The sequence below is a fragment of the Enterobacter sp. DVT3837 genome (genome assembly GCF_056238685.1).
Genome location: NZ_JBWDLA010000001.1, coordinates 1,208,948 through 1,324,290, shown reverse-complemented (window position 1 = coordinate 1,324,290; position 115,343 = coordinate 1,208,948). Strand labels below are relative to the sequence as shown.

Sequence of the window (115,343 nt, the reverse complement as noted above, 5' to 3'; positions counted from 1 at the left end):
ACAAACCGATCCTCAGCGTTCAGCGTCGCGCCAAGTATCTGCTGCTGGAGCTGCCCGACGGCTGGATTATTATCCATTTGGGGATGTCCGGGAGCCTGCGTATCCTCACTGAAGAACTGCCAGCGGAAAAGCACGACCACGTCGATCTGGTCATGAGTAACGGCAAAGTGCTGCGTTACACCGACCCAAGACGCTTTGGTGCATGGTTATGGACTAAAGAGCTTGAAGGTCACAGCGTGCTGGCGCATTTGGGGCCAGAGCCGCTCTCAGACGCGTTTAATGCGGAATACCTGAAAGAGAAGTGTGCGAAGAAGAAAAGCCCGATTAAGCCCTGGCTGATGGATAACAAGCTGGTGGTCGGCGTGGGGAATATCTATGCCAGTGAATCATTGTTTGCTGCCGGGATCCATCCCGATCGGCTGGCCTCTTCGCTGTCTGCGCAAGAGTGCGAGCTGCTGGTGAGGGTGATTAAAGCGGTGCTGCTGCGTTCCATTGAGCAGGGCGGAACAACGCTGAAGGACTTCCTGCAGAGTGACGGTAAGCCCGGTTATTTTGCTCAGGAGCTACAGGTATATGGCCGTAAAGGTGAGCCATGCCGCGTGTGCGGAACGCCGATTATCGCAACGAAGCATGCCCAGCGCGCCACGTTTTATTGCCGTCAGTGCCAGAAATAGGGCTACTTTAACTTTTCCATCAACGCCTGATGGACGTTAACCGGCAGGAAATGGGTCACATCGCCGTGATGCCGTGCAACTTCTTTCACCAGCGTGGAAGAGATAAATGACCACTCTTTGGAAGGCATCAGAAACACGCTCTCCAGCTCCGGCATCAGGTGGCGGTTCATGTGCGCCAATTGCATCTCGTACTCAAAATCTGCCACTGCGCGTAAGCCGCGGATCAGGATATTAGCCTGCTGGGCGCGGGCGAAATTAGCCATCAGGTCACTGAAGCCCACCACCTCAACGTTCGACAGATGTGAGATCGCATCGCTGGCGAGCTGTACGCGCTCGGGCAGATCGAACATCGGTTTCTTACTGGGGCTGGCGGCTATCGCCAGAATCACCTTGTCAAACATACTCGCCGCACGAGTGATAATATCAAGATGACCGTTAGTGATGGGATCGAAGGTACCCGGATAAATCGCTTTTGTGCTCATGGCTCACGTTTTCTCTGAGTAGCCGCGGCTAAGCGCCCACAGCTCGGTGTATTTGTTGAAAGTATACTGGGCATTCACCACCGCCAGTAACCAGCCCTGTTTACCATCCAGAACGCCGCCACGTAGCAGCAGCGTTTTCAGAAACGCGCCCAGCGTGTGGGTGAAGATACCGGTCAACGTGGCCTTCTTGCCGCGCTGATGACGTTCCTGCGCCCATGCGGTGGCATAGTTGAGCTGTTTACGCTGGAAGCTGGCGAAATCGCGGCAGGTCAGGTGCAGTAAATCACCGTTTAAGGCGACTACCGGGGCGGTATCGCAGGCCAGGGATTCATGCACCAGGTTACCGTTGTACTGATAACGCTCGCGCTCGTACAGGCGCATCACGCGATCAGGGTACCAGCCGCTGTGGCGCATAAACCGGCCGAGAAAGTAGTTACGACGCGCGATGCTGTACACCGCACCTGGCTGCGGCGCAGAGAGCACACTTTGAATCGCCTGCTGGAGTTCTGGCGTGATGCGCTCGTCGGTATCGAGCATCAGGACATAATCACCAGTGGCGTGTCCCTGCGCGCGCTGGCGCTGGATGCCATAGCCTTGCCAGTCTGTGTCGATAAAGACCTTTGCGCCCGCTGCACGGGCAACATCCACCGTGTTGTCCGTGCTGCCGGAATCAAGCACGATAATTTCGTCGGCCCAGGCGACAGAGGCCAGGCAATCGGGAAGCAGGTCGGCGGCGTTTTTGGCGATCATCACGACCGACAGACGCTGAGACATTAGTGGCTCCGCTGAGGCAGATAAGGTTGCAGAAGCTGCAGCAGACGGGTCAGTGCGCCCTGGTTCTGATGCAGGACTTCGACAGCATGGCGACCGTACCACAGACGGTAATCTTCGTCGGTCAGTAAGGTCGAAACCTCTTTGACCACTGAGTCCGCATCGGTCACGGTAATTAAACCATCGGCTTGCTGCAATTTAGCGCAGATATCTTTGAAATTAAATGTATGCGGCCCCATCAGCACCGGAATCGCATGCGCCGCTGGCTCCAGCGGGTTATGACCACCGCGCTCGACCAGGCTGCCGCCGACAAAGGCGAGGTCGGCAATGCCGTACAGCAGCATCAGTTCGCCCATCGTATCGCCAATCACCACCTGGGTGCTGCTGGACGGGATCTCGCCGCTGCTACGCAGGGTGAAACTGAAACCGCCTTTTTGCACCATCTCGCGGGCGTCTTTGAAACGTTCCGGGTGACGAGGCACCAGAATGAGCAATAAATCCGGGAATTTTTCCAGCAGCTTACGGTGTGCTTGCAGGATGATCGCTTCTTCGCCGTCGTGGGTACTGGTCGCAATCCAGACCTGACGACGCGGCGCCCACTGGCGGCGCAGTGTCACCGCTCGGGCAGCGAGTTCAGGTGTGACCGAAATATCGAATTTCAGACTGCCGGTTACCGCGAGCTGATTGCGCTTAAGACCAAGAGAGACAAAGCGTGCGGCATCTTCTTCGTTTTGCGCGGCAATTAGCGTGATCTGGCTCAGCAGGCGGCGCATAAATTTGCCCAGCTTGCCGTACCCTTTCGCCGAGCGTTCTGACAGGCGCGCGTTGGCAATCACCAGCGGAATTTTACGGGCGTGCAGGGCGGAAATCATGTTTGGCCACAGCTCGGTTTCCATCACGATCACAAGCTTTGGGCGAACAGTTTCGAGGAAACGGTTCATGGCGCAGGGCAGGTCGTAGGGCAGATAGACGTGATGCACGTCTTTACCAAATGCGGACATCACGCGCTCAGAGCCGGTTGGGGTCATGGTGGTGACGGTGATCGGCAAAGAGGGATAACGATGGCGCAGGGCGCGTACCAGCGGAATAGCCGCCAGCGTTTCGCCAACGGAAACGGAATGCAGCAAAATACCGTCCGGCGCGACTTTATTGCGGCAAAAGCCATAGCGCTCAGCCCAGCGTTTACGATACGCAGGTGCTTTACGGCTACGAAGCAACAGTCTCAGCCACACCAGTGGCTGAATGATGTAGAGCAGGGCGGTATACAACAATTCCAAGCGATTATCCGTTTTTTTAGTTTCGGCGGGCAAATTCTAAGCATTTAAGCCAGGTAAAGCTATCTCTTATGCCAGATACCGCTTTAAACGGAAATAACGGCGACCCAGGCGCCAGTGCTGGCGAAGCCCACGGGCGTTTTTCCAGATAAGCGTCCAGATCCCGCGATCGAACAGTTCCTGAATAATTTCACGCTTTTTGGCTGCATCACCAATGTTGTTAATCGCGTGCAGAATACCCAGACCCTCTTTCGCGATTTGCCACTGGCAGGCGGGCACGCGGCGTACGGCATCCGGGTAGCGCTGGTTGATAACGTCCAGCATCTCAAGGATTTTCATATAGTGACGCGCGTTACGCATCCGCGTGTCATCCGTGCCTGGCGTGTGTGATACCGAGGCGGAATGGATGAGATAGTCGTAGAACGTTTCGTCGGTGTACTGAACGCGTTTTGCGGTAAGCAGCACTTCGGTCGTCCACGGGATATCCTGATGACGTAGTCCATGCTCAAACGTGAACCCCTGCGCTTTAATAAAGGCGTGGCGGTAAATATTCAGCCAGGTCACATGCAGGAATTTACGCGAAGCCAGCGCGCGCTGAAGCCAGGTTGGGCCGTCCAGCACGTCGGTGGACTGCAGCTTGTCGGACGGGAAGATTTTTTTCGACGGTCTACCGTCATCATAAATATAGGTGCCGTTACAGGTGGCAACGTCGAGATCGTTTTTCTTCGCCATCTCAAGCAGGCGTGGGTACATGCCCGGGTAGATCACATCGTCGATGTCCGGAAACGCGATATATTCGCCAGTTGCCTCTGCCAGACCGGTGTTACGGGCGGCAGAGACGCCCTGGTTGGCCTGTTCGATAACCTTGTAATACGGGAATTCACTGGCATATTGCGCAATGATGGCCGCAGAGTTATCACTTGACCCATCGTCCACAACGACCAGTTCCAGACTGTCCAGATGTTGAGCTTTGATGCTGTCGAAAAATGCACTCAGGAATTTTTCACCGTTATAGACGGCGACTACAAGGCTCAATAAAGGTGTGTCGGACATGCTTTCTCCGTTGTGTTCAGGGCAGGCCACCCATGTTGGTGGTACCATTCGTGCTGTATTATATCCGGTGGATACTAAAAACATATGCCTGGAGGGACAAAGATCCCCTCAGGCGGCAAATTAGCGTCATGCTGGCGAGATTCTTAACAGGAAATGTATGCATATTGTTCACACTGAAGCAGACGGCGGCAAAGGCGGACAGCCTCTGCGCATTATTAACGAATCGCTCGGGATGATTCAGCGTGGCCATCAGGTGACCCTTCTTTGCCCGGAAACTGCACCGCTGCATACGCTGGCGCGTGATGCTGGGTTGACGGTTGTCACGATGCCGTTGAATCGTAAGAACCTTAAAAACCTGCAGTTGCTGCGCCGCTGGCTGAAGGATAACCGCCAGTCTATTGATGTCATCAATAGCCATAACTCGGCGGATACCTGGCTGGTGGCACTGGCGAATCTGACGCTCTCTAATCCTGTGCCACTGGTCCGTACCCGCCATGCTTCAGGTGTACCGCGTAACAACTGGACGACGCGCTGGCTGTTCCGTAAAGCCTGTGCGCATATCGTCACGACCGGCGAAGCGCTGCGTCATCAGGTGGCGAATATTGGTGTCCCGATGTCCCAGAGTACGTCGGTGCCGAGCGGTGTGGATACGCAGCGTTTCCGCCCGGGAGATAAGCACGAAGCCCGTGCGCATTGTGGTTTGTCGCAGGAGGATTTCTGGCTGGGTGTGGTGTCGCATCTGCGTCCGAACAAAGGCCATAGAGTACTGCTGCGCGCCCTGGCGAAAATCGACAATCCGCAGATTAAGCTGACGATCGTCGGTGAAGGTCCGCATAAAGCGACGCTGGAACAGGAAATTGTCGCGTTGGGATTACAGCAGCGTGTAGTGATGGCGGGGCATCAAAGCGATCCGGAGAGCTGGTTCCCTGCGTTTGATATTGCGCTGAGCCCTTCACACGATATGGAAGGTGTACCCCAGGGCGTCCTGCAATCGCTGGCATCTCGCATTGCCACCATCGCGACCGATGCCGGCGGGACGGGTGACGCGGTGATTGATGGCCAGACGGGGATTCTGGTCGCGCAGCGTGATGAAAATGCGCTGCACGATGCCATCGTTAAGCTGTATGACGACGCATCCCTTCGCGAGAAGCTGGCGCAGCAGGGTTATGATTACCTGAGCACCCACTTTACTCGCGAATGTATGCTGGACGCGATGGAGAAAGTCTTCTCTGAAGCGGCTCAGCGCAGCAGATCGCGATAAAGCGCCTGTAGCTCTTTTGCCATTCTGTCCAGGGTGTAGGGTTCAGCTGATGCGCGCGCCGCCGCTGAATAATCAACGCCCTGGTCACGGCCTTTCAGCCACTGGGCGATAGCCTGCTGGTAGCCTTCACTGTCCAGCGCATCACGCACCCAGCCGTTCTGTCCTTCAGTTATCCACTCTGCCGCGCCGCAGCCGTGGCTGGTGAGCAGCGGCAGACCGCAGGCCAGCGCTTCCACGCAGACATTCGGGAACGGATCGTAGAGCGTCGGCAGAATAAGTGCGTCCGCCGTACCGTAAACTTCCCGCACATCCGCAACCGGCCCCAGGAACTTCACCCGCGAAGAAACCCCCAGCGTCTGTGCCAGCTTTTCGAATTTGCGCGCGTGTTTATCTCGTCCGGCAATCAGTAGCCAAACGTCAGGATGAGGCACGATGGCACGCAGCGCGGTCGCAACACCTTTACGACTGAAACCGGACCCGACATACGCCAGCACTGGCGCATCCTCCGGGATGCCGAGCGCAGTACGCTGCGATAACGAGCGGACATTCGGGCTGAAATGCGCCGTATCCACGCCGTTGTAGATAACGATCAGTTTGTCATCCGTCAGCGCGAAGCGGCGGGCGATGTCATCGCGTACCATCTTTGAATTACAGATCACCTTGCGCAGTTGCGGATGGGTAAACATCTGCGCTTCAGCCTGCAAAATATAGCGGTGGTAACGGCTGAATGACTGCGCCCAGCGCGCCAGCGGCGACAGAATGCGGCCATACTGCTCAAGCCAGGTGGCGTGTACGCCGTCGCCTGCGCGGAAAATAGTTGCCCCGGGAATACGCTCATGGCTTTGCACAATATCGAACTGAGCAAAATGCGAGGCCGCTTCCACCGCAAACCCGGATTCACGGGCGATACGGTTACGAAACGGCGGATTTACCGTCAGCGTTTTCCAGCCTGACGCATCTTCCCACTGGCGGGCAATCAACGTGACATCCAGGGTGGTATCCTGGGCCAGCACGTTTAAGGCGCGGGAAACGAAACGCTCCGCACCGCCGTTGGGGTTGTAGGTCTGTCGGACGATCGCCAGTTTCATGCCGGATATTCCAGCAGCAGGGTATCAATGGCGCTCAGAACCTGTTGCGGGTTAATGGCGGTGATGCAGTCGGAAACGCCACCGTCACCGCAACCCGCTTTGCCGCAAGGCTGGCAGGTAAATCCGGCGGTGATCACACGATAATTCACCCCCCACGGTGCCCACTTGATTGCCCCGGTTGGGCCAAAGATAGCCACGGTTGGGGTCCCCACGGCACTCGCGAGGTGCATCGGCATAGAGTCAACGCCGAAGTAGATACGCGCGTGTTTCATCAGTGCGCCGAGCTCTTTCAGGTTCAGCTGTCCGCTCAAATCAAACACCGGCTGGGTAAGCGCAGCGCGCAGCTCATCCATATACGCGGTTTCTTCTTTCGACGGCGCGGCTGAGAGGATAATCGGCAGGCCGCGAGCCGCCAGGTTATCGATGGTTGCCGCCAGCTTTTTGATATCCCAGGCTTTAAACATCCAGCGCGACGTCGGGTGCACCAGAATATAGGATTTGCTCTCCAGGCCAAACCCGGCCAGTTTCTCAGCGACGGAGGTTTCCGCCGCATCGCCCGGTACAAACAGGGTATGTTTGTCTTCAGCAGACTGCGGGTGGATCCCGATCCGGCGCAGGGCGTCCAGGTTTACTTCCACCATATGACGGCTGTTGTCCTGAATCGCCGGGTAGAGCGTGGTGAAGGATTTCACCCAACGACGACGTGCCAGCCCACCGCGTTTATCCGGCTTAAAGCCGACGGAGACGCGTGGCTTCAGTCGACGCGCCAGACGCGCGCCGTGCCAGTGTTCGGTCAGGTTAATCAGCACATCGTACTGACGCCCTTTCAGCGTATTGACCAGGGCGCGATACAGACGGAATTGCTCGAACCAGCCCTTTTTGCGCCAGTTGCGACCAATGGTATGTACCTGATCGATATGCGGATGGCTGGTCAGCATCGCCTGCGTGTCGTCGTAGACCAGCGCGTCGACTTCAACGTTTGGCCAGTTCTTTTTCAGTACGGTAAAGACCGGCGAGGTAAGCAGCACGTCACCGTGGTGACGCAGCTTAATGATCAGCACGCGCTTCGGTGGGCGCTCCGCTGAGAAAAAATCAGACATAGGCTCTCTCTGCTGCCAGCAAAGGCTCTAATTGTGCAAATACCGCAGCGGCACTAAGGTCGCTCAGCTGCGATGAATGTTCCGGGCGGCAGATATGTTGATTTTTTCCGTAGCCGCCGATAAGACCCGGGTCCGTTGGGCCGTAAAGCGTAATATTAGGTCTATCCAGCGCGGCCGTCAGGTGGCTCAGGCCAGTATCAACCGATACCACTGCCGTAGCACCCGCCAGCTCTTGTGCCACGCCGTCGAGCTTCATGCGTGGCAAGACGTCCACATAATCAAATCCTTCCGCCAGGCGTCTGGCGCGCGCTTCTTCATGCGGTGCCCCCCACGGCAGTTTGATGCGCAAACCTGCTGTGCCCAGTAAACCAATCAGCTCACGCCAGTGGGTTTCCGGCCAGTGTTTGTCATCCCGGGTAGTGGCATGGAGGAAAATCAGATAAGGGGAGCTATTTTGCCGTGAATTGTGAAGAAAATGCTGTGAAATGGCGTAATCACCCTGCACTTCAGGTTTTGTATAGCCCAGGCTTTTGGCAAACAGTTCACGGGTGCGTTCCACCGCGTGCTGCAGCTTTGCGATAGCGTGGCGACGGTTATAGAACAGGCTCGCCAGCGGTTCACGGGCGCTGTGCCAGTCCATGCCGTGCTTTACGCCGTGTGCCAGTCGTGTTACCAGCGCAGCGCTTTTGACCAGCCCTTGCGCGTCGATAATGGCATCGTACTGCTGAGCCTGCACCGCATCACGAAACGCTTTGCGTTCGGCTTTAATCGGTGCCGAGAACCACGCCTTACGCCAGCGGCGGATAGCCACCGGGATCACACGGTCGACCGCTTCATGCCAGGTGGGGATCTGCGCGAAGCCTTCTTCCACCACCCAGTCAAAACGAATGCCGGGAATGGCCTGCATGGCATCCGTCAGCGACGGCAGCGTATGCAGAACATCGCCCATCGAAGAGGTTTTAACGATCAATACCCGCATCCGTTATCCTTCTTCGCTCAACAGCAGTTCGTTGAGCTCTTCCAGCACGCGCTCTGGCGTAATGTCGATCAGGCTCTGGTGATAGCCTTCCGCCGCATCGCCTTTACGCACTTTGTGGTAGCCGGTGATCAGGCGAATAACACGCGCTTTGTGGGACAGCGGCGGGGTAAAGTCCGGGCTGCTTGGGCCATACAGCGCAACCAATGGGCGGTTTAGCGCCGCGGCGACGTGCATCAGACCGGAATCATTAGTGACCACGGCTTTACAGGCGGCAATCAGAATAACCGCTTGCTCCAGCTGGGTTTCCCCGGCCAGGTTGCGGCACCAGGCCTGCTGTTCTGTGCTCAGCGTGGCAAGGATTTCGTTACCGGCGTCGTGATCTTTTGCCGAACCGAACAGGACAATCTGATAGCCTTCGTCAATCAGCTGTTTTGCCAGCTCCGCATAGTGATAGTGCGGCCAGCGTTTTGCCGGGCCGAACTCTGCGCCAGGGCAGAAGCCGATCATCGGACGTTCGGCCGAAATGCCAAATGCGTTGCAGGTCTGGGATTTTTCGCCATCGTTAACCTGCAACTGCGGCCACAGCAGCGGCTGCGGCAGATCTTTCGCGCTGCGCATCACGCCTTTGTCGTAGGCCAGCGCGACATAGCGCTCTACCATCAGCGGCCAGGCCTCTTTATCCAGCACGCGGGCGTCGTTCAGCAGACCGTAACGCATTTCACCGCGCCAGCCTGTACGATGAGGCACGCCTGCAAAGAAAGGCACCAGGGCAGATTTGAAGGAGTTGGGCAGCACGTAAGCGCGATCGTAACGCTTCTCGCGCAGGCTGTGGCCGAGCTTGCGGCGTTCGCCGATTTCCAGCGCCCCGTGGCCGAGCGGCATTGGGATCGCCTCGTTAACTTCCGGCATACGCGATAACAACGGACGGCACCATGCAGGTGCCATCACGTCGATTATCGCCTGGGGATAGCGCGCCTTGAGCGTGCGATAGAGACTTTGCGACATCATCATGTCGCCCACCCATGACGGGCCGATCACCAGTATCTTCATGCTTGTTTCTTACGCGTCGCGGTTCAGCCAGGCCATATATTCCGTTACGCCTTCCGCAACGGTCTTGAACGGCTTGTCATAACCTGCTGCGCGCAGGTTGGTCAGATCAGCCTGAGTGAACGCCTGATAGCGGCCTTTCAGTTTATCCGGGAACGGAATGTACTCAATGCTGCCTTTTTTGTGGTACGCCAGGGTCGCGTCTGCAACAGCCTGGAAGGATTCCGCGCGGCCCGTACCCAGGTTAAAGATGCCAGACACGCCGTTTTCCCAGAACCACAGATTCACTGCGGCAACGTCGCCTACGTAGACGAAGTCACGCTTAAAGCCGTCGCTGCCTTCGAACAATTTCGGACTTTCACCATTATTCAGTTGGGTGTTCAGATGAAACGCGACGCTTGCCATGCTGCCTTTGTGCCCTTCGCGCGGCCCGTACACGTTGAAATAGCGGAAGCCCACAATCTGGGAATTCGCTTCAGGCAGAACCTGACGGACGTATTCGTCGAACAGGAACTTAGAGTAACCGTAGACGTTCAGCGGCTGCTCATATTCGCGGGATTCGATGAAGTCTGACGTACGACCGCCATAGGTTGCTGCTGAAGAGGCATACAGGAACGGAATTTCACGCTCCAGGCAGTAGTGAAGGATCTCTTTAGAGTACTGATAGTTGTTGTCCATCATGTACTTGCCGTCCCACTCGGTGGTGGAAGAGCATGCACCTTCGTGGAAGATTGCTTCGATTTCGCCGAACTCTTCACCTGCCATAATCTGGATAAGGAAGTCTTCTTTATCCATATAGTCAGCGATGTTCAGATCCACCAGGTTGACGAACTTGGTGCCATCTTTCAGGTTGTCAACCACCAGGATGTCGGTGATGCCTTTGTCGTTGAGAGCCTTAACAATATTGCTGCCGATAAAGCCTGCGCCGCCGGTAACGATGATCATAACTGTACCTTTGAAGTGTGGGGGCCGGGGACAATCCCGGACGCTAATGTGCTTATCATATCATTAGTATGGCTGCCCTTCAGCCATTCACCGACATAGCGCAAGGGTACACGTGATTTATGCTGCAAAAACGAGAAGAGATAATGTGTCATCTCGTCATGAACTATAGGTTTGGGTAATATGTCCCGAAATTTGCCGAGTCTGGAGAATTGCAATGCGTGGTGATTTTTACAAACAGTTAAATAGCGACCTCGAAACTGCACGTGCAGAAGGGTTGTTCAAGGAAGAGCGTATTATCACGTCTGCTCAGCAGGCGGACATCACCGTTGCCGATGGCAGCCATGTGATCAACTTTTGTGCGAACAACTACTTAGGTCTTGCGAATCACCCTGAGCTGATTGCCGCTGCGAAAAACGGCATGGACACCCACGGTTTCGGCATGGCTTCCGTCCGCTTTATCTGCGGTACCCAGGACAGCCATAAGCAGCTTGAGAAAAAGCTGGCGAGTTTCCTCGGAATGGAAGACGCCATTCTGTACTCCTCCTGCTTCGACGCCAACGGCGGTCTGTTCGAGACCCTGCTCGGCGCAGAAGATGCGATTATCTCCGACGCACTGAACCATGCTTCCATTATTGACGGCGTTCGTCTGTGCAAAGCGAAGCGTTTCCGTTACGCCAACAACGACATGGTTGAGCTGGAAGCGCGCCTGAAAGAAGCGCGTGAAGCGGGCGCTCGCCACGTGCTGATCGCCACCGACGGCGTGTTCTCCATGGACGGCGTGATTGCCAACCTGAAAGGCGTGTGCGATCTGGCGGATAAATATGATGCGCTGGTGATGGTTGATGACTCTCACGCGGTCGGTTTTGTCGGCGAGAATGGTCGTGGTTCCCACGAATACTGTGACGTGATGGGGCGTGTGGACATCATCACCGGTACGCTCGGTAAAGCACTGGGCGGTGCGTCTGGTGGCTATACCGCTGCGCGTAAAGAGGTGGTTGAGTGGCTGCGTCAACGCTCCCGTCCGTATCTGTTCTCCAACTCCCTGGCACCAGCCATTGTTTCTGCCTCTATCAAAGTGCTGGAGATGGTGGAGTCTGGGGCGGCGCTGCGTGACCGTCTGTGGTCCAACGCCCGTCTGTTCCGTGAAAAAATGAGTGCCGCAGGCTTTACCCTGGCCGGTGCTGACCACGCCATCATCCCGGTCATGCTGGGTGATGCGGTAGTCGCACAAAACTTTGCCCGCGAACTGCAAAAAGAAGGGATTTACGTCACCGGGTTCTTCTTCCCGGTGGTGCCAAAAGGTCAGGCGCGTATCCGCACCCAGATGTCTGCGGCGCATACGCCTGAACAAATTGAACGTGCGGTGGAAGCCTTTACCCGCATCGGAAAACAGCTGGGCGTAATTGCCTGAGGACGTGTGATGAAAGCGTTATCCAAACTGAAAGCGGAAGAAGGGATTTGGATGACCGACGTGCCGGAGCCGGAAGTCGGTCATAACGATCTGCTGATCAAAATTCGTAAAACGGCTATCTGTGGTACTGACGTTCACATCTACAACTGGGACCAGTGGTCGCAGAAAACCATTCCGGTACCGATGGTGGTGGGTCACGAATATGTCGGCGAAGTGGTGGGTATCGGCCAGGAAGTAAAAGGCTTCAAAATTGGCGACCGCGTCTCCGGTGAAGGCCATATTACCTGCGGTCACTGCCGTAACTGCCGCGGTGGGCGTACGCACCTGTGTCGTAATACCATTGGCGTGGGCGTAAACCGTCCGGGCTGCTTCGCGGAATACCTGGTGATCCCGGCGTTTAACGCGTTCAAAATCCCGGATAATATCTCTGACGATCTGGCCTCCATCTTCGACCCGTTCGGCAACGCGGTGCACACGGCGCTCTCCTTCGACCTGGTCGGTGAAGATGTGCTGGTTTCCGGCGCAGGCCCAATCGGGATTATGGCTGCAGCGGTGGCGAAGCACGTTGGTGCGCGTAATGTCGTGATTACCGACGTGAATGAATACCGTCTGTCACTGGCACGCAAAATGGGCGTGACCCGCGCGGTGGATGTCTCTAAAGAGAGCCTGAGCGACGTAATGGAAGAGCTGGGCATGACCGAAGGCTTCGACGTAGGCCTGGAGATGTCCGGCGCGCCACCGGCGTTTCGCACCATGCTGGATACCATGAACCACGGTGGTCGTATTGCCATGCTGGGTATTCCACCGTCAGACATGTCTATCGACTGGAACAAGGTTATCTTCAAAGGACTGTTCATCAAAGGCATCTATGGCCGTGAGATGTTTGAGACCTGGTACAAGATGGCTGCACTGATCCAGTCTGGCCTGGATCTGTCGCCAATTATCACTCATCGTTTCTCCATTGATGAATTCCAGCAGGGCTTTGACGCAATGCGTTCAGGCCAGTCCGGGAAAGTTATCCTGAGCTGGGATTAACCTGCTCTCAGGCACCCGTTTTTACGGGTGCCCTTACACTTTTTAGCGGTTTGACTTTCCAGGGGTTACTTGTTAACTTCTGGCGAATTTTTCTCCACAGAGTCTTCTCCGCGCGTTCATTCTTGCAGTCATAATGATTACGTCAGGAAAGATTTTGCCAGGCTAATCAGGCTATTATGTCCACATTGTTTTCGCAGAAGTTGGTTAACACCCCTCCACGGCTTGCCGCTTTTTTAACGGTAGTGATTTCTCTGCTAATAGTCATTGGCGTTAATATTATCCATGCCAAATATAATGCGGTGATTAACCGTACGCTGGTTTTTGCACTGGTATTGCTGACACTGAAATGTATAAACAATAAATTAATCAGAAATGTACTGGCGATTATTTTATTAATTCCGGTTGCGGCAGATATTACTTTACAGTTGTACGCATGGAATAATTTCAATTCAGCGTTTAGCTATGGGTTTGCGCTGAGCGTACTCAACACGACACCAGGTGAAGCAAGTTCGATGCTCGGCTTGTACTGGCGCGATTGTCTGACCTTTATTGCCCTGTCTGCATTATTTATTTATACCGCCAATACCGGCATGTGGCCTGTCGCACCGCGTTTTCGTCGCTGGCCAGCCATCGTACTTGTCGTCACGCTGCTGTCTTTTTATGGTCAGGCGTTACAGCACCAGCTCCGGAAAAGCAGTGTTGAAAGTCTGGCGCAGCGTGTGGTTCAGGCGACGCCTGTTAGCACGGCAAAAGTTTTCATGCAGGCGATTGAAGATAATGCAGTAGTCGCCAACATCGGTAACAACATCCCTGATTATAAGATCGCGCTAACCGAAACCGGCATCGAAAATTATGTGCTGATCATTGGCGAGTCCGAGCGTACGGCAAATATGGGTATCTATGGTTATCAACGAGATACTACACCGGACCTGGAGAAGCAAAAATCGCAGCTTTTACTGTTCCGTAATGCTGTGACGCCAGCACCGGTTACAATTATGGCCGTGCCACTGGCGTTGACCGCTGATGCCGTGAATGCGCGCGATCCGAAAAAATATGGCGATAACGTCATCAATATCGCGAATAAGGCGGGATATGATACTTACTGGTTTAGTCGTCAGGGCAAGGGTGGGGCGCATAATAACGTCATCACCGGAATTGCCATGAACACCAGACAGCATGAATGGATTGACGGCGGCTACGATGAAGACCTCCTGCCTCTGTTGCAGAATGCGCTTAAAACACCGGGCAAAAAACTGGTCGTCCTGCATTTATATGGGAGCCACGAGCCTTCCTGTCGACGTTTCCCGGCCAGTGAGGCGGTGTTACACGGTGATAATGAAGCCGATGATTGTTATGACAACTCGGTGCGCTATACGGATAAGTTGATGGGCAAGGTGTTTAGCTTGCTGGAAAACTCGCGCTCTTCGGTCATGTATTTCTCCGATCATGGCCTGATTCGCGATCCGAAGCGCGCTGTGGCTTACTCTCACGGCAACGTTAATCCTCCGCGAGAAGCTCTGCATATCCCGGCGTTTATCTGGTATGGACAACAGGTTGATTCGGATAAAAAGTATACCGGAGATTACAATACTGTTTGGTCTGCTGATGACGTTAATACGCTTGCTGAACTGTGGCTTGGGATCCACCGTCAGGGAGAGCCTGTTCAGACGGTACAGTCCTGGCTTGCGGGTTACAATAAGGATGTTACCGTGCTGGACACAACCGGGAAGTCCTATGACTGGCGTAATATTCGTTAACACTGGTGCGATAAACTTGTTTTTAGCGGTGTGCTAGCCTGCTTTACTTTTAGTAAATGGAATGATGATGATTAATGTAGAACGAGATAAGGTCCAGTTTGCATTGTTGCAATTACTCTTCGGACTGTGCGCGCTTGCTTTTGGTTGCGTCGTGGTTTCACCTAATTTATCCGCGAAAATTTTGGGGCTGGCGGGTATAACCGCATTAGTGATTTTCTTGTTGGATATTAAAAACTTCAGAAAGAATGATGCATTCTGGCTTTGTCTGGTTCTGCTGATCATCGGGGTTTGCGATCTGATCTGGTACCGGATGTATAAGGTTGATAGCGAAGCGATCAACTCGTATCGCGCTTACCTGGAAGTCGGGAAAATCTGCCTGTTTGGGGCTTTCTCCATTTTTGTGTTTGTAAACCGTAATCAGCTCAAAGTAGGCTGCAATAAGATCCATATGTTACTGGTCATCGCATTGCAATTGATGATCGTTGCCTACGCCGGGTACCAACATCTGTTTCTTGAAAACCAAAGGGTAACGCTCTCCCTTGCTGGTGGTGCGGATGCGACAGGGGCTGCTTATACCATTGCATTTATCTCGTTCTACACGATTCTGGTGCTACAACACAGTTCAAGCAGATGGAAAGAGCTGTTTATCCTTGGGCACTTTTTTATTACCTTCCTGGTACTGGTGGCGACAGAAACGCGTGCCGCCATTCTGACCTATCCGATTATTTTCTTCGGTTTGCTGGTGGTGAAGCTGTACAAGGAAAAGCATATCCCGTGGAAAGGGGTTTCTGTTTTCCTGATTGCATTGTTGGCTGGCGCATTTATGATGAAGGACAGCCTGATTCAGCGTTATCATGACTTTAATAGCGACATCGTTTCCTATGATAAAGCGAACAGTGCCACGTCTGTTGGTGCACGTTTCGCTATGTGGAAGGTGGGATTAGCGGCGTCTAAAAATAATTATTTATGGCAGTCTACTGATGAGCGAAACGTAAAGATTGTCGAAGAAGTTAATAAAGATCCAAGCCTGTCAGGCGCGCTGGATCACATCCGTGGTCATCTTCATAATGAAATTGTTGAAACACTCTCTGTAAAAGGCCCTTCTGGCGTTATTCTTTATATCCTGTTTGTAATATCGCTTGGCTGGTATGCACTGTGTAAACGTAAAAGTATTATTCTTTTCGCTTTCCTCGTTTCGATAGTTATGTTTGGAGTGGGCGGCGTAATGTTCTATTCTAAAACAACACCTGTAGCCTGGATGCTGACACTTATAATGTCGATCGTTTTCCTGGAACAAAACAAACATCGAACGGTCATTAAGTAATCATTTTGATTCTCCATCGGGAAAAAGGTATTCTCCCGATGGAGAAATATCTTTTACCAGACGAGCCCGCCATGAACGAACTGATTTCAGTAATCATCACTACTTACAACAGAGAGGAGTTGCTGGAACGCGCAATTCGTTCAGTTATCGCTCAGACATATCCTGCGGTAGAACTGGTTATTGTTGATGACTGTTCTAATGAAAAAACCGCGCAACTTATTGAGCGTATGCGCGCGGAGTGTGAAGCGCGCTTCGTGCATTTCACCTACGAACGTAATGAGAAGAACAGCGGTTCCAACTTCAGCCGCAACCGGGGTTACGCACTCTCGCACGGCGTGTTTGTCACCGGTCTGGATGACGACGACTATTTCCTCCCTGAGCGTTTATCAAAGCTGGTTTCGCGCTACGATGAAAACTATGCCTTTGTCACGGATACGCCTGCCCGACTGGACAAAACTCACCGCACCTATCCAGATACCAACGATAAAAGAATAATTGGTTTACAGGATATCCTCTGTGAAAACGTGGTGGGTAATCAGGTACTAACAACAAAAGAGAAACTGTCTGGCGTGGGTGGTTTTTCCCCTGAGATTAAACAACAGCAGGATCGCGATGTCTGGATTAAATTAATCCTGAAATATGGTCCTGGTATTAAATACAGTTTTAGCACTGCCATGGTGGATGCTGAGCACGGCAGTAACCGAATTACCTCGCAAATTAAAAAATATAATGCTTACCGGAAGCTGTATTTTAAATATCGTGAGCATATGTCTGAGATTACGCGCAGTAATAATCTTTTTCAACTTATGTCGTTTCGCGGTTTTAAATCTACACGTATGAACTGTTTATTACGTGGACATAAAAAAGACGCGAAGCTAAGAATGAAACTATTCCGCCGTACGTTAAAAGAGTTGTTCTGAATTTGATTAGGTGAAATGATGAATATCAATGTAACGAACAAACTTATCAAGAAAACACATCGTTGGCACAAAAAAACGGGTCTTTCTCTTTTTCAGCGTGCGGCAAGTCATTTCGAACAGAAGAAAAAAGAGATGATTTTTAGTGTTATTGATGATCTGAAGGTTCAGTCTGAGGATTTAGACGTAACGGAACCGATGCAATCGCGTATCATCTGGATTTGCTGGTTTCAGGGGCTGGAGAGTGCACCTGAGTTAGTGAAACGTTGTATTGCATCTGTTTATAAACATACTGATGAGTTTAAAGTCATCATTATCACTGATAAAAATTTCTCAAATTATCTTTCTCTACCTTCTGATATCATTGAGAAATATAATTCTGGATTAATTGGGAAAGCTCACTTTTCGGATGTATTGCGTTGTTGTTTGCTTCATGAATACGGTGGTGTTTGGCTTGATGCTACTATATTCTTGACTCGAAAATTATCCCCTTCTCTCCTTGATCTGTCATTTTGCTCGTTGCGTTTTAATCATCCGGACAATTATGCGTCCATCAGTAATGGTTTTTGGACAACTTATTTTCTTGCATCCAAAAAAAATGATTACTTGATCGGTTGTATAATGAATACCCTTATAAAATACTGGCAAAAATATGATGTGGCTATTGATTATTTTTTGATGGATTATGTTTTTTGCTATTACTTAGAGAAAGACTCGATTGCTCAAAAAATTATTTTTGCACAGCCTGTTCTGGGGGAAAGACGCTTCTTACTTAAGCATAATATGAACAATAGATGCTCTATTGAGTTAATAGAAAAATTTAAACAAGATAATACCGGAATTTATAAATTATCTTATAAAGAATCTTACCGCACTTCGGACAGCGGTCAGCCAACCGTGTACAGCAAGATCCTTGATGGTACCTTCCATCTGGAGTAAGAGAAAAGGCTCCTTCTGCAAGGTGGCTTTTTGTTATCAGGATTTCTTACCCCATCCCTGCCATTGCTGCTGAACGTATTTCGCCAGCGTGCTTTCTCCAATGCTTTCGCCAATCACCGAGAAGAAGCGGGTCGCGTAGACCGGCGCTGGCGGCTGTTTTGGTTTGCAACTCTTCACGCCGCGGAACGGATTACGTGGAGCTGTCGGAGCGGGCTGGGCAGAATTCGGTGTAGAGGTGTCCACCAGCGGTTCATTCAGCAGGTCGCTCGGGCGTACCAGCGTGATGTCAGACGGTAATGTCGGCAGCATCTGTTGCAGAACACGGACGGTAGACGGATGCGGGTGACCAATAGCAATAGCTGAACCATTGCGTCTGGCCAGCTGTACGGCACGATTGAACTGCACGCGAATGTCCGCTTCGTTTTGCGTATCATCCAGGAATACCTTGCGCTTAATCACCTTCACACCTGTTCCCTGAGCGGCGCGCATCGCCTGGCTGTTACCAATCGTCATGCTATCGAGGAAGTAGAGGTTGTAGCGCTCCAGCGCCTGCATCACCTTGAGCATCCCATACAGGCTCGATGTCATCGCGCTGCCCATGTGGTTGTTCAGCCCTACGGCATACGGCACTTTGTTGTATGCGTCGCGGATGATGCGCTCGATCTCATCGCTGCTCATATCCGGGCGCAGGGTATCTTTTTCCAGTGGCTGCTTGCTGAGCGGTGCCATCGGCAGATGGATGAGAACCTGATGTCCACTGTTATGGGCTTTGGTCGCCATTTCGCGCGCGTGCGGCGCATTGGGCAGGACGGCAACAGAGATGGCTGACGGCATGGCCAGCACCTGGTTTTCAGTTTGCGGACGATAACCGAAGTCATCAATCACAATGGCGAGTTTACCGGCGTATACCGGTGCAGCCAGCGCCAGTACGCTGGCGACGGAGAAAACAATTCGACGAAATTGAAGCAAAACTTATCTTCCCAACCACGGTTGTGGATTGACCGCCTGACCCTGGCGACGAATTTCGAAATAGAGTGACGGGCGGCCCTGACCGCCACTGCTGCCCACAAGGGCGATGGGTTGGCCGGCGCGCACCTGCGTGCCGACGCTGACCAGTGCGCTCTGGTTGTAGCCGTAAAGACTCATATCACCTTTACCGTGTTCGACCACCACCACCAGCCCGTAACCCTGCAGCCAGTCGGCCAGAATCACGCGGCCATCGGCAATGGCTTTCACTTCGCTACCTTCAGACGCACCGATAACTATCCCTTTCCAACGTAGCTCACCCTGCAGCTGTTCGCCATAACGATGCAGAATTGAACCACGTACGGGCCAGTACGCCTGGCCGCGAGGAGAGCCCAAACCACCGGTTCGCGACATCAGGGAACGTTCGCTTTCGCTTGGTTTGTAGGTTGTCCCTTTGCGGGATGCTTCCTGCTGTTTGTCGCGAACGGCCTGCGCCTCGCAGGCCTCTTTGTCGGCGCGTGCTTTCGCTGCGGCTTCCGCACGGGCGATGCTGTTGCGCAGTTTTGATTCGTTGGCACGCATTTCGCTCAACTGGCTCTGCCCTTCCTGAATGGAGGACTCAAGGCCAGAAAGCGTTTTCTTACGCTCGTTACGTGCCTGCTCGAGTTTTGCCTGCTGGGCCTGCTGATCGTAGAGCAGCGTCTGCTGCTGGCTCTGCTTTTCTTCCAGCTCGGCTTTTTGCGTGGTGACCTCTTCGCGCGTCTGTTTCAGCTGCGCGATAGTCTCCTGACGCGCCTGGTTCAGGTAGCCAAAGTAAGCCTGCAGGCGCTGACCGCGCTGGCTCTCTTCACCGCTGAGGATTAGCTGAAGGCCGGTGTGCTCACCCTGGCGGAATGCGGCATCAAGCTGCGCTGCAAGGTTGCGTTCCTGCGCATCACGCTGACGTTCCAGTTTGGCAATCGACGCGTTCATCTCGTCGATCTGTTTATTCAACTGGGCGAGGGTGTTTTGTGTTTCACGGAGTTTACGCGTGGCGGCGGAGATCGCCTCTTCCTGCTGTTTAAGCTGGGCGAGTAGTGCGGAGCGTTGCTGTTGTTGCTGACGTACCGCACGCTCTTTGGCGGCGATATCGGCCTGAATAGATTTGAGCTGGTCGCGGTCATCCGCGTGGGCGGATGCGGCGCACAGCAATACGCCAGCGCTGAGTGCGCTGGCGTAAAACAGAGGTCTGACTGATAACCTAAGCGGCTTCACGACCCATGTGATTGAAAAAATCGCCTTTCCCCTCATGGGGAGCGATTATTCCACGATGAACAGCGGCTTACCAGTCATCTCTTCAGGGATCGGCATACCCATCAGCGACAACATGGTTGGCGCGATGTCAGAAAGCTTGCCGCCTTCCACTGCTTTCAGGGCTTTATCACCGACATAAATCAGTGGAACAGGCAGGTTGGTATGGGCAGTGTGCGCCTGGCCGGTTGCCGGGTCGCGCATCTGTTCAGCGTTACCGTGGTCAGCGGTGATCAGGAGCTGACCACCAACAGATTCAACGGCTTTCGCGACCTGATCAACACAGTGATCCAGCGCTTCAACTGCTTTTACCGCCGCTTCCATGACCCCGGTATGGCCAACCATATCGCCATTTGGGTAGTTACAGATGATGGTGTCGTACTTGCCGCTCTCGATGGCCGCAACCAGTTTTTCGGTCAGTTCCGCAGAGCTCATTTCTGGCTGCAGATCGTAGGTGGCCACTTTCGGCGAGTTGATCAGAATACGGTCTTCGCCTTTGAACGGCTCTTCAACGCCGCCGTTGAAGAAGAAGGTCACGTGTGCGTATTTTTCAGTTTCGGAAATACGCAACTGCGTTTTGTCGTTCTTCGCCATCCACTCACCAAAAGTATTGGCCAGCGAGGCTGGTGGATATGCGCATGGGGCTTTGATGTCTGCCGCGTATTCAGTCAGCTGGATGAAATCGAGGTTGACCACTTTCTTACGGGCAAAACCGTCGAAATCGCTGTTAACGAACGCACGGGTGATTTCACGCGCGCGGTCAGCACGGAAGTTCATGAAGATCAGCGCGTCGCCATCTTCCATGGCGGCATCAGCCTGGCCTTCAGCACGAATGACGGTCGCTTTCACGAATTCGTCGTTTTCATCACGCGCGTAAGCGGCTTCCAGACCCTCAACAGCGGTGGCGAACTGGAACTCACCTTTTGCCAGGGTCATCAGGTCATAGGCCTGTTCAACGCGATCCCAGCGATTGTCGCGGTCCATCGCGTAGTAACGACCAATAATGGACGCCACACGGCCTTTGCCTAATGCGGCAAATTTGTCTTCGAAGGCTTTCAGCGAACCTTCAGCGCTGCGTGGTGGCGTATCGCGACCGTCCAGGAAGGCGTGCAGATAGATTTTTTCCGCACCGCGCTCAGCGGCCAGTTCAACCATCGCCATGATGTGATCTTCGTGGCTGTGAACGCCGCCAGCAGAGAGCAGGCCCATGACGTGAACGGCTTTGCCTGCAGCCACGGCTTTATCTACCGCGCCAGACAGAACAGGGTTGGAGAAGAAGGTACGTTCTTTGATTTCAACGTCCAGGCGGGTCAGATCCTGATACACGATACGGCCCGCGCCCAGGTTCACGTGACCCACTTCGGAGTTACCCATCTGGCGATCCGGCAGACCGACTTCCAGGCCGGATGCGTCAATCAGGGTATGGGGACGTTTTGCCCACAGTGCATCCATGACCGGGGTTTTGGCGTTGAAAATGGCGTTATCCTGTTGATCTTCACGGTAGCCATAGCCATCCAGAATCACCAGTACCATAGGTTTTTTAGAAACCGACATTGCGACAACCTCATGCTCAAGAGACGAAAAATTTGCGTAATTTTACTACAGCTGAATCGATCAAATAGCCGCAGAAGATCAAAGAATGCGTAGGGGTAAGGCGCTTCTCTGGTCATTTTGAGGCTTTTTTTTCGTGGCATGCCTCAGAAAATGGATTAGCTTAATGTCGCTGGCTGTATTTGCCACAACGCACAGGTATACTCCTGTCCTGGTTTTTTTAATCACTTAGTCGGGAGTTGTTACCCCCCATGCAAGAAATTATGCAATTTGTTAGCCGCCACCCGGTTCTGAGCATCGCGTGGATTGGCCTGCTGGCCGCTGTGCTGTTCACTACCTTTAAAGGGCTGACGTCTAAAATTAAGGTGATCACCCGTGGTGAAGCCACGCGCCTGATCAACAAAGAAGACGCTGTGGTTGTCGATCTCCGTCAGCGTGATGATTTCCGCAAAGGCCACATCGCAGGTTCTATCAACCTGCTGCCTGCTGAAATCAAAGCGAACAACGTTGGTGAGCTGGAAAAGCATAAAGCCCAGCCAATTATCGTCGTGGATGGTACTGGCATGCAGGCGCAGGAATCGGCTAACGCACTGCACAAAGCAGGTTTCGAAAACGTAACGGTACTGAAAGAAGGTATTTCCGGCTGGAGCGGGGAAAATCTTCCTTTGGTTCGCGGTAAATAAGGAGTTCAGTGATGGCCAATATTGAGATCTACACCAAAGCAACCTGTCCGTTCTGCCATCGTGCGAAAGCACTGCTTAACAGCAAAGGCGTCACGTTCCAGGAATTGCCAATCGATGGTGACGCGACAAAACGCGAAGAGATGATTCAACGTAGTGGTCGCACGACGGTTCCGCAGATTTTTATTGATGCGCAGCACATTGGCGGCTGTGATGACTTGTATGCGCTCGACGCACGTGGTGGACTCGATCCCCTGCTGCGCTAAGAGACTTTAGGACAATTAAAAAGGGTTTTTCCATGTCAGAACAAAACAACACCGAAATGACTTTCCAGATCCAGCGCATCTACACCAAGGATGTCTCTTTCGAAGCGCCAAATGCGCCACACGTTTTCCAGAAAGATTGGCAGCCAGAGGTTAAACTTGATCTGGATACCGCATCCACCCAACTGGCGGATGATGTGTATGAAGTCGTACTGCGTGTGACTGTTACCGCTTCTCTGGGCGAAGAAACGGCTTTCCTGTGTGAAGTACAGCAGGGCGGCATCTTCTCCATCGGCGGCATTGAAGGCAACCAGATGGCGCATTGCCTGGGTGCATACTGCCCGAACATCCTGTTCCCGTATGCGCGTGAATGCATCACCAGCCTGGTTTCTCGCGGTACATTCCCGCAACTGAACCTTGCGCCAGTAAACTTTGATGCGCTGTTCATGAACTATCTGCAGCAGCAAGCTGGCGAAGGTGCTGAACAACATCAGGATGCCTGATGAGCACTGTTAATGCGTCAATGACTGTGATCGGTGCCGGCTCATACGGCACCGCTCTTGCCATCACACTGGCAAGAAATGGTCACGATGTGGTCCTGTGGGGCCACGATCCAAAACATATCGCGACGTTGCAACATGACCGCTGCAACGTGGCGTTTCTCCCTGACGTTCCGTTCCCAGACACCCTGCACCTGGAAAGCGATCTTGCGACTGCACTGGCAGCCAGCCGCAACATTCTGATTGTGGTGCCAAGCCATGTCTTTGGCGAAGTGCTGCGCCAGATCAAGCCGCTGATGCGTCCGGATGCACGTATTGTATGGGCGACGAAAGGACTGGAAGCCGAAACCGGGCGTCTGCTGCAGGACGTTGCCCGCGAAGCGCTGGGCGATACTATTCCGCTGGCGGTCATCTCCGGCCCGACCTTTGCCAAAGAGCTGGCTGCTGGCCTGCCAACAGCGATTTCGCTGGCTTCAACCGATCAGGCCTTCTCCGACGATCTTCAACAGCTGCTGCACTGCGGCAAGAGCTTCCGCGTCTACAGCAACCCCGATTTTATCGGCGTGCAGCTGGGCGGTGCGGTGAAGAACGTGATTGCGATTGGTGCCGGGATGTCAGACGGCATTGGTTTTGGTGCCAACGCACGTACGGCGTTGATCACCCGTGGTTTGACAGAAATGTCCCGTCTGGGAGCGGCACTGGGTGCCGATCCGGAGACCTTTATGGGGATGGCAGGTCTGGGCGACCTGGTGCTGACCTGTACCGACAACCAGTCTCGTAACCGCCGCTTTGGCATGATGCTCGGACAGGGCAGCGATGTAAAAGGCGCGCAGGAGAAGATTGGTCAGGTGGTTGAAGGTTACCGCAATACCAAAGAAGTTCGCGAACTTGCCCATCGGTTTGGCGTTGAAATGCCAATAACCGAGGAAATTTATCAGGTATTGTATTGCGGAAAAAATGCGCGCGAGGCAGCATTGACCTTATTAGGTCGTGCGCGCAAGGACGAGCGCAGCAGCAACTAGTCGCAGGGAACCGTTGTCACCCAACGATACGGCCAGCAGAGACTGGCCGATCGTACTATTACGTCTGGAGTAAGCAATGCCGTGTGAAGAACTGGATATCGTCTGGAACAATATTAAAGCCGAAGCCCGGGCGTTGGCCGACTGCGAGCCTATGCTGGCCAGTTTCTACCACGCGACGCTACTCAAGCACGAAAACCTCGGCAGCGCCCTGAGCTATATGCTTGCCAACAAACTGGCCTCCTCAATTATGCCTGCCATCGCCATTCGCGAAGTGGTAGAAGAGGCCTACGCCGCAGATCCGGAAATGATCGCCTCTGCCGCCTGTGATATCCAGGCTGTGCGCACGCGTGACCCGGCTGTCGATAAATACTCTACACCGCTGCTGTACCTTAAAGGCTTCCATGCGCTTCAGGCCTACCGCATTGGTCACTGGCTGTGGAACGAAGGCCGCCGCGCGCTGGCCATCTTCCTGCAAAACCAGGTGTCTGTAACCTTTCAGGTTGATATCCACCCGGCGGCGAAAATTGGCCGTGGGATTATGCTCGACCATGCCACCGGCATTGTTGTCGGTGAAACGGCGGTGATTGAAGATGACGTCTCTATTCTGCAATCGGTCACGCTGGGCGGTACGGGCAAAACCAGCGGCGATCGTCACCCGAAGATCCGTGAAGGGGTGATGATTGGCGCAGGTGCCAAGATCCTCGGGAATATCGAAGTAGGGCGCGGGGCGAAGATTGGTGCGGGTTCAGTCGTGCTTCAGCCAGTTCCGCCGCACACCACCGCCGCTGGCGTACCGGCACGTATTGTCGGCAAGCCAGACAGCGATAAACCGTCAATGGATATGGATCAGCACTTCAACGGTATCCACCATACTTTCGAGTATGGGGACGGTATTTAACTTCTGAGAATGGCGCCCGGGTATCCCAACTGGCGCCATGCTTCATACACAACCACTGACACCGCATTTGACAGGTTCATGCTGCGGCTGTCCGGCATCATTGGAATACGGATTTTTTGCTCTGCGGGCAGGGCGTCCAGGATGATTGCGGGCAGGCCACGGGTTTCCGGGCCAAACATCAGATAATCCCCTTCCTGATAGCTCACCGCGCTGTGTGCAGGCGTCCCTTTCGTGGTCAGGGCGAACATACGATGTGGCTTTTCGCTTTCCAGAAACGCGGCGTAATCATGATGACGCACCACGGCAGTAAATTCATGATAATCCAGCCCCGCGCGCCGCAGACGTTTGTCGTCCCACGTAAAACCCATTGGTTCAATGATATGCAGGCGAAAACCGGTGTTTGCACACAAGCGGATGATATTGCCGGTATTCGGCGGGATTTCTGGTTCGAATAAAACGATGTTAAGCATTCTGCCCCCTTAATTGCGGGGGCAGAATAGCAGAAAAGAGAGGAACTACGCGACGCCGGGTTCCTGCGAGCGGCTATACAGCATTTTGTAGACGGTTGCCGCAGCGGCCACCAGGGCGGGTACGCTGAGGATCATTAAAATACTGTCTGCCTGCCACTGCATGGAAAGAAGCTGAGCGCTGGTCATGGTTCCCGCCACCCCGCCAAAGCGGCCGATGCCCTGCATCCAGGCGATACCCGTCGCGCGGCACTCGGTAGGGTAAAAGGTCGCGGCCAGGGTCTGCATGCCCGATTGCGCACCGTTCATTGCGATCCCCATCAGGAAAATCAACCCGCCAAACAGGGCGATATGGTTATGCTCAAGGCCGAGTAACAGGATCAGTACCATTGTCAGGACAAATCCCCCTGCGACCACCTTGTGCGCTTCCCAGCGGTCCATCATCCAGCCCGCGAGCAGAATGCCTGCGGTACCGCCGAAGGTGAACAGCGAGGTGAGCCAGGCGGATTCCGCCAGAGCATAACCCATCCCCTGCATCAGCGTCGGCATCCAGCTCAGCAGGACGTAGTAAATGACCAGCCCCATAAAATAGGTCACCCACAGCATCAGGGTACCGGGCAGCCAGGGCATAGAAAACAACTGCGCCACGCTCCCTTTTTTAGACACGACTTTCTCCTCCGCCAGGAAAAAGCCCGTGGCACTCTCCAGCGTGCTGCGGGCGAACCGGCTGGCGATACGGCGGATCTGCATGACGTCTTTCCCGCGCTGAACCAGAAACTTCACTGACTCCGGTAAAAGCAGCGCCAGCAGCAGCGTTAAAATCAGCGGAGCAATCGCGCCGGTCAGCAGCACGCTTCGCCAGCCGTGGTGGGGGATAAGCCAGGAAGAGATCGCGCCGCCGCCAGCCGCACCCAGAGGGAAGCCGCAGTACATGGTGTTAATCGCCATGGCGCGGCAGCGCTGGGGGGCAAACTCGGAGATCAGCGTGATGGCGTTAGGCATTGCAGCGCCGAGGCCCAGACCCGTCAAAAAGCGCCACAGCGTGAGCGTATTCAGACTTTGCGCCCAGGCCGTTCCCAGGCTCGCAAGACCGAAGAACAGACACGAAAAGACCAGTACGCGTTTGCGTCCCATCCGGTCCGATACCGGACCGGCGATAAGTGCCCCCAACGACAGCCCCAGCAGCGCTGCGCTCAGCACCGGCCCCAGATCCTGTTTGTGTATCCCCCATTCTGCCGACAGCGTAGGCGCGATGTAACCCATCGCCGCCGTATCAAAACCATCGATCGCCAGAACCAGAAAGCCCAGCACGATAAGAAGCCAGTGAAACCCTGAAAAGGGACTCTCATCGATCACCTGCTGAATATCCACCTTACCTGAATATGTCATACGCTCCCCTCTGATGTGATGTTGTTTTTGTGTTCTTGTATTTGCTTGTCTATACAATTGCGCGCGGCAGGTTGATGTCAAATTTTCTTATCCAATATGTTATCTGGATGTTATTTTTGGCATAAAAAAGCACCCGAGGGGGAATCGGGCGCGTGAAAAAGAGGTGTTAATGGGGAAGACTCAGGCTGCGTTTCCCTGAGCAAGCGGAGCCAGCGCCGCCGGTAATTTGCTTAACTCCTGCACCAGGGAATCCTTACTGATTTCACTAATCGTTTTCGCGCCAGTTAACGTCATCGCCACCTTCATCTCTTTTTCGATCAGGTTCAGCAGGTTTGCCACACCCGCCTGGCCCGCCGTCGCCAGCGCATACAGATACGCACGCCCCAGCAGTACGCTGTCAGCGCCCAGCGCGATCATACGCACCACGTCCAGCCCGCTGCGGATGCCGCTGTCAGCCAGGATAGCGATGTCGCCTTTCACTGCATCGGCAATGGCAGGCAGGGCTCGTGCGGAAGAGAGCACACCGTCAAGCTGGCGTCCGCCGTGGTTAGAAACCACAATCCCGTCAGCGCCAAAGCGTACCGCGTCGCGGGCATCTTCCGGGTCGAGGATCCCTTTGATCACCATCGGGCCGTCCCAGAAATCGCGGATCCACTCCAGGTCTTTCCAGGAGATGGACGGGTCGAAGTTATTTGCCAGCCAGCCGATGTAATCTTCCAGCCCGGTAGGTTTACCAAGGTAAGCCGAGATGTTGCCCAGATCGTGTGGACGTCCGTTCAGACCGACATCCCAGGCCCATTGCGGATGCGTCACCGCCTGCCAGTAACGGCGCAGGGCGGCATTCGGGCCGCTCATGCCTGAGTGAGCATCACGGTAGCGTGCGCCGGGGGTTGGCATATCGACGGTAAAGACCAGCGTTGAGCAGCCCGCCGCTTTGGCACGCTCCAGCGCATTACGCATAAACCCGCGATCGCGCAGAACGTACAGCTGGAACCACATCGGGCGCTTGATGGTTGGAGCGACTTCTTCAATCGGGCAGACGGAAACGGTGGAGAGGGTAAACGGAATGCCTTTGGCATCTGCAGCCGCGGCCGCCTGTACTTCGCCACGACGGGCGTACATGCCACACAGGCCTACGGGGGCGAGGGCGACCGGCATTGAGAGCGTTTCATTGAACAATTTCGTCTCAAGGCTCAGGTCAGACATATTCTTCAGCACGCGCTGGCGCAGAGCCACTTCCGACAGGTCTTCCACGTTGCGACGCAGGGTGTGCTCGGCATAGGCCCCGCCGTCGATATAGTGAAACAGGAAAGGTGGCAAAATGCGCTGCGCCGCGGCGCGATAGTCACTGGCTGCTGAAATAATCATGCTTTGTTCTCCCTGGAAATATCACTGTCGCCAGGCAGACGGGTAATACGCGCCTGTCGGGCCTGATCTTCATCGAATCGTTTAATGGTGGTGTGTACGAAGCCCAGATGCGCCATCATCGCTTTTCGCGCGGCCTCGGCATCACCGGCCAGAATGGCGTTAAGCACCGCCTCGTGTTGTTCGGTCAACTGGGCAAACACCGGTGGAACCAGATACATACGCTGGCGGCTCTGCTTCACGGAGGATTGCAGCAAGTCGAAGAAACCGCGCATGGTCTGCAGCAGAACCACGTTGTGTGATGCCTCGGCAATCGCCAGGTGAAAGCGCACGTCCGCCTGGGAGGCGATATCCGGGTCACTGCTTTGCGTGGCCTCAAAACAGGCTCTTAGCTTCTCTTTATCGGCCTCGGTTGCCCGCATGGCTGCATGCCAGGCGGTACTGGTTTCGATGGCGTGGCGCGCTTCAAGGATGTCAAAGCTGTAGTCCGGGTCGTTCTCCATCAGCGTCTTCAGCGGCTGAACGATGTTTTGCTCAGACCAGTCATCATGCTGCCAGCGGACAAACGTGCCACCACCGCGGCGGCTTACCAGTACCCCTTCGCTGACCAGTGTCGCCAGTGCCTCACGCAGCGAATTACGTGATACACCCAGCTGGGCGGCGAGTTGGCGTTCGGCGGGCAATTTCATGCCCGCTTCCAGCTGTTGTTCTTCAATCAGCGCCCGCACGCGAGAGGCGATCTCGTCGGACAGGCGTCTGGGCATCACTATCATGGAATCATCCAGGTTAAGACATAGGCCTGCAGGGTGGTGATCACCCCGACCATGCAGGTGAATATCAGGCTGTGTTTCACGGTAAAGCGGAACAGGTCCGACTCTCTACCCACCAGTCCCACCGCAGCACAGGCAATGGCGATAGATTGCGGGGAGATCATTTTCCCGGTCACGCCGCCAGTGGTGTTAGCTGCCACCAGAAGGACATCTGACACACCAATCTGTTGGGCCGCCGTTGCCTGCAGAGCAGCAAACAGGGCGTTAGACGAGGTATCTGAACCGGTCAGGAACACCCCCAGCCAGCCGAGGAACGGCGAGAAGAAGGTGAAGGCGTGGCTGGTATGGGCCAGCGCCAGCGCCAGCGTCGATGACAGGCCGGAGTAGTTCGAGATAAACGCGAACGCCAGCACCATGCCGATGGAGTAAATCGGCAGCATCAGCTCTTTAATGGTCGCCGCAAAGGTCTGTACTGCAGCGACAGGCTTCATGCGCAGCCAGACAACAGAAAGGATAGCGGCGAACAGAATCGCCGTACCGGTCGCGGAGAACCAGTCGAATTTGTATACCGCGGCATACGGCGTTGCGGTGTGGACCACTGGCGGCATACGGGCGACCATCTTGTCGAGGAACGGCACGGAGATGTTAATCACCATGTCGTACAGTGCGCCACCCGGTGCGAAGAGGGCTTTAAACGGTGGGATGCTCCACAGCGTCACCGTTGCGGTCAGGAACAGGAACGGCGACCAGGCACGGATCACCTGTCCTGCCGTATAGCCTGTACGCGCCAGGGTTTGATCAACCTGCGAGGCGCCCATATCGGCAAAACGGAATCTATGGTCACTCCCGTTTTTGCAACACCGATTTTGACGACAAGTTGGCTTGCTTGAATCTATCCGGCGTCTGAATGGGATTTTATTCCCGCGCCTTGATGAGTTCCGCGCCTGATGAACCTCCAGAAAATATACGGCTTCAATGAGCCTTTCCGTTTTACAGGTTCCTCAACAGGCCGGTGGGCCGTTAGTATCATCAATATCAGTATTCGCAAAACCAGATCAGTAATTCTTTAAACCGGTGTATTTCTGCCGTTATGCTACATAAGTTTGCTGTCGTGCCGTTAGGGCCCAGGCTATTCTGGCCAGCTTGTTTGCCAGAGCACAAGTGACGACAAAGTTGCTTTTCCGGCACAGTAAATCCCTGACCCAATCGGCCAATTTGCCAGACTGGTGTTCCAGTTTTTGTATGAATACCCTGGCACATTGAACCAACAAAGTTCGGATCTTTTTATTACCTCGCTTACTAATTCCCAGCAATGTCGTCCTACCTCCCGTGCTGTACTGCCGAGGTACAAGCCCTGTTGCCGCCGCAAAGTCACGGCTGCTGGCGTACTGCTTCCCGTCGCCAATCTCAGTTGAAATAGTACTCGCTGTCAGTGTTCCGACGCAGGGAATGCTCAGCAAGCGCTGTCCAACCTCATCTTCGTCCAACTTTCGTTTCAACTGGGATTCCAAATCTTTAATCTGCTCAACAAGATAGTGATAATGCTGTTGTAATTTCAGCAATAACTGGCTGAGGTAAAGAGGCAAACTATTATCCTCAAGAATGGTACTCAGTCGGCTAATAACGGCAGCTCCTCGGGGAACGCTAATGCCAAATTCCAGCAGAAAAGCATGCATTTGATTGGTTGTTTTTACCTTATCCTGAACCAGGGATTCACGGACACGATGCAGAGCCCGCATTGCCTGCTGAGATTCCGTTCTGGGCTGCACAAAACGCATAGACGGACGCGATGCAGCTTCACAAATAGCTTCGGCGTCGACAAAGTCGTTTTTATTGCTTTTAACGAACGGGCGGACAAATTGTGGTGATATCAGCTTTGGGGAATGCCCCAACTCTTCCAACTTGCGTGCCATAAAGTGAGAACCGCCACAGGCTTCCATTGCGATGGTTGTAGCGGGGCATGTCGCCAAAAATTCGATCAACTTTGGCCGGGTAAATTTTTTACGGTAAACAGCCTTCCCGCGACGATCCTGGCAATGAATATGGAAAGAGTTTTTACCCAGATCGATACCAATGAGCGCAATGTTTTCCATGATAGTTCTCCGAATGAAAGCCTGTCCTCAGCATAGTACCGGGAAGGAGGGAGTGACCATCTCATTAAATACGTACCGGCTGCCAGCGCTTCAGGAACAGCGTCAGACAAACCAGCGAAACCAGCGAAGAGATAATGTCCGGCAGTTCAGGGCCGAGGAAGTTGGAGCTGAGATACTGGGCGATGGCGAACGAACCACCTGCCACCATCACCGCAGGCCAGGTCTCCTTCACGCCGCGCCAGCCGTCCATAATCGCCATGATCCAGAACAGCACGATAATGGTCAGGAACGGCAGTTGGCGGCCCACCATCTGGCCAATCTCGAAGCTGTCCAGCCCGGTGACCTGTCCGGCCACCAGAATTGGAATGCCCATCGCACCAAACGCGACGGGGGCGGTGTTCACAATCAGGCACAGACCCGCGGCATACAGCGGGTTAAAGCCCAGACCGACCAGCAGCGCGGCGGTGATCGCCACCGGTGCGCCAAAACCTGCTGCCCCTTCCAGGAACGCCCCAAAGGAGAAGCCGACAATCAGCATCTGCAGGCGCTGGTCAGGGGTAATCGAGAGAATCGACGAACGGATGATGTCGAACTGCCCGGTTTTCACCGAGATTTTATAGACAAAGACCGCGGCGATGATGATCCACGCAATCGGCCACAGGCCATAGAAGAAACCGTAGACGACAGAGGCCAGTGCGCGATCGACCGGCATTTTATAGAAGAACAGCGCCACCATCAGCGCGATAGCAACGGTATACGTCGCGGCGAGGTAGCCCTTCAGCTTGAGCTTAATCAGCGCAAAGAAGAAGAACAGGATCGGAAGTGATGCGATCAGGCTCGACAGCCAGATATTTCCGGCCGGGTCGTAGTTTTGTTGCCAGAGGCTCATGCAGGTCTCCTGGGGACCAGACAGCCTGCGCTGCGGGTGAGTCTCCGCTCAACTCTGCGTCACAGGTTGTGTAAAAGTGGTCCTGCCAATGTTGTGTTGTAGGGTTAATGACAATGAATGGTTAACCAAATGTTATGAGCTGGCAATGGTTTTGTGAGCAGAAATGATGGATTTGTGAAGCGGGGAAGAAAGAAACAGGGGATTGGTTGGGCCAATTTGAAGCGGGGTGGAGCCTGATGCCCTCACCCCGAAGCTCTCCCACAGGGGGAGGGGGAATGATCAGAACGCGGTCTTACAAAAACCCGTCATCTCTTTCAGGCCCATTTCACGGCCCAGCTCGGTCATCGGGTGCACCACCACCAGACCACGAACGCTTTTCTTCAGCTTGCCCATGTCGGCCTGCTCTTTTTTGGTGATCGCACGGCGGTGCGGCATGTTCATCAGCTTCTGCGCTTCTTTGCTCAGCTTCTGGCCTTTGACTTCGCGCAGGCGCTCTATTTCGGTTTCCAGCGTGGCGACCTCTTTTTCCAGCTCAGCGTACTTCTCGGCGGAATCGACCAGTGACAGGCCAGCCATCTGGTGGCGGATCAGATCCAGACGGTCGCTCAGGCGTTTAATTTCGTTCTTTTCGACTTCTTTCATGACAAATAACTCTGAAAACGGGGAATTTACAGGGAAGGATACACCAATGTGAGCAGGCTTACTTCTGAAACGCTTTTTTTAAGCTGATTCGGGAAATCAGCTCAGTCAGGGAGAGGACCATTGTGGAGCGAACAACCTGTTGATAACGCAGCTTTTGCATCGCGTATAGCTCAGGATCGCTGTTATCAAACTGAGGTGCCGGGGGAAGGGCAGTGACGCAATGCAACTCGCCGAAAGGTCCAAGGATCTCATCATCGGTAAAGGTGTACTCATTACCGTCATGATTTAACTCTTCGCGCAGCGCCATCAACAGCTCAGCGTCTTCATACTCTGGCCTGCTCAGCACACCAAGGCCATAAATCAGCTTCAGACGCACTGAGAGATCGCCCAGCGGGCCGTCTCCGTCCAGTAACGGTTCTACAGCATATTTTACCGCGTAGTCGTCTTTGCGAAACACCTGAAGCACCAGGATATTCACCGCCTCGGTTAGCAACTCGACGGCGGCAATCAGGAAACTTCGTACGGTTTTGCCAGCATTCAGACGCTCAAGCACACGATTTTCAAAGGCCTGGGTTTGTTCCATTATTGCCTGCATATCTGACAATCTGTAATCAGGGCGCAGGGTTACCTGCGCCACACTCTGCATCATTTGGTTGCGTTATATGCGTTAACCGCCTCCACAACCACGTCGCTGTTGGCGTCCAGACCTGAAATCTGCGCCAGCGCAGCCTGCGCGCCTTTATCGTCAATCAGTTGAGCCAGTTCCTGCGCCTGCGGATCCTGCTCGCTGCGGTAGTGCATTGCGGCGGCAATCCCTTTCACCAGGTTGGCGTGCGGCAGACCGTATTCCAGCGTGCCCAGCAGCGGTTTAATCAGGCGATCGCCCGAGCTCAGCTTGCGCAGGGGCTGACGGCCAACGCGCTCAACGTCATCTTTCAGATACGGGTTTTCAAAACGACCGAGGATTTTCTGGATGTATGCTGCGTGTTTATCAGCATCAAAACCGTAGCGTTTGATCAGCACCGCGCCGCTCTCTTCCATTGCCCCTTTTACCACAGCGCGAATGTTCTCATCGAGAATCGCGTCACGGATGGTCTGATGACCGGCCAATTTTCCGAGGTACGCGGTTATAGCATGCCCGGTGTTCAGCGTGAAGAGTTTGCGTTCGACAAATGCCATCAGGTTATCAGTTAATTCCATCCCCGGGATGGTTGGCAGCGCGCCTTTAAACTGCGTTTTATCGACGATCCACTCGCTGAAGGTTTCAACGGTCACTTCCAGCGGGTCGTGGGTGGCGGATTCAGACGGTGGGACGATACGGTCAACGGCGGAATCAACAAACCCCACGTGCGCTTCAACCCAGGCTTTATCTTCGTCGGCAACAGCGGCGAGCACATGGCCTTTCAACTGCGTGGTGCCGCGCACCATGTTTTCACAGGCGATGATGTTCAGCGGGGTATCAATGTTCTGCGCTTTACGTTTTGCGAGGCCTTTCGCCACTGCAGGAGCGATACGCTCAAGCACGACCGGACCCACGGCGGTGGTCACCAGATCGACGCTGGCAATAAGGTCGATAACGTCGTCGCCAATGCTGCTTACGGCATTCACACCTGAAACCGTTTCAACCTGCTCGTTTTCTCCAACCACGTGTACCTGGTAGCTATGACGGGCATTCAGGGCGTCTAGCACCACCTGGTTCACATCGGCGAATGTCAGTGTAATGCCCGCGTCTGCCAGCAGTTTGCCGATAAAGCCACGACCGATATTACCTGCGCCAAAATGTAATGCTTTCATAGTGTTAACCTTCATCAATGTTTTTTACCCGAGAGGGCTGGGGTGAGGAACCGCATAACTTTCCCCTCACCCTAGCCCTCTCCCCTGTGGGGAGAGGGCGGAAATGGGCTTACTTGTTCAGCAGCGCCAGTACTTCTTCCACGCTGGTGGTGCTGGCCAGACGCTCAATGACAGACTCATCATCCAGGGCGTTAGTCAGGCTGGTAATCACCTGAATGTGCTCGTTATTGCGAGCGGCGATACCAATCACCAGACGGGCGATGTCGTCTTCTTCTTCACCGAAGCGCACACCCTGCGGATACTGACAGAATACGACGCCGGTTTTTAGCACGCGATCTTTCGCTTCAACCGTACCGTGCGGAACCGCGATGGATTCACCCAGGTAGGTTGGCGTCAGTTTTTCACGTTCCAGCATCGCATCAACGTATTCAGGTTGAACGTAGCCACCTTTCACCAGTTGCTCACCGGCAAAGCGAATCGCCTCTTCTTTGGTAGCAGCAGTACGACCGAGGAAGATGTTCTCCGCACCCAGTTTGAACAGGTGGGCGTTGCTCTCGTCGAAACTGTCCTGCAGGCTGGAGCGCACTTTCACTTCGTTGTCTTCGTGACGCTGCGCGGCAACCAGACGCTCGGTCAGGCTGGTGTACAGGCCGCTGTCGAGGAAGTTGGTCAGCGAAATATGCTGTGCCTGCGGAACCTGACGCATGGCGCGTTCGGTCAGATCGCGGTGCGTGATAACCAGGTCCACATCCGGTGGCAGACTGTTGATGGCGCTGTTGGTCACAGAGATGTTAGTCAGACCCGCATCCTGCACTTTCTTACGCAGCACACCTGCACCCATTGCGCTGGAACCCATACCGGCGTCACAGGCAACGATGATTTTACGCACGTGGCTCAGGTCGTTAGAGACATCACCAGCCGCCAGCGGTGTAGCACCTTTGGATTCCGCTTTCATGTCGTGCATACGACGGGTAGCCGCTTCGATATCATCATCTTCTTTCACTTTGCTGGTTTTCAGCAGGATAGAAGAGACCACGAAGGAGACCGCCATTGCTGCACAGATAGCCGCGATGTTTGCGAAGTAAGCCCCTTTTGGCGTCATCGCCAGTACCGCCAGGATAGAACCCGGAGACGCCGGAGAAACCAGACCACCGCCCAGCACGCTCAGGGTGAACACACCGGTCATACCGCCGAGGATAACGGCCAGGATCAGACGCGGATTCATCAGCACGTACGGGAAGTAAATTTCGTGGATACCACCCAGGAAGTGAATGATAGCCGCACCGCCCGCAGACTGCTTCGCGCTACCGCGACCAAAGAACATGTACGCCAGCAGAACACCCATACCCGGGCCCGGGTTCGCTTCAATCAGGAAGAAGATGGATTTGCCAAGCTCATGAGACTGCTGAATACCCAGCGGTGAGAAGATACCGTGGTTGATGGCGTTGTTAAGGAACAGGATTTTCGCCGGTTCAACAAAGATAGACGCCAGCGGCAGCATGTCGTGCGCAACCATGAAGTTAACGCCTGCTGCCAGAATTTTGGACAGCACTTCAACCGCAGGGCCAATGCCGAGGAACGCCAGAATCGCCAGGATCATACCAATGATGCCTGCGGAGAAGTTGTTCACCAGCATTTCGAAGCCAGAGCGAATCTTACCGTCTACCCAGGAATCAAAGTGTTTGATTGCCCAACCGCCCAGAGGACCCGCAATCATTGCGCCCAGGAACATTGGCATATCCGCACCGACAATCACACCCATGGTTGTGATTGCACCCACTACACCGCCACGGTCACCGCCCACCAGACGACCACCGGTGAAACCGATGAGCAGCGGCAGCAGATAAGTAATCATTGGGCCAACAAGTTTCGCCAGCGTTTCGTTAGGCAACCACCCTGTCGGAATGAACAATGCGGTGATGATACCCCACGCGATAAACGCGCCGATATTTGGCATCACCATGTTGCTGAGGAAACGACCAAAGCTTTGTACTTTGATCTTGAAATCGGATGACATAAAACACCCCTTCTTCTGTTTACGCTTAGGCTTGCGGCCCGAGGTTTATTGTTAATGTGAGGCGGCAGAGGTAGCCGGGCCCTGTTCATGCTGTGAAATCTGGCACTGAATCGTTCAACTGTCCAGATGACGAAAATTTGTGTGATGCGTGTCACGTAAATGTAGGGGGTGTGGATATCAATGTGGTGATCTGAATCACAAAATAAGTGGGCAAAAAAAATACGATGACGAAAAATAGAGCAGAAACGACCCTTTTTTGTGATTTTTGTCACATTTGATCCTGGCGGATTTGTCTCTGTATTGTGACTTATTTCACAAAATATTTTTATGCAGAATTCTCCGGCTGTGATCCTTAACAAATTCTGTCTTGCGATTTAGCGTCAGGATGGCATGGGGCGACACAGAAAGCTAAAAAACCACTTTTCAGATGTGGTATGGCGAAAAGTGTAAACGTGGATTACGCTCATATTGTAAGGTTAAGTCTATTATTATTCAGGTTATATTTTGACACGTTTATAAACTTGCATGGAGATATTATAAAAATCCATACTCCCCGGCTGCTGAAATAGCAAGTGATTACTGTTCCTATAAAAAATTAATTAGGTTGCGTACCGTTTTATTAATTTAATGAGTTGACGTTGTTTAAGTGAGGAGAATATGTTTCTCAACTATTTTGCGCTGGGCGTATTGATTTCGTATTCCTGGTCCTTTTTTACGGCGTCATAGCCATTCATGACATCCCGTATAATATGGCCAAAAAACGTAACCATCCCCATGCCGATGCGATTCATACGGCAGGATGGATTAGCCTGTTTACGCTCCATGCTATATGGCCGTTCCTGTGGATCTGGGCCACGCTTTACCGTGAAGATCGCGGCTGGGGGATGCAGAACCACATCTCGAAGCCTGATGAGGTACCGGGCATGGATGCACTGACCAAACGCGTGGCGGAGCTTGAACAAAAGCTGGCAGCGGCACAACCCACAGCTGATAAGAACACGCTGGAGCGCTAATCATGGATCTGTTGATTGTTCTGACCTATGTGGCATTTGCCTGGGCCATCTTTAAAATATTCCGTATTCCCGTTAACCAGTGGACGCTCGCCACCGCGACATTAGGCGGGATATTTATTGTTGCCGGACTTATCCTGTTAATGAACTATAACCACCCGTATACCTTTACGGCTCAAAAGGCGGTAATGGTGCCAACTTACTGATTTAGTGTACGATGGTGTTTTTGAGGTGCTCCCGTGGCTTCCATCTCCATCAGTTGTCCCTCCTGCTCAGCTACTGAAGGCGTGGTGCGTAACGGTAAAAGTACTGCCGGACATCAGCGCTATCTCTGCTCTCACTGCCGTAAAACATGGCAACTGCAGTTCACTTACACCGCTTCTCAACCCGGTACGCACCAGAAAATCATTGATATGGCCATGAATGGTGTTGGATGCCGGGCAACCGCCCGCATTATGGGCGTTGGCCTCAACACGATTTTACGTCACTTAAAAAACTCAGGCCGCAGTCGGTAACCTCGCGCATACAGCCGGGCAGTGACGTCATCGTCTGCGCGGAAATGGACGAACAGTGGGGCTACGTCGGTGCTAAATCACGTCAGCGCTGGCTGTTTTACGCGTATGACAGGATACGGAGGACGGTTGTGGCGCACGTCTTCGGTGAACGCACTCTGGCCACACTGGAGCGTCTTCTGAGCCTGCTGTCGGCCTTTGAGGTCGTGGTATGGATGACGGATGGCTGGCCGCTGTATGAATCCCGCCTGAAGGGAAAGCTGCACGTAATCAGCAAGCGTTACACTCAGCGAATTGAGCGGCATAACCTGAATCTGAGACAACATCTGGCAAGGCTGGGACGGAAGTCACTGTCGTTCTCAAAATCGGTGGAGCTGCATGACAAGGTCATCGGGCATTATCTGAACATAAAACACTATCAGTAAGTTGGAGTCATTACCCAAAAGGCGGTTATTTCTATTCCGATTACGCCGCAGGTCACCGGGGTGGTCAGTGAAGTGACTGATAAAAATAATCAGCTCATTAAAAAGGGTGAAGTGTTATTTAAACTTGATCCAGGTCGCTACCAGGCGCGTGTAGACAGACTCCAGGCTGACCTGGTCACTGCGACGCACAACATCGACAACCTTAAGGCACAACTGTCGGAAGCGGTCGCCAATACCACGCGGGTGTCTGCGGAACGCGATCGTCTGTATAAGGATTATCAGCGCTACCTGAAAGGCAGTCAGGCAAAGGTTAACCCGTTCTCTGAAAGCGATATCGACAATGCGCGCCAGAACTATCTGGCACAAGACGCGCTGGTTAAAGGCTCTGTCGCCGAACAGACGCAAATTCAGACTCAGTTAGACAGCATGGTTAACGGTGAGCAATCTCAGGTTGCCTCTCTGCGCGCCCAGCTTGCCGAAGCCAAATACAACCTGGAACAGACCGTAGTGCGTGCGCCAAGCAATGGCTATATCACCCAGGTACTGATTCGTCCGGGGACGTATGCCGCCGCGCTGCCTCTGCGCCCGGTGATGGTCTTTATCCCGGAACAAAAACGCCAGATTGTGGCGCAGTTCCGTCAGAACTCGCTGCTGCGTCTGAAACCGGGCGATGAAGCTGAAGTGGTGTTCAACGCGCTGCCGGGTCAGGTCTTCTCCGGTAAGCTCACCAGCATTCTGCCGGTGGTGCCGGGTGGATCATATCAGGCTCAGGGTGCGCTGCAGTCTCTGACGGTAGTTCCGGGTACGGATGGCGTGCTGGGGACTATCGAGCTTGACCCGAATGCCGATGTCGATGCACTGCCAGACGGTATTTATGCTCAGGTGGCGGTTTATTCGGACCATTTCGCCCATGTTTCGGTGATGCGTAAGGTGCTGCTGCGTATGACCAGCTGGATGCACTACCTCTACCTCGATCACTAATCCTTTCAGGGCAGGAATGCGACATGCAGACCTGCCCTTTTTTCGTCGCTTGATCCATACTGATTTTTTTCCGGCATCAAGGATCAGGCAATGAAACTCATCGGTAGCTACACCAGTCCCTTCGTGCGAAAAATCTCTATCCTCCTGCTGGAGAAAGGGATTGAATTTGAATTCGTCAATGAACAGCCTTACAACGCCGAAAACGGCGTCGCGCAGTACAACCCACTAGGTAAAGTCCCGGCACTGGTGACGAACGAGGGTGAATACTGGTTTGATTCCCCGATTATTGCGGAGTACATCGAGCTGCTGGGCGTCGCCCCGGCAATGCTACCGGCTGACCCAAAAGCCGCGCTGGCTGTGAAGCAAATTGAAGCCCTGGCCGATGGCATTATGGATGCGGCGTTAACTTCCGTACGCGAGCAGGCAAGACCCGCCGCCCAACAGTCGGAAACAGAACTGCTACGCCAGCGTGAAAAAATCAGCCGCAGCCTGGATATGTGTGAGCAGCTCATCCAGGAGGGAAAAATCCAGCCTGACAGAGTGGATCTGGCGACAATAGCGATCGCCTGCGCCATCGGTTATCTCAACTTCCGTCATGTTTCCCCTGGCTGGTGTGTCGATCGCCCGTTGCTGGTAAAACTTGCCGAAACGCTGTTTAGCCGTGAGAGTTTTGCCCGCACCGAACCGCCAAAGGCTTGATACGGGTTATAACACTTCGCTGCCGGAGGCGGTACAATCCCTCCACATGTTAACTCCCTCTCCCGTCGGGAGGGGGGATGATATTTACTCGCCAGGCGCTTTCATGACTACTCATCATTCGCTGTACAGCCAAATTCCCGCTACCGACCGTCTTCTTCGCGAGCCTCGCATTCATGCTGCTGTTGAGCGTTTCGGCCATACCGCGACGGTTGAGATGTTACGGTTGCTTCAGGATGAAGCCCGACACCACATTCAGGCAGAAAACACACTGCCTGACTGGTGCGCGGCGTGGGAGCAAGAAGTTGAAAAGCGGCTGGATGAGAAAACGCAAAGTGCACTTCGTCCGGTGATTAACCTGACGGGTACGGTACTGCACACCAACCTGGGGCGCGCGCAACAGGCGGAAGAGGCGGTTGCTGCGGTCGCGCAGGCCATGCGAATGCCTGTGACGCTGGAGTACGATCTGGACGGTGCAGGGCGCGGACATCGTGATCGGGCACTGGCGGACCTTCTCTGCCAGCTGACCGGCGCGGAAGATGCCTGCGTTGTGAATAACAACGCCGCCGCGGTGCTGCTGATGCTGGCGGCCACCGCTAGCGGCAGAGAGGTGGTGGTTTCCCGCGGTGAGCTGGTTGAGATTGGCGGCGCGTTTCGCATTCCGGACGTGATGCGTCAGGCGGGCTGTTCGCTGCATGAAGTGGGCACCACTAACCGCACTCATGCGAAAGATTATCGCGCGGCGGTGAATGAAAATACCGCCCTGCTGATGAAGGTTCATACCAGCAATTACCATATTGAAGGTTTCACCAAAACCGTTGAAGAAGCTGAGCTGGCAGCGATTGGACGCGAGCTGAATATACCGGTGATTGCCGATCTCGGTAGTGGTTCCCTGGTCGATCTCAGCCAGTACGGTTTGCCAAAAGAGCCGATGCCACAAGAGATGATTGCGGCGGGTGTCAGCCTGGTGAGCTTTTCCGGCGACAAACTGCTGGGGGGGCCGCAGGCGGGGATAATAGTGGGTAAGCGTGAGCTGATTGCGCAGTTGCAGCAGCATCCGCTCAAGCGAGCCCTGCGCGCGGATAAAATGACGCTCGCGGCACTGGAAGCGACATTGCGGCTCTATCTGCATCCGGAGAAACTGGCTGACCGCCTGCCCACGCTGCGTTTGCTAACCCGGGATGCCGCTTCAATTCGTGCACAGGGTGAATTGCTGCTACCCCGAGTTGCCCCTCATTACCCTGATTTTGACGTTCGCATTGAACCCTGCCAGTCGCAGATTGGCAGCGGTTCACTGCCAGTGGACAGACTGCCGAGTGAAGCGCTCACGTTCACCCCGCGTGACGGGCGCGGTAGCCACCTTGAAACCCTGTCGTCGCGCTGGCGCGCGTTGCCGACGCCGGTTATCGGGCGGATTTACGACGGCAGAATGTGGCTGGATCTACGCTGCCTTGAAGATGAAGAGCGATTTCTGGAGATGTTGTTGAAATGATTATTGCCACCGCCGGTCACGTCGACCACGGAAAAACCACGTTATTGCAGGCGATTACGGGCGTAAATGCCGATCGTCTTCCGGAAGAGAAAAAGCGCGGCATGACCATCGATCTGGGCTATGCCTACTGGCCGCAGCCTGATGGTCGCGTGCTGGGCTTTATTGATGTTCCGGGGCATGAAAAGTTTCTGTCCAACATGCTGGCGGGCGTGGGGGGGATCGATCATGCCCTGCTGGTGGTGGCCTGCGATGATGGCGTGATGGCGCAAACGCGCGAGCATCTGGCGATCCTGCAGCTGACGGGCAACCCGCAGTTGACCGTGGCGCTGACCAAAGCTGACCGCGTGGATGAGGCGCGCATCAGTGAGGTGCGCGAAATGGTACAGGCGACCCTACGGGAATATGGTTTTGCCGATGCGCCGCTTTTTGTCACCGTAGCGACTGAAGGTCGTGGTATCGACGATCTTCGCCGCCATTTGCAGCAATTGTCGTCGCGCGACCACGCCAGCCATCATCGTTTCCGTCTGGCGATTGACCGCGCGTTTACCGTTAAAGGTGCGGGTCTGGTCGTCACGGGTACGGCGCTAAGCGGCGAAGTGAGAGTGGGTGACAGTTTATGGCTGACGGGCGTTAACAAACCGATGCGCGTGCGCGGTTTACATGCGCAAAACCAGCCCGTAGAGCATGCTCATGCCGGGCAGCGAATCGCACTCAATATTGCCGGTGATGCGGAAAAAGACCAGCTTAACCGTGGTGACTGGCTGTTGGCTGATACCCCTCCAGAACCGTCTGAGCGCGTGATCGTCTCCCTGCAGACGCACATGCCGCTGACTCAATGGCAACCGCTGCATATTCATCACGCGGCCAGCCATATTACCGGACGCATCTCGCTGCTGGAAAACGACCTTGCCGAGCTGGTTTTTGATTCACCACTCTGGCTTGCGGATAATGACCGTCTTGTTCTGCGCGATATTTCAGCGCGGGAAACGCTGGCCGGGGCGCGGGTAGTGACACTTCACTCACCGCGACGTGGCAAGCGTAAACCTGAGTATCTGCAATGGCTGTCTGCGCTGGCGCAGGCGACGGATGATAAAACAGCGCTGCTGGTTCATCTCGAGCGCGGTGCGGTGAATCTTGCTGACTTTGCATGGGCTCGCCAGTTGAGTGAGGAAGGTTTACGTCAGCTGACCCAGGAGCCGGGCTTTATTCAGGCTGGCAACAGCCTGCTGAATGCCCCGGTGGCGGCGCACTGGCAGCGTAAAATATTGAACACGCTTGCGACTTACCATGAACAGCATCAGGATGAACCGGGCCCCGGCCGCGAGCGTCTGCGCCGCATGGCGCTGCCGATGGAAGACGATGCTCTGGTGCTGCTGTTGATTGAAAATATGCGCGAAACGGGGGCGATTAAAAGTCACCACGGTTGGCTGCATCTGCCGGATCACAAAGCCGGGTTTACCGCTGAGCAAGAGGCAGTATGGCAAAAAGTGGCATCACTGTTTGGCGATGAGCCATGGTGGGTTCGCGATCTGGCCCGCCAAACGAATACTGACGAGCAAGTGATGCGCCAGGTATTGCGCCATGCGGCGCAGCAGGGGCTTATCGTCGCGATCGTGAAAGATCGTTATTACCGTAACGATCGCATTGTTGCGTTTGCCAACCTGATCCGTGAGCTGGATCAGGAACGAGGCTCTACCTGTGCAGCCGATTTCCGCGACCGTTTGAATGTTGGCCGCAAGCTGGCGATCCAGATCCTGGAATATTTCAACCGTATCGGGTTTACCCGCCGTCGCGGAAATGATCATTTATTACGCGATTCACTATTATTTCCGCAAACATAAAACAGGAATTAATACAAAAATAGAATAGATAGAAAGAGATTTAAATATTAATTCACACCTTCGCAGGGTTAAATTTATTCAACCTGCGAAGGTCTTCGCAAAATCATATTTTTGATCATGTTTTTTGCGTAATTTTTACCTTATGCTGCAGACAATTTTTATCTTTTTGAGGAAATATCATGGCTGCATCTGTATTTTATATTCCTTCCGTGAATATTATTGGTTCTGATTCATTAAACACCGCAATGGATACCATGCGCGACTACGGCTGGCGCCGCGCGCTGATTGTCACCGATACCATGCTGAGCAAGCTGGGTATGGTCGCCAGTATTCAACATGCTCTGAAAGAACGTGATATTTCCAGCGTTGTGTATGACGGCACGCACCCTAATCCGACGACAGCAAATGTGGCGGCAGGTCTGGAAATATTAAAAGCAAATCAGTGTGACTGTATTATTTCACTGGGTGGTGGTTCACCTCACGATTGTGCAAAAGGTATTGCGCTGGTGGCAGTGAACGGCGGTGATATTCGTGATTATGAAGGTGTCGATCTCTCTGCAAAGCCCCAATTGCCGATGATTGCGATTAATACTACCGCGGGTACGGCTTCGGAAATGACGCGTTTCTGTATTATTACTGATGAGACGCGTCATATTAAAATGGCGATAGTGGATAAGCACGTTACGCCAGTACTGTCCGTTAACGATTCCTCGCTCATGTCAGGAATGCCACCCTCACTGACAGCGGCAACCGGTATGGATGCCCTGACGCATGCGATTGAAGCGTATGTGTCTGTGGCGGCCACACCTATTACCGATGCCTGCGCGCTGAAAGCGGTGACGATGATTAGTGAAAACCTGGTACATGCCGTTGAAGATGGCAGTAACGCTCAGGCGCGTGAAGCGATGGCCTATGCACAATTCCTCGCTGGAATGGCGTTTAACAATGCTTCACTAGGCTATGTACACGCGATGGCGCATCAGTTGGGTGGCTTCTACGATCTGCCGCATGGCGTCTGTAATGCTGTACTGCTTCCACACGTTCAGGTGTTTAACAGCAAGGCTGCGGCGGGGCGTCTGCGCGACTGTGCAAAAGCCATGGGCGTGAATGTGAGTGAGATGACCGACATGCAGGGAGCCCAGGCCTGCATCGTTGAGATCCGTGCGCTGGCCCGCAAGGTCAATATCCCGGCGGGCCTTCGCGAACTGAACGTCAAAGAGGAAGATATTCCGGTCCTGGCAACCAATGCGCTGAAGGATGCCTGTGGGTTCACCAACCCGGTTCAGGCGACCCATGAAGAGATAATGGAAATTTACCGCGCCGCGATGTGACCCTTGTCGTAAACCCGTCACCGGCTGGCGAGAAAATCGTCAGTCGGGACTACCCTTGTTGTACACCAACAGCAAGGAGACGGTCATGACAAACAATCCTCCCTCATCGCGTATCCAGCCTGGCGAGTATGGTTTTCCCCTCAAGCTGAAACCCCGTTATGACAACTTTATTGGCGGTGCCTGGGTGGCTCCCGTCGACGGCGAATACTATTCCAACCTGACCCCCGTCACCGGTCAGCCGCTTTGTGAGATAGCCAGCTCCGGCAAGCGTGATATCGATCTGGCGCTGGATGCGGCGCATAAAGCGAAAGATAAATGGGGCCATACTTCCGTCCAGGACCGTGCGGCCATATTGTTCAAAATTGCCGACCGGATGGAGCAAAATCTGGAGCTGCTGGCGACAGCGGAAACCTGGGATAACGGCAAGCCTATCCGGGAAACAATGGCGGCAGATGTGCCGCTGGCCATTGACCACTTCCGCTATTTTGCTTCCTGTATTCGTGCTCAGGAGGGCGGAATCAGTGAGGTCGACAGCGATACCGTGGCGTATCACTTCCACGAGCCTTTGGGCGTGGTGGGGCAAATCATTCCGTGGAACTTCCCGCTGCTGATGGCGAGCTGGAAAATGGCACCTGCGCTGGCAGCAGGGAACTGTATTGTCCTCAAACCGGCGCGCCTGACCCCGCTGTCGGTCCTGTTGTTGATGGAAGTGATTGGCGATCTGCTGCCACCGGGGGTGGTCAACGTGGTGAACGGTGCCGGAGGTGAAATTGGTGAATATCTGGCGACCTCAAAACGTATCGCCAAGGTGGCATTTACCGGGTCGACGGAAGTGGGTCAGCAGATCATGCAGTACGCGACGCAGAACATCATTCCGGTAACGCTGGAACTGGGCGGTAAGTCTCCGAATATTTTCTTTGCCGATGTGATGGATGAAGAAGATGCCTTCTTCGATAAAGCCCTGGAAGGGTTTGCTCTGTTTGCCTTCAATCAGGGGGAAGTGTGCACTTGCCCGAGCCGGGCGCTGGTTCAGGAGTCTATTTACGAGCGCTTTATGGAGCGCGCGATCCGTCGTGTGGAGTCTATCCGCAGCGGTAACCCGCTTGATAGTGTCACCCAGATGGGGGCGCAGGTTTCTCATGGACAACTGGAAACGATCCTCAACTATATTGATATCGGCAAGAAAGAAGGGGCAGATATCCTGACCGGTGGTCGTCGCAAAGTGCTCGGTGGGGATCTGCAGGAAGGGTATTATCTTGAGCCGACGATCCTGTTCGGTAAGAACAATATGCGAGTCTTCCAGGAGGAAATTTTCGGACCGGTGCTGGCAGTGACGACCTTCAAAACGATGGAGGAGGCACTGGAAATTGCGAATGACACACCGTATGGCCTGGGGGCGGGTGTCTGGAGCCGCAACGGTAATCTGGCTTATAAGATGGGAAGAGGCATTCAGGCCGGTCGTGTATGGACTAACTGTTACCATGCCTATCCGGCGCATGCGGCATTTGGTGGTTATAAGCAATCGGGCATCGGGCGTGAAACGCACAAGATGATGCTGGAGCATTACCAGCAGACAAAATGTCTACTGGTCAGTTATTCCGATAAACCTCTGGGACTGTTCTAATCACTCCGCTCAGGCCGTCCATTGACGGCCTGAGCAATTTGCTGGCGCAGGCAGTTTAGTACGCCATCCAGGACGTATTGCACACGCCAGGGTTGATATTCGCGCTTGCGGAATATGGTCGTCAGGTCGAGCCACCACTCCTCCTGATGCGGGAAGCAAGGGACCAACATTCCCTGAGTTAATTCTTTTTTCAGGCTCTCTTTGGGAGCAAAAACAATTCCAAGGTTATTTCTTGCCAGTTCCAGGGCCGTCTGCGTATTGTCGCAAATATAGTTCCCGGTCACTCTATAATCATGGATCTCATCGCTGCCATGCACGCGGAAACGCCAGATGTTTGCATCATCAACCAGCATGGAGTCTATAAGAATACAGGAGTGGTTAATTAAATCTTCAGGTCCCGTTAAGGGGTGTTTATTTAAATACTCTTTGGTTGCAAATGCTGTGACCGAATATTTTGTTAAAACACTCGCAACCAGACTTTCGTCTTTCGGTTGCGCATAGGTGATTAAAATATCGCAGTCATCAGGAAAGGAAACACCTTCTGAATATTCATTCCGATCCAGGTTGTACGTTTTCAGGGAGATGCGGATATCACCGATGTCCTCTATCTTGTGGATCACGTGTCGCGCGAGGTAGGTCACAATGCCCGTAGGGGCATAGATTGTCACTTTTCCACGTTTTTCGTGCTTATAATCAGCAATGAAATTAACAAGTTGGCTGTTTTTGTCCAGCGAGGCGTTAATGTAAGGGAGTAATGCTTCACCGAACTGGGTCAGGGCCAGCTGGCGCGTGGTGCGCTCAAAAACCTTAAGTCCAACCCGTGTTTCAAAATCAGAGAGATATTTACTGACGTTGGCCTGCGCCATGCTCAGCAGGGCGGCGGCATCGCCAATACTGTGGGTTGCTGCGATGACGGATATAATTTTTAATTCGCGTGGCTTTAGTTGTAATTGGCTTTGTTGAATAAATAAGATTTCGTGCGAACGACCCTGTAGCTGGCTGGATTTTCAGGCAATACGCACGCTTTCTGGCATCCCAGCCTTTGTCATCCTGTTCAACGCACGCACCATGGCCATAGCTTCCGCTACCTGACCATCGTAGTCACGCAGCGTCAGTGAATCTCCCAACAACTGCTTCATTCTGTACATTGCCGTTTCCGCTATCGAGCGACGGTTATATTCCGTTGTCCATTTCCACCGTGCATTGCTTCCGCTCAGCCGCTGATTAGCAACGGCACGGTTGCGGTCTGCGTACTCACCGGGCCAGTAACCTGCTCCTTTTCGGGGAGGAATAAGCGCGCTGATTTTTTTGCGGCGCAGTTCATCGTGACAGAGCCGGGTATCGTAAGCCCCGTCTGCCGCGGCTGCCCTGATTTTTCTGTGAGTCTGCCGGATAAGGCCCGGGAAGGCTTCTGAGTCCGTGACGTTATTCAGCGACAGGTCTGCACAGACAACTTCATGTGTGTTGCTGTCAACAGCAAGATGCAACTTTCGCCAGATACGACGGCGCTCTTTGCCGTGCTTTCTGACTTTCCATTCGCCTTCACCAAAGACCTTCAGCCCGGTGGAATCAATCACCAGGTGTGCGATTTCACCCCGGGTGGACGTTTTGAAACTGACATTAACCGACTTTGCCCGCTTACTGACACTGGTGTAATCCGGGCAGCGCAACGGAACGTTCATCAGGGCAAAAATGGAATCAATAAAACCCTGCGCAGCCCGCAGGGTCAGCCGGAATACGCGTTTAATCACCAGAACGGTGGTGATGGCGAGATCAGAATAGCGCTGGGGCCTTCCTCGTGATGAAGGCGTTGCCGACTCATACCAGGCCTGAATCGCCTCATCATCCAGCCAGAAAGTGAGGGAGCCACGGTTGATGAGAGCTTTGTTGTAGGTGGACCAGTTGGTGATTCTGAACTTTTGCTTTGCCACGGAATGGTCTGTGTTGTCGGGAGGATGCGTGATCTGATCCTTCAACTCAGCAAAAGTTCGATTTATTCAACAAAGCCGTTGTAATTTACTCATCATGCACACCAATCTATATGATTTTATATATAATATTATATAAAGCGCAGCGTTGCATTGACAAATTTGTAACCATTATTATTCGCCTCGCTTGTTTGGCGTTTAAATGGATTACATGTAATGACTATTAAATACAATTTACTCATCGCTGCCACGTTATTTGCAACATCATCTGCAATGGCCGGTGACTTTTCACTTGGAGCGGGGGCTGTATTTAATGAGTCTCCTTACAAAGGATATAATGAAAATACAACGGCAGTACCGTTAATTAGCTACGAAGGCGATCGTTTCTATGTGCGCCAGACCACAGGAGGGTGGATCCTGTGGAAAGATGAAAAAAATGAATTCAGCCTGACCGCATCCTGGATGCCGCTCCATTTTGATCCTGATGACAACGACGACCATCAGATGAAAAAGCTTGATGAGCGAAAAGCCTCTGCCTTCCTCGGTGGCGCATACTACCGCCATGAAAACTGGGGTTCGCTGAAAGTGGCGGTCTCTGGTGATGCCACGGATGAAAGCGGCGGTGTGATCGGTGAGGTATCCTACTTCCGTCCAATCCGTATGGAACGCCTGACTCTGACGCCATCTGTCGGTATTTTCTATAGCGATGAGAGCTATAACGACTACTACTACGGTGTATCCGGCAGTGAGTCTCGTCGCTCAGGCCTGGACGAATACACCGCAGGTGACAGCTGGACGCCATACGTTGGTCTGGCGGCTAAATATCAGTTAACCCAGAAACTGTTCCTTAACGCCAGTGCGGTTTATACCGTGTTACCTGATGACGTGAAGAACAGTCCGATGATCGACCGTGACGACAGCTTCGCGCTGATGACCGGCCTGACCTGGCGTTTCTGATGCGGTAAAGCCGGGTGGCGGCTTCGCCTTACCCGGCTTACGATAGCCCCTGCATTTTTATCTGCAATCGACTGTAATCCCCTTTTCTTTTCCCGATACTTCTTCCCGTTCCGACAAAAGCGGCTGCACTGGTGTTTCTCAATACGCTAATGTGATTCGACCCGGTAGTGATGGTGTGTGTCATGTGTATAATCATGGAAGGATTGGGATGTGAAAAGTGCGGATGTGATTACTGTTCTGATCGGTCATGGCTGGAAATGTGTCAGAACGAAAGGAAGCCATCATCAGTTTCGCCATCCCGAACAGAAAGGGCTTGTTACTGTCCCACATCCTAAGAAGGATATTAAACCGGGCACTCTCGCGCAGATCTGGCGGCAGGCGGGGATTAAACACTGATATCAGGAGTAGTTATGTTTTATCCGGCTTACATTCATTCTGACTCAGACGGAAGTGCCAGCGGTTTTTTCCCTGACGTTCCAGGTTGTTTTTTTGCAGGTGTTTCCCTGGATGAGGCTTTTCAGGATGCTCGTGATGCTCTCACTGCACACTTCGAAGCGCTGTTTGAAGTAGAGGAAACATTGCCTCTTCCGGGTAATGTTGAAACACATCTGGAAAGTCGTCCTGATGACTTCATTGGTGGGCAATGGCTGCTGGTGGACATTGATATGAAACAGTTTGATGGCAGGGCAGAGCGTATCAACATCACCATGCCCCGTCGTTTACTGGTAAAGATTGATTCCTTTGTCAGTGAGCATCCTCAGTTTAGCAACCGAAGCGCATTTCTGGCTGAGGCAGCACGTCGCGTGCTGCCCCGGTAAAAATTAATTATACAGAGCTGCTGTTGCTTTCAGGATATCTGCAAAGGAATAGATATCATCGACTGTCGTTATTGGGTGACGCGTTTCGTTTTTTTCTATGTCGAAAAGTCCGATGTATTTTTGCGTGCGATTAAAATGCAATCGGCAAAGGGGTTTGCGGTTGTTATCATCCACAAGGATACCAAAGTAGCTTTTGGTATCTCTGTGAGTGATACGAGGTGCCTCCAGTACCGCTCTGGTGATTGCTTTAACAATATGATATCCCTCGAGCTCCTCTAGCGTTGTTACCACATCGCTTTCGTCTTTATGTTCGTCTTCCTCAATATGCGATGACTCATTTGGAGTTTCGATGATCGCTGGGGTTATGCCTGTAATGGCTGACTTGAGGCGCTCATTTACCTGATCATTTATGTACTGGCTTGCAGCTTTTTTAGTCAAATTTAAAAAAGACTCTCTGACTTTTTGGGTGAGAATCCCATCATAAACTCGGGATGCAAAAAATTTCACAAAGTCATCTTCAGGGTTATTTAGCTGAGAATGCAGGATTTTTTTGATTTGGCTGACATATTTTAATTCACCAGCAGCATTGATAATTGATTCCAAATCAAACGAAGATTTAGTTAATTTTTTTTAACTCAGGTATTATATTTTCGTCAATATCAAGAAGATCTACCTCCAAAAAAGGTTTTTCATCCATTTTATTAGGAGCATCCAGATCGGTAAAGAATTTATAATTTTGTCCATTGGTGAGGATTGAGATTCTGGCATTTGTTACATGAAAATACCTGAATAACTGCGAGGTATGATTTATATTCAATGGTTCGCCAATTTTTTTACATTCAATAAGTATCTGTACATCATTGTTTTTCATTATAGCATAATCGATTTTCTCACCTTTTTTTGTACCGATGTCACAGACAAACTCAGGTGTCACCTCTGAAGGATCAAAAACATCATAGCCCAGGACATTATGAATGAACGGCATTACAAATGCAGTTTTTGTTGCTTCTTCAGTATTAATTACATCAAGTTGTTGTTTTATTTTATTTGATAAGGCATTTAACCTTTCAGTGAATTCCATGGGATATCCTTATTTTGAGCTGTGTGTCTTTATGGAATAACACTAAAATGCATGTCAGACAATGGTATGTCTGAGTTGAACGGCTGCAAAAAAACAATACCGAGGGTTAGATCACATTGTCTTTCAATCTATGATAATCAGTGAGCTCGGCATCACCGAGCTCGATAAAAATATTATATATTAATAAAGGTGATATTATTCTTGTTTATGCTTCATCCACCCAAATCCGCATTTCTCCTTCTCCCCGGTTAGCCCAACTAAACCAGGGAATAAAGGTCAGCGTCTGGGGCTGACGTTGTACCGGCGAGCGGTCATACTGCCACAGCGCATCCTTGTCCTTCACGTGACAGCCAATCCCCTCTGCCTGTATCAGCATCTTGTGCGCGAAAATCCCTTTCCCTTCAAAGACCCGGAACTCGCTGTCTTGCGGCAAGGAAAGGTTATGCAGATTGGCACCGTTATCCGCTTCTTCCAGGCAGTAAACCAGCGGTCCGCGCTGTAGCGCGACTTTCCCTGCCTGCTGGCGTACCTGCGGGTTTCCATACACCCGGCGAACGGGCATCGGTAGCGTCAGCGTGACGACATCTCCTTCTTGCCAGTTTCGGGTCAGGTAGAGATATCCCCGTGAAATTTCTCCTGTAGTGTCTTCACCGTTCAACGATACGCCAGGCGCCGCGCACCAGTCCGGCAGCCGCAGGGCTAGCGTATTCGTGACGGGAACAGGTGAGGTAATTTCGATTTTCACCTGTTCATGCCACGGGTAGTTACCGCTAATCCGCAGCGTCAGAGTTTCATCGCCAACCGGAATGACGACATCGTTGCCGACGTAGAGATTAATAAAAAGCGCATCGTGGCGAACGGTATAAATGTAATGCCCCAGCGACGTCAGCACGCGGGCGATATTCGGCGGGCAACAGGCGCAGCCAAACCAGCGCTGGCGGACGGGTTTCACGTGATCGTAGATATGGTTGAACTTCAGGGTTTTCGGATGTACTTCCAGCGGGTTTACATAGAAGAAGTGCTTACCGTCCAGCGCCATGCCGCCGAGTACCGTGTTATATAGCGCGCGCTCCATCACGTCGGCGTAGTGACCGTCGGCCTCCATTTCCAGCATCCGGCGGGCAAACATCATCAGACCGATGGAGGCGCAGCTTTCGGCATATACCGTATCGTTGGGCAGATCGTAATCGCTGCTAAAGGCTTCCCCGCTGCTTTGCGACCCAATCCCGCCGGTAATGTACAGCTGGCGCTGGACCATGTTGTTCCACAGCCGCAGGCAGTCCTGGCGTTTTCCTTCGTCATGACTCAGGCGCGCCAGATGCGCCATGCCCGCCATCAGGTAGACAAAACGCACCGCGTGGCCGATGGCCGTTTGTTGTTCAGCAAGTGGCTGATGTGCCTGGCTGTAGGCTTTGTCCTTGACCATCCAGGCGGGCCCGTAGGTGTTCCAGTATGATGTTCTGCCGCGCTTCTCGTATTCGATATCATAGAAGTGAGGCTGGACACCGCGTTGTTCGATGAAATATTTCACCAGTGCCAGGTAGCGTGGCTCCTGCGTGATGTCGTACAACCGCATCAGCGCCAGCTCTATTTCCGGGTGACCCGGATAACCGTGTAGCTGGTTCTCGCCGGGGCCAAACACGCTGTCGATGTGATCGGCCAGTTTGCACACCACCTCCAGCAGACGGCGTTTTCCGGTTCCCTGAAAATATGCCACGCCAGCCTCAATCATGTGTCCGGCACAATACAGCTCGTGGCATTCAGCCAGATTCGTCCAGCGCGCTTCAGGGGCTTTCACCGTGAAATAGGTGTTGAGATAACCGTCTTCGCATTGTGCCGCCGCAACCAGCTCAATTACCTCATCAGCAGTTTTTTCCAGGTCTGAGTCAGGTTTCTGACACAGGGACCACGCTACGGCTTCCAGCCATTTTGCTACGTCACTGTCCTGAAACACCATGCCGTAGAATTCGCCTTTCTCCAGACCCGCCGCAATACGGAAGTTGGTGATGGCGTGGCTGGGTTCGGCTTCCGTCACGCGATCGTTCAGCGCATCCCACTGGTAGGGGATCACCACATCGCGTACCAGCCGTTGATATTGCCCGAGAAACGGGTCGTTAATTTTCAGTTTATGCAGGTCGGCTTCCATTATGGACATCTTGTTCTCCTCAGGACTGTACGTGACGCTGGCGCAGGTCGGTGGCAATGCGCGACATCATTGGATTGTTGAGTCTGCACCAGCGAATTGAGACAGCCAGCAGCAGGTGGAAAAGAGCAGGGAGTAATGTCTCCATGGCGGTGATACCTTGCAGAGATGCCGGCGTCTGGTTACCGGCACCAGGTTGATAGGCTACGGCGATAAACACCAGGCTGATGATCCCGGCGCTGGAAGCCCATGCGAGCTTGATGAAAAACAGGTTAAAGGCGAAGTTCATGCCCGACGAGCGCACGCCGTTTTTCCATTCGCCGTAGTCGTCGGCGAAGGCCATCAACGAGAAGTGCAGCGGCAGCGTAAAACCCAGGATGACGCCGTTGCTCAGGATTACAATCAGCCAGAGCGTCTGGTAATTTGGTCCGCCGGGCAGGAACCACATTCCCGCCGCGAGCACGGCCAGCACCAGGTTGGTGTAATAGTAAAGTTTGACCGTATCAAAACGGCGGGACAGCGGGTTAACGATCACCGCCCCAAGAATGGCCGCAAAGGTCACCATGGTAAAAAACAGTGAGGTGTAGGCGGTGCTGCCCTGAAGCACGTAGGTGATGAAATACATGTACCCGCTGCCGCGGATGTTAAAAACGTTGATCAGCAGGAAGGACATCACCAGCATTAACAGCAGTTGGTCGTTTTTACGCAGGCCAGCCAGGTGCTCGCGCAGAGTGAATTTACCCATCAGTGCCAGCGGGACACGCTCACGTACCCAGAAAAAGCAGCACAGGAACATCACCACGGCGACGGCGCACAGCACGCCCACGCCAAGCTGATAACCCTTCGCGGCATTACCCTGTCCTAATACGGACACCAGCCACGGCAGACCAACAGACACTAAAAATCCGGCAACGCCGCACAGCACAAAACGCCATGACTGGCAGGAGATCACCTCGTTGTGTCGGGTTGTCATGGTGTTGATCAGCGCGCAGTAGGGCACGTTGATGGCGGTATAGCCTACGGATAACAGTAAATAGGTACCGAACGCCCAGGTAATTTTTACTCCCATGCTGGCTTCCGGGACGGTGAAGGTCAGTACGCCGATGATCCCAATCGGGAACGCGACCCACAGCTGCCAGGGGCGAAAACGTCCCCACCGGCTTTGCGTGCGGTCAGCAATCACGCCCATTACCGGGTCGGAGATGGCATCAAACACGCGTAATGCAATAAACAGCGTGCCGACAAGGGCGGGCGTCAGACCAAAGATATCGGTATAGAAAAAGGTGAGAAAGTTCATGATAAGACAGGTAATGACCGTGCCGCCCGCGTCACCCAGGCCATAGCCTATTTTTTCGCGAACTGAAAGGCGGTCATCTATTGCCGGTTGTACAACGTCAGATTCTGTAATCGGTGTGGAAGTCATGAGGTAACTCCTCGGTAATCGATTTTTATCGTATTTATGCAAGTACCCCATTTATTCTGCACCGAACGACAGGGCCAACAAGGGAAGGGAAAAGTATAAAAAGATGACAATTCCGACCTGATGCTAAAAATGTGAGTTGGATCGGGAAGGGATATTAATATTTATTAATAATCAATGAATAAACTCAATTTCCATGACGATAAAAGCGGGATGGTGAATACCGATGCTTGAATTATCCATAGCGCTTCCGATTAAGGTACAAAATGGCGGGTTATTTATTTCCCGAGGTGTGGGTCGTCATCCGGCGCGAAAGCTGGCGTCGTGGGAAATAATTTTTGTCGAAAAAGGGACGTTAACGATCCTGGAGGAAAACACCCTTTTTGAGGTGAAGACTGGAGAAAGTTTATTGCTTTGGCCGGATCGGCGGCACGTTGGTGTGGAGGATTTCCCGGCAGATCTCAAATTCTACTGGCTGCACTTCGAAGTGGAAAACACAGGGCAGGGCTCCCCCTCTCTGGCAATAGAACAGCATTGCAGCGTCAGGGATGCGCAATATGTCATTTCTCTGTTCCGTCAGTTTCTGAGTGAGCAGGAAAAATTACAGCGTAGTATGGCGCTGGAGCTCCTTTTACTCCTGATTTTGCAGCAAGTTTCGCTCTCTTCGGGGTATGAGGACAAAATGGATGAGGCTGGAGCCGCAATGGCGTGGAAGGCGAAACAGCTTATTCGCACACAATTTCATTTACCCCTCTCTACTTCGAAGCTCGCCAGAGAGTTGCACTGTAATGCCGATTATCTGGGGCGCGTGTTTCGTCGCACTTTTCATTTAACCCTGACGGAGGCGATACATCGCCAGCGCGTCAGGGCGGCGGAAAAGCTGTTGCTGGATGGCTCTGCATCGCTCACCGAAGTGGCAACCCGCTGCGGGTTTAATGACGTGGGCTATTTCCGGCAGATATTTACCAAACACACGGGCTTAACACCCGCCGTCTGGAAACGGCGGTACTGTAAGGAGCACATCAATTCCGGGTGATTACTGCCCGTAATAGGCATTCGCCCCGTGCTTGCGCAGATAGTGCTTATCCAGTAACTCCTGTTGCATCACCGGTAGCTGCGGTGCCAGCTGACGTGAAAACAGGCCCATACAGGCGCACTCTTCCAGCACCACCGCGTTGTGTACTGCATCGGCCGCATTTTTTCCCCAGGCGAACGGACCGTGAGAATGGACCAGCACTGCCGGAATTTGCATCGGGTTTAAGTCGCGCTCCTCGAAGGTTTTGATGATCATTTCCCCCGTCTGATATTCGTATTCCCCGGCTATTTCAGCCGTGGTCATCAGCCGTGTGCAGGGGATCGCGCCATAAAAGTAGTCGGCATGCGTGGTGCCCCATGCAGGTAAATCCAGCCCCGCTTGCGACCAGATAGTGGCGTGGCGGGAATGCGTATGGACGATGCCGCCAATCTCAGGGTAACGGCGATACAATGCAAGATGCGTTGGCGTGTCGGAGGAGGGCTTTTTGCTGCCTTCGACTACCGCACCCGTGGCAAGATCAACCACCACCATGTCGTTTGCGGTCATCACGTCATACTCTACGCCGGAGGGTTTGATCACCATTAGCCCGCTTTCGCGATCGACCGCGCTGACGTTGCCCCAGGTAAATGTCACCAGCTGGTGGGCGGGAAGCGCCAGGTTTGCTGCCAGCACTTCAGCTTTGAGTTGTTCTAACATGTCATGCCTCCTTCCTGCATACGGGCTTCAATCCAGCGACGTGCCTGGATGATTTCCAGTACGGGCTCTTTTGCTTTTTCAGTCCACATTTCAATCAGAAACGCGCCGCGATAGTTCAGTTGGTTCAGCGTGCTAAACACGCCGACAAAATCAACGCAGCCTTCGCCAAACGGCACATCGCGGAACTGTCCCGGGCTGTTTTCAGTGACGGGTTGGGTATCTTTCAGGTGTATTGCAGCGATACGGTCAATGCCCAACGTCAGCTCGGCGGTGACATCGTTGCCCCACGCGCTCAGGTTGCCGACATCCGGGTAAACGCTAAACCACGGTGAAGCGAGCATGTCGTCCCACTTTTTCCATTTGCTGATCGAGTTCATAAAGGCGGTATCCATGATCTCCACTGCCAGCATCACCTGTGCCGCAGCGGCTTGTTCTACCGCCCACGCCAGCCCTTCAGCGAAGCGTTGTTGAGTGCCTTCATCATGTTCTTCGTAATAGACGTCATAACCTGCAAGCTGAATGGTGCGGATACCTAAATCACGCGCCAGCCTGATGGCTTTGGTCATGATTTCGCGGGCGCGCTCGCGCACGGCTTCATCGCGGCTGCCAAACGGGAAACGACGGTGGGCAGATAAGCACATGGATGGGATCGACACGCCGGTTTCCAGCATGGCTTCAACCAGCGATGCACGCTGCGTGGTGCTCCACTCAAGACGTGACAAACGTTCGTCAGTTTCATCAACCGACATTTCGACAAAATCAAACCCGCAGCTTTTCGCCAGCACCAGACGTTCCGGCCAGGTGAGATCTTTCGACAGCGCTTTTTCGTAAATACCTAACGGATGCTGACGCATGGTTACTCTCCCCAGATGTCGCGGATTTGTGAATGGAATGCCTGTGCCACCTGCGGTGGCTTTTCAGCACCAGCCAGCGCGCGGCCGGCAATAAAGGCTTTGACGTTAATCTGCTTAAACAGCGGCAGGTCGGCAGGAGTGATCCCGCCGGTAATCGAAAGCTGTAAACCGATGTCGGAGAGCGCTTTCATTTTCGCGAGATCCGCTTCGCCCCACTGCTGACCACTCGCCTGCGCGTCGCGCCCGCGGTGATAGATGGCCTGTTTCACCCCGATGTGGTGCCATGCGCGTGCATCTTCCAGCGTCCAGTTACCAAACAGCTCCATCTGGATTTCGCCGCCGCAGCGTTGAGCGACGTCATGGCCTTTTTTAACGGTCGCCAGCGGTGCCGCGCAGATGATGGTCATCCAGTTCGCGCCTGCACCGAACGCCTGTTCTGCCAGCGTTTCTCCAGCGTCGGCTACTTTCCAGTCCGCCACGATGATTTTGTCCGGGCACTGTTCACGAAGGGCACGCACGGCCTGTAAACCCTCGGTCAGACACAGAATGGTGCCCGCCTCGACGATATCAACGTGATCCGCAAGCAAAGCGACATCGCGCTGTGCGGCCTGAAGTGAGGTATGGTCGAGCGCCAGTTGAAGTAATGGACGGCTCATAGGTCGAACTCCTTAACACGGGCGTGATAGCCCTGTAGTGCGGTAATCAGTAACTGGTAGCGGTGATATTTGCGCTGGTAGGCAGCATGGGCGCGCATATCGGGTTCAATGACCCTGGTGTCGTGTCGCAGGGCACGCTGAGCGGCGTGGAAATCGGTATAGATGCCCGTACCGACAAGTGCTGCCAGCGCCGCACCGGAGCAACCGGTCTCTTCCACCTGCGGTAGTTCTATTGCCAGACCGCTGACATCTGCCAGCATTTGCATCCACACGTCTGAATGAGTGGGGCCACCCGTGACGCGCAGCGACGTCACGTGTGTAAAGCGTTCCAGCATGCGGTTCAGGTGGGTCATGTGGCTAAAGACCACGCCCTCATAAACCGCCTGCAACAGATGGGCCCGGGAGTGGAGTGCCTGCATTCCGTAAAAGCCGCTGGTCATCTCCAGACCAGCGTTGCTCCCATAGAGGAACGGCAGGAAAAACACATCGCTTTCTGCCTTCGGTAAGCTGGCAACGGCATCGTTAATCTCACTGAACGAGACGTCACCCCATTGCGCTGTCAGCCACTCCAGGTTGCCGGATGAGGTCGGGCTGGCTTCGTGCACGATGTACTGCTGCGGGTGCACATAGCGGCCATACACATAAGGAAAGGGTTCGTTATCGCGAATGCCGTTGGCGATCCCGCTGGTCACGGCCCAGGTTCCCATCACCGCGTTAAGCGTGTTGTCATCATGGAGTCCGGCGCAGATCGCGGTGGAAACCACATCAAACAGCCCGCCAACGACGGGAGTACCCGCCGCCAGACCGGTAAGCGAGGCTGCCTGAGCGGTGATTTCCCCGCAAATTTCTGCGGAGCCGACAATCGGCGGTAGTGCACCGTCAATTTCGCTGATATCAAGCCAGCGTGTGAGCTGTGGATCGTACTGAGCAGTGCTCATGTTGTAGAGATTGGACTCCGAGATATTGCTCTCTTCGCAGCCTTTTTCCCCCGTCAGACACCAGCGCAGGTAGTCGTGCGCCATCATCACGCAGCCAATCTGCTGATACCGCTGTGGTTCGTTCTCTTTAACCCAGCGCAGGAGCGAAGTCGGATGCCCGGTCCATAGCGTCTGGCGAGTATGCGGGTACAGTTTTTCGGGAATGCCGTCCTGCTGCCAACGCTGCACAATCTCCAGTGCCCGACGGTCAGAAGAGAGCATGGCGTTTCCCAGCGGTTGATCCTGTTTATCAAGCAGAAACAGCCCTTTGCCCTGAGCCGAAATACCGACACCTTTGATCTGCTCGCCATCGACCCTGGCATTTTTGAGCAGCAGTGCGACGGTCGTGTGGCAGTGCTGCCAGAGCTGGTGCATATCCCGCTCAGCATAGCCAGGACGTGGGCTGAGAGTGGCAACCGAACGGCGCTCAATACAGACCTCTTTTCCCTGACGGGTGTATAAACCGGCTTTCAGATAAGTACCGCCACAATCGATACCCAGCCAGAAGGGCTCTTTTTCACTCATCTTTGATTCTCTTGTGTTGCTCCCTCTCCCGGTGGGAGAGGGCTGGGGTGAGGACATCAGGCCGCACGTTTATGTGGATTCACCGTGGGATTCGGCTCAGAGCCGGCATCGCATTTCGCCGGTAACAGCAGGGCCAGCAGCGAGGCCAGCGCCAGAGAGACCGCCAGGCAGTAAACCCCTGCGTCTTTGCTGTACAGCGTGATAAGCACGCCAACCGCATAAGGGCCGCAGAAGCCACCGAGATTACCCAGGGCGTTAATCACGCCGCGCGCACCGCCCGCCATTTCGGCGCTAAACAGACGCGCCGGAATAGTCCAGAACACACCCGCAGCGGATTGCAGGAAGAAGCCGCAGCCCACCAGCGCGGCATAGGCCAACCAGGTGTTCTCTTTTAGCGCCACAGAAAGGAACATGCAGAGCGCGAAACCTATCAAGGGCAGGGAGACAAACAACTTGCGCTTGCCGGTACGGTCAGAAAGAGACGAGAACAGGAACATGCCCGCAATCGCGCCGATGTAAGGCAGAATGGCGAGCATCCCTACCTGGCCGATACTGGTATGCGTCAGCTCTTTCAGGATGGTTGGCAGCCAGAGGGTGTAACCATAAATTCCGGTCTGGTAGAAGAAGTTCAGGGCGATCAGCTGCCACATGGTTTTGTCGGACAGCACTGCGCTGAGCGAGGCATTTTTCACCTCTTTACCGGCAATCGCCAGCTGTTCCGCCGCCAGCGTTTTCACCAGGTAGTTTTTTTCGGCTTCCGATATCCAGCGGGCTTCTTGTGGACGGTCATACACGGTGAATGCCCAGAGCACCAGCACCACAACGGACATCAGCCCTTCAATAATGAACAGCCAGCGCCAGTCGAGCGCGGTGATGATCCAACCCGACAACGGTGCTGTGATGATCCCTGCAATGGGCACAAACATAATCACAATCGCGTTGGCGCGACCTCGCTCGGCATCCGGGAACCAGTTACTGATCATGGTGAGCACAACGGGCAGCATCCCGCCCTCCGCCACGCCGAGTAAGAATCGCAGCACCAGAAGCTGATACTGATTCGTCACGAGACCCGTGAGTACCGAGATCACCGCCCAGGCGACCAGCGACCAGCCGATAAACTTCTTACCACTACCATGAACAGCAATTTTGCCACCGGGAACCTGCAGGAACAGATAGCCGATAAAGAAGATACCGCCCGCCAGGCCAGCCATTGTGGCGGATATACCTAATTCTTCATCCATACCACCTGGCATCGCAAATGCAATATTCACTCGGTCCATATAAGAAATAATGCAGGCGATAAGAATAGGGGGGATGATTCTTAGCCAGCGCTGGCGCGGAATATCCGCATGTAGAGCTTGAGAAGTCGTGTTCATATTTAATGTCTCAGTAAATGTAACCGGAATAAGATTTTTATTTTTATTGTGTCGCTTTTTTCATGGCGCTAATGCCGTCGCGCAAAATGGCAATGCGATGGCTGACGTCAGCATTAGCATTTATTTCCAGCAATTTAATACCGGAGAATTTTAATGTTGCGGCGCTCGCCGCAGTAAAGAGTGTTTTTGCGTGTTCAGTGGTCAGTAAACTGTCGGCGCAGAATGAAGAAAATGGTGCATGGAGATCCTGCCAGTCACCGTATTCACCGGTTGCTGTTGTCCCGGAGAACATCAGCGCGCCAAGCTTTCCGGCGTTGAGTGCGGTCTGAACATGCTCAAGCGGAAGGGCGGTGTTACGACCTTCGATGGCCGAACGTGCCCAGTTGATGCAGACGCTGATATCCGTATCTTTCACCACTTCCAGTACCTGCTCCAGGGGTAAAAACCCCTTACGCGGAGCGAGTCCGGTCATAGCATCGCAGTGCTCAAGAATCAGATCGCATGACCAGTCCCAGTCTGCTATTTCACGAATGGAGCGAGAGAATGCCTCGGTGGCGTGTTCGACAGAGGCATTACCTGCCTGCGGTGCTGCCTGCATCTCCAGGGCGATCACTTTCCCGGGGTAACGGGCATTCAGGGCGTCAATTTTCTGGTGCAGATGGCGATAGAATTCGACGCAGGCCTTACGCTGTTGCTCGTCGGCGGAGGCCAGACCGAACGCGCCGTTGGTGCCACGGCGGCGCATGGTTTCCATTACTGCCGTCACGACGATTTGCCAGTCCCCTGGCGTATGACGGAACAGCCATTCATCACCAAACGGATGCAGGTTTTCCAGGCAAGGTTGTTCCAGCCCGCGGATGTTGGGCGTGTCGGAAAGTTCCCGCCAGAAGGTTTGTTCTTCTTGTTCCCCTTTCTGGTGAAACGAAGGTGCGCAGGGGTACGCACCAATAATAAAACCGGTGTTGGTCATTTCGCATTCCTGTATTTATCAGAAAATTAATTCAATTCACTGATTGCCACTTTCACCACAATTTTACGAATTGTGGATTCTTTGCTCTTAATACAGGCAGGACGGTGGACGTCCTGCGGGGAAAATATGGCATAACTGCCGGGTATCATTTCAATAAATGATTCATTTTCGCTGGCGTGATAAAAAATAATATCCCGCTGTTCCAGTAATGATTCGCTTATTTTGTTAGTACCGGTATCTATAGCGATACCAATTTTCTCTTCACCCCAAGCCAGAAACTGGATATCCAGATAACGTCGGTGTACTTCCGGGCGGTTCTCATGCCACGCTTTGGTGGTGAGATCGAGCACCTGGGCAAAGATGTTGCGTCCCTCAATTTCAACAACGCCCGGCTCCAGTGCCGTGAAGTCCGTGGTGCGCAGAAAATCGAGCGCCTTTTCAATCGCCTGTGGGAGACGGCACGGATTTGGCTGTGAAATATGTCCGAATATCATCGTCCACTCCTTACAGGGCCTGGATTTTCGCCCACACGCTGTCATCAACCGTGATGCCGTTACGGCGGTTCTCTTCCTGCAGGCGGGTGAATTCATGACCCGGCAGACGGATGGCGACGTTTTCGTCTGAGCGCTCAGCGTTGGTGATGAAATCCATAATGCGCTGAAGTTTGGCATCGCGGGTTGGGCCGTCGATCAGTTTATCGACCTCAATGGCGATAAAGATCTGCGATACACCGTACTCGTCGCTGTTGTCCTGAGTGACTTCCGCCACGGAAGAACCGTTGGAAAGCAGTGTCGCGATCATATCCAATACGATAGACAGGCCGGACCCTTTCCAGTAGCCCATTGGCAAAATGCGACGGTTTTTCTCAATGACGCCGGGTTCACGGGTGAGATTACCCTCGTCGTCAAACCCGCCATCAACCGGCAACTCGCGCCCGGCCAGGCGATTTACTTCCAGCATGCCGTAGGAGAACATCGACATCGACATGTCGACCATGGTGATTGGGTTGGAGGGAATCGCAACGATCAGCGGGTTGGTACCGATGCAGCACTCTTTTGATCCCCACGCGGGCATCACGGCAATGGAGTTGGTCCAGCAAATTCCAATATAACCCTTCTCCGCCGCCTGCCAGCCGTAGCTGCCGCCGCGCATCCAGTGGTTTGCGTTACGCAGAGCTACCAGGCCGATCCCATGATCGGATGCCAGCTCCGTGGCGCGATCCATCATTTTCTTCGCTGTCAGGTTGCCGATGGCGCGCTGAGCATCCCACTGCTCAATGGCACCTAATGACGTTACCCGTTTTGGCAGAGCGTCAGGAATGATGTCGCCAGCGTCAAGTTGCTGAATAAAACGCGGGAAACGGTTCACGCCGTGTGAATAGACGCCGGATTCTGTGGTGCGGGCAAACATCTCCGCACAGGCATCTGCGGCGTCAGCTTTTACACCGCGGTCGATCAGGACCCGATTAAACGCCGCTTTCAACTCTTCAAAGGTCACTTTCATCCCTGTTCTCCTGTTCATTTTAGGTGGCAGTGCGAGTGCTTTTTTATCGTTAAATTTCACTATGCGAAATCTGATTTCAAATATAACGATCAAAATTTGTCAGATCAACGACATTCATGTTTTTCAAAAATCATTAAAATCAAATGGTTGTGTTTTTTCTGTTGAGATCGTGAACTAAACCACACTTTGCGCTACCATCAGGAGCGCGATAAAAAGGAGCCATTTAATGAGCATGAAAGAGAGCGAAATGACGCAAGAAAAAGAGAGGCCAGCAGGTAGCCAGAGCTTGTTTCGCGGCCTGATGCTGATTGAGATCCTCAGCAACTATCCGAACGGGTGCCCGCTCGCGCATTTATCGGAACTGGCTGGTTTGAATAAGAGCACCGTGCACCGGTTACTCCAGGGATTACAGTCGTGCGGGTACGTTACCCCGGCGCCTGCGGCGGGCAGTTACCGTCTGACCACCAAATTTATCGCCGTCGGGCAAAAGGCGCTGTCGTCGCTCAATATCATCCACGTGGCGGCGCCACACCTTGAAACGCTGAATATTGCTACGGGTGAAACGGTGAACTTTTCCAGCCGGGAAGACGACCACGCGATCCTGATTTATAAACTCGAGCCGACAACCGGTATGCTGCGCACGCGTGCTTATATCGGTCAGCATATGCCGCTCTACTGCTCTGCGATGGGCAAGATCTACATGGCGTTTGGTCACCAGGACTATGTGGCGAGCTACTGGGAAAGCCATCAGGAACAGATCCAACCTTTGACCCGCAACACCATCACAGAATTGAGTGCCATGTATGATGAGCTGGCGGAAATTCGCGATCGCAGCATGGCGATGGACAAAGAAGAGAACGAGCTGGGTGTCTCCTGTATCGCCGTGCCGGTGTTTGATATTCATGGCCGCGTGCCGTATGCGATCTCCATATCGCTATCGACATCACGCATGAAGCAGGTGGGCGAGAAAAACTTGCTTAAACCACTGCGCGAAACGGCAGAGGCTATTTCAAAAGAACTGGGTTTTAACGTACGCGAGGCGTAACAGATGAACCTATTTATCATGGCGGATGCGGAAAAATGCATCGGGTGCCGCACATGCGAAGCGGCCTGTGCGGTCTCGCATCAGGATTCCGTATCCGCACATGCCTTTACGCCACGCATTCGTGTGGTTAAAGGGGGGTCATATACCACGGCAGTTGGCTGTCACCAGTGTGAAGACGCACCCTGCGCCAATGTCTGCCCAACCCATGCCATTCGCCGCACGGCGGGAGCGTGGCTCGTTGATCAGACGCGCTGCATTGGTTGCAAAAGCTGTGTGCTGGCGTGCCCGTTTGGGGCGATGCAGGTTCGGCTGGAGGGAAATAAGGCGCACGCGCTGAAGTGTGATTTGTGCGTGCACCGCGAAGGCGGACCGGCCTGTGTGGAGGCCTGTCCAACCCACGCGTTGCGCTGTGTTGATACCGCCAGATTACGTACGGAACGACAGCATCATCTGGCGTAAAACCTTAACCCTCTTCGCGCCAGGCTTTTTCGATTTCTTCGGCCAGAATTTTGACACCCGCTTCGATTTTTTCCGGATCGGGCACGTAGTTCATACGCATGCACTGGTGCGTATGCGGCCACGGTTTATCCAGGCCTGGGAAGAAGTAATCGCCCGGTACCATCAACACGCCGCGCTTCTTCAGGCGCTGATAGAGCAGTTCGGTGGTGATGGGCAGATCCTTAAACCACAGCCACAGGAAAATCGCCCCTTCAGGTTTGTGGATCAGGCAGCGTTCTTCCGGTAAATAGCGGCGAAGTGTCGCAATTGTCTCCTGAACACGCTGGTAATAGAACGGCTTAATCACCTCATTGGACAGACGCAGCAGGTCGTTGCGCTTAATCATTTCGCACATCATCGCCGGGCCGATACCGCCCGGCGAAAGGCTGATAATGCCGTTCATGTTGGTAATGGCGGTGATGATTTTTTCATTCGCGATGATAATGCCGCAGCGAGTACCCGGCAGGCCCAGCTTAGAGAGGCTCATGCACAGGACAATGTTCGGGTTCCACAGCGGACGTGCTTCGCTGAAGATAATGCCCGGGAACGGTACGCCATAGGCGTTATCGATCACCAGCGGAATGCCGTGCTGATTCGCCAGCGCATCCAGTTTCATCAGTTCGTCATCGGTGATCACGTTGCCCGTTGGGTTCGTCGGACGTGATACGCAGATCATGCCCGTCTCTTCACCAATATGCAGGTGTTCAAAATCGACGTGATATTTGAACTGGCCTTCCGGCAACAGCTCGATATTCGGGCGCGCGGAGACGAACAGATCCTCTTCCAGGCCGGAATCGGCGTAGCCGATATACTCTGGTGCCAGCGGGAACAACACCTTTTTGGTGGTGCCGTCGGCGCGACGCCCTGCGAACAGGTTAAACAAGTAGAAAAACGCGCTCTGACTGCCGTTTGTCAGTGCAATATTCTGCGGTTCGATATCCCAGCCCAGCTCGTCACGCAGCATTTCGGCGAGGAGTGCCAGCAGTTCGGTTTTACCCTGCGGGCCGTCGTAATTGCAAAGCGCATCGGTTGCTTTGCCGCTTTCCAGCATCTGAGCGAGCAGCGTCTGGAAATAGGTATTCATCTCCGGGATTTGAGCCGGGTTTCCGCCGCCGAGCATGATTGCGCCCGGTGTGCGCAGCCCGTCGTTGAGGTCCTCCATCAGGCGAGTAATGCCTGAATGGCGGGTGAATTTGTCGCCGAAAAGTGAAAACGTCATAGCAGGTGATCTATCGAGCTTATTTTGAAAGTGGGTAACCATAACGCTAGCACCGTGCTGGTGCAAATCGGGTGGCGTGGTCGGATTTGTTGTTTTATGTGGCAGGAATGGATTTGTGAAGTGAATAGTTCTGTTGATTTTTCCCTCACCGTAACCCTCTCCCAACGGGAGAGGGTACTGGAGTGAGCCGTTATTAATTACCTGCCCATACTACCATCACCTTATCGCCATTATGCTCGCGCACGAAGCCATATCCCTCTTTCAGCGACAGCGTGGTTTGTTTGCCTTCACCAATCGCCGGATGGCGTGCGCGGAACTGACCCAGCGTTTGCCAGTGGGCGACGGTTAAGGACTGTTTGCCCGTGACGTCCTGCCAGTTCATATCCGAACGGGTACCTTGTAACGGGTCTGAACCTGTTGGCCCAAATGGACGTTCAGATTCATCTCCGTAATAGATTTGTACACTACCCGGTGCTAACAAGAGCAGTTCAGCTGCGCGTTGACCCCCTTCACGGAACAGGCGCGTGTCATGCGAAGAGAGATAGCTCAGGACGTTGAAACTTTGCAGTTTTTCCGCCATCTGCTGCCAGGTGAGGTCGATATCCGCCAGACAGTTCACCGCTTTTGCCGCCTGCTCCTGATAATCAAAGTTAATCATCGCATCGAAACCGTGGCGGTAATAATCGCTCTGCATGACGCCGTGGCCCCAGGATTCCCCGGTCATCCAGAATGGTGCATTGTCGAGCTTTTTGTCCGGGTGAGCACCTTTCCAGGCCGCCAGCGCCTGGCTGGCCTGGTCTTTCAGCTGTTGCCAGGCCGCAAGCTCAACGTGTTTGGCCGTATCAACCCGGAAACCATCAATACCGTAGTCACGCACCCACTGGCTGAGCCAGTGGGTCAGGTAATCGCGCGGGGTATACCCGGGGATGGCTTTCGCATGGGTATCAGGCTTGTGTTGATAGAAGTTTGGCAACCCGGAAGGTGTGGTGGATTCCGTTTTCAGGTCGGGTAAAAATGCCAGCGACATGGTTAAATTATCAAAGCCGGGGTTGTCGTAATCACCGATATCAGTGCGGATCCACTTTTTCCCCCACCATTTATCCCATGCGGCTTTGTCGCTAAAGTTGATGTAGTCGTTAAAGCTGTGCCAGCTTTGGCCTGCGCCCGGCTTCCAGTCCGTCCAGCGTTCTCCCAACGTCTTTTTCAGCTCATCACCCTGCAGATACAAGGCGCCAAACTGATACTCCTGCATGTCCGCAAGCGTCGCGTAACCCGTGTGGTTCATGACGATATCGAACAGGATACGAATGCCACGTTTATGCGCGTCATCGACCAGATGACGTAAATCATCTTCGGTGCCCATGTTGGCGTCGAGCTTCGTCCAGTCCTGAGTGTAATAGCCATGATAGGCGTAGTGTGGGAAGTCACCTTTGGTGCCACCGCCGACCCAGCCGTGGATCTGCTCCAGCGGCGAGCTAATCCACAGCGCGTTCACCCCCAGCTGTTGTAAATAGTCGAGCTTGCTGGCGAGCCCCTTGAGATCTCCACCGTGGAAGGTACCAATCTCCTGCATGCCGTCTTTGTGACGGCCATAGCTGTTGTCGTTGCTCGGGTCACCATTCACAAAACGGTCGGTCAGCACAAAATAGACAGTGGCGTTCTGCCAGCTAAACGGCGCAGGCTTGTCGGTTTCGGCGCGCTCAAGCAGCAGCAGGCCGTTGCTGTTGGCGGCCGGCTGCAGAGTGATTTTTCCATTCTGCACTGTCACCGTCTGCTTACTGTAGTAGTCGCGTACGACGGAGCCTTCCGGGAAGGTATGGCTGACGTCCAGCGTCAGCGGTTTACCGTCCCATTTCGGGCACTGGTGGATAACGTTGGTAACCGGCTGTTCTGCGGCACTCTGGATGGTCAGCATCAGGGTGGGTGTGCCGGATCGGGTATCAATCCGCATCTGGTATTCACCGTCGCGGAAAAGACGCCACTGCGGCGGCGTGCCGTCACAGGGTTTGAGCGACAGCATCTCGTTGAGTTTTATCGCATCTGTTGGCTGCCAGCACGTCTTGTCAAAACTTAGTGTAAGAGGACGCGTACCCTTCGCGAGCTTTGTCTGGCTGGTGAAAATCCCGGTGCCTTCGGTGTTAAATGCATTAAACCCCGGTGATGACCAGCCTGCATGTGCCAGTGCGGGTAACATCAGAAAGGCTATTGCGGTGCGTTTCATTCCATTTTCCTGTCGCGGCATTTTTGACCAGTGTGCCACCAGGCTGAGGGTAAAAACTCATCCCTTATCGCTTTCTGCCAGGAGGACGCGAGAGGATGAGTGATCTCGCGCAAAATTAAGCAGTTATCTGCGATACCGCACACATTTTTTCGGGAATGGTGTTTTTGTGAGCAAGTTTTAGATGACATAGTTTCGGAATTGGACTATTTCTATACGTGCTCTTGAAGTCTATTTTTGATATGATTTGAGATTCCGCTCTCAAATTTGTGAAAAAAATAAGGTGTTAGGATGATTACATCCGACCAGGAGACCTAATGATATCGACTCCCATTCGACGATATGGGGCTGCGATACTCATGTTACTCACCACGGCATTTTCGGGTGAGGTGCTTGCGAAGACGCACACGGATACAACGAGTAAGAAAGCCCACGTTATAAAGACGACAAGTAGTAAGGTTAGCAGTAAACAAGAGTATTCTCGCAATAGTGCAAAGAGTAGTTCACTTCCTGATTTGCGAAAATACCCTTCCGGAACACCAAGGAAAAAAGCGTTTCTCCGGACGGTAATGCCTTACATCACGAGTCAAAATGCCGCGATTACTGCGGATCGTAACTGGCTGATTTCCAAACAGTACGATAGCCGCTGGTCGCCGTCAGAACGCGCGCGTCTGAAAGATATCACGAAGCGCTACAAGCTGAGCTGGAACGGTAACACGCGTCGTGTGCCGTGGAATTCTCTGCTGGAGCGTGTGGATATCATCCCGAATAGCATGGTTGCGACCATGGCGGCAGCCGAAAGCGGCTGGGGCACGTCAAAGCTGGCGCGTAGCAACAACAACCTTTTCGGCATGAAATGTGTGAAGGGTCGTTGTAACAATGCGCCTGGTAAGGTGAAAGGCTATTCGCAGTTTGAATCCGTGAAGGATTCCGTAAGTGCCTACGTGGTGAATCTGAACACGCATCCGGCCTATTCATCGTTCCGTAAATCACGCGCACAGCTGCGTAAAGCGGATCAGGAAGTGACGGCCACGACGATGATCCACAAGCTGAAAGGTTATTCGACGAAGGGACAGAGCTATAACAACTATCTGTTCGCCATGTACCAGGATAACCAGCGCTTAATCGCCGCCCATATGTAATCTCAAAAAAACGCCTTCCACTGGAAGGCGTTTTCTTTTCTATATCAGCACCTCACTGTAGCGATCCCGGTACTCTTTTGGCGTGGTGTCGTACTCTTTGCGAAACACCGAATAGAAATATTGCAGAGATGGGTAGCCGCACATCTGCGAGATTTCGTTAATCGACAGTGACGTGGAGATGAGCAAGCTGCGCGCTTTCTCCAGCTTTTCAGCATGGATGACGGCATGAATGGTTTCGCCCACTTCTTCTTTGAAGCGTTTCTCCAGATTCGAACGCGAAATACCCACCGAATCCAGCACCTGATCGACCTTAATTCCCTTGCAGGCATGGTTGCGAATAAAGTGCATGGCCTGAATGACGGCCGGGTCGCTTAAGGAGCGATAGTCGGTTGAGCGACGTTCAACGACGCGGACAGGAGGCACAAGCAACCGCTGAAGCGACAGGGATTCTTTATCCAGCAGGCGATGCAGTAGCTTCGCTGCCTGATAACCCATCTGACGAGTCCCTTGTGCAACGGAGGAGAGCGCCACGCGAGACAGATAGCGGGTGAGTTCTTCGTTATCAATGCCAATCACGCACAGTTTTTCCGGTACCGGGATGTGCAAATGTTCGCAGACCTGCAAAACGTGGCGTGCGCGGGCGTCCGTGACGGCAATAATCCCGGTTTGCGGTGGCAGCGTTTGCAGCCAGTCAGCCAGACGGTTTTGCGCGTGCTGCCAGTTTTCAGGGGCGGTTTCCAGCCCCTGATACACTACGCCGCGGTACTTCTCCTGCGCGACCAACTGGCAAAACGCGTGTTCACGCTCAACGGCCCAGCGCTTGCCGCTGGTGGCGGGTAAGCCATAAAATGCGAAGCGATGGACGCCTTTCTCTTTTAAATGGAGAAAGGCTGCCTCCACCAGGGCATGGTTATCGGTGGCAATATAGTGAACCGGCGGATAGTGTTCGGGGGAATGGTAAGAGCCGCCGACGCCCACAATCGGGACGTCGACGTCTGTCAGCAGTTGCTCAATGACGGGATCGTCATAGTCGGCGATAACGCCATCACCCAGCCAGTCTTTGATGTTCTCCAGACGGGTACGAAAATCTTCCTCAATAAAGATATCCCATTCGGATTGCGACGCCTGCAAATATTCACCAACCCCTTCAACAACCTGACGGTCATAGGCTTTATTGGCATTGAATAACAACGTAATGCGGTGACGCTTTTCGAACATGGCTCTCTTCCCAATTAAGTCATCATACTGTTATCAGGCCCGTCGTTTGGTGGCCGAGTCCATCCAGACGGCGAGTAAAAGAATGGCCCCCTTGACGATATACTGCCAAAACGTCGGGACGTCCATCATACTCATCCCGTTATCCAACGACGCCATGATAAATGCCCCCATGACCGCGCCCGCCACGCTACCGATACCACCCGCGAGGCTGGTACCACCAATTACGCAGGCGGCGATGGCATCCAGCTCGGCGATGTTACCGGCGGAGGGAGAACCCGCCCCCAGACGTGAGCTGAGGATTAACCCGGCGATAGCCACCATCAGACCGTTAATGGCGAACACCGCGAGTTTGGTACGCTCGACATTGATCCCGGAGAGGCGAGCGGCCTCCAGATTGCCGCCGATGGCGTAAATGCGGCGGCCAAACGCGGTGCGCGTGGCCATAAACATGCCACCCAGCAGTAACAGTGCCAGCAGCAATACAGGCGTCGGGACGCCACGGTAGTCGTTCAGAAGCCAGATTGCGCCTAGCACAATAACAGCCGTAAGGGCCTGACGCCCCACCACGGACGTTGATGCAGGAGAAGCCAGCCCCAGCGCCTGACGGCGCATGCGCCCACGCCACTGCCACGCGACAAACGCCAGCAAACCTACCACGCCAATCGTAAAGCCCACGCTATCGGAGAGGTAACTCTGACCAATCTGCGACATCGCCGCGCTGGTGGGGGAGACGGTGGTGCCGTTGGTAATGCCGATTAAGATCCCGCGGAAGGCCAGCATCCCTGCCAGAGTGACAATGAACGACGGGACTTTACGGTAGGCAACCCACCAGCCGTTCCAGGCACCGAGCACAAGTCCCAGCACCAGCGTCACCGCAACGGTCAACGGCAGCGGCCAGCCAAGCCAGACGTCAAAAATGGCCGCCACGCCACCGAGTAAACCCATCATCGAACCGACTGACAGGTCGATCTCCGCTGAGATAATCACGAACACCATGCCCACAGCCAGAATGCCGGTGATGGCCGTCTGACGCAGCAGGTTAGAGACGTTACGCGCACTTAAGTACGAGCCATCGGTCATCCAGGTAAAGAACAGCATGATGACGATAATCGCCGCGATCATCACGAAAACTTGCAGATTCAGCGCTTTTAGCCCCGCAAATGATCCGGGCGTCGGAACCGCGACTTTGATATCAGACGGATTGCTTTTCGACATGACGTTCGCTCCTTAAAGCGGCTTCCATCACCTGCTCCTGCGTCAGGTTCTGGTTAATCAGGTTGGCTTTCAGTTTTCCCTCGTGCATTACCAGCACGCGGTCACTCAGACCGAGCACTTCGGGTAATTCAGACGATATGACAATGACGGCAATCCCTTGCTGTACAAGCTGATTAATCAGTTTGTAGATTTCATATTTGGCGCCGATATCAATCCCGCGCGTTGGCTCATCAAGGATTAATATGCGTGGATTGAGAAGCAGGCAGCGCGCCAGAATGGCCTTCTGCTGGTTGCCCCCACTCAGTCGGCCAATGGCCAGTTCCGGAGAGGATGTTTTTACCTTCAGTCGGGCGAGCGACTGGAGAATACACTGCTGCTCAGCGGCATCATCTAGGCTGCTCAGGGTGCCGGAGAACTGATCAAGAGCTGCAAGGGTGATGTTTTTACCCACTGCCATGACCGGTACGATGCCGTCTTTTTTGCGGTCTTCCGGCACCATGGCAATGCCGCGGGCAATCGCCTGTTGGCAGTTGTCGATTTTCACCGGCTGACCGTCGATATATATCGTGCCCTCCCAGCGCCCCGGCCACACGCCAAACAGACACTGTACGGCTTCGGTGCGCCCGGCGCCGACTAACCCGGCAATACCGAGAATTTCGCCGCTGTGCAGAGAAAACGAGACGTTATTTACACGCTTGATGTGGCGGTTAACGGGATGCCAAGCGGTCAGGTTTTCCACGCGCAACACTTCATCGCCGGTTGCATGAGGTTCATTCGGGTAGAGCGCCGTCAGCTCGCGGCCTACCATCATAGTGATGATGTCATCTTCACTCATGCCTGCGGCTTCGCGCGTGCCGATGTGTTGCCCATCGCGGATCACGCAGATGGTGTCAGAAATGGCTTTGACCTCATTGAGTTTGTGCGAAATATAGATGCAGGCGATGCCGTGGTTTTGCAGATCGCGGATGATATTGAGCAGTACCGCGGTTTCCTGTTCGGTGAGCGACGCCGTTGGTTCATCAAGGATCAGCAGCCTGACCTGCTTATTAAGCGCTTTCGCAATTTCGACCAGCTGCTGCTGCCCCAGACCAAGATCGCCCACGCGGGTATCCGGTGAAATGCTGAGACTCACCTGCGCCAGCAGCTTTTCACAGCGCAGCGTCATGGTGTCGTAGTCCAGCACGCCGTGGCGGGAAATCTCAGCCCCAAGGAAAATGTTCTCCAGCACGGTGAGATGCTTCACCAGTGCCAGCTCCTGGTGGATGATGGCGATGCCTTTACGTTCGGTATCGCGAATGTGTGTCGCCTGGATGACTTCACCGGCAAAGACGATTTCGCCTTCGTAGCTGCCGTACGGGTAGATCCCGCACAGCACTTTCATCAATGTTGATTTGCCCGAACCGTTTTCACCACACAGCGAAACCACTTCGCCGGGGTTCAGCCGGAGACTGACGTTGTCGACGGCTTTCACCGTACCGAAGCGCTTAGTGATGCTTTTCATTTCAAGTAAATAAGACATAACTGCTCCACGTAACCCGAGGGAAGAACAGTACAACGTGATGCGCCCCTGCAGAGCAGGGGCTGCGTAAGGTTACAGTTCGCTCTTCTTGTGGAAACCGTCTTTAATGACAGTGGCGTCAATGTTCTCTTTATTGACTTCAATCGGTGTGAGCAGGCGAGCCGGAACATCCTTCAGCCCGTTATTCAGCGTCGCGTCTGCTTTAGGCTGCTTACCATTACCCAGCTCTACGGCGATTTCCGCAGCCGTATTGGCGAGCTGGGTAATGGGTTTGTAGACCGTCATGGTTTGGGTGCCTGCGATAATGCGTTTTACACCGGCCAGATCGGCATCCTGACCCGATATCGCGACTTTACCGGCCAGCCCCTGGGCGCTCAGTGCCTGGATAGCACCGCCTGCGGTGGCATCGTTGGAGGCCACAACCGCATCAATTTTGTTATTGTTGGCAGTGAGTGCGTTTTCCATAATTTTCAGCGCGTTTTCTGGTAGCCAGCCGTCGGCCCATTGATCGCCAACCACTTTAATTTTTCCGTCGTCGATGTAAGGTTTAAGGACTTTCATTTGCCCTTCGCGGAACAGTTTGGCGTTGTTATCCACCGGAGAACCGCCCATCAGGAAATAATTACCCTGAGGCACCTTGTCGATCAGGCTTTGCGCTTGTAATTCACCGACTTTTTCATTGTCGAACGAAATATAATAATCAATGTCCGCATTATTAATCATACGGTCATAGGCCAGGACTTTTATGCCTTCTTGTTTAGCTTCTTTCACCACGTTACTTAATACCTGGCCGTTATAGGGGATAATGACCAGGACATCGACGCCACGGTTGATCATATTCTCAATTTGCGACATTTGCGTTTCTTCATTGCCGTTAGCCGACTGAACAAACACGCTTGCGCCGAGTGATTCTGCTTTTTTAACAAAAATATCGCGATCTTTTTGCCAGCGCTCCAGACGCAGATCGTCAATCGCCATACCGATTTTCACCTCCTTCGCATGTCCGGCAAAGCTTGCCAGGAGGAGAGTTGTGCATAGAGTAAGGGTAAGGTTCTTTATCTTCATAATTATTAGGCCTTTTTGTAGGGGTATGTGTTGCTGAGATAAAAGAAACATTCACTACTGAGACGCAGCAAATTCTTAACGGGGAAAGGCGGGCTGGCAATTACAGATTTTTATCTTCTCATTATGATATTTGGTTTATTTCTGAATTTATGACCGCGATCGGATTTTAAAATACGTAACGTCTTAATTGCATTTGATTCTGGAATGTACACCGAAAAATAGTTTGCTTGCACATTATTTTGCGAGCCAGTGCACAGTTGTGCATTCTCTCAATAGCAGTGTGAAATAACGTAATTGAGCAACCCAAAATGTCTATTCACTATTACTCCTGTATCTATGACTCACCGCATACCCCTGATTATGGAGCTCAATATGCAAGCTTATTTCGACCAACTCGATCGTGTTCGTTACGAAGGCCCAAAAACGACCAATCCTTTAGCATTTCGTCACTACAACCCGGATGAGCTGGTGCTGGGTAAGCGCATGGAAGATCATCTGCGCTTTGCCGCCTGTTACTGGCATACCTTCTGCTGGAATGGTGCCGATATGTTCGGTGTGGGTTCCTTTGACCGCCCGTGGCAGCAACCTGGTGAGGCCATCGAGCTGGCGAAGCGTAAAGCCGATGTGGCGTTTGAGTTCTTCCACAAGCTGAACGTGCCGTACTACTGCTTCCATGATGTCGATGTGTCACCGGAAGGCGCGTCGCTGAAAGAGTACCTGAACAATTTTGCGCAGATGGTGGATGTGCTGGCGGCGAAACAGCAGCAAAGTGGCGTGAAGCTGCTGTGGGGCACGGCAAACTGCTTCACCAACCCACGTTACGGTGCGGGCGCGGCAACCAATCCGGATCCGGAAGTGTTTAGCTGGGCGGCTACGCAGGTTGTGACGGCAATGAACGCCACGCATCAGTTGGGTGGTGAGAACTATGTTCTGTGGGGCGGTCGTGAAGGCTATGAAACCCTGCTCAACACCGATCTGCGCCAGGAACGCGAGCAGATTGGCCGCTTTATGCAAATGGTTGTCGAGCATAAGCACAAAATCGGTTTCCGCGGGACGCTGCTGATTGAACCGAAACCGCAGGAACCGACGAAGCATCAGTATGACTACGATGTGGCGACCGTGTACGGCTTCCTGAAGCAGTTCGGCCTGGAAAAAGAGATTAAAGTTAACATTGAAGCCAACCATGCCACCCTGGCGGGTCACTCTTTCCATCACGAGATCGCGTCGGCGATTGCGCTGGGCATCTTCGGCTCTGTCGATGCTAACCGGGGCGATGCGCAGCTGGGATGGGATACAGACCAGTTCCCGAACAGCGTGGAAGAGAATGCGCTGGTGATGTATGAAATCATCAAAGCGGGTGGTTTCACCACGGGTGGCCTGAACTTTGACGCCAAAGTGCGTCGTCAGAGTACCGATAAATACGATCTGTTCTATGGCCACATTGGCGCGATGGACACGATGGCGCTGGCGCTGAAAGTGGCCGCGCGTATGATTGAAGACGGTGAACTGGATAAACGCGTGGCGAAGCGTTACAGCGGCTGGAACAGTGAGCTGGGCCAGCAAATTTTGAAAGGCCAGTTATCACTTGCGGAAATCGCGAAGTACGCTGAACAACATCAACTGGCACCGCAGCACCAGAGCGGGCACCAGGAGTTGCTGGAAAATCTGGTCAATCACTATCTGTTCGATAAATAACAGCATCCAGGCCCGGTCGGCGTAGCGCCACCGGGCATTTCTGTTAAAGGAGTCACCGGAATGTATATCGGGATCGATCTTGGCACATCGGGTGTGAAAGCCATCCTGTTAAGCGAGCAAGGCGATGTGGTAGCAACACAGACAGAAAAGCTGCAGGTTTCACGTCCGCACCCGCTGTGGTCGGAACAGGATCCGGAGCAGTGGTGGCAGGCGACGGATCGTGCAATACAGGCCTTAAGTGAACAACACAGTCTGCGTGACGTGAAAGCGCTGGGGATCGCCGGGCAAATGCACGGCGCTACGCTGCTGGATAGCCAGCAGCGCGTGCTTCGTCCTGCGATCCTCTGGAACGATGGCCGCTGTGCAGAAGAGTGTGCGCTTCTTGAGGCGCGCGTGCCCACATCCCGCGACATCACCGGCAACCTGATGATGCCCGGTTTTACTGCGCCCAAATTACTGTGGGTGCAGCGACACGAGCCGGAGATTTTCCGTCAGGTGGCGAAAGTCCTGCTACCGAAAGACTATCTGCGCTTTCGTATGACGGGCGATTTTGCGTCCGACATGTCTGATGCCGCCGGCACCATGTGGCTCGACGTGGCGAAACGTGACTGGAGCGAGGCGATGCTGGATGCCTGCCATTTGACCCGCGAGCATATGCCCGCACTGTTAGAAGGCAGCGAAATTACCGGTACATTGCTGCCGGCCGTTGCTGAACGCTGGAATATGCCTGCCGTACCGGTGGTGGCCGGTGGTGGTGACAACGCGGCGGGTGCCGTGGGCGTCGGCATGGTTGAGGCGGGGCAGGCGATGCTTTCTCTGGGAACGTCTGGCGTCTATTTTGCCGTCAGCGACGGGTATCGCAGCAATCCTGAAAGTGCGGTACACAGCTTCTGCCATGCCCTTCCGGGGAAATGGCATTTGATGTCGGTCATGCTCAGTGCGGCGTCTTGCCTGGACTGGGCGGCGAAGCTGACCGGCATGGCTGACGTTCCGGCGCTCATTTCTGCGGCGCAGCAGGCGGATGACGCTGCGGGTACCGTCTGGTTTTTACCGTATCTTTCCGGCGAGCGTACGCCGCACAACAACCCGGAAGCGAAAGGGGTGTTCTTCGGTTTAACCCATCAGCATGGCCCGGCAGAACTGGCGCGTGCGGTGCTGGAAGGTGTGGGCTATGCGCTGGCCGACGGAATGGACGTGGTGCATGACTGCGGTCTGAAACCGGCAAGCGTCACCCTGATCGGCGGCGGTGCGCGAAGCCCTTACTGGCGACAGATGCTGGCGGATATCAGTGGATTGCAGCTGGATTTTCGCACCGGTGGCGATGTCGGGCCAGCACTTGGTGCCGCGCGTCTGGCACAGATAGCCATTAACCCTGAAAAACCGCTTGCGCAGCTGTTGCCGCAGCTTACGCTTGAACAGGCGCATTTACCTGACGCGTCACGCCATGCGCGGTACGCGGAAAGACGCGACGTGTTCCGCAAAATCTATCAGCAGCTGCTGCCGCTGATGTCGTAAATACGCTTGTCCTGGATAGGCACGAGGATGTCCTTTTTTGGTCTGTGCGTGCCTTCCTTTCCTTGCCAGTATGGTGTCACACCCACTGGCGAGGAAATCTCATGTCACGCATTGCATTAATCAATATTGATACGCAGCAGTCGTTCCATCATCGCTATTACTGGCAGGAGGACGACACTCCTGCCTTTCAGCAGGCGATGTTGGGGCTGATTGAAGGCTGCCAGGCGCGCGGTATTCCGGTCGTGGATATTTTCCATGTCGATGAAGACGGTCCTTTTACCCTGCAAAGCGGCTTTGTCAAACCAATGGCCTTTTTGCGTCATCAGCCGGATGTGGTTTTCCAGAAACACGTCCATAATGCCTTTACGGATACCGGGCTTGACCGCTGGTTGCGCGAGCGTGATATCAACCAGCTTATTATCTGCGGCATTCGCACTGAACAATGCTGTGAAACCACGGCACGCGTGGCATCCGATCTGGGTTATGCTGTGACCTTTGTTAGCGAGGCAACGCTTACATTTCCAATGACCTACAAGGGCATTACCCTTAGTGCAGCGGAAATTCGCCACCGTACCGAGACGGTGCTGTCCGGGCGTTTTGCCGAGATTAAAACGGTAGCGGAGACGCTGGAGTCATTGTAATGCGCATCGACGTCTGGTTCGTGATGTTGCCCGGGGTGCTGTCATTAGATATGACGGGCCCGGCGGAGACCTTTGTGCTGGCTGGCGACGCGTTTCGTCTGCATTACATTGGCCCGCAACCGGACGTTCCGACGTCGATAGGTCTGACGATGAGCGGCATCCAGCCCTTGCCGGAAAACCTGCCTCCAGGCAGTCTACTGGTCCTGCCGGGGGTGAGCGACTCCCGCTGTCAATTCTCAACGCCACAGGCGCAGCAGATCCAGCACTGGCTGATGCGCCTGCAGCCGCAGATCCAACGCCAGGATATTACCGTGATGTGCGTCTGTTCAGGGGCGTTGCTGGCAGCAAAATCAGGCCTGCTGAATCACCGTCAGTGTACAACCCATCATGATGTTATTAACCGTTTACGCACTGCGGCTCCCACGGTGACGATTAAAGAAAACCGGATATTTGTGCAGGATGAGAATATCTGGACCAGCGCAGGGATCACCTCTGGCATCGATCTGGCACTGCATATGATTAACCGCCTGTGCGGCCCGGAAAAGGCGCTGGCCGTGGCACGTGAGATGGTGGTCTTGTTCCGCCGCTCCGGCGATGACCCCCAGTTATCCCCGTGGTTGCGCTACCGTAATCATCTTCATCCGGCCATCCATCGGGCGCAGGATGCGCTCACCGCCGAGCCGCAAAAAACATGGAATTTGCCTGAGATCGCCGCCGTGGCGCATGTCAGCCCACGTCATCTAACCCGGCTTTTTCAGTCGCATTTAGGGATTAGCGTTCGCGATTATCTGGAGCAGTTGCGTCTGGCGGTGGCGGAGCAGTGGTTGTTGCAGGGGCGCGGTGTGGAGCAGTCTTCACTGGCGGCAGGGTTTTCCTCCCCGCGCCAGTATCATCGCGCCCGGCAGCGAAGCGTTAACTGACGAAGCGGCGCGTGTCTATTTTTTGCAGCAGCATCGACAGCAGCAGGCTGACAACCAGCGTGGCGACAAAAATCCAGATAATATCCAGCACCGGCCAGCTTTTCAGCTCAATGCCCCTCGTTCGTAGCGCGTGGATGATCAGCGCGTGAAATCCATAAATCCCCAGAGAATGCCGCGAGATAACGCTCAGCATGGGCAAGGGACGCGTATTCAGGGTATTTTTGGCAAGCGTGAGGAGCGATACGGCACAGATAAAGACCATTGGTCCGCAATACAGATACCAGGTATCGGCAAAATTGCCACGCCACTGCAACTCGTGCAGCGTCCCGCGTGAAATCACCGCCACGCCAGCGATAAACAACGCCCCACACAGCCAGTTCATACCGCGTTTTTGGGTATCCATCATCCCGATGGCGCGCCCCAGCATGCCGTACAGCACGTAGTAAAAAGTATCGCCGCTGATATAGAGGTTGACCGGCAACCACTCAAATCCGTCGATTTTCTGTGAGACTGTATTCGGGTTGGCGATAATGCCAATCACCACCATCAGAGCCAGGAGCATTTTGCCGCTGACGTTTTTCACCTGAATGAGCGGAGAGACCAGATAGATAACGATAATGGCGAAGAAGAACCACAGATGGTAGAACACCGGTTTCTGCAGCACGTATCTCAGCGATAACCCGGCATTAATGGAAGTGAACAGGGTGATATAGAGCAAGGCAACGGCGCTGTAAAATCCCAGGCAGGCGGCGATGCGGATGAAGTGCTTTGGTTGCGCACTACGCTCTCCAAAAAAGAGAAAGCCGGAAATCATAAAGAATAGCGGCACGCTGACGCGCGAAGCCGCGTTGAGAATATTGGCGATATCCCAGTTAACAGGAGTGATGCTGTGCGGATTCGTGACATACCAGGTCGTCGTGTGGATCATCACCACCATCAGACACGCTATTCCTCGCAGGTTATCAATCCAGTTAATTTTTGACTGCATCAGTTCCTCGTATTCCCTGTAAATTGAGTATGACTGTCATTTTCCAGAAGTCTTCTTCTGGAAAAATCTGAGTTTTATTCAGAAGGCTTGTAGGGGGTGACCTGCCCCCAGGATTAGATACAACCTTCAGTTAGTAATGTCGGTTGGTTTTTCTTCATATTTCCTGTTTCGCCAGTCCGTTGCGAATTCAGCTGGTGTCTGGTAATCCAGCGATGAATGGGGACGGCACTCGTTATAATCCTGCCGCCAGTCATTAATCGTTTTCCGGGCATGAAGAATATCGCTGAACCAGTGTTCATTCAGACACTCATCGCGAAAGCGTCCGTTAAAACTCTCAATAAATCCGTTCTGCGTTGGCTTACCTGGCTGGATAAGCCGTAGTTCCACACCATGCTCAAAGGCCCATTGATCGAGCGCGCGGCAGGCAAATTCCGGGCCCTGATCGGTTCTTATTGTCGCCGGATAGCCCCTAAACAGCGCGATGCTGTCCAGAATACGCGTGACCTGAACGCCTGAAATACCGAAAGCAGCGGTGATTGTCAGACACTCCTTCGTGAAATCATCCACACAGGTCAGGCACTTGATCCTCCGACCGTTGGCCAGTGCGTCCATAACGAAATCCATCGACCATGTCAGGTTCGGCGCATCCGGGCGCAGAAGCGGAAACCGTTCGGTTGCCAGCCCTTTACGGCGTCGTCTGCGTTTTACGCTCAGTCCATTAAGGTGGTAAATACGGTATACCCGCTTGTGATTGACGTGAAGGCCCTCCCGACGCAGCAGCTGCCAGATGCGGCGGTAGCCAAAACGCCTGCGCTCCAGTGCCAGCTCAGTGATGCGCCCTGATAAATGCGCATCAGCTGCCGGACGCTGAGCCTCGTAGCGGCAGGTCGACAGGGACAAACCTGTAAGCCTGCAGGCACGACGTTGCGACAGACCGGTCGCATCACACATAAACTCAACGGCTTCCCGCTTCTGGTCTGTCGTCAGTACTTTCGCCCCAGAGCCACCTGAAGTGCCTCCTTATCCAGCATGGCTTCGGCAAGTAGCTTCTTGAGGCGGGCGTTCTCCTCTTCAAGAGATTTAAGCCGCTTCACCTCAGGAACTTCCATGCCACCAAACTTCTTGCGCCAGGTGTAGAAAGTGGCATCGGAAATGGCGTGCTTACGGCAGAGCTCACGGGCAGAAACTCCGGCTTCCGCTTCGCGAAGAATACTGATGATCTGTTCGTCGGAAAAACGCTTCTTCATGGGGATGTCCTCATGTGGCTTATGAAGACATTACTAACATCGGGGTGTATTAATCAACGGGGAGCAGGTCAGGGGGCCGCGAGATTCGCAGAATGCCGGACCGTAATCTATAAAAGCTTTGATACTAAAAATAACAGCCACTGACCAGGGCGGTGATAAAAATGATGATGAAGCGTGTGGCGTCACTCTTTCTGCTGTTCATGCTGGCAGGGTGCAGTGCCCCACAAGAAGCCCCCGTGCAAAAAGCGCAGCAGGGGAAAATAAGCCCGGAACGTTCGCTGAATATGGAACAGCTCTGTAAGGGGCAGGCGGCCCGACGCTATAACTCGGACGTGCAGAAAATTGATGTCACCGGGTTTGAGCGCTTTCAGGGAAGTTATGAGCTGAGGGGTTATACATCCCGTAAAGAGGGCTTTATCTGCTCGTTTGATGCGGATGGCCAGTTTTTACACCTCTCCATGCGTTAGCCTGCTCGTATAATCTACAGCCAGACGCCATCAGCGCTCTGGCTTGACGGCTTATTTCCCAATTTTCCCTAAACAAACCCGTTTCATACTGTATATCTTGCAGCCAGCGGGTATACTGGTCCCTTCCATTTAAAACCACACGTATCCAGCACGAAATACTATGCAAAAGTTTGATACCAAGACCTTCCAGGGCCTGATCCTGACCTTACAGGATTACTGGGCTCGTCAGGGCTGTACCATTGTTCAACCTTTGGACATGGAAGTCGGCGCAGGCACTTCACACCCGATGACCAGCTTACGCGCGTTGGGGCCGGAGCCAATGGCGACCGCGTATGTGCAGCCTTCCCGTCGTCCGACCGATGGTCGCTACGGTGAGAACCCGAACCGTCTGCAGCATTACTATCAGTTCCAGGTGGTGATTAAGCCATCACCAGACAATATTCAGGAACTGTACCTCGGGTCACTGAAAGAGCTGGGTATGGATCCAACCATTCACGACATTCGTTTCGTGGAAGACAACTGGGAAAACCCAACGCTGGGTGCCTGGGGTCTGGGTTGGGAAGTGTGGCTGAACGGTATGGAAGTGACCCAGTTCACCTACTTCCAGCAGGTTGGTGGTCTGGAATGTAAACCGATTACCGGTGAAATCACTTACGGTCTGGAACGTCTGGCCATGTATATTCAGGGCGTAGACAGCGTTTACGACCTGGTCTGGAGCGACGGCCCGCTGGGTAAAACCACCTACGGCGACGTGTTCCATCAGAACGAAGTGGAGCAATCCACCTATAACTTCGAATACGCAGACGTGGACTTCCTGTTCACCTGCTTCGAGCAGTACGAGAAAGAAGCGCAGCAGTTGCTGGCGCTGGAGACTCCGCTGCCGCTGCCTGCTTACGAGCGTATTCTGAAGGCCGCCCACAGCTTCAACCTGCTGGACGCCCGCAAAGCCATCTCCGTGACTGAACGTCAGCGCTACATTCTGCGTATTCGTACCCTGACCAAAGCCGTTGCAGAAGCTTACTATGCGTCCCGTGAAGCCCTTGGCTTCCCGATGTGCAATCGAAACAAATAAGAGGCGGCCATGTCTGAGAAAACTTTCCTGGTGGAAATCGGCACTGAAGAGCTGCCACCAAAAGCCCTGCGCAGCCTGGCTGAATCTTTTGCTGCGAACGTGACTGCCGAGCTGGATAACGCTGGCCTGGCACACGGTAAAATTGAGTGGTTTGCTGCACCGCGTCGTCTGGCGCTGAAAGTGGCAAATCTGGCGGCGTCTCAGCCGGATCGCGAAGTCGAAAAACGTGGCCCGGCCATTGCCCAGGCGTTTGACGCCGAAGGCAAGCCGAGTAAAGCGGCTGAAGGTTGGGCGCGTGGTTGCGGTATTACCGTTGACCAGGCTGAGCGTCTGACCACCGACAAAGGTGAGTGGTTGCTGTACCGTGCGCATGTGAAAGGTGAAAGCGCAGAAGCGCTGCTGCCTGACATGATTGCCACTTCCCTGGCCAAGCTGCCTATTCCAAAACTGATGCGCTGGGGTGCGTCTGACGTGCACTTCGTGCGTCCGGTTCACACCGTGACCCTGCTGTTGGGCGATACCGTTGTTCCTGCCACCATTCTGGGCGTGGCGTCCGATCGCGTGATCCGTGGCCACCGCTTTATGGGCGAGCCTGAGTTCACCATCGACAACGCCGATCAGTACCCAGAGATCCTGCTGGAACGCGGTAAAGTCATTGCTGACTACGAACAGCGTAAAGCCAAAATCAAAGCGGACGCGGAAGACGCGGCGCGCAAGATTGGCGGTAAAGCCGATCTGAGCGACAGCCTGCTGGAAGAAGTGACTTCACTGGTGGAATGGCCGGTTGTACTGACCGCGAAATTCGAAGAGAAATTCCTGGCCGTTCCGGCTGAAGCACTGGTGTACACCATGAAGGGTGACCAGAAGTACTTCCCGGTTTATGCCAACGACGGCAAACTGCTGCCAAACTTCATCTTCGTTGCCAATATCGAATCCAAAGATCCGATCCAGATTATCTCGGGTAACGAGAAAGTGGTTCGTCCACGTCTTGCGGATGCGGAGTTCTTCTTCAACACCGACCGTAAAAAACGTCTGGAAGATCATCTCCCGCGTCTGCAGACCGTGCTGTTCCAACAACAGCTGGGTACGCTGCGTGACAAAACTGACCGTATCGCGGAGCTGTCTGGCTGGATCGCGCGTGAAATTGGTGCGGACGTAAACCACGCCACTCGTGCTGGCCTGCTGTCCAAGTGTGACCTGATGACCAACATGGTGTTCGAGTTTACCGACACCCAGGGTGTGATGGGCATGCACTACGCGCGTCACGATGGCGAAGCGGAAGATGTGGCAGTTGCCCTGAACGAGCAGTATCAGCCGCGCTTTGCGGGTGACGAACTGCCGTCTAACCCGGTGGCTTGCGCCGTCGCGATTGCCGATAAGATGGACACCCTGGCGGGTATCTTTGGCATTGGTCAGCATCCGAAAGGCGATAAAGACCCGTTCGCGCTGCGTCGTGCTGCACTGGGCGTGCTGCGTATCATCGTTGAGAAGAACCTGAACCTGGATCTGCAGACCCTGACTGAAGAAGCGGTGCGTCTGTATGGTGACAAGCTGACCAACGCGAAAGTCGTGGATGACGTGATCGACTTTATGCTCGGTCGTTTCCGCGCGTGGTATCAGGACGAAGGTTACACCGTCGATACCATTCAGGCGGTACTGGCGCGTCGTCCAACTCGTCCGGCCGATTTCGATGCACGTATGAAGGCGGTGTCCCACTTCCGTACGCTGGAAGCGGCATCAGCCCTGGCGGCGGCCAACAAGCGTGTATCCAACATTCTGGCTAAGTCTGATGAAACGTTGAACGAGCGCGTGAACGCCGCGACCCTGAAAGAGCCGGAAGAGATCGCTCTGGCAATGCAGGTTGTGGTGCTGCGTGACAAGCTCGAGCCGTTCTTCGCCGAAGGTCGCTATCAGGAAGCGCTGGTAGAACTGGCGGAACTGCGTGACGTTATCGACGCCTTCTTCGAGAAAGTGATGGTGAACGTAGAAGATAAAGAACTGCGTATTAACCGTCTCTCTATGCTCGAAAAACTGCGTGAGCTGTTCCTGCGCGTGGCGGATATTTCGCTGCTGCAGTAATGTGCCCGTTGCTACAAATGCTAAAAACCCGCTTCGGCGGGTTTTTTTATGGGGCTTTTGTAGGCCGGATAAGCGTAGCGTCATCCGGCAGGTTTAGCCGATCGCGATTGTGCCTTCGTCTGTCTGCAGCCAGCGCGGTGCCTTCAGCGTATCGGCAAAGTAGCTGACCAGCTCGCACAGCAAATCTTCCATAACGATTTCAGATTGTCGCGGCAGTGTGCCGTTCATCAGCAACTGCGTAATCTCCTGACAGTAGCGCCCCAGCTGATCGCTCTCGGGTTCGAAAGCTGGAACGCGTGACGGGAGTTCCTTCACGGTCAGGCTGGCTTTTAAAGCGTCCGGAACAGGATCCAGAAGCGTGGGTTGCAGAAGATTCAGGCAGGCATAGAGTCTGCCGTAAAGCGCCATTTTTGGGGTGGGTTCTTCGCAATCTACCAGTGCGTCGGTAAAACGTTCGCAGTTATCCGCCAGTTCGGTGAATTCGGTGGCGTGGTTGAAGGGCAGAGTGATTAAAGAATGAACTTGGGTTGGGGTAGTAGCCATATTGGCAGCCTCCGATAAGTGATAAAGCTTCCACCATCGGAAATGCTAATTTCGCTGGTGGTGGACTGAACAGAGTTAGCATTACCGGCCTTATCGGATACCGGCGCATCTTTCGATGCCCCTGCTCAGCCCACCATTGAGATGTAGCAAAGCATGCTGCACAAAATGTGCCGCCGATAAGATAAGCCAGGATGCTAAACCCGGCACCTGATTTTGCAGGTGCGAAGAGAACTTACTGCTCATCAAAACAGGCGGCAACAGATTTGAGCTATACCACTGAGGATATTACCATTTCTGGAAAGAGACTCGCAAAATTACCGCAATGAAAAGCATACTGCGGGCAGAGGTCTTACAGCGACGCTATGGTCCGGCTGTAAATCGCTGAGGCGTTTCCTGTAGGCCGGGGCGAGGCGCATGGATGCGCCGAGAGGGCGGGCTTTACAGGGATGTTACCTCCGCCCGTCCCCGATAAGCCGGAAGGAATAAGCCGAAGGTACCGCGTAGCGGCGATTTACCGCCGGGAGCCCGGGTAGCCAGGGTGGTGGCGACTGAGCCACCCTGGCACGTTCACGGGTATTGTCGTTACAGAGTAGCAAGGAACATAAAGTGAACGGAATGACCACCAGAGCCATATGCTCCCCCTCACCCTAACCCTCTCCCCAAAGGGGCGAGGGGATTGTTCACTGCTCGCATTAATTTGTGGGGATCCCTCAGCCCAAAGGGAGAGGGAGTATAAGTCGTCCAAAATTTAACCTTGAAATGTTCAACGCATTCCCGCTATCCTTGTCCCCGTTAAATTTCTCCCTCAGGAGCGCCCCCCAAAAATGAACAAACACGACTGATGAATTTCGATCCTTGCTAAACGCCACCGCGTCGGCAGGGGATGTTTTGATTTCATTCAGGAGTGCTTATGGCTCATTTTGCGCAGTCCCCTTCTTTTATTTTGCATCAGGTCACCTGTCAGTTTGCGACGGGCGATACCCTTTTTGGTCCGCTGAATTTTTCTCTGGAACCGTCTTTGTGCGCACTGGTTGGCCGCAACGGCAGCGGGAAAACGCGTCTGCTGCGCTTGCTTGCAGGGCTTGATGAGCCCGCAAGCGGGCATATCGAACGTACAGGAACACGCGTCTATGTGGCTCAACAGCAGGATATTTTGCCGCATACTACGCTGGCTGAGCTGCTCGGATACGAGGCAATCTTCGCGGCGCGATCGCGTATCGACAGCGGGGACTATCAGCCTGAAGATCTGGAAATGCTCGACGGGAACTGGGATTTAGCAGAACGCCTGAGCGAGGCGTTTATCCATGCGAAATTGCCACCGTTTGACCCCGATAAAATAGCCAGCGAATTCAGCGGCGGTGAGCGCATTCGCGCCCTGCTGTGCGGCGCATTCACAGCACAAGCAGATTATCTGTTGCTGGACGAACCCACCAACCATCTTGATCGACAAGGCCGGACGTGGCTCTACGACCGGCTCAGTTGTTTTCAGGGTGGCGTGCTGGTGGCCTCCCATGACCGCGAACTTCTGGAGCAGGTGCCGCGTATCCTTGAACTGAGCGCCTCGGGTCTGCGCAGCTACGGCGGGAATTACGCGGATTATATCCATCAGCGGGATTTAGAACAGCAGGCGGCCCGTGCGGCGCTGGAACATGCGGCGACGGAGCGAAAACGCACCCGAGCGCGAATGCAAAAAGAGCATGACGACAGCCAGCGGCGTTCGGCAAAGACATTGCGCACCGTCGATACCCTGAATATCGCGTCGTTCGAGCGGGTCAAATATAAAGGCGCGGCAAAGGAGCGGATCGGCTCCTGGAAAAAACAGCACAGCGATCAAAATGAAGCCCTGAACACCGCGGTGAACAAGGCTCGCGAACGGGTTGAAGCGGATAATCCGGTGATGTTTACCTTGCCTGGAAGTCAGATTCCCGAAGGGAAACAGGTGCTGGTTCTGGAGGATCTTGTGTTGCCGCATGTGAATATCTCACCGCTCAACTGGCGAATGGCCGGACCGATGCGCGTGGCATTGAAGGGACCGAACGGCTGCGGAAAGTCGACATTGTTAAAAGCGATCCTCGGTGAAAATACCCCTCGTTCCGGTGCCTGTAAGGTATCTGTAAGCTGTGCTTATCTCGACCAGCATCTGTCTCAGCTCGATCTTTCGCAGTCGGTCATGACGCATCTCAATCTGGGGAATACACCGCTGGATGAGGGCGTGATACGAACCCGTTTAGCCCAGCTTCAACTGGGTGCCGACAAGGTCACGCTCCCGCTGGCAGAGTTGAGCGGCGGCGAACGTCTTAAGGCTGCCCTGGCCTGCGTACTGTGGCGCGCGGAGGCTACGCAGCTCCTGTTGCTGGATGAACCGACCAACCATCTGGATCTTGCATCAGTCCAGGCGATTGAATCGGCACTGGCTGGTTTCCCCGGTGCGCTGCTGGTGGTGTCACACGATGAGGCATTTTTAAAAGGGTTAATGTTGACGGATGAGCTGGTGTGGGAAGAGGAGGGTTGGCGCTGTGAAAGTCTTTAAACACAAGCCCCCGCAGAGGCGGGGGCATTCGAACGTTATTACGCTATCTGTTTGCTGAATGCAGGGCTGGCCTGAATCAGGCGCATCAGCTTTAACTCGGTTGGCGTGGGTTTTTCACGTTTTGACTCCCACTCCTGTACCATCGCCACGCTGACACCCATTGCTCTGGCGAATTCTTCGGTTTTCAGTCCTGTCCCTTTGCGCAATTGCTCATATTCTGTAAAGGGATTGGACTTTTGTTGCAGGGTAATCGTCTGCGGTACATCTTTAAAAATAATCTGTTCCAGACTGCTCAGCAGCTCAAACTCAGGATCTTTATATTCCATTGAGAACTCCTCTTAAATCACACATCGGGATCAAGAACATCAGAGAGCCAATTAAGGATAGTCTCTAATACAAACGAGGGATCGTCATGGTTGTGATTAATCGTGCGGAAAAGATCGCTTTACCCGTATCAACGATATGGATAGTTATGCTAATTAACTGATTACTCATATGTCGGCGTCGTCAGGCATTTTTTGTAAAGGCTAAGAAATAAAACGGCAATAGCCGTTTTGATTGAAAAGAGTATCTTGCAAGGCTGACCTGGACTATCCTTGTCAGCGTTGGGCACGCGTGTGCCGGTGTGCGCTTTTTTGGGTGAAAGGAGTAATAAAATGGCGACAGGAAAGTCCTGCTCTCGCTGGTTTGCGCCTATTGCGGCGTTGTTGATGGTTGTTAGCCTGAGTGGGTGTTTTGATAAAGAAGGCGATCAGCGCAAAGCGTTTATCGATTTTCTGCAGAATACAGTGATGCGCAGCGGCGAGCGGTTGCCGACGCTGACTGCGGATCAGAAAAAACAGTTTGGCCCCTTCGTGTCCGATTACGCCATTCTTTATGGTTATTCACAGCAGGTGAGCCAGGCGATGGATTCCGGTATTCGTCCAGTGGTGGATAGCGTGAACGCCATCCGCGTGCCACAGGATTATATGACCCAGCGTGAACCGCTGCGCCAGTCCAACGGTGCACTCGGCGTGCTGAGCCAGCAGCTGCAGAATGCGAAAATGCAGGCTGATGCGTCACGTTCAGCGCTGAAGCAGGGCGACGATCTCAAACCGGTCTTCGACAAAGTGTATGAGAAAGTGGTGACGAAACCTTCTGAAGCGCTGCAGCCGTTGATTCCGGCCGCACAAATTTTCACGCAGCAGTTGGTACAGGTGGGTGACTTCATCTCCCAGCAGAATACGCAGGTGAGCTTTGTCGCTAACGGTATTCAGTTCCCAACCTCGCAGCAGGCAAGTCAGTACAATACGCTGATTGGGCCGCTGGCCTCCCAGCATCAGGCCTTTAGTCAGGCGTGGACTGCAGCGGTCACCGCCACAGAATAAACTGAAAAACCCCGCCTCAGGCGGGGTTTTTTTATTCCTGATTAAAATAACGCTTGTCATTCCTCTGGCACATCGGTATAACTATTCCCGTCGGTTTGTTACACAGACCTAAAGCAGTTTAGTAAAGCAGTCCAGATTGTTATCCATAGATACCCTTCGTAGTGACCCTTCCTTCATCGCTTAAAAATCTGTAACGCAATCCATCAAGCCGGAAGGCACAATATATTTGTTAATAAGGTAATTTCTATGTCTGCTAAAATGACTGGTCTGGTAAAATGGTTCAACGCTGATAAAGGTTTCGGCTTCATCACTCCTGACGATGGCTCTAAAGACGTGTTCGTACACTTCTCTGCTATCCAGAACGATGGCTACAAATCTCTGGACGAAGGTCAGAAAGTTTCCTTCACCATCGAAAGCGGCGCTAAAGGCCCAGCAGCTGGTAACGTTGTAAGCCTGTAAGCTTCCAACCCAGTAGCAAAGAATTTAAAAACCCGCCTTCTGGCGGGTTTTTTCGTTTCTACTGTTGTATCTGCGGGTTGACGCAGTTTAGCTCCACTTTTCCGCTAAGTGCGGCGATCAGGTTATCTACCGCCGTAGCCGCCATATTGTAGCGCGTTTCATGAGTGGCTGAGCCGATATGGGGCAGGGCAACCACGTTAGGCAGCGAAAGCAGGGGAGAATCCACCGGCAGCGGCTCCTGTTCAAATACGTCCAGACCTGCGGCATGGATCTCGCCGTTTTGCAGGGCTTCAATCAGCGCCTTCTCATCCACCACCGGGCCACGACCCGCGTTGATGAAAATGGCTGATTTCTTCATCTTCGCGAATTCCTCTTTGCCAATCAGATGATGCGTTTCTTCCGACAGCGGCAGGATCAGGCAAACATAATCGGCTTCCTGCAGCAACGTATCCAGCTCGCAATAGCGCGCGTTAAAGCGCTCTACAGCTTCAGTGTGATGACGGCGCGCGTTATACAGAATCGGCATGTTAAAACCAAAATGTGCGCGCTGCGCCAGTGCCAGCCCGATACGTCCCATGCCAACAATGCCCAGCGTTTTACCGTGAACGTCCACGCCGAACCAGTCCGGTCCAATGCTCTTTGTCCATTCGCCCGCTTTGACGCGTTCAGCCACTTCCACCACGCGACGGGCCGTGGTGAGTACCAGCGCCATCAGCGTGTCGGCCACGGTTTCCGTCAGGGCATGTGGCGTGTGCATCAACAGGATCTTGCGGGCGTTAAGAGCATCCACATCGAAGTTGTCGTAACCCACGGAAACGGTAGAGGTAGCACGAAGCTTCGGCATTTTTTCCAGCAGGGCGATATCCACTTTTTCGCTTGAACCCAACAGGCCTTCGGCGCTGGCGAACGCTTCAGCGTGCTGTGCCACGGTCTCCGGGCTCAGGTTCTTCACCTGCGTGACGGTGAAGTGTTCTTCAAGACGTTTATGCAGATCTTCCGGCAGGGCTTTATACAAAATGACGGACGGCTTCATGCTAATCTCCGTTGATTTTTAAGGATTCAGGCGTGGCGTGCGCCGACGGGGTGTTGTTGATTGTTAGCAGGCTTAACAATCAGAGTAAGCCACACGGAGGCGAAAAGCGCTACCCCCATAAAGATGTATGATGCGGATGGACTGCCCGTAGCACCGTTCAGATAACCGACAAACCAGGAGCCGCAGAACGAACCCAGCGCACCCATACTGTTAATCAGCGCCATCGCGCCACCTGCCACGTTACGCGGCAGCATTTCCGGAATGATGGCAAAGAACGGACCGTACGGGGCGTACATGGCTGCACCGGCAATGACCAGCAGAGCGTAAGAGGCCCAGAAGTGATTCGCGCCTACGGCCCAGGAGCCAATGAAAGCAAAGGCAGCGATCAGCAGCAGCGGCCAGACAAACAGCTTACGGTTCTGCAGCTTATCCGATGCCCACGATGCGACGATCATGGCGATGGTTGCCGCCAGATACGGCACGGAAGAGAGCCAGCCTACCTCTACCATGCCGAGGTTTTCGCCACCGCTGCGGATAATCGACGGCAGCCACAGCACAAAGCCGTACACGCCAATACTCCAGGTAAAATATTGCGCACAAAGCAGGATCACGTTACGCGAGCGGAAGGCTTCACCATAGTTACGTACGGCCTTCAGACCTTGTTGTTCTTTATCCAGCTGTGCCTGCAGCGCCGCTTTTTCGTCTTCGGAAAGCCATTTCGCCTGAGCCGGCTTATCTTTCACCAGCACCCACCAGCAGAAGGCCCAGATAACCGCGGGTACCCCTTCGATGATAAACATTTCGCGCCAGCCGAAGGACTGGATCAGGTAGCCGGAAACTACCGACATCCACAGTACCGTGACCGGGTTACCGAGGATCAGGAAGGTATTCGCGCGGGAGCGTTCAGATTTAGTAAACCAGTTGCTGATGTAGATCAGCATCGCCGGCATGACGGCCGCCTCAACGACGCCGAGGATAAAGCGAATGGCGGCCAGGGCAGGAATATTGTTCACCACGCCGGTCAGTGATGCGCAGGCACCCCACAGGATCAGACAGATGAAGATCAGCTTACGCACGCTGCGGCGTTCGGCGTAGATAGCGCCGGGGATCTGGAAGAAGAAATAACCCAGGAAGAAAAGGGCACCCAGCAGGGAGGAGATACCTTTGGTGATCCCAAGGTCTTCGGTGATCCCCGCCGCGGACGCGAAACTGAAGTTGGCACGATCAAGGTACGCCAGGCTGTACGTGATAAACACAATTGGCATGATGTACCACCAGCGTTTCACTGCATTGGTCGAACTGTTCATAGGCTTGCCTCTGTTGTTGAGGTTGTTACCGCCGTTGTCTGTAGGGTACACGGTGGTTTGTTTTGTTGAGTGAGGGGAATGTTTATTCGTTAAGCTCTGCTCGGGTTGGTAATCCTTCGCTATCGCCTTGTACCTGAATAGCCAGCGAGCCTATCCTGTTGCCCCGCGCGACGGCTTGCTGCAGTGGTTTACCTTCCAGCAGAGCGCTAATGACTCCCACGGCAAAGCCATCGCCCGCGCCGACGGTGTCGACCACGTTTTCAACTTTTACCGCAGCGACCGCGCCTTGTTCACCTTCGGCGGTTTTAAACCATGCGCCATCGGCACCGGTCTTCAACACCACTGCTTTTACGCCTTTATTCAGGTAGAAGTCGGCAATGCCTTCTGGCGTGCTTTCACCGGTAAGGATCATCCCTTCTTTCACTCCCGGCAGAACCCAGTCAGCCTGGAATGCCAGATGGTTAAGTTTCTCAACCATTTCCGCTTCACTTTTCCACAGCACCGGCCGCAGGTTAGGATCGAAAGAGATCGTTTTGCCCTGTGCCTTCATGGTCGATGCTGCATGATCCAGCAATGCGTATGAGCTGGCTGAGAGCGCTGCCGCCACGCCGCTCAGGTGCAAATGGCGTGCATAGGCAAAATAGTCGGCGTGGTAATCTTCCACTGAGAGATGGCTTGCCGCCGACCCTTTACGGAAATACTCCACAATGGGATCGGTTCCATTTTCGACCTTAGATTTAAGCTGAAAGCCGGTCGCGAAGCGTCCGTCGAGCGTCACACCTGCCGAATCAATCCCTTCTTTTTTCAACGAGTCGAGAATGAAATGACCAAAGCTATCGTCCCCTACGCGGCTGACCCAGCCCACATTCAGGCCGAGACGCGCCAGGCCGGTCGCGACGTTCAGCTCTGCGCCAGCCACGCGTTTGATGAAATGCTCTACCGCGCTCAGCTCGCCGGTTTCGGTAGCGACAAACATCGCCATGGCCTCGCCGATCGTAATGACATCCAGCGTCTTGTGCATGGTTTACTCCTCGCGCAGCAGGTTGACGTAATGGCGGGTAACGGCGGTTAAATCCGTCCCTTCCAGCGGAAACTCGATACCTCGCGGGGCATCGGCGGGTAACTGGCAGAGCAGATCCAGCCAGCGCGCATCAGCACGATCCGGTGCCACGGCGCGGAAATTATCCTTATGCGGAACGGCGGCTTTAACGTGGATATAGCTCACAGCAGGGGCCAGATGACGGGCGGCTTCTTCAGGGGAGTCGCCGACCCATAGCCAGTTACCCATATCGAAGGTTAGCGTAACGGGCAGTGCCCTCTCCCGGCAGGCAGCTTTAAAGCGCTGCATTGGCGCAAGCTGGCCGCAGTCGGTCTGGTCGTTTTCCACCACCAGTGCCATGCCGCTTTTATTCAGCAGGTTCCGCAGGGCTTCAAGCGGCTGGGTGTCGCTGAAATACCCGAGTGAAACTTTCAGCCACAGCGCATTCAGGGTGCTGGCCTCGGAGAGATAGCGGGGCAGATCCGGGTTGAGGGTACCGTCAGGCATAAACAGGGCGGCGGGGGCGGAGTAACACGCCAGCAGGCCCAACAGTTCAATAGATTCACCCAGCGCAGGCAGTGCCAGTAACTCTTCGCTGTTGAACAGCTCGCGGCGGATCTCCACGCCGTCGGCACCTGCGCCCGCAATCACGGGAAGCATTGCCCGTTGACCGCCTGCCTGTCGCACCTGTTCCGCGCCGTACGCGGCGGTGACCACCATGATTTTCCTGCCCATCTTCGGACTCCATCGCAACATATCAATGTTATTACGCTAGATGGAACCGGTTCCAAAGAAAAGTTCAGGATGTCGAAATTATGATCGGTATCACAAGGGAAAATTAACGCGCGGTGGAGCCGCGAACGATCAGCTCGCCGGAGAAGACCTGCTCGCGTACGGCATCACTGGTGCCTTCAATACGACGAACCACTTGTTCTACAGCAGCATAGCCAATCTGCCAGGTGGGCTGTTTGAGGGTGGTGATACCGACGCCCGCCAGTTCTGCCCACTCCAGTTCATCGAACCCCAGCAGACCAATATCGCTGCCCCAGTGTAGGCCAATGCGCTTGAGCGAGCGGGCGACTTGCAGCGTCAGTGCCCCGTTGGCGGAGATGACGGCTTTGCGCATCCCACGATGCCGGGTGTGGAACTGGCGCAGGGTGTTGTCGAGTTGATCGGCTTCGTGTAAAGGGGTTTCGGCATTTTCGGCGATCACACCGGGATAACGCTCCAGAGTGGCGCGAAATGCGCTCAGACGCTCGCGACGCGTGTTAACCATTCCCAGTGGTTCGCTTAGAAACAGAATAGCTTCAAAACCCTGTTCGATCAGATGCTCGGTGGCGGTAGTGGCGGCCTGGGTGTTATCCAGCCCGACGACATCGCAGGCAAATTCAGGGATTTTACGATCGATAAGGACCATGGGAAGAGACGATTGCTGCAGGCGGTTTAACCCCTCTTCACGCATGCCCACGGCGTTAACCACAATCCCTTCCACCTGGTAGCTACGCAGCAGATCGAGATAATGCAGCTCCTGGTCGACTTCGTTGTTGGTATTACAGACCAGCGGCGTAAAACCTTTCTCGCGACAGGCGGCTTCAATACCGCTCAGCACGTTTACGGAGTAGGGGTTGGTGATATCGGCGATGATAAGCCCGATAAGGCGGGTACGCCCCCGCTTGAGCCCGCGCGCCATGATGCTGGGGCGGTAATCGAGATCGGCAATGGCCTGTTCAATTCGAGCCAGCAGCGCATCGGACAACAGATGTTTTTCGCCGTTGAGATAGCGCGAAATGCTGGTTTTACCGGTTTTGGCTGCTTTCGCCACGTCGCTGATGGTGGCCCGGGCTGGTTTGCTCATCGCTGATTTCCCTGAATTTAGTGAGAATACCTTAGCGGGAAAATCAACGATGGCAAGTGGTTCATACCCTCTCCTGCGGGGGAGAGGGGGAAATGCGATTACTGCACAGGGCTTAACGTAATCTCAACGCGGCGGTTCTGCGCTTTGCCTTCCGCCGTGCTGTTGCTGGCGATCGGGTTGGCAGGACCCATTCCGCTGGTGCGGATGCGGTTCGCTTCAACGCCCTGAGTGATCAGCGAGCTGGCCACGGAATCGGCGCGCTGTTGAGACAGACGCATGTTCAGATCCTGGCTACCGGTGCTGTCGGTGTAGCCAATCACGTTCACGGCGGTTTTGTTATACTCTTTCAGCACCATTGCCACACCGGTCAGGGTGTTCGCACCCGCAGGTTTCAGCGTTGCGCTGCTGCTGTCGAAGGTAACATTGTTCGGCATATTCAGAATGATGTTGTCGCCACTACGCGTCACACTCACGCCGGTTCCCTTCATTTTGTCGCGCAGTTTCGCTTCCTGCACGTCCATGTAATAGCCGACGCCACCGCCCAATGCTGCTCCCGCCGCTGCACCAATCAGTGCGCCTTTACCACGGTCTTTCTTGGAGGAGGAGAGCGCGCCAACGCCAGCACCTACCAGCGAGCCGATCCCCGCGCCGATGCCGGATTTACCCGCCTGGCTTTCACCGGTGTAAGGGTTAGTTGTGCAGCCAGAAACAGCCAGTGCACCGCTCACCAGAGCGGCAATAACGAGTACGCGTTTTTTCATCTTCTTTCCTTAATCCTTTTTATTCTTTGCCACGGCGAGCGTGGCAGTTGATTATGACGTCCAGATACGGAGAAAATTCCGGGTATTACTCTGAAATTTGTGACAAACCATAAACTGCCTCAACAAGAAGGCGGTAAACCTGCACGCAACCAGGAGCGCACGCTTGAGCACCTCAACGAAAACCATTCTGACCGCCGCCCACTGGGGGTCGATGCTGGTCGAAACCGATGGCGAAAATGTTCTGTCGTCCCGCGGGGCATTGCCAACCCAACATCCCAACTCGTTACAGACCACCGTTCGCGATCAGGTGCATAGCAAAACGCGCGTGCGCTGGCCGATGGTGCGTAAAGGTTTTCTGGCCTCGCCGGACAAACCGCAGGGAATCCGTGGTCAGGATGAGTTTGTTCGCGTGAGCTGGAATGAGGCGCTGGCGTTGATTCACGCCCAGCATAAGCGCATTCGCGATACCTGGGGCCCGTCGTCCATTTTCGCTGGGTCTTACGGCTGGCGTTCTAACGGCGTGCTGCACAAGGCCTCGACGCTGCTGCAGCGCTATATGAGCCTGGCGGGGGGCTACACAGGTCATCTGGGGGATTACTCCACCGGCGCGGCGCAGGCGATCATGCCGTACGTGGTGGGGGGAAACGAAGTTTATCAGCAACAGACCAGCTGGCCGCTGGTGCTGGAGCATACCGACGTGGTGGTGCTCTGGAGCGCTAACCCTCTCAACACATTGAAAATTGCCTGGAATGCCAGCGACGAGCAGGGTATTGGGTATTTCGACGCGCTGCGCAAAAGCGGCAAGCGCATCATCTGCATTGACCCGATGCGCTCTGAAACCATGGATTTCTTCGGCGACAGTGCCGAGTGGATTGCCCCGCATATGGGCACCGACGTGGCGATGATGCTGGGTATCGCCCATACGCTGGTCGAAAACGGCTGGCACGATGGCGAATTCCTGAGGCGTTGTACCACTGGCTTCGATAAATTCGCTGAATACCTGACGGGCCAATCCGATGGTGTAGCGAAAACGGCAGAGTGGGCGGCAAATATTTGCGGCGTTACTGCGGATACAATCCGCGAACTGGCGGCGTTATTCCATAAAAATACCACGATGTTAATGTCCGGCTGGGGAATGCAGCGCCAGCAGTTTGGCGAGCAGAAACACTGGATGCTGGTGACGCTTGCCGCAATGCTTGGGCAGATCGGCACGCCGGGCGGGGGTTTTGGTCTCTCTTATCACTTTGCGAACGGCGGTAACCCAACGCGTAAGGCGGCGGTGCTGGCGTCTCTGCAAGGCTCGGTGCAGGGCGGCGCGGATGCCGTGGATAAAATCCCGGTGGCGCGTATTGTTGAAGCCCTGGAAAACCCGGGGGGGTTTTATCAGCACAATGGGCTGGACCGTCACTTCCCGGATATTAAATTTGTCTGGTGGGCGGGCGGGTCGAACTTCACGCACCATCAGGATACCAATCGCCTGATCCGTGCCTGGCAGAAACCAGAACTGGTGGTGATCTCAGAGTGCTTCTGGACAGGTTCGGCTAAGCATGCCGACATCGTGCTGCCAGCGACAACCTCGTTTGAGCGTAACGATCTCACCATGACCGGTGACTACAGCAACCAGCATATGGTGCCAATGAAGCGCGTTGTGTCCCCGCGTGATGAAGCGCGGGATGATTTCGACGTGTTTGCTGAACTGAGCGAGCTGTGGGAAGCAGGTGGCCGCGAGCGTTTTACCGAAGGTAAAACCGATCTGCAGTGGCTTGAGACGTTCTACCAGATAGCCAGCCAGCGCGGTGCCGCCCAGGGTGTGACACTCCCACCGTTTACTGAATTCTGGGAAGCAAACCAGATATTCGAGATGCCCGAGAGTGAACAGAACGCGCAGTTTGTTCGTTTTGCCGATTTCCGCCGTGACCCGGAGAACCACCCGCTGAAAACCGAGAGCGGGAAGATTGTCATCTACAGCGAGCGCATCGCCAGCTTCGGGTATGCCGACTGCCCGCCACACCCTATGTGGCTCGAGCCGGACGAGTGGCACGGTAATGCCCAGCCGGAGCAGCTCCAGGTGTTGTCTGCCCATCCTGCGCACCGCCTGCACAGCCAGCTTAACTATACCTCGCTGCGCGAACGGTATGCGGTTGCCGGGCGAGAACCGATCACGTTGAATATCCTCGATGCCAAAGCCCGTGGGATTGTAGACGGTGACGTGGTGCGCGTCTGGAACCAGCGGGGACAGGTCCTGGCCGGTGCGGTGGTCAGTGACGGGATTAAACCGGGTGTTTTGTGCATTCACCAGGGGGCATGGCCAGATCTTGAGGCGGCCGAAGGCGGTATCTGTAAAAACGGGGCGGTTAACGTACTGACCAAAGATCTCCCCAGCTCTAAGCTGGGGAATGGTTGTGCAGGGAATACGGCACTGGCATGGGTCGAAAAGTATGAGGGACCCGAGCTTACCTTAACGGCGTTTGATCCGCCTGCCAGCTCATGATCCAGGTCGGATGTTGGGTGTCATCCTGCCAGGCGCTGTCTTCGATGCGAAAGCCCTGAGCATGGTAGAAATTCACCGCCCGGACATTTTTCTGGTACACCTCCAGACTTAAATACGGGAAGTGCTGTTGAACATGGTTCAGCAGCGCTTGCCCGATGCCTTTCCCGATGTATGCCGGTGCGACAAACAGTGCCCCAACAAACTTAGACTGCATCACGCTGATAAATCCGCAGGGTTCGCCATCCTTTTCCCAGACCCAGGTTTCAGCCGAAGGCAGGTAAACGTCCCGTACCATCGCCTCGTTCTCTTTCCAGTAACTCGCCTCGATAAACGGATGCGCTTCTGTGGTGCTTTCAAGCCATAGGCTCAGAAGTGGCGCGGTATTCTCATTTTGCCATTTGCGGATCATGATGGCCTCCCGGATGACAGAAGCAGCCGGTAACGTGGTCGTTGACCAGGCCACAGGCCTGCATAAAGGCGTAGCAGATGGTGGAGCCGACAAATTTAAAACCGCGTTTTTTCAGGGCCTTAGAGAGTGCATCTGATTCAGGCGTCGATGCCGGGATCTCTGCCAGCGTGGCGGCGTGGGTGATTTGCGGAGCGTTATTCACAAACGACCAGACAAAGTCTGAGAATGATTCGCCGTTTTGTTCCATCGCCAGCCAGGCGCGTGCATTGCCGATGATGGCCTGAATTTTACCGCGATGGCGGATGATACCGGCATCCTGCACCAGTCGTTCCACGTCCTCGTCGGTCATGGCGGCGACGGCGACAGGATCAAACTGGTGGAAGGCATTGCGGTAGTTTTCGCGTTTCTTGAGCACCGTAATCCACGATAACCCCGCCTGCTGGCCCTCAAGGCAGATCATCTCAAAGAGTTTTTTACCATCCTTCTCCGGCACGCCCCATTCCTGGTCGTGATAGTCGATATAAAGCTGATCCTGGCTTACCCAACCGCAACGTTCCATCCGTCATCTCCCTTAATGATACTGATTTCGCAAAATTTTCATCCAGACTGGCTTGACGTGTTTACTATAAAGACAATAGTTAATACAGGGCCATATGCTCTATAAGCTCTTCCTGAATAACGACAAATATCGCCGAATTCGGCTCTCTCTGGGGTCGCGTTGATGATGATAAAAAAAATCAGTGGTCGCCATGCTGCTTCTGGCCTGGTGGGAATTTCAGCCTGCCTGTTTTTTTGTAATACAGCGTCTGCCTGGCAACAGGAATATATCGTTTCAGACGCCCAAAATAATACGGCGGAACGCTATACATGGGACGCGGATCACCAACCGCGTTATGAGGATATTCTTGCTGAGCGTATTCAGACTTCACAAAATGCGCCAGGTCTTGCCCTGAATGTACCGTCTGGCAGTACGACAGAGGGGGCAATGAGCGTGGGCTGGAATTTTCCCGTTTCAGCGCATATCACTACCGGCCCGGTCGTGGCGTGGCGGTACGACGGTACGGCTCCCATGATGATCAATGAATTTGGTGATAGCGCGTCGACACAGTCAGTCACTGACCCGCTCTGGCATGCCAGTGTTAGCACGCTGGGCTGGCGCGTGAATACCCAGTACGGCGATCTTCGTCCCTGGGCGCAGATCAGCTATAACCAGCAGTTTGGTGAAAACCAGTGGAAATCTCAGTTTGGCATGCCGCAAACCCCAGCCCCGGTACAAAACGGGAGCTGGATGGATGTGACGGTCGGTACGGATATTCCGTTTAACACGCATGTAGCGGCCTATGCGTCGCTCGCTCAAGGGGAACGCGCCACCACAGGTGAGGAATTTATGTACACCCTGGGCGTGAGTGCGAATTTCTAGAGTTGTTACTTTTTTAAACGTTACGGTAACATCTCAAATACAATAGCCATAGGGGTTGTAGCGATAGCAGGTACTAACACGCTATCGCTTCATTCCCCCACAAGGTCATTCATTCCTGATTCCAGGCATTTCATTCCATTCTTCCTGCATTTCATGCCGTTTTACCCCAGGTCTTTTAAGGTTTTGTTTATCGTTGTCCTCAGCGAACTTCCTTAATTTCTCTTGCAGGACAACTGCCATGAACACATCAACTTATAACCGTACGCGCTGGCTAACGCTCTTTGGTACCATCGTCACCCAGTTTGCGTTGGGTTCGGTCTATACCTGGAGCCTGTTTAACAGCGCACTTTCCGATAAGCTCGGCGCACCGGTCAGCCAGGTTGCATTCTCCTTTGGGCTGCTGAGTCTCGGGTTGGCGCTCTCGTCTTCCGTCGCGGGCAAGCTGCAGGAGCGTTTTGGTGTGAAGCGTGTGACCATGGCGTCCGGCATTCTGCTGGGCGTGGGTTTTTTCCTGACGGCACACTCCAGCAACCTGATGATGCTGTGGTTGAGCGCCGGGGTACTGGTGGGGCTGGCAGATGGTGCAGGTTACCTGTTGACACTCTCGAACTGCGTGAAGTGGTTCCCGGAACGTAAAGGCCTTATCTCTGCGTTTGCCATCGGTTCTTATGGCCTGGGCAGCCTCGGTTTTAAATTTATCGATTCTCATCTGCTGGCTTCCGTTGGTCTCGAAAAAACCTTCATGATCTGGGGGGTTATCGTTCTGGTCATGATCCTCTTTGGTGCTACGCTAATGAAAGATGCGCCTCAGCAGGAGGTTAAATCCGTGAACGGTGTGGTGGAGAACGATTTCACCCTGGCGCAATCTATGCGTAAACCGCAGTACTGGATGCTGGCGGTGATGTTCCTGACGGCCTGCATGAGTGGTTTGTACGTCATCGGTGTGGCGAAAGATATCGCTCAGGGAATGGTGAAACTGGATGCGGCAACGGCTGCGAATGCGGTGACCGTGATCTCCATTGCCAACCTTTCCGGGCGTCTGGTGCTGGGTATTCTGTCTGACAAGATTGCCCGTATCCGTGTGATTACGATTGGCCAGGTTGTTTCGCTGGTGGGCATGGCGGCGCTGCTTTTCGCACCTCTGAATGAAGCGACCTTCTTCGCGGCGATTGCCTGCGTTGCGTTCAACTTCGGTGGCACCATTACGGTCTTCCCGTCACTGGTGAGCGAATTCTTTGGTCTTAACAATCTCGCGAAAAACTACGGTGTTATTTATCTTGGCTTCGGGATCGGCAGTATCTGCGGTTCGCTGATTGCCTCACTGTTCGGTGGGTTCTATGTGACCTTCTGCGTGATCTTCGCCTTGCTGATCATTTCGCTGGCGCTGTCTACGACGATTCGTCAGCCGCAGCGGGAAGTCTTTAAAGAAGCGCATGCCTGACAACGAAGAAAAAGGCCGGACATCCGGCCTTTTTCTTATCGAACAATACTGCCTTTAGACGCATTTGTCGGATTCTGGGTCTGCTTTTTTGTAAATAACTGTACCGATCACACTCTCTGCTGCCACTTTTTCCCTTCCCTGTGGTCTACTTACCACGCTTGTAGTCGTTTCATTGAACGATCCCCTAAGCGTATGTCTAATCTGTCCACTTTTTATATTGAGGTGGGCGGCTGTACTGTCCCTTTTTCCGGGTAGATTGCATGAAATACATTAAATCGATGGCGCAACAAAAGCTGTGCTTTTTGCTGGCGTTGTACATCGGCCTGTTTATGAATGGCGCAGTGTTTTTCCGTCGGTTCGACGGTTACGCGCAAGATTTTACCGTCTGGAAAGGAATTGCAGCGGTTGTCGAATTGGTCGCTGCTGTACTGGTCACCTTCTTTTTATTCCGTATTCTTACGCTGTTTGGCCGTCGTGTCTGGCGAGTGCTGGCGACGTTTATCGTGCTGTGCTCGGCAGGGGCCAGCTATTACATGACCTTTATGAACGTTGTCATTGGCTACGGCATTATCGCCTCGGTGATGACCACGGACATCGATCTCTCTAAAGAAGTGGTTGGGCTGCATTTTGTACTCTGGCTGGTGGCCGTGAGTGCCCTGCCGCTGCTCCTTATCTGGAGCAACCGTTGCCGGTATACGCTGGTTCACCAGATCCGCACGCCGGGAAAACGTTTCAGAAGCGTGGCGATAGTTCTGCTGGCTGGTCTGATGGTCTGGGGGCCTATTCGTCTGCTGGAAGTAAAACAGAAATATGATGAGCGTACCTCTGGCGTGGATCTGCCAAGCTACGGTGGTGTGGTCGCCAACTCTTATTTACCGTCTAACTGGATCTCCGCGCTGGGATTATACGCGTGGGCGCAGGTGGATGAGTCTTCTGATAATAAATCGTTGATTAACCCGGCGAAGAAATTCACTTATGTCGCGCCAAAAGATATCGATGATACCTATGTCGTCTTTATTATCGGGGAAACTACGCGCTGGGATCATATGGGTATTCTCGGCTATGACCGCGATACCACACCAAAAATGGCACAGGAGAAAAACCTGATTGCCTATCGCGGTTATTCCTGCGACACCGCCACCAAGCTCTCCTTACGCTGCATGTTCGTACGTGAGGGTGGTGCGAGCGATAACCCGCAACGTACCCTGAAAGAGCAAAACGTCTTCTCGGTGCTGCATCAGCTTGGGTTTACGTCTGACCTCTATGCGATGCAGAGCGAGATGTGGTTCTACAGCAACACCATGGCCCAGAACATTTCTTATCGCGAGCAGATTGGTGCGGAGGCGCGTAACCGTGGCAAGCCTGTCGATGACATGCTGCTGATTGACGAGATGAAACTGTCTCTGAACGGAAATCCTGATGGTAAGCATATGATCATTCTGCATACTAAAGGGTCGCACTTTAACTACACCCAGCGTTACCCGCGTAGCTTTGCCAAATGGACGCCGGAGTGCGTTGGTGTGGATAAAGACTGTTCTAAAGCGCAGCTGATTAACTCCTACGACAACTCTGTGATGTATGTGGATCACTTTATTGATACGGTGATTGACCAGGTCCGCGATAAGAAAGCGATTGTGTTCTATGCGGCGGACCACGGTGAATCCATCAATGAGTTCGAGCACCTGCACGGTACGCCACGTAAGATGGCTCCGCCGGAGCAGTTCCGCGTGCCAATGATTGTGTGGATGTCTGACAAGTATCTGGAAGATCCGGAGAAAGCGAAGATGTTTGCTCAACTGAAGAAAGAAGCTGATATGAAGGTACCGCGTCGTCATGTTGAGCTGTACGACACCATTTTAGGTTGCCTGGGTTACACCTCACCAGATGGCGGTATTAACGAAAATAACAACTGGTGCAAACTCCCTGACCGCACCTCCAAAGCCGCGCAGTAGCTCGCCTGGCGAGAATATCGCCAGTTGAATGGCTTTTTGAAAATAAGGGATTGACGGGGGCGCACCTCAGCAGTAAGATGCGCTCCGCATTCGGCGAGTAGCGCAGCTTGGTAGCGCAACTGGTTTGGGACCAGTGGGTCGGAGGTTCGAATCCTCTCTCGCCGACCACATTCTAAAAAAGGGCTAACCGTAAGGTTAGCCCTTTTTGCATTAGAGCCTTAACCCGTCAGATTACCCAAAACGCCTCTTATCCCTGCTTCTCCCTGCCTGTTAACGATTTTGTGACATAATCCATTGTATTTTTTTATATATAGATTGATCTTTTTTCGCGTTGCTTATGGATAACCTCAGCATTTTTCGCTGTGCGTTTTAACGTTCGTGGAATTTAGTGCTCAGATAATCACCATTCTGTAAGAAAATTTACCCATTCTGAATAAAAGTTAATCACTGATTGTTGCGAAATATGAAGATATTTGTGCTGAAAGATAGCGAGTAGCATAAATTTCCCTGCTGAAAACTGGCATGCATAGTTTTTTTAATCTTTGTTTGCGGTTTCTCACACTCAGCGTAAATCCCCGCCACCTGTATTGACGTTTTCACATTCTGTTGACAGATTGTAGGGCATGAGGGGCATTTCAGGGACGATCTGCGCTGCAACTCAAACGCTCTTCTGAAAGGATTCTCCATCCCTTTAACGCCTTAGGGCATCACCGACCGGACCGGGTAAAAAATAAATAAAGGTCAGGCGGCGTAACACAACAAAGCAAAACATCACATTGGAGCAGAATAATGAGTATTTCCTTGAAGAAGTCAGGGATGCTGAAGCTTGGTTTGAGCCTGGTGGCGATGACCGTGGCAGCAAGCGTACAGGCAAAAACCCTGGTTTACTGTTCTGAAGGCTCGCCGGAAGGCTTTAACCCACAGCTCTTTACCTCTGGTACGACGTACGACGCAAGCTCTGTACCGATCTATAACCGTCTGGTTGAATTTAAAACCGGTACCACGGAAGTTATTCCTGGTCTGGCTGAGAAGTGGGACGTCAGCGAAGACGGTAAAACCTATACCTTCCACCTGCGCCAGGGCGTGAAGTGGCAGGACAGCAAAGAATTCAAACCCACGCGCGACTTCAACGCCGATGACGTGGTGTTCTCCTTCGACCGTCAGAAAAACGCTCAGAACCCGTACCACAAAGTGTCTGGCGGCAGCTATGAATACTTCGAAGGGATGGGGCTGCCAGATCTGATCTCTGAAGTGAAAAAAGTTGACGATAAAACCGTGCAGTTCGTGCTGACTCGCCCGGAAGCGCCATTCCTGGCTGACCTGGCGATGGACTTCGCGTCTATTCTGTCTAAAGAATATGCAGATAACATGCTGAAAGCCGGTACGCCGGAAAAAGTGGACCTGGATCCAATCGGTACCGGCCCATTCCAGCTGCTGCAGTACCAGAAAGATTCTCGCATTCTGTATAAAGCGTTCCCGGGCTACTGGGGTACGAAACCTCAGATCGACCGTCTGGTGTTCTCCATCACGCCTGATGCGTCTGTGCGTTATGCAAAACTGCAGAAAAACGAATGCCAGGTTATGCCATACCCGAACCCGGCTGATATCGCTCGCATGAAGCAGGATAAGAATATCAACCTGCTGGAGCAGGCTGGCCTGAACGTGGGCTATCTCTCCTTTAACACCGAGAAGAAACCGTTTGATGATGTGAAAGTGCGTCAGGCGCTGACTTACGCGGTGAACAAAGAAGCGATCATCAAAGCCGTTTACCAGGGCGCAGGCGTAGCCGCTAAGAACCTGATCCCACCAACAATGTGGGGCTACAACGACGACGTTAAAGACTACAGCTACGATCCTGAGAAAGCGAAAGCACTGCTGAAAGAAGCAGGCCAGGATAAAGGCTTTACCGTTGAACTGTGGGCGATGCCGGTTCAGCGTCCGTATAACCCGAACGCACGCCGTATGGCGGAAATGGTTCAGGCTGACTGGGCGAAGATTGGCGTACAGGCCAAGATTGTGACCTACGAGTGGGGCGAGTACCTGAAGCGCGCCAAAGCGGGTGAGCACCAGGCGGTAATGATGGGCTGGACCGGTGATAACGGGGATCCGGACAACTTCTTCGCCACCCTGTTCAGCTGTGCTGCTGCGAAAGACGGTTCCAACTACTCTCGCTGGTGCTACAAGCCGTTTGAAGACCTGATCCAGCCGGCGCGTGCGACCGACGATCACAACAAACGTATTGAACTGTACAAGCAAGCTCAGGTTGTTATGCACGATCAGGCTCCGGCGCTGATTGTTGCTCACTCCACCGTTTACGAGCCAGTGCGTAAAGAAGTGAAGGGCTACGTGGTTGATCCACTGGGCAAACACCACTTCGAAAACGTATCGGTTGAATAATAAGTAGGGTGTTCTCCCTCTCCCCCGGGAGAGGGCAGGGGTGAGGGACGTGCATGCATCCCCTCACCCTAACCCTCTCCCGACGGGAGAGGGAATTTACATTTGTGAGCAATACAGACGTCACGCCATTGGTCGTGCGTCATCAGAGAGAATCCGGGTTATGTTGCAGTTCATCCTCCGACGTCTGGGACTTGTTATCCCCACGTTTATCGGTATCACCCTTCTCACTTTTGCCTTCGTCCATATGATCCCCGGCGACCCGGTAATGATTATGGCGGGCGAGCGTGGTATTTCCCCTGAGCGCCATGCACAGCTGCTGGCTGAGCTTGGTCTGAACAAGCCGCTGTGGCAGCAGTACCTCAACTATATCTGGGGCGTGTTGCACGGTGATTTGGGTATTTCGCTGAAAAGCCGTCTTCCGGTGTGGGATGAGTTCGTGCCGCGTTTCAAAGCGACACTCGAACTTGGCGTCTGCGCCATGATTTTCGCCACTGCGGTGGGTATTCCTGTTGGAGTCCTGGCTGCGGTTAAACGTGGCTCTATTTTTGACCATACTGCCGTGGGCCTGGCGCTGACCGGCTATTCCATGCCTATCTTCTGGTGGGGCATGATGCTGATTATGCTGGTATCGGTGCAGCTTAACCTGACGCCGGTCTCCGGGCGCGTCAGCGATATGGTCTTCCTCGATGATTCCAACCCGTTGACCGGCTTTATGCTGATTGATACGGCTATCTGGGGCGAAGAGGGCAACTTCATTGATGCTGTCGCGCACATGATCCTGCCTGCAATGGTGCTCGGTACGATTCCTCTGGCGGTGATTGTGCGTATGACCCGTTCATCCATGCTGGAAGTACTGGGTGAGGATTATATCCGCACCGCGCGCGCCAAAGGCCTGACGCGTATGCGTGTCATCATCGTTCATGCGCTGCGTAACGCCATGCTGCCGGTGGTGACCGTTATCGGTCTGCAGGTGGGTACGTTGCTGGCAGGTGCGATCCTGACCGAAACCATCTTCTCCTGGCCAGGTCTGGGACGTTGGCTGATTGACGCGCTGCAACGCCGTGACTATCCGGTCGTGCAGGGCGGTGTGCTGCTGGTTGCGACGATGATTATCCTCGTTAACCTGCTGGTCGATTTGCTGTACGGCGTGGTGAACCCGCGTATTCGTCATAAGAAGTAAGGGGCCATCATGTCACAACTTTCTGAAAATAAAGTGGTTGCTGCACCGGTTCCAATGACGCCGCTGCAGGAATTCTGGCACTACTTCAAGCGCAACAAAGGCGCGGTAGTGGGGCTGGTCTATGTCTCTATCATGATCCTGATTGCGGTGTTTGCGAACGTCCTGGCACCGTATAACCCGGCGGATCAGTTCCGTGATGCCCTGCTGGCACCTCCTGCGTGGCAGGACGGTGGTAGCCTGGCGCACCTGTTAGGTACCGATGATGTGGGTCGTGACGTGTTGTCGCGTCTGATGTACGGTGCACGTCTGTCGCTGCTGGTCGGCTGCCTGGTGGTGGTGCTTTCCCTGATCATGGGGATTGTACTGGGTCTGGTTGCCGGTTACTTCGGTGGTATCGTTGATAACATCATCATGCGTATCGTCGATATTATGCTGGCTCTGCCAAGCCTGTTGCTGGCACTGGTGCTGGTGGCGATCTTCGGCCCGTCGATTGGTAACGCTGCGCTTGCATTGACCTTCGTGGCGCTTCCCCACTACGTACGTTTAACGCGTGCGGCGGTGCTGGTGGAAGTGAACCGGGATTACGTCACGGCGTCTCGCGTGGCGGGTGCAGGCGCTATGCGTCAGATGTTTGTCAATATCTTCCCTAACTGCCTTGCGCCGCTGATTGTTCAGGCGTCGCTCGGTTTCTCTAACGCCATTCTTGATATGGCCGCTCTTGGCTTCCTGGGCATGGGTGCGCAGCCGCCAACACCGGAGTGGGGCACCATGCTCTCCGATGTGTTGCAGTTCGCACAAAGCGCCTGGTGGGTCGTCACCTTCCCGGGTCTGGCGATCCTGCTGACGGTGCTGGCATTTAACCTGATGGGTGATGGTCTGCGTGATGCACTTGATCCCAAACTGAAGCAGTAAGAGGCACGAGATGGCGTTATTAAATGTAGATAAATTATCGGTGCACTTCGGGGATGAAGGCACACCGTTTCGCGCCGTGGACCGCATCAGCTACAGCGTAAATCAGGGCGAAGTGGTTGGCATCGTAGGGGAGTCTGGTTCCGGTAAGTCAGTAAGCTCGCTGGCGATTATGGGGCTGATTGATTATCCGGGCCGCGTGATGGCGGAAAACCTGCAGTTCAACGGTCAGGATCTGAAGCGCATTTCCGAAAAACAGCGCCGCCAGCTGGTGGGCGCGGAAGTGGCGATGATTTTCCAGGACCCAATGACCAGCCTGAACCCCTGCTACACCGTCGGTTTCCAGATTATGGAAGCGATTAAGGTGCATCAGGGCGGGAATAAGAAAACCCGTCGTCAGCGGGCGATCGATCTGCTGAACCAGGTCGGGATTCCTGACCCGGCATCGCGTCTGGACGTATACCCGCACCAGCTCTCTGGCGGCATGAGCCAGCGCGTGATGATTGCGATGGCCATTGCCTGTCGGCCAAAACTGCTGATTGCGGATGAACCGACGACGGCGCTGGATGTGACCATTCAGGCGCAAATTATCGAGCTGCTGCTGGAACTGCAGCAGAAAGAGAATATGGCGCTGGTGCTGATTACGCACGACCTGGCGCTGGTGGCCGAAGCGGCGCACAAAATCATCGTGATGTATGCCGGCCAGGTGGTGGAGACCGGAAGTTCCCACGATATCTTCCGCGCGCCGCGTCATCCGTATACTCAGGCTCTGCTACGTGCGCTGCCGGAGTTTGCCCAGGACAAAGCGCGGCTGGCGTCACTGCCGGGCGTGGTACCGGGTAAATACGACCGACCACAGGGTTGTCTGCTGAATCCGCGTTGTCCGTATGCGACGGACAAATGCCGGGCAGAAGAGCCAGAGCTGAACCAGCTTGCTGACGGTCGTCAGTCGAAATGCCACTACCCACTCGATGATGCCGGGAGGCCAACACTATGAGTACGCAACAGGCCACCACGCAACAACCGCTGTTGCAGGCTATCGACCTGAAAAAACACTACCCGGTGAAGAAGGGGATTTTTGCCCCTGAGCGACTGGTGAAAGCGCTGGATGGCGTCTCCTTTACCCTCGAACGCGGTAAAACGCTGGCGGTGGTCGGGGAGTCGGGCTGCGGTAAATCGACGCTGGGCCGTCTGCTGACGATGATTGAAACGCCAACCGGTGGTGAGCTTTACTATCAGGGGCAAGATCTGCTCAAGCATGATCCGCAGGCACAGAAACTGCGTCGCCAGAAAATCCAGATTGTGTTCCAGAACCCGTATGGTTCTTTGAACCCGCGTAAAAAAGTGGGACAGATCCTGGAAGAGCCGTTGCTGATTAACAGCAATCTGAGCAAAGAGCAGCGTCGGGAAAAAGCGCTGGCGATGATGGCGAAAGTTGGCCTGAAAACTGAACATTACGACCGCTACCCGCATATGTTCTCCGGTGGACAGCGTCAGCGTATCGCTATTGCACGTGGTCTGATGCTCGACCCGGATGTGGTGATTGCCGATGAACCGGTTTCGGCACTCGATGTTTCCGTCCGCGCGCAGGTGCTGAACCTGATGATGGACTTGCAGCAGGAACTTGGGCTCTCTTACGTGTTCATCTCGCACGACCTTTCAGTGGTGGAGCACATTGCTGATGAAGTGATGGTGATGTATCTGGGGCGTTGCGTGGAGAAGGGGACGAAAGATCAGATCTTTAATAATCCTCGTCACCCGTATACCCAGGCACTGCTTTCCGCGACGCCACGTCTGAACCCGGACGATCGTCGTGAGCGTATTAAGCTGACGGGCGAGTTGCCAAGCCCGCTGAATCCGCCTCCGGGGTGTGCATTCAACGCCCGCTGCAGTCGTCGCTTCGGTCCTTGCACCCAGCTCCAGCCACAGCTGAAGGATTATGGTGGTCAACTGGTCGCCTGCTTTGCAGTCGATCAGGATGAAAATGGCGAAAAGCCACATGCTTAAAACAAAAAAACCGGCGTTAAGCCGGTTTTTTTATCTCTGCGCTATTATTTCCGCAAGCGAATCTGGTCGACAGCGTGCTTCTCGCTCTTGGTGAGAATTAAGCTCGCACGCTCGCGCGTTGGCAGGATGTTCTCTTTCAGGTTCACGTAGTTGATCTCGTTCCACAGCCCTCTTGCCACATTAACCGCTTCTTCTTCAGAAAGCTGGGCGTAGTGATGGAAATAGGAGTCCGGATCAGTGAATGCCCCCTCACGGAACTTCAGGAAGCGGTTGATATACCAGTTCTGGAGTAAATCTTCCGGCGCATCGACATAAATAGAGAAATCGACAAAATCGGAGACAAACACATGATGCGGATCGTGAGGATAGTCCATTCCGCTTTGCAGAACGTTCAGCCCTTCCAGAATCAGGATATCCGGCTGGACCACCGTTTTATCTCCGTCCGGGATGCGATCGTAGATCAGGTGTGAATACACCGGCGCAGTCACGTGAGGCACGCCCGATTTCAGGTCAGAAACAAATTTCACCAGACGGTGCATATCATAAGAGAGCGGGAAGCCTTTCTTCTTCATCAGCCCGCGTTCTTTTAGTACTTCGTTTGGATGCAGGAAGCCATCGGTGGTGATCAGCTCCACGCTGCGGTGCTCCGGCCAGCGGCTCAGCAGCGCCTGCAGGACACGCGCAGTCGTGCTTTTACCTACGGCCACGCTACCCGCAATACTAATGATATAAGGAATGCGTTGACCATTCGTCCCGAGGAACTGTTCCAGCACCGCCTGACGGCGCAGGTTGGAACTTATATAGAAGTTAAGCAAGCGAGAGAGGGGGAGATATATTTCTGCGACCTCTTCCAGGGACAGGTCTTCGTTTATCCCTTTTAACCGTGCGATTTCACCTTCCGTCAGCGTCATAGGGACGGAATCACGCAGGGCAGCCCACTGGCTGCGGTTAAAATGAAGATAAGGTGTCATTAACGATTGCTCTTTTTTGCTCATAAGCATGCTTCAGTGAGCCAGCACAATACTGCCAGATCATGGCTCATCACACAGTTAATTTTGGACAATGGGCAGGAGGTTAACACCAGATGACAGGAATAATAAGAAAAAAGATGGAAAGCGCTGCGTTACGCGTAAGCCGTCACGCTACGGTGTATACCGTGCAAATCAGCGTGATATGTTGAATATTTGACCTCGAATGACTACTTTTACAGCGTTTAGTACGCTGTTCGCATAAAATGTGAGCGAAAGAACGTTTTATGCAAATTTTTAGTTGCATGACTGCGCAGGTATCCATAGAATGCGCGCTACTTGATGCCGACTTAGCTCAGTAGGTAGAGCAACTGACTTGTAATCAGTAGGTCACCAGTTCGATTCCGGTAGTCGGCACCATCAAGTCCGGTGGGGTTCCCGAGCGGCCAAAGGGAGCAGACTGTAAATCTGCCGTCACAGACTTCGAAGGTTCGAATCCTTCCCCCACCACCACTTTCTGGCAGCGTTAATGCCGCCGGAGCTGGTTGGAAAAATTAACCAGCTCAAACTTAAAAAGAGAGAAATCTCTTTTTTTGTTACAGAAAGAACTGGGTAGCCGAGTTTCAGGATGCGGGCATCGTATAATGGCTATTACCTCAGCCTTCCAAGCTGATGATGCGGGTTCGATTCCCGCTGCCCGCTCCAATACGTGCTGATATGGCTCAGTTGGTAGAGCGCACCCTTGGTAAGGGTGAGGTCCCCAGTTCGACTCTGGGTATCAGCACCACTTCACTTCTCCTTCCCGTTTCTCTCTGTTTCAATTTTACTGTATTCAACAATTCAGGCATTTCGCCTGGTTGATGTGGTGATATCACCGATTTATCCGTGTCTTAGAGGGACAATCGATGTCTAAAGAAAAGTTTGAACGTACAAAACCGCACGTTAACGTCGGTACTATCGGCCACGTTGACCATGGTAAAACAACGCTGACCGCTGCAATCACTACCGTTCTGGCAAAAACCTACGGTGGTTCTGCTCGCGCATTCGACCAGATCGATAACGCACCAGAAGAAAAAGCTCGTGGTATCACCATCAACACCTCTCACGTTGAGTACGACACCCCGACTCGCCACTACGCACACGTAGACTGCCCAGGCCACGCCGACTATGTTAAAAACATGATCACCGGTGCTGCGCAGATGGACGGCGCGATCCTGGTTGTTGCTGCGACTGACGGCCCAATGCCTCAGACCCGTGAGCACATCCTGCTGGGTCGCCAGGTAGGCGTTCCTTACATCATCGTGTTCCTGAACAAGTGCGACATGGTTGATGACGAAGAGCTGCTGGAACTGGTAGAGATGGAAGTTCGTGAACTGCTGTCTCAGTACGATTTCCCAGGCGACGATACCCCAATCGTTCGTGGTTCTGCTCTGAAAGCGCTGGAAGGCGACGCAGAGTGGGAAGCGAAAATCATCGAACTGGCTGGCTTCCTGGATTCTTACATCCCAGAACCAGAGCGTGCGATTGACAAGCCATTCCTGCTGCCAATCGAAGACGTATTCTCCATCTCCGGTCGTGGTACCGTTGTTACCGGTCGTGTAGAGCGCGGTATCATCAAAGTTGGTGAAGAAGTTGAAATCGTTGGTATCAAAGAGACTGCGAAGTCTACCTGTACTGGCGTTGAAATGTTCCGCAAACTGCTGGACGAAGGCCGTGCTGGTGAGAACGTTGGTGTTCTGCTGCGTGGTATCAAACGTGAAGAAATCGAACGTGGTCAGGTTCTGGCGAAGCCAGGCTCAATCAAGCCACACACCAAGTTCGAATCTGAAGTGTACATTCTGTCCAAAGACGAAGGCGGCCGTCATACTCCGTTCTTCAAAGGCTACCGTCCACAGTTCTACTTCCGTACTACTGACGTGACCGGTACCATCGAACTGCCAGAAGGCGTAGAGATGGTAATGCCAGGCGACAACATCAAGATGGTTGTGACTCTGATCCACCCAATCGCGATGGACGACGGTCTGCGTTTCGCAATCCGTGAAGGCGGCCGTACCGTTGGCGCGGGCGTGGTTGCTAAAGTTCTCGGCTAATTGCTGATAACATTTGACGCAATGCGCAATAAAAGGGCATCATTTGATGCCCTTTTTGCACGCTTTCACGTCAGAACCTGGCTCATCAGTGATTATTTTTGTCATAATCATTGCTGAGACAGGCTCTGCAGAGAGCGTATAATTCGAAAAGCGAATTAGCATTTCGATTTGGTTTGCCTCGCGATCGCGGGGTGAAAATGTTTGTAGAATACTTCTGACAGGTTGGTTTATGAGTGCGAATACCGAAGCTCAAGGGAGCGGGCGCGGCCTGGAAGCGATGAAATGGGTAGTGGTAGCCGTTTTGCTGATCGTAGCGATTGTTGGCAACTACCTTTATCGTGACATTATGCTGCCGCTACGTGCGCTTGCAGTGGTAATTCTGATTGCTGCAGCGGGTGGTGTCGCGCTGTTGACGACGAAAGGCAAAGCGACTGTCGCTTTTGCTCGCGAAGCGCGTACCGAAGTCCGCAAGGTAATTTGGCCGACTCGCCAGGAAACATTGCACACCACGCTGATTGTAGCGGCGGTTACCGCTGTAATGTCACTGATCCTGTGGGGACTGGATGGTATTCTGGTTCGCCTGGTATCCTTTATCACTGGCCTGAGGTTCTGAGATGTCTGAAGCCCCTAAAAAGCGCTGGTACGTCGTTCAGGCGTTTTCCGGTTTTGAAGGCCGCGTAGCAACATCGCTGCGTGAGCATATCAAATTACACAACATGGAAGAGTTATTTGGCGAAGTTATGGTTCCGACCGAAGAAGTGGTCGAGATCCGTGGCGGCCAACGTCGCAAAAGCGAGCGTAAATTCTTCCCGGGTTACGTGCTGGTTCAGATGGTTATGAACGACGCGAGCTGGCACCTTGTGCGCAGCGTACCGCGTGTGATGGGCTTTATCGGCGGCACATCTGACCGTCCGGCGCCAATCAGCGACAAAGAAGTTGATGCGATTATGAACCGCCTGCAGCAGGTGGGTGATAAGCCGCGTCCGAAAACGCTGTTTGAACCGGGTGAAATGGTTCGTGTTAATGACGGTCCATTTGCTGACTTTAATGGTGTGGTTGAAGAAGTGGACTACGAGAAGTCCCGCCTGAAAGTCTCTGTTTCTATCTTTGGTCGTGCGACCCCGGTAGAACTGGACTTTGCCCAGGTCGAAAAAGCCTAAGCAGCGATCAAAAAAGCGACGATTTAATCGTTGCACAGGGCGCGAGATTGGAATACAATTTCGCGCCTTTTGTTTTTATGGGCAACGGCCCGTAAAACGAATTTTATTCACGGGGAGCCTCACTGAGGCGTTATTACCCAATCAGAGGATTTTAGAATGGCTAAGAAAGTACAAGCCTACGTCAAGCTGCAGGTTGCAGCTGGTATGGCGAACCCAAGTCCACCAGTTGGTCCAGCTCTGGGTCAGCAGGGTGTGAACATCATGGAATTCTGTAAAGCGTTCAACGCAAAAACTGAATCCCTGGAAAAAGGTCTGCCAATCCCAGTCGTAATCACTGTTTACGCTGACCGTTCTTTCACTTTCGTTACCAAAACCCCTCCAGCAGCAGTTCTGCTGAAGAAAGCGGCTGGTATCAAGTCTGGTTCTGGTAAACCGAACAAAGACAAAGTGGGTAAAATTTCCCGCGCTCAGCTGCAGGAAATCGCGCAGACCAAAGCTGCCGACATGACTGGTGCCGACATTGAAGCGATGACTCGCTCCATCGAAGGTACTGCACGTTCCATGGGCCTGGTAGTGGAGGACTAAGAAATGGCTAAACTGACCAAGCGCATGTCCGTGATCCGTGACAAAGTTGATGCGACCAAACAGTACGACATCAACGAAGCTATCGCTCTGCTGAAAGAACTGGCTACTGCTAAGTTCGTTGAAAGCGTTGACGTTGCTGTTAACCTGGGCATCGATGCTCGTAAATCTGATC

The 115,343-nt window shown here is 53.6% G+C and carries 102 protein-coding genes, 5 tRNA genes and 7 pseudogenes (2 of these 114 running past the window's edge); 58 read left to right on the top strand and 56 right to left on the bottom strand.

Going from position 1 to position 115,343, the window contains the following annotated elements; translation table 11 throughout:
• Positions 1–674 carry the 3' portion of a bifunctional DNA-formamidopyrimidine glycosylase/DNA-(apurinic or apyrimidinic site) lyase gene (mutM, locus tag AC0XWG_RS06430; RefSeq protein WP_028017858.1) on the top strand. It extends 136 nt beyond the left edge of the window, so 674 of the gene's 810 nt are visible here — the last part of the coding sequence; its start codon lies off the left edge, out of view; the stop codon is at positions 672–674.
• A 2-nt stretch (positions 675–676) separates the two neighbouring features.
• On the opposite strand, the gene coaD is transcribed toward mutM, so the two are convergent.
• From coaD to AC0XWG_RS06410, 4 genes are all read right to left on the bottom strand, one after another.
• Positions 677–1,156, bottom strand: coding sequence for a pantetheine-phosphate adenylyltransferase (gene coaD / locus AC0XWG_RS06425; RefSeq protein WP_049006993.1), 480 nt, complete (start codon positions 1,154–1,156; stop codon positions 677–679).
• A 3-nt stretch (positions 1,157–1,159) separates the two neighbouring features.
• Positions 1,160–1,930 carry a glycosyltransferase family 2 protein gene (locus AC0XWG_RS06420; RefSeq protein ID WP_475680472.1) on the bottom strand — a complete coding sequence of 257 codons (771 nt, stop codon included), beginning with the start codon at positions 1,928–1,930 and terminating at the stop codon, positions 1,160–1,162.
• A complete protein-coding gene (gene waaA / locus AC0XWG_RS06415; protein WP_028017861.1) occupies positions 1,930–3,204 on the bottom strand; it encodes a lipid IV(A) 3-deoxy-D-manno-octulosonic acid transferase in 1,275 nt (424 codons plus the stop codon). Before waaA ends, AC0XWG_RS06420 begins: the two co-directional genes overlap by 1 nt.
• Before the next feature lie 66 nt (positions 3,205–3,270).
• Positions 3,271–4,254, bottom strand: coding sequence for a glycosyltransferase (locus AC0XWG_RS06410; protein WP_475680471.1), 984 nt, complete (start codon positions 4,252–4,254; stop codon positions 3,271–3,273).
• A 157-nt stretch (positions 4,255–4,411) separates the two neighbouring features.
• On the opposite strand from AC0XWG_RS06410, the gene AC0XWG_RS06405 reads away from it, so the two are divergent.
• The gene (locus AC0XWG_RS06405) at positions 4,412–5,515 is read left to right on the top strand and encodes a glycosyltransferase family 4 protein (protein WP_475680470.1); all 1,104 of its coding nucleotides are present in this window, start codon (positions 4,412–4,414) and stop codon (positions 5,513–5,515) included.
• Here AC0XWG_RS06405 and AC0XWG_RS06400 read toward each other — a convergent pair.
• From AC0XWG_RS06400 to rfaD, 5 genes are read right to left on the bottom strand one after another with little or no spacing between them, the layout of a single operon-like run.
• On the bottom strand, positions 5,494–6,603 hold the full coding sequence (locus AC0XWG_RS06400) for a glycosyltransferase family 4 protein (protein WP_475680469.1): 1,110 nt from the start codon (positions 6,601–6,603) through the stop codon (positions 5,494–5,496). The two genes, AC0XWG_RS06405 and AC0XWG_RS06400, sit on opposite strands and share 22 nt — an antisense overlap.
• Positions 6,600–7,703, bottom strand: a complete 1,104-nt coding sequence (gene rfaQ / locus AC0XWG_RS06395; RefSeq protein ID WP_475680468.1) for a putative lipopolysaccharide heptosyltransferase III — start codon at positions 7,701–7,703, stop codon at positions 6,600–6,602. The genes AC0XWG_RS06400 and rfaQ overlap by 4 nt, the downstream gene beginning before the upstream one ends.
• Complete coding sequence (rfaC, locus tag AC0XWG_RS06390; protein WP_475680467.1) at positions 7,696–8,682, bottom strand: lipopolysaccharide heptosyltransferase RfaC; 987 nt, start codon at positions 8,680–8,682, stop codon at positions 7,696–7,698. The genes rfaQ and rfaC overlap by 8 nt, the downstream gene beginning before the upstream one ends.
• Positions 8,683–8,685: 3 nt before the next feature.
• Positions 8,686–9,732, bottom strand: a complete 1,047-nt coding sequence (gene rfaF, locus AC0XWG_RS06385) for an ADP-heptose--LPS heptosyltransferase RfaF (protein WP_028017867.1) — start codon at positions 9,730–9,732, stop codon at positions 8,686–8,688.
• A gap of 9 nt (positions 9,733–9,741) precedes the next feature.
• Complete coding sequence (rfaD, locus tag AC0XWG_RS06380; protein ID WP_008502707.1) at positions 9,742–10,674, bottom strand: ADP-glyceromanno-heptose 6-epimerase; 933 nt, start codon at positions 10,672–10,674, stop codon at positions 9,742–9,744.
• A 214-nt stretch (positions 10,675–10,888) separates the two neighbouring features.
• Between rfaD and kbl the strand changes: the two genes are divergently transcribed.
• The 6 genes from kbl (at position 10,889) to AC0XWG_RS06350 (ending at position 18,057) form a co-directional block, all read left to right on the top strand.
• Positions 10,889–12,085 (top strand): glycine C-acetyltransferase, encoded by a 1,197-nt coding sequence (kbl, locus tag AC0XWG_RS06375; protein WP_128348858.1) that lies wholly within the window; start codon positions 10,889–10,891, stop codon positions 12,083–12,085.
• Positions 12,086–12,094: 9 nt separating this feature from the next.
• Entirely contained in the window at positions 12,095–13,120 is a 1,026-nt protein-coding gene (gene tdh / locus AC0XWG_RS06370; protein ID WP_028017870.1) for an L-threonine 3-dehydrogenase, read from the top strand.
• A gap of 176 nt (positions 13,121–13,296) precedes the next feature.
• Positions 13,297–14,877, top strand: a complete 1,581-nt coding sequence (locus AC0XWG_RS06365; RefSeq protein ID WP_475680466.1) for a phosphoethanolamine transferase family protein — start codon at positions 13,297–13,299, stop codon at positions 14,875–14,877.
• A gap of 67 nt (positions 14,878–14,944) precedes the next feature.
• On the top strand, positions 14,945–16,201 hold the full coding sequence (locus AC0XWG_RS06360) for an O-antigen ligase family protein (RefSeq protein WP_134708594.1): 1,257 nt from the start codon (positions 14,945–14,947) through the stop codon (positions 16,199–16,201).
• 71 nt (positions 16,202–16,272) lie between these two features.
• Positions 16,273–17,121: a glycosyltransferase gene (locus AC0XWG_RS06355; RefSeq protein WP_128348855.1), complete on the top strand. Its 849-nt coding sequence runs from the start codon at positions 16,273–16,275 to the stop codon at positions 17,119–17,121.
• An 18-nt stretch (positions 17,122–17,139) separates the two neighbouring features.
• Positions 17,140–18,057: a capsular polysaccharide synthesis protein gene (locus AC0XWG_RS06350; protein ID WP_475680465.1), complete on the top strand. Its 918-nt coding sequence runs from the start codon at positions 17,140–17,142 to the stop codon at positions 18,055–18,057.
• Between the two features lie 36 nt (positions 18,058–18,093).
• On the opposite strand, the gene AC0XWG_RS06345 is transcribed toward AC0XWG_RS06350, so the two are convergent.
• The 3 genes from AC0XWG_RS06345 to gpmM are packed head-to-tail and all read right to left on the bottom strand — an operon-like array spanning position 18,094 to position 21,867.
• A complete protein-coding gene (locus AC0XWG_RS06345; RefSeq protein ID WP_475680464.1) occupies positions 18,094–19,026 on the bottom strand; it encodes a divergent polysaccharide deacetylase family protein in 933 nt (310 codons plus the stop codon).
• Positions 19,027–19,029: 3 nt separating this feature from the next.
• Complete coding sequence (envC, locus tag AC0XWG_RS06340; protein ID WP_475680764.1) at positions 19,030–20,289, bottom strand: murein hydrolase activator EnvC; 1,260 nt, start codon at positions 20,287–20,289, stop codon at positions 19,030–19,032.
• Positions 20,290–20,322: 33 nt separating this feature from the next.
• Complete coding sequence (gene gpmM, locus AC0XWG_RS06335) at positions 20,323–21,867, bottom strand: 2,3-bisphosphoglycerate-independent phosphoglycerate mutase (protein ID WP_475680463.1); 1,545 nt, start codon at positions 21,865–21,867, stop codon at positions 20,323–20,325.
• 248 nt (positions 21,868–22,115) lie between these two features.
• Between gpmM and AC0XWG_RS06330 the strand changes: the two genes are divergently transcribed.
• From AC0XWG_RS06330 to cysE, 5 genes are all read left to right on the top strand, one after another.
• Positions 22,116–22,547 carry a rhodanese-like domain-containing protein gene (locus tag AC0XWG_RS06330; protein ID WP_028017878.1) on the top strand — a complete coding sequence of 144 codons (432 nt, stop codon included), beginning with the start codon at positions 22,116–22,118 and terminating at the stop codon, positions 22,545–22,547.
• An 11-nt stretch (positions 22,548–22,558) separates the two neighbouring features.
• Positions 22,559–22,810, top strand: a complete 252-nt coding sequence (gene grxC / locus AC0XWG_RS06325) for a glutaredoxin 3 (protein ID WP_014068373.1) — start codon at positions 22,559–22,561, stop codon at positions 22,808–22,810.
• Positions 22,811–22,842: 32 nt separating this feature from the next.
• The gene (secB, locus tag AC0XWG_RS06320) at positions 22,843–23,310 is read left to right on the top strand and encodes a protein-export chaperone SecB (protein WP_003860835.1); all 468 of its coding nucleotides are present in this window, start codon (positions 22,843–22,845) and stop codon (positions 23,308–23,310) included.
• Positions 23,310–24,329, top strand: coding sequence for an NAD(P)H-dependent glycerol-3-phosphate dehydrogenase (gpsA, locus tag AC0XWG_RS06315; protein ID WP_134708576.1), 1,020 nt, complete (start codon positions 23,310–23,312; stop codon positions 24,327–24,329). The genes secB and gpsA overlap by 1 nt, the downstream gene beginning before the upstream one ends.
• A gap of 76 nt (positions 24,330–24,405) precedes the next feature.
• Positions 24,406–25,227, top strand: coding sequence for a serine O-acetyltransferase (gene cysE, locus AC0XWG_RS06310; protein ID WP_008502718.1), 822 nt, complete (start codon positions 24,406–24,408; stop codon positions 25,225–25,227).
• Here cysE and trmL read toward each other — a convergent pair.
• From trmL to AC0XWG_RS06255, 11 genes and pseudogenes are all read right to left on the bottom strand, one after another.
• A complete protein-coding gene (gene trmL, locus AC0XWG_RS06305) occupies positions 25,224–25,697 on the bottom strand; it encodes a tRNA (uridine(34)/cytosine(34)/5-carboxymethylaminomethyluridine(34)-2'-O)-methyltransferase TrmL (RefSeq protein ID WP_049006964.1) in 474 nt (157 codons plus the stop codon). The genes cysE and trmL overlap by 4 nt on opposite strands.
• 45 nt (positions 25,698–25,742) lie before the next feature.
• Positions 25,743–27,083, bottom strand: coding sequence for an MFS transporter (locus AC0XWG_RS06300; RefSeq protein WP_108089329.1), 1,341 nt, complete (start codon positions 27,081–27,083; stop codon positions 25,743–25,745).
• A gap of 180 nt (positions 27,084–27,263) precedes the next feature.
• Positions 27,264–28,451, bottom strand: coding sequence for a quinone-dependent L-lactate dehydrogenase (gene lldD, locus AC0XWG_RS06295; RefSeq protein WP_028017882.1), 1,188 nt, complete (start codon positions 28,449–28,451; stop codon positions 27,264–27,266).
• Positions 28,448–29,221 carry a transcriptional regulator LldR gene (lldR, locus tag AC0XWG_RS06290; protein WP_028017883.1) on the bottom strand — a complete coding sequence of 258 codons (774 nt, stop codon included), beginning with the start codon at positions 29,219–29,221 and terminating at the stop codon, positions 28,448–28,450. Before lldR ends, lldD begins: the two co-directional genes overlap by 4 nt.
• Positions 29,218–30,051 (bottom strand): annotated as a pseudogene (locus AC0XWG_RS06285) (lactate permease LctP family transporter); the annotation flags it as partial. The gene lldR and the pseudogene AC0XWG_RS06285, both read right to left, overlap by 4 nt.
• Positions 30,052–30,306: 255 nt before the next feature.
• Positions 30,307–31,311: an IS110-like element IS4321 family transposase gene (locus AC0XWG_RS06280; RefSeq protein WP_000427623.1), complete on the bottom strand. Its 1,005-nt coding sequence runs from the start codon at positions 31,309–31,311 to the stop codon at positions 30,307–30,309.
• A gap of 67 nt (positions 31,312–31,378) precedes the next feature.
• Positions 31,379–32,200 (bottom strand): annotated as a pseudogene (locus AC0XWG_RS06275) (lactate permease LctP family transporter); the annotation flags it as partial.
• 279 nt (positions 32,201–32,479) lie between these two features.
• Entirely contained in the window at positions 32,480–32,842 is a 363-nt protein-coding gene (locus AC0XWG_RS06270) for a YibL family ribosome-associated protein (RefSeq protein WP_024906604.1), read from the bottom strand.
• Positions 32,843–32,900: 58 nt separating this feature from the next.
• Entirely contained in the window at positions 32,901–33,491 is a 591-nt protein-coding gene (mtlR, locus tag AC0XWG_RS06265) for a mannitol operon repressor MtlR (RefSeq protein WP_028018221.1), read from the bottom strand.
• Positions 33,488–34,636 (bottom strand): mannitol-1-phosphate 5-dehydrogenase, encoded by a 1,149-nt coding sequence (gene mtlD / locus AC0XWG_RS06260; protein WP_128348975.1) that lies wholly within the window; start codon positions 34,634–34,636, stop codon positions 33,488–33,490. The genes mtlR and mtlD overlap by 4 nt, the downstream gene beginning before the upstream one ends.
• Before the next feature lie 109 nt (positions 34,637–34,745).
• Positions 34,746–36,653 (bottom strand): PTS mannitol transporter subunit IICBA, encoded by a 1,908-nt coding sequence (locus tag AC0XWG_RS06255; protein WP_028018223.1) that lies wholly within the window; start codon positions 36,651–36,653, stop codon positions 34,746–34,748.
• A gap of 657 nt (positions 36,654–37,310) precedes the next feature.
• Here AC0XWG_RS06255 and AC0XWG_RS06250 point away from each other — a divergent pair.
• From AC0XWG_RS06250 to aldB, 9 genes and pseudogenes are all read left to right on the top strand, one after another.
• A pseudogene (locus AC0XWG_RS06250) lies at positions 37,311–37,666 on the top strand (DUF3302 domain-containing protein).
• 2 nt (positions 37,667–37,668) lie between these two features.
• Positions 37,669–37,854: pseudogene (locus AC0XWG_RS06245) on the top strand (HlyD family secretion protein); the annotation flags it as partial.
• Between the two features lie 48 nt (positions 37,855–37,902).
• A protein-coding gene (locus AC0XWG_RS06240) for an IS1 family transposase (RefSeq protein ID WP_223216367.1) occupies positions 37,903–38,600 on the top strand; the annotation gives its coding sequence in 2 pieces (ribosomal slippage) (positions 37,903–38,152 and positions 38,152–38,600; 699 coding nt in all).
• 15 nt (positions 38,601–38,615) lie between these two features.
• Positions 38,616–39,581, top strand: a pseudogene (locus AC0XWG_RS06235) (HlyD family secretion protein); the annotation flags it as partial.
• 90 nt (positions 39,582–39,671) lie between these two features.
• Positions 39,672–40,280, top strand: coding sequence for a glutathione S-transferase (locus AC0XWG_RS06230; RefSeq protein ID WP_028018226.1), 609 nt, complete (start codon positions 39,672–39,674; stop codon positions 40,278–40,280).
• Positions 40,281–40,383: 103 nt separating this feature from the next.
• Entirely contained in the window at positions 40,384–41,769 is a 1,386-nt protein-coding gene (gene selA, locus AC0XWG_RS06225) for an L-seryl-tRNA(Sec) selenium transferase (RefSeq protein ID WP_257246728.1), read from the top strand.
• A complete protein-coding gene (gene selB / locus AC0XWG_RS06220) occupies positions 41,766–43,610 on the top strand; it encodes a selenocysteine-specific translation elongation factor (RefSeq protein WP_257246729.1) in 1,845 nt (614 codons plus the stop codon). Before selA ends, selB begins: the two co-directional genes overlap by 4 nt.
• A gap of 179 nt (positions 43,611–43,789) precedes the next feature.
• Positions 43,790–44,941, top strand: a complete 1,152-nt coding sequence (gene yiaY / locus AC0XWG_RS06215) for an L-threonine dehydrogenase (RefSeq protein WP_257246730.1) — start codon at positions 43,790–43,792, stop codon at positions 44,939–44,941.
• Positions 44,942–45,026: 85 nt separating this feature from the next.
• Positions 45,027–46,565: an aldehyde dehydrogenase AldB gene (aldB, locus tag AC0XWG_RS06210; RefSeq protein ID WP_028018230.1), complete on the top strand. Its 1,539-nt coding sequence runs from the start codon at positions 45,027–45,029 to the stop codon at positions 46,563–46,565.
• On the opposite strand, the gene AC0XWG_RS06205 is transcribed toward aldB, so the two are convergent.
• A complete protein-coding gene (locus AC0XWG_RS06205; RefSeq protein ID WP_475680763.1) occupies positions 46,562–47,530 on the bottom strand; it encodes a LysR family transcriptional regulator in 969 nt (322 codons plus the stop codon). The two genes, aldB and AC0XWG_RS06205, sit on opposite strands and share 4 nt — an antisense overlap.
• 42 nt (positions 47,531–47,572) lie before the next feature.
• Entirely contained in the window at positions 47,573–48,541 is a 969-nt protein-coding gene (locus tag AC0XWG_RS06200) for an IS5 family transposase (protein ID WP_000654811.1), read from the bottom strand.
• A gap of 168 nt (positions 48,542–48,709) precedes the next feature.
• Between AC0XWG_RS06200 and AC0XWG_RS06195 the strand changes: the two genes are divergently transcribed.
• The 3 genes from AC0XWG_RS06195 to AC0XWG_RS06185 all read left to right on the top strand — a co-directional run bounded on the left by AC0XWG_RS06195 (position 48,710) and on the right by AC0XWG_RS06185 (position 50,268).
• Complete coding sequence (locus AC0XWG_RS06195; RefSeq protein WP_257246731.1) at positions 48,710–49,450, top strand: MipA/OmpV family protein; 741 nt, start codon at positions 48,710–48,712, stop codon at positions 49,448–49,450.
• Positions 49,451–49,660: 210 nt separating this feature from the next.
• Positions 49,661–49,846, top strand: a complete 186-nt coding sequence (locus AC0XWG_RS06190; protein WP_041911637.1) for a type II toxin-antitoxin system HicA family toxin — start codon at positions 49,661–49,663, stop codon at positions 49,844–49,846.
• Positions 49,847–49,860: 14 nt separating this feature from the next.
• Positions 49,861–50,268, top strand: a complete 408-nt coding sequence (locus tag AC0XWG_RS06185; protein WP_108089340.1) for a type II toxin-antitoxin system HicB family antitoxin — start codon at positions 49,861–49,863, stop codon at positions 50,266–50,268.
• 3 nt (positions 50,269–50,271) lie between these two features.
• Here AC0XWG_RS06185 and AC0XWG_RS06180 read toward each other — a convergent pair.
• The 3 genes and pseudogenes from AC0XWG_RS06180 to AC0XWG_RS06170 all read right to left on the bottom strand — a co-directional run bounded on the left by AC0XWG_RS06180 (position 50,272) and on the right by AC0XWG_RS06170 (position 54,915).
• Positions 50,272–51,349 (bottom strand): annotated as a pseudogene (locus tag AC0XWG_RS06180) (type I restriction endonuclease).
• Positions 51,350–51,554: 205 nt separating this feature from the next.
• Entirely contained in the window at positions 51,555–53,504 is a 1,950-nt protein-coding gene (locus AC0XWG_RS06175) for a glycoside hydrolase family 127 protein (protein ID WP_475680462.1), read from the bottom strand.
• A gap of 10 nt (positions 53,505–53,514) precedes the next feature.
• Complete coding sequence (locus AC0XWG_RS06170; protein WP_475680461.1) at positions 53,515–54,915, bottom strand: MFS transporter; 1,401 nt, start codon at positions 54,913–54,915, stop codon at positions 53,515–53,517.
• Between the two features lie 223 nt (positions 54,916–55,138).
• On the opposite strand from AC0XWG_RS06170, the gene AC0XWG_RS06165 reads away from it, so the two are divergent.
• Positions 55,139–55,948 (top strand): AraC family transcriptional regulator, encoded by an 810-nt coding sequence (locus AC0XWG_RS06165; RefSeq protein WP_108089343.1) that lies wholly within the window; start codon positions 55,139–55,141, stop codon positions 55,946–55,948.
• On the opposite strand, the gene araD is transcribed toward AC0XWG_RS06165, so the two are convergent.
• From araD to yiaK, 8 genes are read right to left on the bottom strand one after another with little or no spacing between them, the layout of a single operon-like run.
• Entirely contained in the window at positions 55,949–56,644 is a 696-nt protein-coding gene (araD, locus tag AC0XWG_RS06160) for an L-ribulose-5-phosphate 4-epimerase (protein ID WP_475680460.1), read from the bottom strand.
• Entirely contained in the window at positions 56,638–57,498 is an 861-nt protein-coding gene (locus AC0XWG_RS06155) for an L-ribulose-5-phosphate 3-epimerase (RefSeq protein WP_475680459.1), read from the bottom strand. Before AC0XWG_RS06155 ends, araD begins: the two co-directional genes overlap by 7 nt.
• A gap of 2 nt (positions 57,499–57,500) precedes the next feature.
• Entirely contained in the window at positions 57,501–58,154 is a 654-nt protein-coding gene (ulaD, locus tag AC0XWG_RS06150; protein WP_028018238.1) for a 3-keto-L-gulonate-6-phosphate decarboxylase UlaD, read from the bottom strand.
• Positions 58,151–59,656 (bottom strand): FGGY-family carbohydrate kinase, encoded by a 1,506-nt coding sequence (locus AC0XWG_RS06145; protein WP_028018239.1) that lies wholly within the window; start codon positions 59,654–59,656, stop codon positions 58,151–58,153. The genes ulaD and AC0XWG_RS06145 overlap by 4 nt, the downstream gene beginning before the upstream one ends.
• 56 nt (positions 59,657–59,712) lie before the next feature.
• On the bottom strand, positions 59,713–61,032 hold the full coding sequence (locus AC0XWG_RS06140; protein WP_028018240.1) for an MFS transporter: 1,320 nt from the start codon (positions 61,030–61,032) through the stop codon (positions 59,713–59,715).
• 43 nt (positions 61,033–61,075) lie between these two features.
• On the bottom strand, positions 61,076–62,002 hold the full coding sequence (locus tag AC0XWG_RS06135; RefSeq protein WP_475680458.1) for a DUF4862 family protein: 927 nt from the start codon (positions 62,000–62,002) through the stop codon (positions 61,076–61,078).
• Positions 62,003–62,028: 26 nt separating this feature from the next.
• Positions 62,029–62,496 (bottom strand): YhcH/YjgK/YiaL family protein, encoded by a 468-nt coding sequence (locus AC0XWG_RS06130; RefSeq protein ID WP_475680457.1) that lies wholly within the window; start codon positions 62,494–62,496, stop codon positions 62,029–62,031.
• A gap of 10 nt (positions 62,497–62,506) precedes the next feature.
• Positions 62,507–63,505: a 3-dehydro-L-gulonate 2-dehydrogenase gene (gene yiaK / locus AC0XWG_RS06125; RefSeq protein WP_108089348.1), complete on the bottom strand. Its 999-nt coding sequence runs from the start codon at positions 63,503–63,505 to the stop codon at positions 62,507–62,509.
• 226 nt (positions 63,506–63,731) lie between these two features.
• Between yiaK and yiaJ the strand changes: the two genes are divergently transcribed.
• Together yiaJ and AC0XWG_RS06115 are read left to right on the top strand one after the other, a co-directional pair.
• On the top strand, positions 63,732–64,550 hold the full coding sequence (gene yiaJ / locus AC0XWG_RS06120; RefSeq protein ID WP_134708564.1) for an IclR family transcriptional regulator YiaJ: 819 nt from the start codon (positions 63,732–63,734) through the stop codon (positions 64,548–64,550).
• Between the two features lie 3 nt (positions 64,551–64,553).
• Positions 64,554–65,009: a 4Fe-4S dicluster domain-containing protein gene (locus AC0XWG_RS06115; RefSeq protein WP_475680456.1), complete on the top strand. Its 456-nt coding sequence runs from the start codon at positions 64,554–64,556 to the stop codon at positions 65,007–65,009.
• A gap of 4 nt (positions 65,010–65,013) precedes the next feature.
• Here AC0XWG_RS06115 and avtA read toward each other — a convergent pair whose 3' ends face one another.
• Positions 65,014–66,267, bottom strand: coding sequence for a valine--pyruvate transaminase (gene avtA, locus AC0XWG_RS06110; protein ID WP_475680455.1), 1,254 nt, complete (start codon positions 66,265–66,267; stop codon positions 65,014–65,016).
• A 193-nt stretch (positions 66,268–66,460) separates the two neighbouring features.
• Positions 66,461–68,488, bottom strand: a complete 2,028-nt coding sequence (locus tag AC0XWG_RS06105) for an alpha-amylase (protein WP_475680454.1) — start codon at positions 68,486–68,488, stop codon at positions 66,461–66,463.
• Between the two features lie 314 nt (positions 68,489–68,802).
• On the opposite strand from AC0XWG_RS06105, the gene AC0XWG_RS06100 reads away from it, so the two are divergent.
• On the top strand, positions 68,803–69,627 hold the full coding sequence (locus AC0XWG_RS06100) for a protein bax (protein ID WP_032666887.1): 825 nt from the start codon (positions 68,803–68,805) through the stop codon (positions 69,625–69,627).
• 39 nt (positions 69,628–69,666) lie between these two features.
• Here AC0XWG_RS06100 and xylR read toward each other — a convergent pair whose 3' ends face one another.
• From xylR to xylF, 4 genes are all read right to left on the bottom strand, one after another.
• Positions 69,667–70,845, bottom strand: coding sequence for a D-xylose utilization transcriptional activator XylR (gene xylR, locus AC0XWG_RS06095; protein ID WP_028018248.1), 1,179 nt, complete (start codon positions 70,843–70,845; stop codon positions 69,667–69,669).
• 33 nt (positions 70,846–70,878) lie between these two features.
• Positions 70,879–72,060 (bottom strand): xylose ABC transporter permease XylH, encoded by a 1,182-nt coding sequence (xylH, locus tag AC0XWG_RS06090; protein WP_108089352.1) that lies wholly within the window; start codon positions 72,058–72,060, stop codon positions 70,879–70,881.
• Positions 72,038–73,579: a xylose ABC transporter ATP-binding protein gene (locus tag AC0XWG_RS06085; protein WP_028018250.1), complete on the bottom strand. Its 1,542-nt coding sequence runs from the start codon at positions 73,577–73,579 to the stop codon at positions 72,038–72,040. The genes xylH and AC0XWG_RS06085 overlap by 23 nt, the downstream gene beginning before the upstream one ends.
• Before the next feature lie 72 nt (positions 73,580–73,651).
• On the bottom strand, positions 73,652–74,644 hold the full coding sequence (xylF, locus tag AC0XWG_RS06080) for a D-xylose ABC transporter substrate-binding protein (RefSeq protein ID WP_028018251.1): 993 nt from the start codon (positions 74,642–74,644) through the stop codon (positions 73,652–73,654).
• Between the two features lie 372 nt (positions 74,645–75,016).
• Here xylF and xylA point away from each other — a divergent pair, with 372 nt between their 5' ends.
• From xylA to AC0XWG_RS06060, 4 genes are all read left to right on the top strand, one after another.
• On the top strand, positions 75,017–76,339 hold the full coding sequence (gene xylA, locus AC0XWG_RS06075; RefSeq protein ID WP_014830210.1) for a xylose isomerase: 1,323 nt from the start codon (positions 75,017–75,019) through the stop codon (positions 76,337–76,339).
• Between the two features lie 60 nt (positions 76,340–76,399).
• On the top strand, positions 76,400–77,854 hold the full coding sequence (xylB, locus tag AC0XWG_RS06070) for a xylulokinase (protein ID WP_475680453.1): 1,455 nt from the start codon (positions 76,400–76,402) through the stop codon (positions 77,852–77,854).
• Positions 77,855–77,955: 101 nt separating this feature from the next.
• Positions 77,956–78,495, top strand: a complete 540-nt coding sequence (locus AC0XWG_RS06065; protein WP_128348606.1) for an isochorismatase family protein — start codon at positions 77,956–77,958, stop codon at positions 78,493–78,495.
• Complete coding sequence (locus AC0XWG_RS06060) at positions 78,495–79,415, top strand: GlxA family transcriptional regulator (protein ID WP_475680452.1); 921 nt, start codon at positions 78,495–78,497, stop codon at positions 79,413–79,415. The genes AC0XWG_RS06065 and AC0XWG_RS06060 overlap by 1 nt, the downstream gene beginning before the upstream one ends.
• Here the strand turns inward: AC0XWG_RS06060 and AC0XWG_RS06055 are convergent.
• Both AC0XWG_RS06055 and AC0XWG_RS06050 read right to left on the bottom strand, forming a co-directional pair.
• Entirely contained in the window at positions 79,408–80,403 is a 996-nt protein-coding gene (locus tag AC0XWG_RS06055) for an acyltransferase (protein ID WP_108089358.1), read from the bottom strand. The genes AC0XWG_RS06060 and AC0XWG_RS06055 overlap by 8 nt on opposite strands.
• Before the next feature lie 126 nt (positions 80,404–80,529).
• A protein-coding gene (locus tag AC0XWG_RS06050) for an IS3 family transposase (protein WP_134708787.1) occupies positions 80,530–81,650 on the bottom strand; the annotation gives its coding sequence in 2 pieces (ribosomal slippage) (positions 80,530–81,392 and positions 81,392–81,650; 1,122 coding nt in all).
• A 161-nt stretch (positions 81,651–81,811) separates the two neighbouring features.
• Here AC0XWG_RS06050 and AC0XWG_RS06045 point away from each other — a divergent pair.
• The 3 genes from AC0XWG_RS06045 (at position 81,812) to glyS (ending at position 85,268) form a co-directional block, all read left to right on the top strand.
• Positions 81,812–82,117, top strand: a complete 306-nt coding sequence (locus AC0XWG_RS06045) for a YsaB family lipoprotein (RefSeq protein ID WP_028018256.1) — start codon at positions 81,812–81,814, stop codon at positions 82,115–82,117.
• A 160-nt stretch (positions 82,118–82,277) separates the two neighbouring features.
• Positions 82,278–83,189 (top strand): glycine--tRNA ligase subunit alpha, encoded by a 912-nt coding sequence (glyQ, locus tag AC0XWG_RS06040; RefSeq protein ID WP_003860141.1) that lies wholly within the window; start codon positions 82,278–82,280, stop codon positions 83,187–83,189.
• A gap of 9 nt (positions 83,190–83,198) precedes the next feature.
• A complete protein-coding gene (gene glyS, locus AC0XWG_RS06035) occupies positions 83,199–85,268 on the top strand; it encodes a glycine--tRNA ligase subunit beta (RefSeq protein WP_028018257.1) in 2,070 nt (689 codons plus the stop codon).
• A 93-nt stretch (positions 85,269–85,361) separates the two neighbouring features.
• On the opposite strand, the gene AC0XWG_RS06030 is transcribed toward glyS, so the two are convergent.
• Positions 85,362–85,811: a hypothetical protein gene (locus tag AC0XWG_RS06030; protein ID WP_128348608.1), complete on the bottom strand. Its 450-nt coding sequence runs from the start codon at positions 85,809–85,811 to the stop codon at positions 85,362–85,364.
• Positions 85,778–85,924: pseudogene (locus tag AC0XWG_RS06025) on the bottom strand (ash family protein); the annotation flags it as partial. The pseudogene AC0XWG_RS06025 and the gene AC0XWG_RS06030, both read right to left, overlap by 34 nt.
• Before the next feature lie 797 nt (positions 85,925–86,721).
• Here AC0XWG_RS06025 and AC0XWG_RS06020 point away from each other — a divergent pair.
• Positions 86,722–88,341 (top strand): ABC-F family ATP-binding cassette domain-containing protein, encoded by a 1,620-nt coding sequence (locus AC0XWG_RS06020; protein WP_475680451.1) that lies wholly within the window; start codon positions 86,722–86,724, stop codon positions 88,339–88,341.
• Positions 88,342–88,379: 38 nt separating this feature from the next.
• Here the strand turns inward: AC0XWG_RS06020 and AC0XWG_RS06015 are convergent, their stop codons facing one another.
• On the bottom strand, positions 88,380–88,667 hold the full coding sequence (locus AC0XWG_RS06015) for an HTH-type transcriptional regulator (RefSeq protein WP_028018260.1): 288 nt from the start codon (positions 88,665–88,667) through the stop codon (positions 88,380–88,382).
• A gap of 330 nt (positions 88,668–88,997) precedes the next feature.
• Between AC0XWG_RS06015 and AC0XWG_RS06010 the strand changes: the two genes are divergently transcribed.
• Positions 88,998–89,708: a DUF3053 domain-containing protein gene (locus AC0XWG_RS06010; RefSeq protein WP_028018261.1), complete on the top strand. Its 711-nt coding sequence runs from the start codon at positions 88,998–89,000 to the stop codon at positions 89,706–89,708.
• A 246-nt stretch (positions 89,709–89,954) separates the two neighbouring features.
• A complete protein-coding gene (gene cspE, locus AC0XWG_RS06005) occupies positions 89,955–90,167 on the top strand; it encodes a transcription antiterminator/RNA stability regulator CspE (protein ID WP_003860775.1) in 213 nt (70 codons plus the stop codon).
• Between the two features lie 58 nt (positions 90,168–90,225).
• Here cspE and ghrB read toward each other — a convergent pair whose 3' ends face one another.
• From ghrB to AC0XWG_RS05975, 6 genes are all read right to left on the bottom strand, one after another.
• On the bottom strand, positions 90,226–91,200 hold the full coding sequence (gene ghrB / locus AC0XWG_RS06000; protein ID WP_128348610.1) for a glyoxylate/hydroxypyruvate reductase GhrB: 975 nt from the start codon (positions 91,198–91,200) through the stop codon (positions 90,226–90,228).
• 26 nt (positions 91,201–91,226) lie between these two features.
• The gene (locus tag AC0XWG_RS05995) at positions 91,227–92,507 is read right to left on the bottom strand and encodes an MFS transporter (RefSeq protein ID WP_028018263.1); all 1,281 of its coding nucleotides are present in this window, start codon (positions 92,505–92,507) and stop codon (positions 91,227–91,229) included.
• Positions 92,508–92,589: 82 nt separating this feature from the next.
• On the bottom strand, positions 92,590–93,528 hold the full coding sequence (locus AC0XWG_RS05990; RefSeq protein ID WP_475680450.1) for a sugar kinase: 939 nt from the start codon (positions 93,526–93,528) through the stop codon (positions 92,590–92,592).
• A gap of 3 nt (positions 93,529–93,531) precedes the next feature.
• Positions 93,532–94,281 carry a sugar phosphate isomerase/epimerase family protein gene (locus tag AC0XWG_RS05985; RefSeq protein ID WP_134708553.1) on the bottom strand — a complete coding sequence of 250 codons (750 nt, stop codon included), beginning with the start codon at positions 94,279–94,281 and terminating at the stop codon, positions 93,532–93,534.
• Between the two features lie 103 nt (positions 94,282–94,384).
• The gene (locus AC0XWG_RS05980) at positions 94,385–95,401 is read right to left on the bottom strand and encodes a LacI family DNA-binding transcriptional regulator (RefSeq protein ID WP_049006066.1); all 1,017 of its coding nucleotides are present in this window, start codon (positions 95,399–95,401) and stop codon (positions 94,385–94,387) included.
• 98 nt (positions 95,402–95,499) lie between these two features.
• Complete coding sequence (locus AC0XWG_RS05975; protein WP_028018267.1) at positions 95,500–96,162, bottom strand: OmpA family lipoprotein; 663 nt, start codon at positions 96,160–96,162, stop codon at positions 95,500–95,502.
• 211 nt (positions 96,163–96,373) lie between these two features.
• On the opposite strand from AC0XWG_RS05975, the gene AC0XWG_RS05970 reads away from it, so the two are divergent.
• A complete protein-coding gene (locus AC0XWG_RS05970; RefSeq protein WP_475680762.1) occupies positions 96,374–98,653 on the top strand; it encodes a molybdopterin guanine dinucleotide-containing S/N-oxide reductase in 2,280 nt (759 codons plus the stop codon).
• Here the strand turns inward: AC0XWG_RS05970 and AC0XWG_RS05965 are convergent.
• Together AC0XWG_RS05965 and tag are read right to left on the bottom strand one after the other, a co-directional pair.
• The gene (locus AC0XWG_RS05965; protein WP_028018269.1) at positions 98,616–99,062 is read right to left on the bottom strand and encodes an N-acetyltransferase; all 447 of its coding nucleotides are present in this window, start codon (positions 99,060–99,062) and stop codon (positions 98,616–98,618) included. The two genes, AC0XWG_RS05970 and AC0XWG_RS05965, sit on opposite strands and share 38 nt — an antisense overlap.
• Positions 99,040–99,621, bottom strand: coding sequence for a DNA-3-methyladenine glycosylase I (gene tag, locus AC0XWG_RS05960; RefSeq protein WP_028018270.1), 582 nt, complete (start codon positions 99,619–99,621; stop codon positions 99,040–99,042). The genes AC0XWG_RS05965 and tag overlap by 23 nt, the downstream gene beginning before the upstream one ends.
• 162 nt (positions 99,622–99,783) lie before the next feature.
• Here tag and AC0XWG_RS05955 point away from each other — a divergent pair, with 162 nt between their 5' ends.
• The 9 genes from AC0XWG_RS05955 (at position 99,784) to dppF (ending at position 110,368) form a co-directional block, all read left to right on the top strand.
• On the top strand, positions 99,784–100,482 hold the full coding sequence (locus tag AC0XWG_RS05955) for an autotransporter domain-containing protein (RefSeq protein WP_108089368.1): 699 nt from the start codon (positions 99,784–99,786) through the stop codon (positions 100,480–100,482).
• Between the two features lie 238 nt (positions 100,483–100,720).
• Positions 100,721–101,923, top strand: coding sequence for an L-lactate MFS transporter (locus AC0XWG_RS05950; protein WP_028018272.1), 1,203 nt, complete (start codon positions 100,721–100,723; stop codon positions 101,921–101,923).
• 260 nt (positions 101,924–102,183) lie between these two features.
• Positions 102,184–103,875: a kdo(2)-lipid A phosphoethanolamine 7''-transferase gene (gene eptB / locus AC0XWG_RS05945; protein WP_028018273.1), complete on the top strand. Its 1,692-nt coding sequence runs from the start codon at positions 102,184–102,186 to the stop codon at positions 103,873–103,875.
• 91 nt (positions 103,876–103,966) lie between these two features.
• Positions 103,967–104,043 (top strand) — tRNA-Pro (locus AC0XWG_RS05940).
• Positions 104,044–104,664: 621 nt separating this feature from the next.
• Positions 104,665–106,272 (top strand): dipeptide ABC transporter periplasmic-binding protein DppA, encoded by a 1,608-nt coding sequence (gene dppA / locus AC0XWG_RS05935; protein ID WP_028018274.1) that lies wholly within the window; start codon positions 104,665–104,667, stop codon positions 106,270–106,272.
• Between the two features lie 160 nt (positions 106,273–106,432).
• Positions 106,433–107,452, top strand: coding sequence for a dipeptide ABC transporter permease DppB (dppB, locus tag AC0XWG_RS05930; protein ID WP_028018275.1), 1,020 nt, complete (start codon positions 106,433–106,435; stop codon positions 107,450–107,452).
• 9 nt (positions 107,453–107,461) lie between these two features.
• Positions 107,462–108,364 (top strand): dipeptide ABC transporter permease DppC, encoded by a 903-nt coding sequence (gene dppC / locus AC0XWG_RS05925; protein WP_128348613.1) that lies wholly within the window; start codon positions 107,462–107,464, stop codon positions 108,362–108,364.
• A 10-nt stretch (positions 108,365–108,374) separates the two neighbouring features.
• Positions 108,375–109,358 (top strand): dipeptide ABC transporter ATP-binding protein, encoded by a 984-nt coding sequence (dppD, locus tag AC0XWG_RS05920; protein ID WP_013094994.1) that lies wholly within the window; start codon positions 108,375–108,377, stop codon positions 109,356–109,358.
• A complete protein-coding gene (dppF, locus tag AC0XWG_RS05915) occupies positions 109,355–110,368 on the top strand; it encodes a dipeptide ABC transporter ATP-binding subunit DppF (protein WP_028018277.1) in 1,014 nt (337 codons plus the stop codon). The genes dppD and dppF overlap by 4 nt, the downstream gene beginning before the upstream one ends.
• Before the next feature lie 44 nt (positions 110,369–110,412).
• Here dppF and coaA read toward each other — a convergent pair whose 3' ends face one another.
• On the bottom strand, positions 110,413–111,363 hold the full coding sequence (gene coaA, locus AC0XWG_RS05910; protein WP_028018278.1) for a type I pantothenate kinase: 951 nt from the start codon (positions 111,361–111,363) through the stop codon (positions 110,413–110,415).
• Between the two features lie 317 nt (positions 111,364–111,680).
• Between coaA and AC0XWG_RS05905 the strand changes: the two genes are divergently transcribed.
• From AC0XWG_RS05905 to rplA, 9 genes are all read left to right on the top strand, one after another.
• Positions 111,681–111,756 (top strand) — tRNA-Thr (locus tag AC0XWG_RS05905).
• Between the two features lie 8 nt (positions 111,757–111,764).
• Positions 111,765–111,849, top strand: a tRNA-Tyr gene (locus AC0XWG_RS05900).
• Between the two features lie 117 nt (positions 111,850–111,966).
• A tRNA-Gly gene (locus tag AC0XWG_RS05895) sits at positions 111,967–112,041 on the top strand.
• Positions 112,042–112,047: 6 nt separating this feature from the next.
• Positions 112,048–112,123, top strand: a tRNA-Thr gene (locus AC0XWG_RS05890).
• Positions 112,124–112,241: 118 nt separating this feature from the next.
• Positions 112,242–113,426 (top strand): elongation factor Tu, encoded by a 1,185-nt coding sequence (gene tuf / locus AC0XWG_RS05885; RefSeq protein WP_014830236.1) that lies wholly within the window; start codon positions 112,242–112,244, stop codon positions 113,424–113,426.
• A 229-nt stretch (positions 113,427–113,655) separates the two neighbouring features.
• Entirely contained in the window at positions 113,656–114,039 is a 384-nt protein-coding gene (secE, locus tag AC0XWG_RS05880) for a preprotein translocase subunit SecE (RefSeq protein WP_013094999.1), read from the top strand.
• A 1-nt stretch (position 114,040) separates the two neighbouring features.
• The gene (gene nusG / locus AC0XWG_RS05875; RefSeq protein ID WP_003862341.1) at positions 114,041–114,586 is read left to right on the top strand and encodes a transcription termination/antitermination protein NusG; all 546 of its coding nucleotides are present in this window, start codon (positions 114,041–114,043) and stop codon (positions 114,584–114,586) included.
• Positions 114,587–114,742: 156 nt separating this feature from the next.
• On the top strand, positions 114,743–115,171 hold the full coding sequence (gene rplK / locus AC0XWG_RS05870; RefSeq protein WP_008503452.1) for a 50S ribosomal protein L11: 429 nt from the start codon (positions 114,743–114,745) through the stop codon (positions 115,169–115,171).
• 3 nt (positions 115,172–115,174) lie between these two features.
• Positions 115,175–115,343 carry the 5' portion of a 50S ribosomal protein L1 gene (rplA, locus tag AC0XWG_RS05865; RefSeq protein WP_013095000.1) on the top strand. Its footprint extends 536 nt past the window's final position, so 169 of the gene's 705 nt are visible here — the first part of the coding sequence; its start codon is at positions 115,175–115,177; the stop codon falls past the right edge of the window.

Coding starts and splice junctions, on each gene's coding strand:
- coaD (WP_049006993.1), bottom strand. CDS start 1,156: ATGAGCACAAAAGCGATTTATCCGGGTACCTTCGATCCCATCACTAAC.
- AC0XWG_RS06420 (WP_475680472.1), bottom strand. CDS start 1,930: ATGTCTCAGCGTCTGTCGGTCGTGATGATCGCCAAAAACGCCGCCGAC.
- AC0XWG_RS06410 (WP_475680471.1), bottom strand. CDS start 4,254: ATGTCCGACACACCTTTATTGAGCCTTGTAGTCGCCGTCTATAACGGT.
- AC0XWG_RS06405 (WP_475680470.1), top strand. CDS start 4,412: ATGCATATTGTTCACACTGAAGCAGACGGCGGCAAAGGCGGACAGCCT.
- AC0XWG_RS06400 (WP_475680469.1), bottom strand. CDS start 6,603: ATGAAACTGGCGATCGTCCGACAGACCTACAACCCCAACGGCGGTGCG.
- rfaQ (WP_475680468.1), bottom strand. CDS start 7,703: ATGTCTGATTTTTTCTCAGCGGAGCGCCCACCGAAGCGCGTGCTGATC.
- rfaC (WP_475680467.1), bottom strand. CDS start 8,682: ATGCGGGTATTGATCGTTAAAACCTCTTCGATGGGCGATGTTCTGCAT.
- rfaF (WP_028017867.1), bottom strand. CDS start 9,732: ATGAAGATACTGGTGATCGGCCCGTCATGGGTGGGCGACATGATGATG.
- rfaD (WP_008502707.1), bottom strand. CDS start 10,674: ATGATCATCGTTACCGGCGGCGCAGGCTTTATCGGCAGCAATATTGTT.
- kbl (WP_128348858.1), top strand. CDS start 10,889: ATGCGTGGTGATTTTTACAAACAGTTAAATAGCGACCTCGAAACTGCA.
- tdh (WP_028017870.1), top strand. CDS start 12,095: ATGAAAGCGTTATCCAAACTGAAAGCGGAAGAAGGGATTTGGATGACC.
- AC0XWG_RS06365 (WP_475680466.1), top strand. CDS start 13,297: ATGTCCACATTGTTTTCGCAGAAGTTGGTTAACACCCCTCCACGGCTT.
- AC0XWG_RS06360 (WP_134708594.1), top strand. CDS start 14,945: ATGATTAATGTAGAACGAGATAAGGTCCAGTTTGCATTGTTGCAATTA.
- AC0XWG_RS06355 (WP_128348855.1), top strand. CDS start 16,273: ATGAACGAACTGATTTCAGTAATCATCACTACTTACAACAGAGAGGAG.
- AC0XWG_RS06350 (WP_475680465.1), top strand. CDS start 17,140: ATGAATATCAATGTAACGAACAAACTTATCAAGAAAACACATCGTTGG.
- gpmM (WP_475680463.1), bottom strand. CDS start 21,867: ATGTCGGTTTCTAAAAAACCTATGGTACTGGTGATTCTGGATGGCTAT.
- AC0XWG_RS06330 (WP_028017878.1), top strand. CDS start 22,116: ATGCAAGAAATTATGCAATTTGTTAGCCGCCACCCGGTTCTGAGCATC.
- grxC (WP_014068373.1), top strand. CDS start 22,559: ATGGCCAATATTGAGATCTACACCAAAGCAACCTGTCCGTTCTGCCAT.
- secB (WP_003860835.1), top strand. CDS start 22,843: ATGTCAGAACAAAACAACACCGAAATGACTTTCCAGATCCAGCGCATC.
- gpsA (WP_134708576.1), top strand. CDS start 23,310: ATGAGCACTGTTAATGCGTCAATGACTGTGATCGGTGCCGGCTCATAC.
- cysE (WP_008502718.1), top strand. CDS start 24,406: ATGCCGTGTGAAGAACTGGATATCGTCTGGAACAATATTAAAGCCGAA.
- trmL (WP_049006964.1), bottom strand. CDS start 25,697: ATGCTTAACATCGTTTTATTCGAACCAGAAATCCCGCCGAATACCGGC.
- AC0XWG_RS06300 (WP_108089329.1), bottom strand. CDS start 27,083: ATGACATATTCAGGTAAGGTGGATATTCAGCAGGTGATCGATGAGAGT.
- lldD (WP_028017882.1), bottom strand. CDS start 28,451: ATGATTATTTCAGCAGCCAGTGACTATCGCGCCGCGGCGCAGCGCATT.
- lldR (WP_028017883.1), bottom strand. CDS start 29,221: ATGATAGTGATGCCCAGACGCCTGTCCGACGAGATCGCCTCTCGCGTG.
- AC0XWG_RS06280 (WP_000427623.1), bottom strand. CDS start 31,311: ATGGAAAACATTGCGCTCATTGGTATCGATCTGGGTAAAAACTCTTTC.
- AC0XWG_RS06270 (WP_024906604.1), bottom strand. CDS start 32,842: ATGAAAGAAGTCGAAAAGAACGAAATTAAACGCCTGAGCGACCGTCTG.
- mtlR (WP_028018221.1), bottom strand. CDS start 33,491: ATGATGCAGAGTGTGGCGCAGGTAACCCTGCGCCCTGATTACAGATTG.
- mtlD (WP_128348975.1), bottom strand. CDS start 34,636: ATGAAAGCATTACATTTTGGCGCAGGTAATATCGGTCGTGGCTTTATC.
- AC0XWG_RS06255 (WP_028018223.1), bottom strand. CDS start 36,653: ATGTCATCCGATTTCAAGATCAAAGTACAAAGCTTTGGTCGTTTCCTC.
- AC0XWG_RS06230 (WP_028018226.1), top strand. CDS start 39,672: ATGAAACTCATCGGTAGCTACACCAGTCCCTTCGTGCGAAAAATCTCT.
- selA (WP_257246728.1), top strand. CDS start 40,384: ATGACTACTCATCATTCGCTGTACAGCCAAATTCCCGCTACCGACCGT.
- selB (WP_257246729.1), top strand. CDS start 41,766: ATGATTATTGCCACCGCCGGTCACGTCGACCACGGAAAAACCACGTTA.
- yiaY (WP_257246730.1), top strand. CDS start 43,790: ATGGCTGCATCTGTATTTTATATTCCTTCCGTGAATATTATTGGTTCT.
- aldB (WP_028018230.1), top strand. CDS start 45,027: ATGACAAACAATCCTCCCTCATCGCGTATCCAGCCTGGCGAGTATGGT.
- AC0XWG_RS06195 (WP_257246731.1), top strand. CDS start 48,710: ATGACTATTAAATACAATTTACTCATCGCTGCCACGTTATTTGCAACA.
- AC0XWG_RS06185 (WP_108089340.1), top strand. CDS start 49,861: ATGTTTTATCCGGCTTACATTCATTCTGACTCAGACGGAAGTGCCAGC.
- AC0XWG_RS06175 (WP_475680462.1), bottom strand. CDS start 53,504: ATGTCCATAATGGAAGCCGACCTGCATAAACTGAAAATTAACGACCCG.
- AC0XWG_RS06170 (WP_475680461.1), bottom strand. CDS start 54,915: ATGACTTCCACACCGATTACAGAATCTGACGTTGTACAACCGGCAATA.
- AC0XWG_RS06165 (WP_108089343.1), top strand. CDS start 55,139: ATGCTTGAATTATCCATAGCGCTTCCGATTAAGGTACAAAATGGCGGG.
- araD (WP_475680460.1), bottom strand. CDS start 56,644: ATGTTAGAACAACTCAAAGCTGAAGTGCTGGCAGCAAACCTGGCGCTT.
- AC0XWG_RS06155 (WP_475680459.1), bottom strand. CDS start 57,498: ATGCGTCAGCATCCGTTAGGTATTTACGAAAAAGCGCTGTCGAAAGAT.
- ulaD (WP_028018238.1), bottom strand. CDS start 58,154: ATGAGCCGTCCATTACTTCAACTGGCGCTCGACCATACCTCACTTCAG.
- AC0XWG_RS06145 (WP_028018239.1), bottom strand. CDS start 59,656: ATGAGTGAAAAAGAGCCCTTCTGGCTGGGTATCGATTGTGGCGGTACT.
- AC0XWG_RS06140 (WP_028018240.1), bottom strand. CDS start 61,032: ATGAACACGACTTCTCAAGCTCTACATGCGGATATTCCGCGCCAGCGC.
- AC0XWG_RS06135 (WP_475680458.1), bottom strand. CDS start 62,002: ATGACCAACACCGGTTTTATTATTGGTGCGTACCCCTGCGCACCTTCG.
- AC0XWG_RS06130 (WP_475680457.1), bottom strand. CDS start 62,496: ATGATATTCGGACATATTTCACAGCCAAATCCGTGCCGTCTCCCACAG.
- yiaK (WP_108089348.1), bottom strand. CDS start 63,505: ATGAAAGTGACCTTTGAAGAGTTGAAAGCGGCGTTTAATCGGGTCCTG.
- yiaJ (WP_134708564.1), top strand. CDS start 63,732: ATGAGCATGAAAGAGAGCGAAATGACGCAAGAAAAAGAGAGGCCAGCA.
- AC0XWG_RS06115 (WP_475680456.1), top strand. CDS start 64,554: ATGAACCTATTTATCATGGCGGATGCGGAAAAATGCATCGGGTGCCGC.
- avtA (WP_475680455.1), bottom strand. CDS start 66,267: ATGACGTTTTCACTTTTCGGCGACAAATTCACCCGCCATTCAGGCATT.
- AC0XWG_RS06105 (WP_475680454.1), bottom strand. CDS start 68,488: ATGAAACGCACCGCAATAGCCTTTCTGATGTTACCCGCACTGGCACAT.
- AC0XWG_RS06100 (WP_032666887.1), top strand. CDS start 68,803: ATGATATCGACTCCCATTCGACGATATGGGGCTGCGATACTCATGTTA.
- xylR (WP_028018248.1), bottom strand. CDS start 70,845: ATGTTCGAAAAGCGTCACCGCATTACGTTGTTATTCAATGCCAATAAA.
- xylH (WP_108089352.1), bottom strand. CDS start 72,060: ATGTCGAAAAGCAATCCGTCTGATATCAAAGTCGCGGTTCCGACGCCC.
- AC0XWG_RS06085 (WP_028018250.1), bottom strand. CDS start 73,579: ATGTCTTATTTACTTGAAATGAAAAGCATCACTAAGCGCTTCGGTACG.
- xylF (WP_028018251.1), bottom strand. CDS start 74,644: ATGAAGATAAAGAACCTTACCCTTACTCTATGCACAACTCTCCTCCTG.
- xylA (WP_014830210.1), top strand. CDS start 75,017: ATGCAAGCTTATTTCGACCAACTCGATCGTGTTCGTTACGAAGGCCCA.
- xylB (WP_475680453.1), top strand. CDS start 76,400: ATGTATATCGGGATCGATCTTGGCACATCGGGTGTGAAAGCCATCCTG.
- AC0XWG_RS06065 (WP_128348606.1), top strand. CDS start 77,956: ATGTCACGCATTGCATTAATCAATATTGATACGCAGCAGTCGTTCCAT.
- AC0XWG_RS06060 (WP_475680452.1), top strand. CDS start 78,495: ATGCGCATCGACGTCTGGTTCGTGATGTTGCCCGGGGTGCTGTCATTA.
- AC0XWG_RS06055 (WP_108089358.1), bottom strand. CDS start 80,403: ATGCAGTCAAAAATTAACTGGATTGATAACCTGCGAGGAATAGCGTGT.
- AC0XWG_RS06045 (WP_028018256.1), top strand. CDS start 81,812: ATGATGATGAAGCGTGTGGCGTCACTCTTTCTGCTGTTCATGCTGGCA.
- glyQ (WP_003860141.1), top strand. CDS start 82,278: ATGCAAAAGTTTGATACCAAGACCTTCCAGGGCCTGATCCTGACCTTA.
- glyS (WP_028018257.1), top strand. CDS start 83,199: ATGTCTGAGAAAACTTTCCTGGTGGAAATCGGCACTGAAGAGCTGCCA.
- AC0XWG_RS06030 (WP_128348608.1), bottom strand. CDS start 85,811: ATGGCTACTACCCCAACCCAAGTTCATTCTTTAATCACTCTGCCCTTC.
- AC0XWG_RS06020 (WP_475680451.1), top strand. CDS start 86,722: ATGGCTCATTTTGCGCAGTCCCCTTCTTTTATTTTGCATCAGGTCACC.
- AC0XWG_RS06015 (WP_028018260.1), bottom strand. CDS start 88,667: ATGGAATATAAAGATCCTGAGTTTGAGCTGCTGAGCAGTCTGGAACAG.
- AC0XWG_RS06010 (WP_028018261.1), top strand. CDS start 88,998: ATGGCGACAGGAAAGTCCTGCTCTCGCTGGTTTGCGCCTATTGCGGCG.
- cspE (WP_003860775.1), top strand. CDS start 89,955: ATGTCTGCTAAAATGACTGGTCTGGTAAAATGGTTCAACGCTGATAAA.
- ghrB (WP_128348610.1), bottom strand. CDS start 91,200: ATGAAGCCGTCCGTCATTTTGTATAAAGCCCTGCCGGAAGATCTGCAT.
- AC0XWG_RS05995 (WP_028018263.1), bottom strand. CDS start 92,507: ATGAACAGTTCGACCAATGCAGTGAAACGCTGGTGGTACATCATGCCA.
- AC0XWG_RS05990 (WP_475680450.1), bottom strand. CDS start 93,528: ATGCACAAGACGCTGGATGTCATTACGATCGGCGAGGCCATGGCGATG.
- AC0XWG_RS05985 (WP_134708553.1), bottom strand. CDS start 94,281: ATGGGCAGGAAAATCATGGTGGTCACCGCCGCGTACGGCGCGGAACAG.
- AC0XWG_RS05980 (WP_049006066.1), bottom strand. CDS start 95,401: ATGAGCAAACCAGCCCGGGCCACCATCAGCGACGTGGCGAAAGCAGCC.
- AC0XWG_RS05975 (WP_028018267.1), bottom strand. CDS start 96,162: ATGAAAAAACGCGTACTCGTTATTGCCGCTCTGGTGAGCGGTGCACTG.
- AC0XWG_RS05970 (WP_475680762.1), top strand. CDS start 96,374: ATGCTGGTCGAAACCGATGGCGAAAATGTTCTGTCGTCCCGCGGGGCA.
- AC0XWG_RS05965 (WP_028018269.1), bottom strand. CDS start 99,062: ATGATCCGCAAATGGCAAAATGAGAATACCGCGCCACTTCTGAGCCTA.
- tag (WP_028018270.1), bottom strand. CDS start 99,621: ATGGAACGTTGCGGTTGGGTAAGCCAGGATCAGCTTTATATCGACTAT.
- AC0XWG_RS05955 (WP_108089368.1), top strand. CDS start 99,784: ATGATGATAAAAAAAATCAGTGGTCGCCATGCTGCTTCTGGCCTGGTG.
- AC0XWG_RS05950 (WP_028018272.1), top strand. CDS start 100,721: ATGAACACATCAACTTATAACCGTACGCGCTGGCTAACGCTCTTTGGT.
- eptB (WP_028018273.1), top strand. CDS start 102,184: ATGAAATACATTAAATCGATGGCGCAACAAAAGCTGTGCTTTTTGCTG.
- dppA (WP_028018274.1), top strand. CDS start 104,665: ATGAGTATTTCCTTGAAGAAGTCAGGGATGCTGAAGCTTGGTTTGAGC.
- dppB (WP_028018275.1), top strand. CDS start 106,433: ATGTTGCAGTTCATCCTCCGACGTCTGGGACTTGTTATCCCCACGTTT.
- dppC (WP_128348613.1), top strand. CDS start 107,462: ATGTCACAACTTTCTGAAAATAAAGTGGTTGCTGCACCGGTTCCAATG.
- dppD (WP_013094994.1), top strand. CDS start 108,375: ATGGCGTTATTAAATGTAGATAAATTATCGGTGCACTTCGGGGATGAA.
- dppF (WP_028018277.1), top strand. CDS start 109,355: ATGAGTACGCAACAGGCCACCACGCAACAACCGCTGTTGCAGGCTATC.
- coaA (WP_028018278.1), bottom strand. CDS start 111,363: ATGAGCAAAAAAGAGCAATCGTTAATGACACCTTATCTTCATTTTAAC.
- tuf (WP_014830236.1), top strand. CDS start 112,242: ATGTCTAAAGAAAAGTTTGAACGTACAAAACCGCACGTTAACGTCGGT.
- secE (WP_013094999.1), top strand. CDS start 113,656: ATGAGTGCGAATACCGAAGCTCAAGGGAGCGGGCGCGGCCTGGAAGCG.
- nusG (WP_003862341.1), top strand. CDS start 114,041: ATGTCTGAAGCCCCTAAAAAGCGCTGGTACGTCGTTCAGGCGTTTTCC.
- rplK (WP_008503452.1), top strand. CDS start 114,743: ATGGCTAAGAAAGTACAAGCCTACGTCAAGCTGCAGGTTGCAGCTGGT.